Genomic DNA, 113,516 nt, shown 5'->3' on the forward strand with positions numbered 1-113,516 from the left:
GATGACTGAAAAGGACATCGAAGACCTGAAGTTCGGCCTGGAACATGACGTTGACTGGATTGCACTGTCGTTTGCCCGCCGCGCCGAGGATATCCGCTTCATCAAAAGCCTCATCGCCGAAAGTGGCAAGGAAGCCCGCGTGGTAGCCAAGATTGAAACGCCCGAAGGCCTGCGCAACCTCGACGAAATCATTGCCATTACAGATGCCGTGATGGTAGCCCGCGGCGACCTGGGTGTGGAAGTGAAGATGGAGGAGGTGCCGATGTCGCAGAAGATGATTGTGCAGAAGTGCAACAAGCTCGGCAAACCCGTCATCGTGGCTACTCAGATGATGGAGAGCATGATTACGGCCCCCCGCCCCACCCGCGCCGAAACCAGCGACGTAGCCAATGCTGTGATAGACGGAGCCGACGCCCTGATGCTTTCCGCCGAAACGGCCGTAGGCCAGTACCCGGTAGAAGTTATCCGCTCGATGGTAGGCACTATCCGCAGCGTAGAAAGCCAGGCCGACGTGTACCACCGCTTCTACCCGGTCGACCCCAACTCGCCTTCCTTCATGGTGGACAGCGTGCTGTCGGCCTCGGTCCATTTGTCGCGCAACACCAAGTCCAAGGCGCTGACCGGCGTAACGCACAAAGGCTACACGGCCTTCCAGATTTCGAAGTACCGGCCCAAGGCCGACATCTTCATCTTCACCGACAACCGCCCGTTGCTCACGGCCCTGAGTTTGGTGTGGGGCGTGCGCGGCTTCTACTACGACCGGTTCAACAGCACCGACAGCACCATCGCCGACATCAAGTATATCCTCACCACCACCGGTCACCTCAAAGCTGGTGACGCGTTCATCACCACGGGCTCCACTCCGGTCACGGAGCACGGCCAAGCCAACATGATGAAGGTGACGGTTGTGTAATCTCTCCTAGTTCATTATCGAAAAACAAGAAGAGTCCACCTGAGAAGGTGGACTCTTTTTATATCTGCGCCGAACTACTCGTGCAGTAAGCGCAAGCGTTGGATGGGTGCTGTAGGACTACGTATCTCCACCATATATACACCCGCCTGCAGGCCTTGCAAAGACAGCACGTTCTGACCTGATTTAATGGCCTGACGGTGCACGACCCGGCCCATAGCATCAAGTAGACAGATAGCTCCACTTGGGCCGGCTGAGTTCCAGGACAGAATAGCCTGATTTGCCGCAGGGTTTGGATAGATATAAGAAGCTGGCTGCTGACGGGCAATTGCCGTAGGGAGCAGCAAGTAAAACTCCTGCTTTTCGCCCCACTCCTGGCAGCTACCGCCAGCCGTGCAGCGGCGGTAGTACCGTAGTTCTTCCTGCGGCGTGCTCACCGCCCCAAAAGGAGCCGCCAACGTGGTGCGCAGCCCCAACAAGTCTAAGCCGGTTTTGTAGAAGCCAGGCCGGCGGGTATCGGGGAAAAGCAGGGCATAACTGATAAGCCAGCCGTTCGTCAAGCCATATTCCTGCGTGAGCTGGCGCGGCATTGCCACGGGGGCCACCGACGCCAAATTTTCTATACTACCAGCCCGCGGCTCATACTCCCAGGTAAGTAGGCTTAGGGAAGGAAAGTGCGCACCCTGCCATTCCCCAGTACGGAGAGACACTGCCCAGCGGGCCTTCCGCACGGCGGAGTAAACGGCGGATGGCGGAGCAATACTACAGGGGCCGGTCTGCCGGGTAATGCTTTGCTCCAGCAGCTCGTAAGCCAGCGTGTCGGCCGTTTGCGTGCGGGCCGTGATGCGCCGCAGGGTATACGTTGTTTGGCAAGGCAACCCATACAAGTAGAAGGTACGCGAACCGAACTCGTCGCCAACCTGCCAATTCAGTGCCCGGGTAGGATACATGTCGGCCTCCGCCCACGGGTGCGGGGCAATGGCGGCCTGCAGAACCAGGGCCGTTGTTGGTTCTGTCTCCAATCCCAAAGGTCCTTCCAGCAACCCATGCGCCTTGCTTAGTCGCAGCTCGGCCCCGCTACTCAGCCGAACGGTCAGCACGGAGTCGAGCACGCCAAATACCAGCTCCCGGCTCCGGCTTGTGATAGTAGCTTGCAGATCAGGCTCCCGAGAAGCTTGCCAGCTGCCATTTTCGCGGGTTTGCGGGCGAATCAGCAAATCAAGCGCCGCAGTCTGCCGGTCGGCCAGCCGGATCAACCGGAAAGCCGAGGTACCGGGCTGTACCACCAGCCGGGCTGCCAGGAGTCCGTTGGGCGTAGCGTAGTAGGATGTAGCTTCTGAACTACGCACGTCTTCCGGCCGCATCAGTCGCCGAAACTGATACACTGAGTCTGTGGCCTCCTTAAAGGCTGAATCGAGGCGCGTGAGGTAGCGCATCGAATGATCGGCCGATTGGTAAGTGTAGATAAGCCCCGGCCGGAAGGGCCGCCAATTCTGAGCAGTGACACTACCCGATAAAAGTAGTCCAGCGGCCAGCAGCAAACGGCAAAGTATTTTCATAGGAACATCGTATACAGTTGTGAATCAAACCAAGAAATACTCCGGCAATAGTATCGATAAATCACTAAGCCACCAACGCGACAAGGCCCGCAGCTTGCGCCGCGGGCCTTGTCTATACTAGAGCAGAAACGCTGGTTTGTTGCCGCTTAGGCAGCCAGCGACTTCACGAACTTAGCCAGCTTCGATTTGTTGTTGGCGGCTTTGTTCTTGTGAATGATGTTCTTTTTGGCCAAGCGGTCCAGCATCGATGATACTTTCTGCAGCAGCTCCTGAGCAGCCGAGGCATCGGTAGTGGCGCGCAGCTTCTTGATAGCGGTGCGGGTCGATTTAGCTTGGTAACGGTTCAGTACGCGCTTAGCTTCGTTGGAGCGGATGCGCTTGAGGGCCGATTTATGGTTTGCCATGGGTATGGTAAAGTGACGTTCTGCTCGAAATCAATTCAATTGGGTGGGCAAAGGTAGGGCTTTGGTTTGAATCTGCAAATACTCCGCCCGAAATAGTGACGCTGCCTGGTCAGCTGCCACCGCGGAATATAGTATGCATGCCGCCTTTTCCGTATCTTGTCAGGTGGTTACGGGTTCCTGCCGTATGCTTTTCCTTTCTTTATGCCTCTTGTTGCTGCTTCTGCCTACCAGCCGCCGCTGTATATGTTCAGCGCCCACCTGCAAACCATTGTGCCCAGCCTGTGGCGCACGGTGCCCGAGGTGCGCTACCAGCGCGAGCGGATAGAAACGGCTGATGAAGACTTTTTGGACCTCGACTGGTCGCGGCAGCCAGCCAGTGGGCCGGCCGCTGATACGTTGGGCATCGTGTCGCACGGCCTGGAGGGCAACGCCGACCGGCCCTACGTGCGCGGCATGGTGCGGGCCCTGAACGAGGCGGGCTTCGACGCGCTGGCCTGGAACTACCGCAGCTGCAGCGGCGAAATGAACCGCCTGCTTCGCTCCTACCACCTAGGTGACACCGACGACCTGGACTTTGTGGTGCGCCACGCCCTGAGCAAGCTGCGCTACAAGCGCATTTTCCTGACGGGCTTCTCGGCCGGCGGCAACGTGACGCTAAAGTACCTGGGCGAAAAACCGGAGCGCGTGCCTCCACAGGTACAGCGGGCGGCGGTTTTCTCGGTGCCTACGGATCTGAAGGCCAGCTCCCACCAAATTTCCCGCCTTGAAAACCGGCTGTACCTCAACAACTTCATGCGCACCCTGCGGGAGAAAATCCGGCAGAAGGCCCTACTCCTACCCGATCAGGTGGACATTTCGCGGCTGGATGACCTGCGCTTTTTCCCGGAGTTTGATGACCGGTACACAGCCCCCATGCACGGCTTCAAATCAGCGGATGAATACTACGAGCATGCCAGCTCCGGGCGCTACCTCGGCAGCATCCAGGTGCCCACGCTGCTGGTGAATGCCCAGAACGACCCTTTTCTACCGCCGGCCTGCTTTCCGCGGGACGTGGCTGCCCAAAGCCGCTACGTGTTTCTAGAAACACCCGAAGCCGGCGGCCATGTCGGGTTTGGGGAGGGCGCGCCGGATGGCAGTTACTACTCCGAGCGGCGGGCCATTGAGTTTCTGACGGCCGAGGTACCGGCCTGAGGCGGGTTAGGGTACCCCGACAATAACAGGGGCTGCTGGCCGTAGGGCTCCTCCAGGGCAAGCGCCCCGAGCAGCCGAAGCATCTTTGCTTTGCAAAAACAGGTTTACATTCACCGCCACTGCTCACCTACCTTTCTCCGACATGACCAACCACCTACGACGCCTGCTGGCCGGAGCGGCCTTGTTTCTCACGGAGTTTGCTTTGGTGGTGCTGGTGGGCGTATTAGGAGTGGCCGGCTTTCTGTACATCAGCCGGGAAGTGCTGGACCAGCACGCGGCCCCGTTCGACGAAGCGGCCTTCCGCTGGACGCAGCAGTTTTTTGGGCAGAAGCGGCAGCAGTGGGTGGAGGCGGTTACGTTTCTGGCTTCCCGCAACTTCATCGTGGCCGCCTCCCTGGCGCTGATTGGCTGGTTTCTGGTGCTGCGGCGGCACCGCTGGTATACGCTCATGGTGCCGGTGGTAGCCCTGGGCGGCATCTGCCTTAATCTGGTGCTCAAGAACATCTACCAGCGCCCCCGGCCACTACTGCCGCTCACCTCGGCCAGCGGTCTGAGCTTTCCTAGCGGGCACGCCATGATTTCGGCCTGCTTCTACGGGCTGCTCATTTACTTAGTGTCCACACATGTGCGGCAGCACCGTGGGCTGCGGGTAGCGCTGATGGTAGGACTAAGCTTACTGATCCTGCTGATCGGGGCTACGCGGGTGTACCTGCGGGTACATTACGCCACCGATGTGCTGGCCGGCTTCCTGGCGGGCATTACTTGGCTGCTGATTGCCATTCCGTTGATCCGACGCCTGGAAAAAATGATTAGAAGACGCTTTCAGCGCAGCCCGCAATTAGTTGAAAAACAGGCTCAGTAGCGCGCATTCGCAATTTATTTTACGAAAATATTAACCCCTGGCTTGACTTTCCCGGAAATAGGCCCGTATCTTTGCAACGTCAAAAGGCTACTCTTCTAAGAGTTCAGGCCTGAGACAAATAGCTGCGCTTGTGGCGAAATTGGTAGACGCGCTGTCTTCAGGCGGCAGTTCCGCAAGGTGTGAGAGTTCGAGTCTCTCCGAGCGCACCACGAAAGCTGGTCCTTTTCAGGGCCGGCTTTTTTGTTTTGGCGCCTGGGTGGCCGGGGCGCTAACCCCATCTGGCCCGCCTGCGTTGAGCACACAACGTATGCGCAACCACCTTGCCCGTCTGCTGGCCCGCCTAGCCGTACTCACCACCGAAGCGGCGGTGCTGGGGTTGGTGTTTGGGGCTGCGCTGCTGCTGTTTTTTTACCTCACCCGCGTGGTGTTTGTGGAAAGGTCGGCAGCGCTGGATGGCTGGGCGTTTCAGCAGCTGGATTCCCTGCGGGCCGCTTGGCCGGGCCTGACGCCCTGGGTCCGGGCCATTACGTTTTTTGCATCGTTGCCGTGGCTGGTGGCGGCGGGCCTGCTGATACCGGCCGGGCTGGCCCGCGCCGGCCATCGGCGCGAAGCCTGGGAAGTGCTGCTGGCGGTGGCCGGCGCGGCCTTGTTCAACCAGCTGCTCAAGCTGCATTACCACCGCATCCGCCCCGACTCGGCTTTGCTGCCCCAGTCTGGCCTGAGCTTTCCCAGCGGCCACGCCATGATTGGCATGGCCCTTTACGGTTGCCTGGCCTGGCTCCTGTGGCAACACGGGCGCCACCCGATATGGGCGCTGCTGCTGGTCGCGTGGGCAGTACTCATCGGGGCTACGCGGGTGTACCTGCACGTACACTTCGCCACCGATGTGCTGGCCGGCTTTGCCGCCGGGCTGGTGTGGCTGGCCTTGTTGCGGCTGGCAATGAAGGTGAAAGTGTGAGCTGGTGAGTCGTCATTGCGAGGAGGCACAACGAAGCCATCTGTCCTCGGAAATGTGTTTCCCGTACTTTCACTAAAAAGCCCTTACCCGTCACGCACGAGTAAGGGCTTTTTACATTTCAGGGCTTAGCACGCTGCCCAGAACGGACTTGCTTTGCCTCTCCCTCGCAATTACACATTGCCCTCATTGGCACATTATCCACATTCAACCACATTCGCACATTAAAGCCTCACCTTCACCCGCAAAGCCAGCAGGCCTTTCACGCCCTGCAGCTCTTCGAGGCCCAGCTCTTCTACCTCGGGCTCCAGCAGGTTGCGGTCCTGCAGGTAGTCGATGTACTCCATGTACTCGGCAGCTTCACGGGCCTGGCTGTACACCAGCGCCAGGTGGCCGGGCTGGGTGAGCCGCTCCCCGGTACCCTGCACGGTGGCCTTATCAATGCGCTTCTTGATGATTTCGTAGCGGATGTTGTAGGCTCCGTCCACGTCGAACTGCCGCTCATCCTGGCGGAAGCGGATGCTGAGCGGCTGGCCGTGGATGAGCACCAGCTGGGTGGTTTCCAGCGGCAGCGGCAGCTGCTTCTTGAGGGCCGCCGTGCGCCGCGTGATTTCCACCATAGCCAGCAGCTGCCACAGGCGCAGGTTTTTCAGGAAGATGAGGTCAAACGGCTTGTTTTCTACCAGGGAGGCGCCCACATAGATGTTGAACTCCACCCCATCGGTTTTGAAGCGCTGGAAGTAGTGCGGAAACATTTTCTGCGCTTTTTCTTCCTCTTCGTCGAGGTAGTCACTCACCATGTCGTTGAGGATGGTCACACTCTGCTCGAAAGCTTTGCGGCGTTTGTAGAGGATGCCCAGCTCCGGGTCGATGTGGTTCCAGTACTCGGCAATGACGGGGCGCAACTCCGGCGTATTTTGGGCCAGGTACTCAAACAGCGGCTCCACCTGCGTGCGCAAGGAGTCTAGGATGGTTACCTCGTCGCCCGTTACCAGGCTCTGGCGCAGGCGGCGCAGGTTTTTGTTGACGTAGAACTTCAGCTCGTCCAGAATAGGCAGGGCCTGCTGCTCGGAGGCCTTTTTAAGGGCCTTGTTGGCTAAAGAGAGCTGCTCAATCAGGTCGGCCTGGATGGCTTCGTTGCGGGCCGTGCTGCTGCCCCTGATGTCGCTGGAGCCGTGCAGCGGGTACACCTCGTGGAAGATGATGTCCTCCATTTCAGCGTTTTTGTTGCCGTCTTCCAGCTGGCTGAGTAGGTTGAGGGCGGCATCGGTAAAGCGCCACTCCATCGTGGGGTGAATGGCCGTGAACTTCTCCTTCACAATGGCCTGCACCCGCGTCTGGATTTCCTCGGCGTTGCGCTTCACCGCCACCGCAAACAGCGGCACAAACTGGTTTACCTTCTCCAGGCAAAACTCGTCCAGGTCGCCGATCTGGGGGGAGCCCAGCTCCAGCAAACCCACCGTATCGTCGCCGTAGGGCAGCAAGGCGAGGATGGCCGAGCGAATGCCCAGGCCCAGGATCTGCTGGCGCAGGTCCTCAGGCAGGTCGGCGGTTTCCACATTTTCCAGAATCAGCGGCTGGCGGTCTACCATCAGGCGGGCGTAGATCTGCCGGAAGCCGGCGCTGGCCTCCTGCTGCTTGGCCAGCTGCTTGGTGATGAAGCTGTGGTTGATTTTGCGGCCAAAATCAACGAAGGCGCGCTTTTTCTCGTCGTAGGCGGCAATGCCCAGCTGCAGAAACGGCCGGCCAAACAGTACCCGCAGCTTTTCCTGAATCTGCTCCAGCCGGTCGGAAGCCTGCAGCACGTCGCGCTCCAGCAGGTCGTACTTCAGCTCCGACAGGATTTCCTGGTCCGTCACGTCTACCAGGTGCATAATGTTGAAGCCGCTCAGCTCGAAATGCTCGGGCGGCAGCATTTCCTTCCATACGTCCAGCCGGTGCAGGTTGTGGCTTAAGTGCTCTATCTGCTCCGGCGTGAGCTCCGGAGGTGTACCCACTACCTGCACGTCCACAAACGTGGAGTTGAAATCGAGGCCGTAGTGCCGGTACAGGCCAATGCTGTAATCGGGCACCGTGAATACAATGGTGGTATTCCAGGGTAGCTGCACGTCGTATACCTTCTCCAGAATCAGCAGGTACGCCATGCGCGCCATGTAGATTTCCAGGGTGGCCGCGTCTACATTCAGCGGCTGCTTGATGGTGCTGTTGGCATTGAGCAGCACTTCCCTGAAGCGCGGCGTCTGATAAAAGCTATAGCGGGTAAAGGGCGGCGTCACCCCGCTGATATCCTTGTTGAAAGAAGCCGGCGGAAACACGGCCAGCATCAGCGTTTCGGTCAGATCACAGCCGCACTCCAAATCGTGCATATCAGTGATGCAACCCCGGCTCCAGGCAGCCTCCTCTACCTGCGTCATCACGGCGCGGGCCAGGGCGGCCGTGCCCGCGTTGGCATCGTGCTGGCGGCTGCTCCAGTACTTGATAAGGGGCTCGAAGCTGAGCGAAGTCTTGAAAGGAAAGAAGCCGGTAGAGGCCGGGCGTTCCAGCGTGTTCACGTTTGTCATACAGTCGGGGCTGGCCGGGGCACGCCACAATGTGGCGGCCGGGGGCCATGCCGGCGTATACGCGAAAAGGGGGGCGGCGGCTGCCTACTTGCGGGTGAGCCTGATGGGCACGATGCCGTTGTTGCCGGCCGGGTCGGTGAGGTCCAGGGGGCGCCCATCCAGCTGCAGTGTTTTCACGCGGTTGCGGTAGCAGGTGCAGCAGCCATCGGCCTCAAAGCTTCCCTCGATGTTCACGTCTGTCAGTTCGTAGCGCTGGGCGGGTTTGGCATTCGGCAACAGGATGCTGTATGTGTAGTCTTCGGTCACCAGGGTGTCGCGGGCCGGGAAGGGCAACGTACGGTCAAGCCGGATAGAATCCGCTACGGCCGTTCGGCGCAGGACTATGCGGGTCGTATCCCGGCGGGGCGTTACTTTTTCGCTGACGGCCTGACGGATCAGCTGAATGGTATCCAGCTCTGCGGCCCGGAAGCCATTGCCGGTCGCCGAAGAATCGACGCTGAACTGCAGATAAATAGCGTCAGCGTGCGCATCCTGGCAGTCGTCGCAGGTGGAGCTGCCGCAGCAGGCTGCCAGGCTCAGCAGAAGCCCCAGAAATAAGATACCAAGTGAAAAGCGTGTGGCCATAAGGTTACAAAGATACGGCCGCCATCGGCCCCTGTTTGGGAGGGGCACAAAAGAAACGCCGGCTCCTGCAGGAGTCGGCGTTTCTTTTGCTTTATCGGCAAGGTCAATTCTTGACGAAGCGTTGGGTTTCGGTACCAGTGCGGGTAGTTATTTTCAGGTAGTACGTGCCCCGGCTGAGGTCCTGGGTGGGCAGGTCGAAGGTGTGACTGCCTTTTTCCTGCTCCGCCTGCAAGAGCGTCCGCAGGGTGGTGCCGCGGCTGTCGAGCAGCTCTATCAGCACGCTGCCGGACTTTGGCACGTCATATTGTACCTGGCTGCGCGGCTCTATTGGATTAGGGTACACGCTCATACGGCCGGGCGCCGACAGAACGGCCGAGGCGGAAGAGCGCGCCGACGCAGCCGGATCAAACAGCAGGAAACGCGTGCCGGTAAACTGGGCGTCAGGCTTTGATAAACGCTGCTTTTGGGGCTTGCTGTCCAGGGGCTGGCTGGCATCGGGCTGGGTGTATTTCTGCCGGATAGCCTGCAGGTCAGTGGTCCATTTCTCACGTTGCGGCTGCACCTCGGCGGCCAGTGCCTGAATCTGCGGCTCGTACTTTTTGGCCAGCTGCTTTACCTCCCGCTCTACTTTCTGCCGGGCTTCGCGCAGGTCGCGGGCCTGCTGGCGCTGGGCTTCCGTCAGCTCCGGGCGCTGGCCTTTGGGCGCTCCGGCCGGCTGCAGGCTGCGCCGAAACTCCCGCTGCTGTTTCTGCAGGGAACTGAGCTGCGCCCGGCACTCAGCCACCTGCGCCCGGTCAGCGGCACTAAGCTGGGCGTCGAGCTTCAGCCTCTGCTGGCGTACTACCGGCAGCACCTGCTGTTGGATGTACGTCTGAGTTTCCTGGCGAACGGGGTTGGGCGTGTGGGCGGCCACCGAGAAATGAGGGCTGCCCAGCAGCAGCAAAGCCAGCGTACTGAGGCGGGCAACGGTCAATAGTGAGGTCTTCATAAGGGCAGTAACGAACAAATGAGCGATGCTGTATAGAGGCCCCAACTAACTTCGGGTTTAAAGACCAAAAAAATAAAACCGCTCCGGCAGGGTGCCAGAGCGGTTTTAACATCAGCCTGCTGAGGCTAGCAGCTTAGTCCTCATGCGGCTGGGTGGTAGAAGCCGCCGCAGGCGCCAGCTCTATTTCCTGCCCGGTACCATCCGGAGTGCCTTCGCCCAACATGGGGCCGGCCGTGATGAGATGGGTCCGCAGGCGGGTAGCGGCGCTGTCGAGCTGGGGCTTGATCTGAGCCAGGGCCTGGCGCAGAGCTTCGGCATCAGCGAGGCGGGGCGCGGCTGTCTGGGAGTAGCCGTGGTACATAGCCACCCGCACGTTGGAGCTGCCCGTACCTATGTAGGAACCCACAACCTCTCCATTGGCATCAATTACCTGCAGCTCGGCACGCAGCTTGGTGCGGAAGTACTCAATAGGGATGCCCAGCAGGCTGGGCGTGAGCATACCCAGCATCTGAATAACGTGGAATCCTTTGCCACCGCGCGTGATCCAAGCTTCCGTCACCTGCAGCTTCATGTAGCCGAATTTGGCGCTGCTGTCGTTTGGCTCAAGCAGGTTCTGCTTGGCTTCGCGCTGAAAAATCTGAATCGGGTCGGTGGTGGCTTCATCCTCAACGCGGTTGAGAGGCCCGTTTTCCACCGCAACTTCCAGGGCGGGCAGTCGCGTCGTCAACGCCGCCGGATTGGGTTTAAACATGATCCGGTCGGCGGAGCGGCAGCTACCCAGGAGTAAGGCCGGTAAAGCACAAAGTAATACAGCGCGGTGTAGAAGTAGCATGGTGGTTAGACGAGTAGTGTAGCGTTGAAGTTCCGAAAGTAACAGACTGATATATAAATACGTGCATTTTATAATAGGAGTATAATGTTTACTTTTTGACTTATTATCAGATAGCCAAAATTTATTTATTTAATCCAACAATATGTTGTACAAATCATTCGAAAGAGCCTCCTCTAGCGCTTGCGTGTCACATTATCATGTGACTCAGAAAATGGTGTGATAGAACATTGCCAATAATACAACAAGCACTATGAAGCAGTGTAGCATGTCTTGGGTTAGGGCCTAAAAACAGGTTTCCCCGTTCCTAGCCAGCAGAAACGGGGAAACGGATATCTTACCGGATTTACGAAGCCTCTAGTGATGCGCCAGGCTGCTGTCCGCCTCAGCCAGATCCAGCACCGGGTCGGGCGCCACAAAATTGTCGACGAACTCGCCCTCCCAACGGGCTACCACGGCCGTAGCCAGGCAGTTGCCCAGCACGTTCACTGCCGTGCGGGCCATGTCCATCAGCGCATCAATGCCCAGGATGATGAACACCGGCCACGACGGCAGGTTAAACGAAGCCACCGTGGCCAGCAGAATCACGAGGGAAGCGCGCGGTACGCCCGCTACGCCTTTGCTGGTGAGCATAAGCGTAAACACCATCACCAACTGCTGGCCAAACGACAGATCGATGCCGGCAGCCTGCGCCACAAACACCGCCGCCAACGACAGGTAGAGGGTGGTGCCATCGAGGTTGAAGGAATAGCCCGTGGGCATTACAAAGGCTACCACCCGGCGCGGCACCCCAATACTTTCCATGGCCTCCATGGCGCGGGGCAGCGCCGCCTCCGACGACGTAGTGGCAAAGGCAATGCTCACGGGTTCGGCAATGGCCTGAATAAAGCGCCGGAGCGGGATGCGGGCAATCAGCGCAATGGGCAGTAGCACCAGCAGCACGAAGGCCAGCAGCGCCGCGTAGAGCGTCAGCAGCAGCTTGAAAGCATTGAACAGCGGATCGAAGCCCATTTTGCCCACTGTATAAGCCAGTGCGCCGCCCACCCCAATCGGGGCGAAGTACATAACCACGTTGGTGAACTTGAACATCACCTCCGAAAGGCTTTCCGACCACTCCAGCATGGGGCGGCGGTGCTTACCGTGTACCATAGCCAGCCCAATGGCGAAGATGATGGCAAACACCACCACTTGCAGCACCTGCCCTTCGGCTATGGACTTGGCAATGTTTTCGGGAAAGATGTGCAGGATGATGTCGCTCGTGCTTTGCTCCACGGCCTGCAGCTTCTCGGTATCGGCCGCAATGCCGGAACGGTCGATGCCGGCGCCGGCACGGGTGAGGTTGATGGCCGCCAGCCCGATGAACAGCGCAAACGTGGTGACGATTTCAAAGTAAATCAGCGCCTTCAGCCCCATACGGCCCACCTGCTTGAGGTCGGCGTGGCCGGCAATGCCTACCACCAGCGTAGCAAAAACCAGCGGCGCAATAATGGTTTTGACCAGTCGCAGGAATACGTCACTGAGCACTTTCAGCTGCACGGCCACCGTCGGAAAGTCGTGGCCTATTTCGGCCCCGACCAGCATACTCACCACAATCCAGAAGGTGAGGGAGCGGCGCTCGGTGGCGTAGGCAACCACGGCGGCCAGGGCCAGCCAACGGGCTACCCGGGCTGCTACCGGGTCCAGGGCCAGCAGCTGGTAGTTGGAAAGAACGGTGAGGATGGCAGCCAGCACGAGCAGCAGCCCGGCTAGCAGTGCGAAACGCGAAAACTTCATGCGAAAACCAAGCAGAATAGATGGGAAGTCTGGCAAAGATAGGTTTTTAGGGCACGGCTGCCTTCGGCAACCTGCCTGGCGCGTAGTGCGGCGGATTACCGCCGTCCGTACCTTGCTGCCTCGCTTACTTTCGGCCCACCCCACCTATGTTGCACTGGACTCTGCAGGCCCGCCCGCTGCCGCTTCGCTACACCTGGAAAATCTCCCGCAATGCTTCCGAGGCTAAAACCAACCTGTTTGTGGGCGTTGCAGCGGCTGGTAAGAACCCCGCCGGCTGGGCCGAAGCAGCACCCAACATTCGCTACGGCGAAACGCCCGAACTGCTGCAAAGCCAGTTTGAGGCGTTGCGGGCTACCGGACTATCCCTGGTGCAAAGCGAGGAAGACCTGGCAGCCCTGCTGCGTGCCCACCCCGTAGCCTACGCTCTGCGGTTTGCTCTCGAAGCGGCCTATATTCATCTGCAAGCTGCCGGCTGCCGACAGTTCGTGTGGCAATACCTGGGCTTACCGGCCCCGGCGGCCGTGCCCACGGCATTTTCCCTGCCCATTATGGAGCCCGGCGCCGTAGCGGGGTTTCTCGCTGAGCACCGCGCCGGGCGCTTTTCCCTGCTGAAAGTGAAAGTGAACCGGGAAAGTGGACTGGAGTTGTTGCGAGCCGTGACGCAGGCGCTGCCCGGGCAGCCGCTCATCGTGGATGGAAACGAGGCCTGGCCTGATGCCGATTCCCTGCTGCAGTTTCTGGAAGCCTGCCGGCAGCTGCCGGGCCTGCAGGTGCGGGTGCTGGAGCAGCCTCTGCCCGCCGCCGCGGCTGCCGACTATTACTACCTGCGCCCGCGCAGCCCATTCCCGCTTTTTGCCGATGAGTCGGTGACGCACGACGCGGATTTTGCTGATATAGCCCGACAGTTCCACGGCGTGAACATGAAGCTGATGAAAGCCGGCGGCTACCGGCAGGGGCTGGAAATCCTGCGCCAGACGCGGGCCCACAACCTGCAAACCATGCTGGGCTGCATGGTCGAAACCTCGCTGGGCATCTGGTCGGCGGTGCAGGTGAGCGGGCTGGCCCAGGTGCACGACCTCGACGGCTTCCTGATTATACGAGACGAGCCCTTCGGTTTCGTGCGGGAAACCGAAGGGCTCGTGGTGGCGCAGGCAACTGTGCCGCTGTTGATGTAGCCTATTTCAGCTGCTGCAGTTGCTGCTCCAGCTGCTGAATCTGTTGGTCGAGCTGGCTGGTATCGGTGGGGCGCTGGGCATTCACACTGAGCAGGGAAATCTTCTGGTTGAGGAGTTGAATTTTCTGCGCCATCAGATCCAAGCGCGAGCTTAGGGACGTAAGACGGCTGTCGAAATCGGCGGGCGACATAGCCGCGCCGCGCTCTACGTAGGGGTCGAACTTAGCACCGGGCTCAGCTTTTTGCCCTCGGGCCGCGGCGGCGCTGGCCGGGGTGGCAAAGATGATTTCGCCGCCGCTGGTCACGTAGTCGCCTTCCTGTAGCGTGGTAATCTTGCCGCCGGGCAGCTCTACGATGCCGCTTTTATAGTTGACCTTGGTGCCGTTGCCTAGGCGCACATTCTGGGTAAGTGGCGTGGGCCGGCCCCCTTGTACCAGCACAACGCTCCCGTTTTGCATCAGAAAACGGTCGGAAGCTCCGGTGCTGACGGCCCCAGCCGGTTTCGGCGCGGTTTTGGTTTGGGCGGTTGCCTCAAGCGAGGCAACCAAGGCCAGCGCGAGTAAAGCGGAAGAAAAAAAACGGCGCATAAGCGGTTGAGTTCAGGAGTGTGAGCTTCATACGCAACTGCGCTTATCAAGGATAAAGCAGAACTTGCTGCCGAAAAAATCTTTCAATTTCAGGAAACGATGTTTGTACATTAAATGTATGTACATATATTTGCAGCGTAATTCCTGGGTAGCATGTCCCATTCCATGAGAATTGAAGACGAGATTAAGCAGGCCAACTTTCAGAGCGTCTACCAGAAAGTATACATCAATCTGGTGTATACCGCTGGCTGGCTGGAACTCCGTCAGGCGGCGGCTTTCAAGGAATTCAATATCACCTTGCCGCAGTATAACGTGCTGCGGATTCTGCGGGGCCAGCACCCCCGGCCGTCAACCGTTAACATGCTGATAGAGCGTATGCTGGACAAAACCAGCAACGCCTCGCGCATTGTGGATAAGTTGGAGGCTAAGCAGCTCGTTACGCGCCGGGTGTGCCCCAGCAACCGTCGCGCCGTGGATATCTGTATCACGGATGCGGGGCTGGCGCTGTTGGATACCATGCAGCCGATGGTGGAGCAGCAGGCACACGGCCTGCACAAGCTGTCGGAGCAGGACGCCGAGCAGTTGAGCTATCTGCTGGACAAACTTCGAGACTAACTTTTCACGCGTACTTTTTCTCTTTTCTCTTTTTCAGTCATGAAAAAATTGTTCTTCCCGGCGCTGGTTGCTGCCGTTCTGGCCTCGGCCCCCGCTTTCGCTCAAAAGCCAATGGCGCAGAAAACTACCGCCGGCACCGACAACGCGGCCGCTACGGTATACAAATTACAGCCCCAGCTCAGCACGATGGGCTGGCTGGCCAAAAAAGTAACCGGCCAGCACAACGGCACGGTGCAGTTCAAAGACGGTGAGATGCTGGTGCGCGGCAACAAGCTGGTGGGCGGCACTTTCACGGCCGACATGAACTCCCTGAAGGTAGTAGACATCAAGGACGAAGGCACGAACGGTAAACTGGTAGGCCACCTGCGCTCCGACGACTTCTTCAGCATTGAGAAGAACCCGACCTCGACGTTCAAAATCACCAACATCACGCCCATTAAGGCTGATGCCCAGGGCAACAACGCCACCATCACCGGCGACCTAACCATCAAGGGCATCACCAAGCCCGTGACGTTCCCGGCTAAAATCGGGGTGAAAAACGGCAAAGCTTCCGCCAGCGGCGTAGCCACCATCGACCGTACCCAGTTCGACATCCGCTATGGCTCGAAATCATTCTTCGAAAGCATCGGTGACAAAGCCATCGACGACACGTTCACGCTGAGCTTCAACGTTATTGCCAATAAGTAACCTGCCTGCCGCCCGGCTTCTCCTGAATGGATGATGTGCCGGCGAGATAGTCAAAGTTAAAAAGCCCCGCTGGCAGCTGCCGGCGGGGCTTTTTGTGTGTAACACATCTTGTATGGCTAGTTACTGCCGGCCGGAGCAGGAGTTGCCGGGGTAGCGGATGGTACCGTGACGGGAGCAATGGCGGCGCTATTGCGCAGGGTCAGCTTGAGTGGGGCTACGTTGGTTTCGCGTAGCGGCAGAAGGCCATATACGGTTTCGCCGGGGCGAATGACCTTGTTGGTCAGGTCATAGCGGGCCAGCTCGTTGCGCATGTTTTTGTTGGCTGTGCCAGCGCCAATCATGTTGCCAGCAGCAATGAAGGGACCGGTCGGAATAAACACCGAATTATCTTGTACTACCCCGCCGTTGTTGCTTACAGTGCTTACTACCCGAAAATTAAGTGGCAGATATAGCAGATAAATAGCTACCCCTTGCTTGAGGTCTTCAGAAGCCTGTAAAGAGCCTACCGGCTGAACAGGTCGGTCACCAAAAGACAGCTCCAAGTCCCGGGAAAAATTAAGCTCGGCAGTCGTGTTGTTTTTGACCTGGACAGCTACCAGCTGATACCCACGCTTACGTTCCTTTTTTACGTATTTTTTGTTGGGACCATGGGTAAGCAAAGCGCCATAACGGTAGCTAAAATCGATGGGCCCACCCTTGCCGCTGGTTGATTGATAGGAGGTGATGCTCTCAGGCCGGATAGCGCGGTAGCTGCCAGCGCAACCAGCTAAGGCAAAGGCCATAGTAGCTGCTGCCACTAAGTGGGTAAAGGGTTTCTGCATGAGATAAAGAATGAATTTAAGCTGTTACAATACCACACGTTGGTATCTTCCGGGCAAAGCTAGATGGTTGGTTTGTTTCAGCTTCTCAACCAGATAAAAATACTTGAACTAACCAATTGGTTTACCCTGGCAGCTTGCGCTCATGGGCAGCACCCAATTCCTTAACTGGCTGCGGTATAGTTGTTACCGGCCAGCCGAGCTGCTGGGCACGAAAACCACTTTCTTCGTCTCGAAGAACTCTTCCGTGAAATAATCGGGCAGGTCGAACACCTGAGCGGCAAGGCCGGACTCTTCAATTTCTTCGGTCAGGTCGCCACCTTTGAGGTAGTAAAGGCCGCTTGAGGGCAGGCCGTGGGGTTTGTAGCGGTGCTCAATCCAGGGGTGGAAGGTAGCCAGGCGGGCTACGGCGCGGCTCACCACGAAGTCGAACTTGGGCCGCACCTGCTCGGCGCGGATTTGCTCGGCTGTCACGTTGGCGAAGCCCAGCGTGTGGGCCATTTCCTGCACTGCCCGGATTTTCTTACCAATGCTGTCGATAAGATGAAACTTCACGTCCGGAAACAGGATGGCCAGCGGCAGCCCGGGCAGGCCGCCGCCGGTGCCCACGTCCAGCACCGAGGAGCCGGCCGGAAACTCCACCACCTTGGCAATACCCAACGAGTGCAGCACGTGGCGCTCCGCCAAGTTATCCACGTCGGTGCGGGCTACCAGGTTCAGGCGCTCATTCCAGCTGCGGAATTCGGTAATAAGGCTGCTGAACTGCGCGCGCTGCCGGTCGGTGAGGTGCGGAAAGTAGTGGGCAATAATATCCATCGGACAAAGATAGGAAAGCGCGGTAGTGGCGGCCAGCCTCACAAAAAAGCCCCGGCTTTAGCCGAGGCTTTCACTATGTAGCTTTCAACAAAAAGCCCTTTAGATAATGTGCTTCTTGTTTTTTACCATGTCATAGAGCAGCTCGCGGGCGCGGTGCAGCTGGGCCTTTACGGTGCCGAGGGGAGCTTTCAGCTCCTGGGCAATTTCTTCGTAGCTCAGCTCGTCAAAATAGCGCAGCGACACCAGACGCTGGTACTTTTCGGGCAGCCGGGCCACCACGTGCTGCATGATTTCTATTTTCTGGTTTTTGATGGCCGTTTCCTGCGGGTTCAGGTTGTTGTCGCGAAAATCAATGGTGATTTCGTCACCATTGTCGATTTTGATGGCCGAATCAATCGACATCGTTTTGATTTTATTCTTGCGAATAAAGTCGATGCAGTTGTTGGTGGCAATGCGAAACAGCCAGGTGCTGAAGGCAAATTCCGGGTTGAACTTGTGCAGGTTGCGGAAGGCTTTGGCAAAGGCTTCGATAGTGAGGTCCTCGGCGTCGTCGGGGTTGCGCACCATTTTGAGCACCACGTGGTACACCGGCTTCTTGTAAATCTGCATCAGCTCGGCGTAGGCCTTTTCGTCGCCATGCTCCACGGCGGCCCGAATCAGCTTGAAGTCGTGCTTGGCTTTAGCGGAAAACTGCTTCTGTATTTCCTGATTGTTTACTTCCATCGGAGAGAGCGGTAAAGGAACAGTGAAATTCCCAGAGCTAAGTAATAAAAAAAGTAGACAGCATCCAGAAAAGGTAGCACTCCTACCGGCAGCGGGTCGTCGAGCCGACGGCCGAGCTGCCCATAAGCGGTGCAAACGGCCGCTGTGCGCACCAGCCACACGGCTGCCAAAGGTACCCAATCGGGACGGGAAAACAGCAGCGCCACTGATATGCCGTAGAAAAGCACGTTACTGGCCATAAAGTTTCCGATCCGCACCCGGTCGGCCAAACGGTAGCGCCGGCCGGCCGACAAGTGCCGCCGTTTTTGCCGCCACCACGCGCCCCAGCTGGTAGCTGGCTCGCTGAGGGTGTGGGCCGCCGGCTCGGCTACCACCACGGCCCGCGCCCCGCGCTGTACGGCGTCCTGCACCAGCAGGTCGTCGTCGCCGCCGAGGGAGCGGATGTGGGAGGCAAAGCCTTTAGTCGACTGAAAGACTGCCCGCGTGTAGGCCAGGTTGCGCCCCACCCCCATATAAGGGTAGCCGCGCCACGCGAACGACAGATACTGTGCTCCGCTCAGCAGGGTTTCAAACCGAATCAGTTTATTTAAAAAGCCCGTTTCGGCGGCGTAGGCCGAATATCCGATAACCAGATCGGCGGGCCGGGCAAAGCCACGCTGCATCAGTCTGATCCACTGATTGGTAGCCGGAATGCAGTCGGCATCGGTAAAGAGCAGGCGCAGGTGCCGGGCCGATTTGATGCCCAGCGTGAGGGCGTATTTTTTCGGCGACAACCCCTCCGGGGTGCGGCCCACGGACACCAAGCGCACGTGCGGGTAGTACTGGGCCAGCTGCTGAACGTACAGGTACGTGTCGTCTTCGGAACGGTCATCTACCAGAATCAGCTCGAAGCCGGCGGGGTAGTCCTGCTGAAGCAGCAGGGGCAGCAGGCGGCGCAGGTTTTCCAGCTCGTTGTGGGCACACACCAGCACCGACACCGGTTCCTCCAGCGGCTGGTCGGGGGCATCGGCCGCGGCCTCGGGGGCGCGGCGGGCGAAGGGCAGAAAATAGTAGCCCACGTAGTACAGCTGCACCAGCACGCACACGAGCAGCAGCCAAACCAACGGAGAAAACAGGGGTAGCACGATGCAGAACAGGGGTAAGCCCGCAAAAGTAGGCATTCGGCGGCGGTGGGCTACCTTTGTGGTTGTCTTCGGTTGATAGTTGTCGGTTGCCAGTTGTCCGCCATGATATTCCCTGACAACCGGCAACAAGCAACTGGCACCTCTCAACTGACACCCGGCAACTGATTTCCCGCATGACCTTCGATTTAGTAGCGCAAGACCCGCAGACCAAAGCCCGCGCCGGCGTGGTCCACACAGCCCACGGCAGTATTCAAACGCCCATTTTTATGCCGGTGGGCACGGCTGGCTCCGTGAAAGCAGTGCACCAGCGCGAGCTGAAAGAGGACATCAAAGCCCAGATTATTCTGGGCAACACCTACCACCTGTACCTGCGACCCGGCCTCGACGTACTGCGCCAGGCGGGCGGACTGCACAAGTTCAACGGCTGGGACCGACCCATCCTCACCGACTCGGGCGGCTACCAGGTGTACTCGCTCAGCAAGACGCGCAAAATCAAGGAGGAGGGCGTGAAGTTCCGCTCTCATATTGATGGCTCCCAGCACTTGTTTTCGCCGGAGGGGGTGATGGACATTCAGCGCATCATCGGGGCCGATATTATCATGGCCTTTGACGAGTGTACGCCCTGGCCCTGCGAGTACGGCTACGCCAGCCGCTCCCTTGACATGACGCACCGCTGGCTGCAGCGCTGCATCGAGCGGTTCGACAGCACCGAGGGCCTCTACGGCTATCAGCAAACGCTTTTCCCCATCGTGCAGGGCAGCACATTCAAGGATCTGCGGGTAAAGTCGGCGGAGTTTGTGGCCCGGCAGGAGCGCGAGGGCAACGCCATTGGGGGCCTGAGCGTGGGCGAGCCGGCCGAGCTGATGTACGAAATGACGGAAATCGTGTGCGACATCTTGCCCCAGGACAAGCCGCGCTACCTGATGGGCGTGGGCACCCCGGCCAACATCCTCGAAAACATTGCCCTAGGCGTGGATATGTTCGACTGCGTACTACCCACGCGTAATGCCCGCAACGGCATGCTCTTCACCACGCAGGGCATCATTAACATCAAAAACAAGAAGTGGGCCGACGACTTCTCCCCCATTGATGCTGAGCTGGGCGGCTATGCCAGCACGTTCTACTCCCGCGCCTACCTGCGCCACCTGTTCCAGGCCAGCGAGTACCTGGCTGGCATGATTGCCTCAGTCCACAACCTCACGTTCTACCTCTGGCTGGTGGGCGAGGCGCGCCAGCAAATCCTGGCCGGCACCTTCCGCGAGTGGAAGGAGCGCATGGTGCAGCAGGTGATGGTACGGTTATAGTGAGTTGTCATAAGACGCTGTCATTGCGAGCAGCGCGAAGCAATCCGTCCTGGGCGACGTGCTAAACCCCGAGGCGTGACTAGCTTACCACACGTTACCCTCTTTCCAAGGGCCTTATGGGGTAAATAATGATTTTTGCGTTGTGCAGGACGGATTGCTTCGCGCTGCTCGCAATGACACGCTTTAAGCACGAGGCAACAACAACTAAGTTCTAACGTGAAGCTGCTCGATAAATACATTTTAAAGAAGTTTCTGACGTCTTACATCTTCACGGTGGTGATGCTGGTGTCGGTTATCTGCGTGATTGACTTCACGGAGAAAAACGACGACTTCATCAAGCACGACCTGGGCGCCTGGAAGATTATTTCGGAGTACTACGTGAACCTGTTTCCGTACTTCGCCAACCTGCTCTCGCCCATCACCGTGTTCATTGCCACCGTGTTCGTGACGGCGCGGCTGGCGGCGCGCACCGAAATTGTGGCCATGCTCAGCAGCGGCATCAGCTTTCAGCGGCTGCTGGTGCCTTACCTCATGGGCGCTACCATCATTGGGGTTTCGATTTTCGGGCTTATTGGCTGGGTGATTCCGAATGCCAACAAGACGCGCGTCACGTTTGAGCGGGCCTACATCAAGAACCCCTTCCGCTTTCAGGCCCGCAACATCCACATCAAGATCGGGCCGAAAAGCTACGCCTACATGGAGAGCTACGACAACGTGAGCAACATCGGCTACCGTTTCGCGCTCGAAACCATTGAGGGCACCCAACTCAAGCGCCGGCTCACGGCCAACACCATCCAGTGGGACTCCACGCGCAAGGCCTGGCAACTCTCGCCCCAGCTGATTCACACCTTTCAGGGTGACAAGGAAACACTGCGCAGCGTACCCTCCCGCGACACCACCCTCAACCTCTACCCCAAGGACTTTGCCAGCACCTACCGCCTGGCCGAAACCCTCACCCTGCCCGAGCTGAACCGCTTTATCCAGCAGAAAATAGACCGGGGCGCCGACGATACCGAAACCTACCTCATCGAGAAGTACGAGCGGTACTCCTACCCTTTCGCCATTCTGATTCTGACCACCATCGGCGTCATTCTGTCGTCCCGAAAGTCGCGCAGCGGCGTGGGCGGGCAGATTGCCTTGGGCTTCTCGCTGGCTTTCGTGTTCATCATCTTCGTGATTCTGAGCCGCAACCTCGCCCTGGTCGGCGACTTGTCGCCGCTGGTGGCGGCGTGGGTGCCCAGCACCATTTTCACGCTTATCGGGGCGGCACTATACCGGCTGGTACCCAAATAAAGAGGAAGTGGTGGAGCGGTGAAATAGTGAGTTCGATGTTCGGCTGGCGCAGTTTACGCCAGTTGCGCGGACAGAACGTCAAACTCACCAGCTCACCACCTCCCCATTTCACTACTTAACTTATGCTCAAAGATTACCTGCGTCTGCATTTCATTGTGTTGCTCTGGGGCTTCACGGCCATTCTGGGGCGGCTGATTTCGGTGCCGCCGGTGGAGCTGGTGTTCTGGCGCACCTTGCTGGCGGCAGCCGGCTTGGCCCTGTTGCTGGGGCTGCGGCGGCAGCCCTGGCGCGTGCCCGCCACCGAAATGCTGAAGATGCTGGGCATTGGGGTGCTGGTAGCCGCGCACTGGATTACGTTTTTCCTGGCCGCACGCCTCTCGTCGGTGAGCGTGTGCCTGGCCGGACTGGCTACGCTGGCTCTCTGGACCTCCTTGCTGGAACCCCTGGTGCTGTGGCGGCGGGTACGCTTTTACGAGGTGGGCCTGGGCTTGCTCACGATGGTGGGCTTGTACCTGGTGTCGCAGGCCGAGCTGGACCAACTTCTGGGGCTGCTGGTGGCGGTAGTGTCGGCGGGGCTGTCGGCCTTGTTCAGCGTGTTCAATGCCAAGCTGGTGCAGCGCCACACGCCTTTGCAGCTTACGCTCTACGAAATGGCCGGGGCCTGCCTGAGCATCGTGCTGTTTTTGCCTTTCTACAGCCAGTACTTCACCGAGGGCCGGGGCCTGCAGCTGGGGCTGGCGGGGCTCGACTGGCTGTGGCTGCTGCTGCTGGCGGGCGTGTGCACGGTGTACGCCTTCTCCTCGTCGGTGGAGCTGATGAAGCGCATTTCGGCCTTCGTAGTAAGCCTGACCATTAACCTGGAGCCCGTGTACGGTATTCTGCTGGCGGTGCTGATGTATACGCTGCGGGTGCCCGGCTTTGGGCAGGAGCGGCTGTCCACCGGCTTTTACCTGGGCACCGTGGTGATTCTGCTTAGTGTGCTGATCCAGCCCGTGCTCGACCAGTGGCTTAAGCGCCGCCAGCGCCGAACCGAGGCCGCCGAGGTGCTGATGGGGTGATGAAAGCAACGGAGGGCGGGGGCAAGCCCCGCCCCTACTTCATTACAGTTGCCCTTCCCACACTTGATACTCGGCCGGCAGGGACATATTTGGGGGCGTTTCCTGGCCGGGAAACAGACCGTACACCGCCGAACCGGATCCTGAAAGACTGGCGTAGGCAGCCCCAGCCGCGTACAGTGCCGCCTTAATTTCACTCAGCACGGGGTAGTGTGGAGTTAGAGCGTCCTCAAAGTCGTTGCTGACGGTGTGGCGCCAGGTTTCCAGAGGCTGCCCCAGGGCCTCGCGCAAGCCGTGGCGGAGCGGGCGGGGCGTCACGCGGGCGTAAGCCTCGGCCGTACTGATGTGCAGGCCGGGATAAATGACTTTGCAGGCCACCCCGCGTAGATCAAGGTTGATATTCTCGAATACGTCCCCCTTTTCGATGGCGAAAACGGGCTTGTTTTGGATGAAAAACGCGCAGTCGGCTCCCAGCCGGCGGGCGTAGCTTTCCAGGCCTTCGGCGGAGAGCTGCAGCTGGAACAGGTCGTTGAGGGCGCGCAGGGCAAAGGCAGCGTCGCCGGAGCCGCCCCCCAGCCCCGCCCCAATGGGCACCACTTTATGCAGGTGCAGCTGCACCGGGGGCAGCGCAAAATCGGCCCGCAGCAGCTCGTAGGCGCGCAGGCAGAGGTTGGTAGCCGGCTCACCGGGAATGGGAATCCCAGTAAGCGTGAGCGAAATGGCCGCCGCGGGCAGCACCTCCAGGGCGTCGCACCAGGGCAGCGGCACAAATACCGATTCGAGCGTGCGGAAGCCGTCGGGGCGGCGGCCCGTCACGTAGAGGCCCAGGTTGAGTTTGGCATTCGGAAAAACGAGCATAGGAGAAGCTTTAGCTGTCAGCCATTGGCAGTCGAAAACGCTGCAATATTCCGATTCCGGCCGAATTCTGGTCTAAAACCGTTTGCTTTGGCATTTCGGCCCTCCGTGTTTTTCAGCTAAGCCTTAACAGCCAATGGCCAACCGCCAACCACCAACCTGGTATCTGCGCCACGGCAAGCGCCTGCTGGATATGGCTGTGGCCGCGCCCGCGCTGCTGCTGGCTCTGGCGGTGCTGGCCCCGGTAGCGGCAGCGCTGGCCTGGCAGAACGGCGGCACGTGGCTGTTCCGGCAGCGGCGGCCGGGCCTGCACGGGCAGCTGTTCACGCTCTACAAGCTCCAGACCATGACCCAGCGCCACGATGCCGCCGGGCAGCTGTTGCCCGACGCCGACCGCCTCACGCCGCTGGGCCGCTGGGTGCGGGCTACGTCGGTGGATGAGCTGCCCCAGCTCTGGAACGTGCTGCGCGGCGACATCAGCCTGGTAGGGCCCCGGCCGCTGCTGGAGCAGTATCTGCCGCTGTACTCGGCCACGCAGGCCCGGCGCCACTTAGTACGGCCGGGCATCACGGGCTGGGCTCAGGTCAACGGCCGCAACGCCATCAGCTGGGAGCAGAAATTCGCGTACGACGTCTGGTACGTCGACCACGTTTCTTTCTGGGTTGATGTGCGGATTCTCTGGCTGACTCTGCGGCGGGTGCTGGGAGCCCACGGCATTTCGGCACCCGGCCAAGCCACCATGGAAGCTTTTCGCGGCACCTCTTCTTCTGATTCTTCTTCTCTCTGATATGACGCAGCTTTTCTTTGCCGATATCCACAACGCCGACGGCGACGCGCCCCGCCCCCTGGCCATTGTGGGCGCGGGCGGCTTGGGCCGGGAAGTGCTGCTGCTGGTGCGCCAGCTCAACGAAGTGCAGCCTACCTGGGACGTTATCGGCTTTTTCGATGACCATGCTCCTGCCCTGCCCGCCATCCACGGCGTGCCCTACCGCGGCACTGTGGCCGACCTGAACGCCTGGCCCGAGCCCCTGCACGTGGCCGTGGCCGTGGGTAGCAGCCGCAGCCGGGCCGCCGTGGTAGAACGACTTACCAGCGCACAGCTGTCGTTTGCCACGCTCATTCATCCCAACGTAGCTCTCCGCCCCTACCAGCGGATTCAGGTGGGCGAGGGCTGCATCATCAGCCAGAGCTGCATCCTCACCACCGATATTACCCTGGGCCGCCATGTGCTGCTGAACCTGGGCTGCACTATTGGCCACGATGCCGTGCTGGCCGACTTCTGCTCCCTCATGCCCCATGCCAACGTGGGGGGTGGGGCCCAGCTGGAGGCAGAGGTCTACCTGGGCACCAATGCTACCGTCATCCAGCAGGTGCGCGTGGGCGCCCGCACCGTGGTAGGGGCCGGGGCCGTGGTAGTACGCCCCCTCCCCGCCGACTGTACCGCCGTGGGCGTACCGGCCGTGGTAATGAAGCAGCATCCGGCTGCCTGAAGGCAATTGAGCGTCAGCGGCCTATAGCGGAGGTTGATATTTTCGCAAAAGAATCCACCCTTTTCCGTGCAACAGGCCGCGCTGCGTCGTATCTTATTCGGTAGCTGACGCCGGTTTTCGGACTGTTGGCTGCCGCCTCTTCCGCCCTCCACCTATGCGTAGCCAGGATTTCGACCGTCTATACTTATCTCCCCCGCACCTGGGCCGCCACGAGCTCAACTACCTGCACAAGGCCATTGAAGACAACTGGGTGGCGCCCGTCGGCCCCAACCTGGATGGGTTTGAGCGCGACATCTGCGAGTTTACCGGCGCCGGCCACTGCGTAGCGCTTACTTCGGGCACGGCGGCCATTCACCTGGGGCTGCGGCTGCTGGGCGTCGGCCCCGGCGACGAAGTGCTATGCTCGTCCTTCACCTTTGTGGCCACGGCCAGCCCTATTTTGTACCTGGGCGCTACGCCGGTGTTCGTGGATAGCGAAACGACTACGTGGAACATGTGCCCGGAGCGGCTGCGTGAAGCCATTGAGGACCGTATCCGGCAGGGCCACCGCCCCAAAGCCTTGATACTGGTGCATCTCTACGGTATGCCGGCCCGGCTGCGCGAAATCCTGGCCATAGCCGCGGAGTTCGACATTCCGGTGCTGGAAGATGCGGCCGAGGCCCTGGGCTCCCGCTACGAAGGCCAGCCGCTAGGTTCCTTCGGGGCCGTGGGCGTTTTCTCCTTCAACGGCAACAAGATTCTGACGACCAGCGGCGGCGGCGCCTTGGTTACCAACGATGCCGTTTGGGCGCAGAAAGCCCGTTTCTGGGCCACTCAGGCCCGGGACGCTGCACCGTACTATCAGCACTCCGAGTTGGGCTACAACTACCGGCTCAGCAATCTGCTGGCGGGCATCGGGCGCGGGCAGATGGGGCTATTGGAAGACCGGGTGAAAAAGCGCCGGGAAATCCACGCCTGGTATTGTGAGCGGCTGCGCCACGTGCCCGGCCTGGTTTTCGCCCCCCAGGAGCCGGCCGGCAGCCGCACCAACCGCTGGCTGACTACCGTGCTTCTCGACGCGGAACAAACCACCGTCACGCCCGAACAGCTGCGCCTGCACCTGGAAACCCGCAACATCGAAAGCCGCCCGCTCTGGAAGCCTTTGCACCTGCAGCCGCTTTTCGCCGATGTGCCTCACTATGGGGGCGTGGTGTGTGAGGACTTGTTCGCGCGCGGCCTTTGCCTGCCTAGTGGTTCTGCTATGTCGGATATGGACTTACGCCGCGTGTTGGAAGCGGTAAAGGAGCTGCTGTAACGGCCCGTTAATAGCACAAGGGCCGGATTGGCAGTACATAAAGTTCAATTGACGGCACAAGAAGTCCACAGCCTGGTGGCAGTAGTACAAGTCTCTTGATTATAGTACAAACCGGCCTACCTCTACAATCCTTTCAGCGCCTGTTCCAAATCGGCCAGCAGGTCTTCTACTGGTTCAACGCCCACAGACAGGCGCACCAAGCCTACCGTGATGCCGAGCTCCTGCTGCTGCTCCGGCGTGAGGGAGCGGTGCGAGGTACCCAGCGGATAGGACAATGAAGAATCGACACCGGCCAGGGACGGCGCGAATGGAAAGCGCCGGCACGCCCGGATAAAGCGGTTCACGACGTCGACATCATCAGCCAGTAGTATGGACAGCATTCCGCTAAACTGCCCCGCGCCCTGCTCTCGGGCCAACTCATGCTGGGGGTGGTCGGGCAGGCCGGGGTAGTACACGGCCCGCACGGCTGGCTGCCGCTGCAAACACTCAGCAATAGCCAGGGCATTGTGGCTATGCTCGCGCATCCGCAGGCGCAGGGTTTTAAGGCCGCGCACTGCCAGCCAGCTTTCCATAGGGCTCAGGGTAAGGCCAAACAGGACCCCAATCTGCTTGAGGCGCGCCGCCACGGCCGCATCGGCAGCTACCACAGCGCCGGCAGTTACATCGGAGTGGCCACTGAGGTACTTGGTCACGCTGTGCAGCACCAGGTCAGCACCTAGGGCAAGCGGGCGCGTGAGGATGGGGCTGGCAAACGTGTTGTCAACGACTAGCTTCAGCCCCAGACCGTGGCACACGTCGGCCAGCCGGCGCAGGTCGGCTACGCGCAGCAGCGGGTTGCTGAGGGTTTCGCAGAGCAGCAGGCGCGTGGTAGACTGCACGAACGGCGCCAGGTCGTAGAGCAATTCAAACGGCACGTAGCTGACGGTAATACCCAGCCGGCTCAGCTCCTGATTCAGCAACGATGACGAGCCCCCGTAGATGTCGGCGGCACACAGCACATGGTCGCCGGTCTGGCAGCAGGCCAGCAGTGCCGCCAGAATGGCCGCCATGCCCGAGCCCGTAGCAATAGCTCCGGCCCCGCCTTCCAACTCGTTTACCTTGTCGGCCAGCTCATCGGAGTTGGGGTTGCCATTGCGGGAATAGAGGTAGCGGCTGCCGGGCTCCCCGAAATACAGCTCCAGCTCCGTCAGATCTTCGAACTTGAAAACGGAGGTCTGGTAGATCGGGGTGATTTTGGGGTGAATGTGCATAGCCGTTGCGCGCAGAGTTTCGCAGTGAAGGGTGCAGGGTTTCGCAGTGGAAGGCCACTGTGGACTCCTGTGTACAAAAGAAAAAGCCTTTCCCGCAAAGGAAAGGCTTTTTACCTCAAGCTAAAACCAGGTTACGCCGAAGCGCCTTCGGCCAGCACGATGACCTTGTTGCGGAGCACTTCCACCACCCCACCATCGATGCGGAAGGTGGTAGCGCCGCCGTTCAGCACCACGTTGCCTTCTTTCAGGGCCGAAATCAGGGGAGCGTGGTCGTTCAGCACTTCAAACAGGCCGTCGGTACCCGGAAACTGGGCCGACGAAACCTCGCCTTCAAAGACCTTACGGTCGGGCGTGATGATTTCCAGATGCATGCTTTCTAATGTGAGAAATGTGGAAATGTGATGAATGTGCTGGGGGTTGTGTGAAAGTAATTTTCACATTTCCCACATCAGCACATTCCCCACATTAGAAATTTACTTGGCTTCGGCAATCAGCTTCTCGCCTTTGGCAACGGCATCCTCGATGGTGCCTACCAGGTTGAAGGCTGCCTCAGGCAGGTGGTCGTAGGTACCGTCGATGATGGCGTTGAAGCCTTTGATGGTATCCTTGATGTCAACCAGTACGCCGGCCAGACCGGTGAATTGCTCGGCCACGAAGAAGGGCTGCGACAGGAAGCGCTGCACGCGGCGGGCGCGGTTTACTACCTGCTTGTCTTCTTCGCTCAGCTCGTCCATCCCCAGGATGGCGATGATGTCCTGCAGTTCCTTGTAGCGCTGCAGAATCTCTTTCACGCGCTGGGCCGTGTTGTAGTGCTCGTCGCCGAGAACCTCAATCGACAGGATACGTGAGGTGGAGTCCAGTGGGTCTACGGCCGGGTAGATGCCGAGCTCGGCAATCTTGCGCGACAGTACCGTAGTAGCGTCCAGGTGAGCAAAGGTGTTGGCCGGAGCCGGGTCAGTCAAGTCATCGGCCGGCACATATACAGCCTGTACCGATGTGATGGAACCGCGCTTGGTGGAGGTGATACGCTCCTGCATGGCACCCATTTCGGTAGCCAGCGTGGGCTGATATCCTACGGCCGAGGGCATACGGCCCAGCAGAGCCGATACTTCGGAACCAGCCTGCGTGAAGCGGAAGATATTGTCGATAAAGAACAGGATGTCGCGGCCGGCACCGGAACCGTCGCCGTCGCGGAAGTTTTCCGCAATGGTGAGGCCCGACAGGGCTACGCGGGCCCGGGCTCCGGGGGGCTCGTTCATCTGGCCGAACACCAGCGTGGCCTGCGACTTGAGCAGCTCGTTCTGGTCTACCTTGGTCAGGTCCCAGCCGCCTTGCTCCATCGAATGCTTGAACTCCTCACCGTACTTGATGATGTCCGACTCGATGAATTCGCGCAGCAGGTCATTGCCTTCGCGGGTACGCTCACCCACACCAGCAAACACCGACAGACCAGCGTAGGCCTTGGCGATGTTGTTTACCAGCTCCATGATGAGTACGGTTTTGCCTACGCCGGCACCACCAAACAAACCAATCTTACCACCCTTTACATAAGGAGCGAGCAGGTCAATTACTTTGATACCCGTGAAGAGCACCTCCGACGAAGTAGCCAGGTCTTCGAAGGGCGGGGGCTGGCGGTGAATCGGCAGCGGACCGTCGCTCTTGGGCTGGGGAATGCCGTCGATGGCATAGCCTACCACGTTGAACAGGCGGCCTTTCACGCCTTCGCCCGTAGGCATCGACATGGGCGCACCCAGGTCGCGTACTACGGCGCCGCGGGTCATGCCCTCGGTCGAGTCCATGGCGATGGTGCGCACCCGGTCTTCGCCCAGGTGTTGCTGGACCTCCAGGATTACCACCTGGCCATTGTCTTTCGTGACTTCGAGGGCGTCGAGGATGTTGGGAAGCTTGGAGCTTTCACCCGCGAAGCTCACGTCTACGACGGGCCCGATAACCTGGGTGATTTTGCCGGTATTCGCCATTGCGTTTCTTTATAGTGAGTGGGCAACGTTTTCAGGCCGCAAAACTACGGCTTAATTGCCGCTTTGCCAAAGTCGGCCCGCACAGAAAATTTTCCGGTTTGGGCTGGTTTCTTCCGGCCCTGAAAATCAAGCATTCAGACCCCGTAAAACGGCGCTTTCGGGGCCACGGGGCGGAATTCCTCCGAAATATTTTTCACCAAAAATTTGCCTTGAATAAAACCCGTAGTACATTTGCACACCCAAACGGAACACCATAGCGGTACTACGAATGGGAAATTGTCCGATGGTGTAACTGGCAACACGCTTGATTTTGATTCAAGAAAGTCCAGGTTCGAGCCCTGGTCGGACAACCGACTAAGTAATGCGAAAGGCGCTGAGTCTTCCTCTCCGGAAGATTCGGCGCCTTTCGCTTTTTCCCCTTTTTCCATTTTGCCCATGTCACAGCAGGTTAAAATATTCGCCGGCAACGCGTCCCGCGAGTTAGGAGAACAGATTGCCGCCGCGTACGGTCAGCCCCTCGGCGACCTGAGCATCCAGCGCTTTGCCGATACGGAGCTGGGACCGAGCTTCAACGAAAGCGTGCGGGGCTGCGCCGTGTTCCTGATTCAGAGCACCAACCCGCCCGCCGAAAACCTGATGGAGCTGATGCTGATGGTGGACGCGGCCAAGCGCGCCTCCGCCGCCTCCGTGACCGTGGTGATGCCCTACTACGGCTACGCCCGCCAGGACCGCAAAGACAAGCCGCGCGTGAGCATCGGGGCCAAAGTGGTGGCCGAGTTTGTGCAGAGCGTGGGCACCGACCGGCTGATGACCTGCGACCTGCACGCGGGCCAGATTCAGGGCTTCTTCGATATTCCCGTCGACCACCTCGATGGCGCTACCGTTTCGGCGCCCTACATCAAGTCCCTCAACCTCGACAACCTCATCTTCGCCTCCCCCGACGTAGGCGGCGTGGTACGCACCCGCGCCTTCGCCAAGAAGTTCGGGGCCGAAATTGTGGTCTGCGACAAAACTCGCCTGCGGGCCAACGAAATTGCCTCCATGCAGGTCATCGGCGACGTGACGGACATGAACGTGGTCCTGATCGATGACATCGTGGATACGGCCGGCACCATCTGCAAAGCCGCCGAGCTGCTGATGGAGCGCGGGGCCAAGTCGGTGCGGGCCGTGATTACGCACGGCGTGCTGTCCGGCCCCGCCCACGACCGGATCCGCAACTCGGTGCTGGAGGAGCTGGTTATCACCGATACCATCTCGCTCAAGCAGGAAAACCCCAAAATTCGGGTTATTTCGGTGGCTAACCTCTTCGCCCAGGCCATTCACAACGTGGTGTCGCACGAGTCGATCAGCTCGTTGTTTATCTAGCCAAAACCTGTCATTGCGAGCAGCGCGAAGCAATCCGTCCTCTGAAATTTAACAGGCCTCAACAAACCAGAAAGCCCTTGACGCGCCATACGTCAAAGGCTTTCTGGTAGAAAGACGGGGCTGGTATTGTTCAGGACGGATTGCTTCGCGCTGCTCGCAATGACAGCAGCCGCTTTCTATTCCCAAACAAAGCGGCTATCTTTGCGGCCCGTTTGCCTGCTGTGGGTGAGCGGTTTTCATTCTCCAAACACACTCCTTTATGAAAAGCCTCGAGATTGTAGGGTTTAAAAGAGCGAATCTCGGTAAGAAAGATGCCAAGGCCATCCGCCTCGAGTCGTACGTACCGTGCGTACTGTACGGCGGCGCTGAGCAAGTGCATTTTTCCGCTCCCGCTATCCTGTTCCGTGAGCTGCTGTACACCCCTGAGGTGCACATTGTAGACCTGAACGTGGAAGGCACCATGTACCGCGCCATCGTGCAGGACGCCCAGTTCCACCCCGTGAACGAAATGCTGCTGCACGTTGACTTCCTGGAGCTGCAGGACGGCAAAGAAGTGAAGATGGACATTCCCGTGAAGTACATCGGCACCTCGCCCGGCGTACAGCAGGGTGGCAAGCTGGTAAGCAAGCTGCGTAAGCTGAAAGTAAAGGCTGCGCCCGAAAACCTGCCCGACTTCGTGGAGGTAAACATTTCGGATCTGGGCCTGGGCAAATCCATCAAAGTGAGCAAAGTGGAGCCCAACGGCTTTACCATCCTCACCAACCCCCAGGCGCCCATTGCCACCGTTACCATCCCACGTGCCCTCAAAGGCACGCTCAACGCCGACAAGTAAGACCACGGATTAGCACGGATTTTAGCGGATTTCACGGATTTTGTGGCCGGCGCGGCATTCGTTCTTTTCTACCTCGGAAGGCCATCCTGCTCTCAGGGTGGCCTTCCGCTTTTCGGGGGTTTACTGGCGCATCCGCTATTTTTGCCCGCGGACTCTGCTGACCGGCCAACCAGCGCCGATTACAAAATCCGTGAAATCTGTTTACATCTGAGCTAATCCGTGAGCAAGTTTTTAGTGCTGTGCCTGGGCAACATCGGGCCGGAATACGCCAATACGCGGCACAACGTAGGCTTTATGGTGGGCGACTACCTGGCCCAAAAGCACGACGCCGCACCCTGGGCGCTGGGCCGGCACGCCTTCACTACCGAAATCCGCCACAAGGGCCACACCTTCGTGTTGGCCAAGCCCACCACCTACATGAACCTGAGCGGCAAGGCGGCGGCCCACTGGCTGAGCGCACTCAAGCTGACGAAAGAGCAGATGCTGGTCGTGACGGATGACCTGGCTTTGCCCTTCGGTAAGCTGCGCCTGAAAGCCAAAGGCTCGGCCGGCGGCCAGAACGGCCTCAAGCACATCCAGGAGACCCTGGGCTCCGACGAATACGCCCGCCTGCGCTTCGGCATCGACTCCAGTTTCTCCAAAGGCAGGCAGGTGGATTACGTACTTAGCCCCTTCTCGGCCGATGAGAACATCGACCTGGAAGGACGCCTGGAAAAAGCCGCCGAAGCGGTGCTGGCCTTCGGCACCATGGGCGTGGAGCGGGCCATGAACGTGGTGAACGTGAAGTAAGGTCTTCACCCTGCCCCCTCTCCCAAGGATAGGAAAGCCAGTAACTCCGCTGGAACTGATTTGTCAGCCATTAAATGCAATGGCCTCAGCTTTTCAGCTGAGGCCATTGTTCGTTCGGGCCATTAGGCTCCCCTCTCCTTGGGGTGAGGCCCCTACGCTACGCCGGAGCCAGGCCGTACGGGGCTGCTGGGCTGCATCAGGCTAAGCACGCCGTCGGCGTTTTCGGCCATCAGGAGCATGCCCTGGCTCTGGATGCCTTTGATTTCGCGGGGGGCGAGGTTGAGCAGCACCTGCACCTGCTGGCCGACAAGGGCCTCAGGCAGGAAGTGCTCGGCAATACCCGATACAATGGTGCGCGGCTCCTCGAAACCGAGGTCTACGCTGAGCTTGAGGAGCTTTTTGGTTTTGGCAACCTTCTCGGCGGCCACGATGGTGCCGATGCGCAGATCCATCTGCTGGAACTGCTCGAAGCTGATGTCTTCTTTCGCGGGAGCGGCTACGGCGGCGGCCAGCTCGTTGGCTTTCTTGGTGTCGAGCAGCTTCTGCACCTGGGCTTCCACAGTGGCATCTTCTATCTTGGTGAAAAGCAGCGCGGCTTCGGCCAGCTGGTGGCCGGTGGGCAGCAGATCGGGGCGGCCGGCCTGAGGCCAGGTGCCTTTTTCGGTGTTGAGCATCCGGCCCAGACGGGCGGCGGCTTCGGGCAGGAAGGGCTCCAACAGCGTGACCAAGGCGGCAGCCAGCTGCAGGGAAACGTGTAGCACGGTGCCGGTACGGGCCTCGTCGGTTTTGATGAGCTTCCAGGGCTCCTGGTCGGCCAGGTACTTGTTGCCCAGGCGCGAGAGGTTCATCAGCTCATTTAGCGCGTCACGGAAGCGGTAGTTGTCAATCAGCTCCCCGATACGCGCCGGAAACTCGCTCAACTGGCGCAGTACATCCTCGTCCTCGGTGGTGAAGCCCACGGCGGCCGGTACTTGGCCTCCGAAGAACTTGTGGGTGAGCACCACGGCCCGGTTCACGAAGTTGCCGAGGTTGGCTACCAGCTCGTTGTTGTTGCGGGCCTGGAAGTCCTTCCAGGTGAAGTCGTTGTCCTTGGTTTCGGGGGCGTTGGCGCAGAGCACGTAGCGCAGTACGTCGGCCTGGCCGGGGAAATCCTGCAGGTACTCGTGCAGCCACACGGCCCAGTTACGGCTCGTGCTGATTTTGTCGCCTTCCAGGTTCAGGAACTCGTTGGCGGGCACGTTGTCGGGCAGGATATAGTCGCCGTGAGCCTTGAGCATCGCTGGGAAGATGATGCAGTGGAACACGATGTTGTCCTTGCCGATGAAATGCACCAGCTTGGTTTCGGGGTCTTTCCAGTAGGTTTCCCAGGTGTCGGGCAGCAGGTCCTTGGTAGCCGAGATGTAGCCGATGGGCGCATCAAACCACACGTAGAGCACCTTACCCTCAGCGCCGGCTACCGGCACGGGCACGCCCCAGTCCAGGTCGCGGGTTACGGCGCGGGGGTGCAGGCCCTGGTCGATCCAGCTTTTGCACTGGCCGTACACGTTGGCTTTCCAGTCCTGCTTGTGGCCTTCCACAATCCACTCGCGCAGCCAGGGCTCGTACTGATCCAGGGGCAGGTACCAGTGCTTGGTTTCGCGCAGCACGGGGTGGTTGCCCGAGAGCATGGAGCGCGGGTTGATGAGCTCAGTAGGGCTGAGCGAGGTGCCACACTTCTCGCACTGGTCGCCGTAGGCATTTTCGTTGCCGCAGTTGGGGCAGGTGCCTACGATGTAGCGGTCGGCCAGAAACTGGTCGGCCTTCTCGTCATAGTACTGCTCGGAGGTCTGCTCGATGAACTTGCCTTCTTCGTAGAGCTTCCGGAAAAATCCGCTGGCTACCTCGCGGTGGGTGTCGTTGGACGTCCGCGAATAGATATCGAACGACACCCCGAAATCCTTGAATGAGTCGCGGATGATGGCGTGGTACTTATCGACTACCTGCTGGGGCGTAACGCCCTCTTTCTGGGCCCGGATGGTGATGGGCACACCGTGCTCATCGGAGCCGCAGATGAATTTCACGTCGCGCTGCTGGGCGCGCAGGTAGCGCACATAGATATCGGCGGGCAAGTACACGCCAGCCAAGTGGCCGATGTGCACGGGGCCATTGGCATAAGGCAGCGCGGCCGTAACGGTATAGCGTTGGGGAAAAGTAGCAGACATGCGAAAAAGCTGAAAAACGGCACAAGGGCCCGGCAGCGCGGGCATCAGGCCACAAAGGAACGAGGAAAATGCAGGATATCCGGCAGGAGCCGCCACCTGAGCAAAGCCACTGCCCAAACGCTTCTCCTATTTATCAACCACCCGGCGCGCTTCCCGTACCTTAACCTCGACTATTCTCCCAAACCTCCCGTCCCGATGAAGAAAACCGCAAAAGCACCGGCCGAAAAGAAGGCCAAGAAAACCCCTGAGGTGAAAGCCGAGCAAAAGGCCCAGCGCAAAGCCGCCAAAGCGGCCAAGGCAACCGCGTCGTCCACTGACTCACTGACGGACGCCCGCTCACAGAAGAAAGCCAGTCAGAAAAAGAGCCTGAAAGCGGCTGCCAAGCAGCTGCAGCAGGAACTCGACAAACGCATGGACGAGGTAGTGAAGCGCATCCGGCAGGAAACCAAAGCCAAGCTCAAGGAAGTGGTGAAGGAAGCCACCCGCCGCCTCGATGCCGATACGGAGCGCATGTTTGAGCAGGCCCTGCACACGATAGTGCGCCACTACGATACCGGTTCGCCCGCCGGCTCCGACAGCATCAGCACCGATGCCGACGTACTGACCGGCTCTGGCAACGAAGGCCTGGACGCCCCCCTGGCGCCGGTAGCCCCGCGCCGCCCGGTTGCCAAGGCCCGACCCGCTGCCAAGTCTGCCGCCTCAGGCGCTGCCAAAACCACCAGCCGCCCGGCCGGCAACCGTAAGCCCGCCGCCGACAGCACCGCTACGTCCAACGAAGCGTCCTGAATCAGTCAGCAAACATAAAAAGGTCCCCCAGCTTCAAGGAGTTGAGGGACCTTTTTATGTTTGGTTAGACCGAGTGTTACGGCCGGCGCAGCGTATCGGTGGGGGCCCCATTGATGCGACGCAGGCGGGTTTCGGGCGTGGAGTTGTTGGGGTCATTGGTGTTCAGGCTTTCGGGGCGCTTGCGGGAATTGATGCCACTGGCCTGCTCCCGGATAGGCACGCGGCCGGGCGTGGCATCAGGCACCGAGCCGCCGTAGCCCGCGTTGCTATTATAAGCAGCCTGCCGGTCGGCATCCGACTGGATGGAGGCCGGCACAGCGGGCCGCTCCAGCTCGGCGGCGCTTTCCTCGGCGGCCGTGCAGGAAAGCAGGCCAGCCAGCGCAGGAAGCAAAAGCCGGAAAGAAATAACGGGGAGTTTCATGGCAGAAAAACAGAGAAGCCCGCCATTAACCGACGGGCTTCTCTACAACGGCACAGCGGCGCGGAAGTTGACGTTGAGTTGAATGGCCTACTGGGTAAATGACCGTCATTGCGAGCAGAGCGAAGCAATCCGGCCGCTGAAATGTGACAAGCTCCAATAAAACAGAAAGCCCCTGCCGCATCATCCGTCAGGGGTTTTCTGGTAAAAGAATGGAGTTGGTATTGTTCAGGACGGATTGCTTCGCGTGGCTCGCAATGACAGCCGCTCAACAATTCACCCATTCAGCCATCTACTTGGCTTTTTCGAATACCATGCCGTTGCCATCCATGCAATAGCGCAGGCCGGTGGGCTTGGGGCCGTCGTTGAAGACGTGACCGAGGTGGCCGCCGCACTGGGCGCACAGGAGTTCGTCGCGGCTCATACCGTAGCTTTTGTCGGCTGTTACTTTCAGGCTGTTTTCGGAGGCCGGAGCCCAGAAACTGGGCCAGCCGGTGCCCGACTCAAATTTGGTTTCCGAGGAAAACAGCAGATTGTGGTCGGCGGCGCAGTAGTAGTTGCCTTTCGCGTGGTTGTCGTGGTACTTGCCCGTGAAAGGCCGCTCAGTGCCCTGCTGCCGCAGGATAAAATACTGGTCCGGGGTAAGCTGAGCTTTCCACTGCGCATCGGTTTTGCGGATGGGAAACTCGTCGGGCTTGCCCGTGACAAGCCGGGGCTTGGGATAGGCTTTGGCAGCGGCCGTGGGCTGCGTGGGCGCCTGGGGCTTTTCTACGGCCACGGGTTTTTTCTGCGAGCAGGCCGAGTTCAGGGTGAAAACCGACAGCAGCAGAATCAGCAAGGAAGAACGCATTCGGAAAAGGGAAAAGACGAGTGCACGATGTAAGAAGACAGGGCCGCAACCCAGGTTGCAGGTACAACATACGCAGCCGGCCTGCGGTTCGGCTTTGCCGCTCCAATCAGTTCCTTTGGGCCTTTCTGGAACCGCAGGGGGCCAATAAGTTGTCTTGCTTCCCGTTGGCTGTTTCTTCCTCTCTCAGTAACAATTAATTACCTGCAGGTTTTTGCGCCAAACATTCCGTACCTTTGCACCCGGAAAACCCATTGTATGCAGAACATTCGCAATATCGCCATCATCGCGCACGTTGACCACGGCAAGACTACGCTCGTGGACAAGATCATTCACGCCTCCAAGCTGTTCGACGAGCACCAGCAGTTCGACGACCTCATCCTTGACAACAACGACCTGGAGCGTGAGCGGGGCATTACCATCGTCTCCAAAAACGTATCGGTACGGTACAAGGACGTAAAAATCAACATCATCGACACCCCTGGTCACGCCGACTTCGGCGGCGAGGTGGAGCGGGTGCTCAAGATGGCCGACGGCGTACTGCTGCTCGTGGATGCCTTCGAAGGCGCCATGCCCCAGACGCGCTTCGTGCTGGGCAAAGCCATTGACTTGGGCCTGAAGCCCATCGTGGTAGTAAACAAAGTCGATAAAGAAAACTGCCGCCCCGACGAGGTGCACGAGCAGGTTTTCGACCTGATGTTCAACCTCGGCGCCAACGAAGACCAGCTGGACTTCGTGACCTTGTACGGCTCCTCGAAGCAGGGCTGGATGAGCACCGACTGGAAACAGAAAACCGACAGCATCATCCCGTTGCTCGACGCCGTGGTGGCCTCTATTCCGCCCGCTCCGCAGCTGGACGGCACGCCCCAGATGCAGGTTACCTCGCTCGACTACTCCTCGTTCGTGGGCCGTATCGCCATCGGCCGCGTACACCGCGGTACGCTGAAGGAAGGCTCGAACATGAGCCTGGTGAAGCGCGACGGCACTATCAAGAAAGTAAAAATTAAAGAGCTGCAGGTGTTCGAAGGCTTGGGTCGCACCAAGGTTTCGGAGGTTAGCTCCGGCGAAATCTGCGCCGTAACCGGCATCGAAGGCTTCGAAATCGGGGATACGCTGGCGGATGCCGAGAACCCCGAGGGACTGGCCATCATCAGCATCGACGAGCCGACGATGAACATGCTGTTCACCATCAACAACTCGCCCTTCTTCGGCAAGGAAGGCAAATTTGTAACCTCGCGCCACCTGCGTGACCGTCTGTTCAAGGAAACCGAGAAAAATCTGGCGCTGCGCGTAAAGGAAACCGATAAGGAAGACACGTTCCTCGTGTACGGCCGCGGTATTCTTCACTTGTCGGTTCTCATCGAAACGATGCGCCGCGAAGGGTTTGAGCTGCAGGTAGGCCAGCCGCAGGTACTGTTCCGTGAAGACGAGAACGGCAACCGCACCGAACCCATCGAGCACCTGGTGGTAGACGTACCGGAGGAAACCGCCGGCAAGGTTATCGAGCTGGTGACGATGCGCAAAGGCGAGCTGACCATTATGGAGCCCAAGGGCGACCTGCAGCACCTGGAGTTCAACATTCCGGCCCGCGGTCTGATCGGTCTGCGTAACAACGTGCTGACCGCCACCGCCGGTGAGGCCATCATGAACCACCGCTTTCAGAGCTACGAGCCGTACAAGGGCGTAATCCCCGGTCGTATCTCCGGTTCGCTGATTTCGATGGACACCGGTGCCGGCACCGCCTACACCATCGACAAGATGCAGGACCGCGGTGAGTTCTTCGTTGATCCGGGCGAAGAGGTATACGCTGGCCAGGTTATCGGTGAGCACACCCGTCCCAACGACCTGACCATCAACATCCAGAAAGGCAAAAAACTTACGAACATGCGTGCTTCCGGCACGGATGACAACGTGAAGATTGTGCCCAAGCGCCAGTTCTCTTTGGAGGAAGCCATGGAATACATCCAGAAGGATGAGTACCTAGAGGTGACGCCGAAGTCGGTGCGGATGCGCAAAATCCTGCTCGACGAAAACGAGCGTCTGCGCTCGGCCAAGAAAGTAGACTAGTTTTCAGAACTACTAGAGAAAAGGGTTGCAGCCAGTGGCTGCAACCCTTTTTGCGTTTGTGTGGCCTACTTCCGGACCGCCGCAATGGTAGTTCCTTCGGCCACTTCCTCTGCCTCGTGCTGAAAGCTGTAGTAGAGGTAGTACAGCGCCGGCAGAATAAATATGCTGCCTAGCAGCAAGGCCCAGCCCAGCGCCTGCATGGTAGCCGCCGGAGCCTGGTCGCGCAGCAGAGAAAGGTTAGAGCCGTGCCGCAGCACCACAAAATCGGGGAAGTGCCGGTAGCCGATGGCTAGCAGAATCATCGTCACCTGAAAGCCGGCCAGCAGGCGCGGCAACACCGTATGCCCCCGGCTGACGGCGTAGAACAGCCCGCCCAACGACAGCGTAGCCAAGCCTACTGCCGAGGAGCCTACCCAGTTGCCGAAAATCCACGGCCCAAGCGGGATGCCCTCGAACCCGGCCGCCACAAACACCAGTGCGCCGGCCAGAAAGGTAATGATGGTCATCGTGCGCGTCTTGCGAATGAAGTAGCGCTTATCCGCTTCGTTGTGGGTTTCGCCGATGCTGTACACGCTGGCCAGAAACCCGCACAAGGCCACCGTAAAGGCGCCCACGGCCACGGCAAACCAGTGCAGCCAGCTCCATACGTAGGCCGTCAGAAAATCGGTAGCGGCGGGGTTGACATAGCCAGCCAGCACGCTGGCGGCAATAACGCCCAGAAAAAACGGCGTTACGGCGCTGGAAAGCGCAAAAATGCGGTTGTAGAGCATCTGCATCCGGTCCTTCACGGCATCGTAGTGCCGGAACACGAAAGCGGTGCCGCGGGCAATGATACCGAGCAGCATTACCACCAGCGGAATGTGCAGGCTCACCGACATGACGCCGTAGATGCGCGGGAAGCCCACAAACAGAATCACCACCGCAATGATGAGCCACATGTGGTTGGCTTCCCAGATAGGCCCGATTGCGTGCGACATGGTCTGGCGGGCAGCGCTACGATTTTTGCTCCGCGTGAACAGTTCCATGATGCCCGCGCCAAAATCGGCGCCGCCCAGCAGCAGGTACAGCCAGATGGCCAGGCACAGGTAAATAATGACGACGTATTGCATCTTTTCGATTGTTTTTGACCGTCATGCCGAGCGCAGCCGAGGCATCTCGCTAGTGTGGTAATTACCATAACAGCATCAGCACGCGAGATGCCTCGGCTGCGCTCGGCATGACAGCCCTTCCAGAAAAATGTCAAGCCGCTCCAACTAAAGCCGGCCGGTCGTACAGCTCCGGCACCATCTTGATCTGGCGGTAGAGAAGGAATATAACCACCAGGCTCAGCGACAGATAGACGGCCGTGAACAGGTAGAACGAGTAGGCAATACCCGGCATGGGCGTCACGGCGTCGCGGGTGCGCATAATGCCGTATAGAATCCAGGGCTGGCGGCCCACTTCCGTTACGGTCCAGCCCGCTTCCACCGCAATAAAGCCGGCCGGAATAGCGGCCACGAACAGCTTCAGCAGCCAGTCGGCGCGTAGCCAGTGCGGCCGGCGCCACAGGGCCCAGAAGTACAGCAGCGCCAGCCCCATCATAAACATGCCCAGCCCCACCATTAGCTGAAACGCCAGGTGCGGCACCGTTACCGGCGGCCGGTCAGCCACGGGAATCCGGTCGAGGCCGGTGACTTCCTGCTCGAAGTTGCCGTGCGCCAGGAAGCTGAGCGCCCCGGGAATCTTGATGGCGTAATCCACGCGCTGCTCCTTTTCGTTGGGCAGGCCGCCCAGCACCAGCGCGGCCGATTTCTCGGTGTGGAAATGGGCCTCCATAGCCGCCAGCTTAGCGGGCTGGCGCCGGGCCACGTCCTTGGCCGAAAAGTCGCCGCTGAGGGGTTGTAGCACGGCCGCCACTGTGCCGAATACGGCCGCAATTTGAAACGCCCGGAAGTGAAAGTGAATGTTGCGGCGCTTGAGTACCATGAGAGCATGCACGCCGGCCACCGCAAAGCCCGTAGCCGCAAAGGCTGCCAGCGTCATGTGCAGGGCCTGGGAAAGCCAGGCGTCGTTGAACATAGCCCGCACCGGGTCGACATTCAGGTACTGGCCATTCACGTAATCGAAGCCGGAGGGGCTGTTCATCCAGGCGTTGGCCGCTACCACCAGAATGCCCGAGGCTAGCCCGCTCACGCCCACGACCACGCCCGTAAACCAGTGAAACCACGGGTGAAACCGGCCCCAGCCGTAGAGAAAAAAGCCGAGGGCAATAGCCTCAATGAAAAACGCGGTGCCTTCCAACGAAAACGGCATGCCGAAGATAGGGCCGGCGTGCTCCATAAACTTCGGCCACAGCAGCCCCAGCTCAAACGAAAGCACCGTGCCCGACACCGCCCCAACGGCGAAGAAAATGGCCACGCCCTTGCTCCAGGCCTTAGTGAGGTTGCGGTAGGTTTCGTCGCCCCCGCGCAGCCACTTGTAGTGCGCCACGGCCATAAAAAACGGCATCACCATCCCTATGCAGGAAAAGATGATGTGAAAGCCCAAAGACAGGGCCATTTGGGAGCGGGCGGCCAGAAAATCATCCATAGCGCAAACCAAGCGAAGGCGTGAGGCCCCTCCCGCAGGAGCGGCAAAAAGCCAGGTAGGTCGCGTATGTTTCGACTGAGGCCGCAACCTGCCTGCCACAACGCCGGCAAGGTAGGCCCCGCAACTCAGGGTTGGAAGGATTTACTTAAAAATCCTGCGCAGGTGGCTATTTGCAGAGGAAATCAAGCTCACCGTATAATGTAGCATCTGGCAGCAACTCAGGCTTCGGGCGGGCGCAGCTCCAACAGCCTGTCCACGACTACAGCTAGTAGCACCCCAGCTACCGGAGCCACTACGTACACCCAGGCGGCGGTGATGTGCCCGCTTAGAATAGCGGGCGCCAGAGAACGGGCCGGGTTCATGGAGGCGCCGCTCAGCGGGCCGGCCACCAGGGCTTCCAGCGCTACCGTGGCGCTGATGGTGAGGCCCACCAGCAAGCCCTGCTCGTAGAAGCCGGACGTAACCCGCAGGATGACGAGCATAAGCCAGAACGTGAGAAACACCTCGATGCCGAACGCCTGGGCGGCGCCGTGGGCCGGCAGCGTAGCGCCCAGCGCTGAGCCCGGCGCGGCCAGGAGCTTCACCAGCGCACTGCCCGCGAAGGCGCCCACCAGCTGCGCAGCTACGTAAGGCAGCACCCGCCGGCCCGGAAAGCGCCCCGCCGCCCAGAACCCCAGCGTCACCGCTGGGTTCACGTGTGCCCCGCTCACATGACCCAGCCCCTGAATCAGGACGAGCACCACCAGCCCGAAGGCGGCGGCTATGCCCCCGTGGCCCAGTGCGTGGGTTTGTTCATTTACCACCACGGCGCCGGTGCCGAACAGCATGAGCACGGCGGTGCCTAGGGCTTCTGCCAGCAGGCACTGGCGCAGCGTAACCGTCCTCATGCAACGCCGCCGGTAAGCGCAGCGGCAGCAAAGAGAGCCGCCTCTACAAGCATAGACCCAGGAAAGCTACCGCAGCCGGGGTCGAAAGCAGAGGAAAGTAAGCGCATAGGCTAAGCCGTGGTGCCGCCGCAGCTGGAGCCGGCTCCGGCCGTACAGCCGTAGCAGTGTTGGTTTACCACCACGGCGCGCTCGGCCAGCTGGGCCGCGTCGAAGTCCCGGATGTGGCGCACGGGGCTGGCTACCGTCAGGTCGAGCATCTGGTTGAAGTCGCAGTCGTAGAGCTGTCCGTCCCAGCCCACTGAAATGGTGTTTCGGCACATCACGCCGGCCGCAGCAGCAGGGTTGAAGGCCGAAACCAGCTTTTCCATGTACGCCGCGTAGTTGCCCGATTCAATCAGGTAGTCGAGGTAGCGGCTGACGGGAATGTTGGTGATGGCGAACAACTGGTTGAACACGATGCCGTGGTCTTTGAGCAGAGCGCGCTTGAAGTCCCGCTCCAGCCCGGCCTGCGAAGCCGGCAGAAACGCTCCGGCAGGGTTGTACACCAGGTTCAGCGTGAGGCCGCTGCCTTCCTGCCCGTAGCCCACGGCGTTGAGCATCTTCAGGGCCCGCACCGAATCCTCGAACACCCCGTCGCCGCGCTGCCGGTCGGTTTTGCTGGCGTTGTAGAAGGGCAGGGAACTGACGACTTCCACCCCGTGCGCCCGGAAAAACTCCGGCAAGTCGTAGTACTTCTTGTTGGCCACGATGATGGTAAGGTTGCAGCGCACGATGATGTGGCGACCCAGGGCGTGAATCTGCTCCACGAACCAGCGGAAATCCGGGTTCATCTCCGGCGCGCCGCCGGTCAGGTCCACCGTTGGGATGTCGGTCTGGGCCAGAGCATCTAGGCAGAGCTGCATGGTTTCGCGGGTCATGATTTCCTTGCGGTCGGGCCCGGCGTCCACATGGCAGTGCTTGCAGACCTGGTTGCACATCTTGCCCACGTTGATTTGCAGCACCGCCGGAGCCACCGGCCGTAGCGGAAACAGGTTGGCCTCGCGCAGCTTCTGGTGAAACGGCGGCAGAAAAGCCCCCTCGGCCTGGTCGGCCCGGAGCACGGTGAGCTGGTAGGCCGGGTCGGCAAGCTGGCTGCCGGTGGCTTTCAGGGACTTGATCATGGCAGGAAAATGCAGCGGCCCGAATGCCGGCGCGGGCAGAGAAACGAGTGAAGAAGCCGGCCGATTCGATGGAACGGTACCTACGAACAAAGCCAATCCGGCAGATGTTACCACCGGGCTTTATTCGCCAAGGTACGCAGCCGCCGCAAGCTGCTCAGGGCTACGGCAGATTCGCGCTCCTATCCAACCAGTCGTGGCTACATCTTTGCAGGCGGGCGCCTACGTATGTCTGCTGCCATGAAACGATTAACTTCTCTCCTACTGCCAGCATTCCTGTTGCTGTCGGCCGGCGCACTCACCGCCCGTCCTTTGCCTGGGGCTCACCGGCCGGCTGCTACCGCCGCCCCGGCCGTCAACGCGCCCATCGACCACATGGCTTTTGACCGGCTGCTGAAAAAGCACGTCAACGCCCGGGGCCTGGTCGATTACCAAGGTTTCAAGGCCGACGAAAAGGCATTCAACCAGTATTTGGCACAGCTGAGCAAGAACGCGCCCGCCGCCAGCTGGAGCAAGCCCGAGCAGATGGCTTACTGGATCAACGCTTACAACGCCTACACTATCCGGCTCATCCTCGACCATTACCCGCTGCAAAGCATCAAGGACATCGGCTCGAAAATTCAGATACCGCTCGTGTCTACGCCCTGGGCGGCCCGGTTTTTCAGCATCGGGGGCGAGAAAATGAGCCTCGACCACATCGAGCATAGCATCCTGCGCAAGCAGTACGACGACCCGCGCATCCACTTCGCGCTGGTGTGCGCCTCCATTTCCTGCCCGCGTCTGCGCAACGAGGCCTACACCGCCACCCAACTCAGCCAGCAGCTCGACGACCAGGGCCGGAACTTTCTGAACGACCCGGCCAAAAACAACGTTGGCCGCGCCGCCGCCCAGCTTTCCCGCTACTTCGACTGGTACAAGGCCGACTGGGAAAAGAACGGGCAGTCGGTGGCCAAGTGGGTGAACCGCTACAGCAAAACCCGGATGAACGCCGATGCCAAGGTGACCTATCAGGATTACAACTGGAACCTGAACAAGCAGTAGAAGCTGCTAGGCCGTCATTCCGAGCGCAGCCGAGGAATCTTGCTAGTGTGGTAATAAGCTTACCAGTGCAATATCAGCACGCGAGATTCCTCGGCTGCGCTCGGAATGACGTTCTTTTATATTCTACACGACCATCAAACGGTGCTTTAGGTGGCCATCTACTCCAGCTTCGCGCCCTGCTCTATCCAGCACCGGATCAGGTCCCGCTCCTCCTGGGTCATGTGGGTTTTGTTGTTCTGGGGCATCGTTTTGGTGACAACCACACGCTGCATGACTTTGTCCTGGAGGCGGGCAATATCGGCGGGCGTATCGAACACCACGCCGTTGGGCGCAGTGGTGAAGACCTCATCGGTGGGCGTGGCGGAGTGGCAGCGCACGCACCGCAGCTGCACAATGCCCTGTACCTGGGCCACGCCCACGTTGGGGGTGCAGGCAGCGGCCGTACCGGTTTCGGTTTTCGGGGCCGTGACGAAGGCCACCGCCAGCAGCAAACCCGCCGCCAGCGGGAACACCAGCCCAGTGGCCTGGTGCTTTTCGCGCAGATTCAGCCAGTGCTTGATGCCGGCCGTGCCCAGGGCAATGGCGGCCAGCACTGCCCAGGGGTAGCTGTGCCCGAAGGTGCTGGGGAAATGGTTGCTGATCATCACAAACAGCACCGGCAGCGTGAAGTAATTATTGTGCAAGGACCGAAGCCCGGCGTGTTTGCCTAGTTCGGGGTTGAGTGGCTGGCCTTCAGTAGCGGCCTTCACCATGGCTTTCTGGGCCGGGATGATGATAAAAAACACGTTGCCCACCATGAGCGTGCCCAGCATGGCCCCGAAGTGTAGGTAGGCCGCCCGGGCACTGAACACCTGGCAGTAAAACCACGCGAAGGCCGTGCAGATCAGAAAGCCCAGCACCGCTATAACCAGTCCGTTCTTCACCAGCGGGGTGCGGCACAGCACGTGGTAGAGCACCCAGGCCACCACAAAAGAGCCCACCCCAATAGCCACCCCGGTCAGCGGACTGATGGCCAGCACCTGCGGGTCGATGAGCATGGCGCCAGCGTTGAAGTAATACACCACGCACAACAGGCTGAAGCCGGTAAGCCAGGTGAAGTACGCTTCGTACTTAAACCAGTGTAGGGCCTTGGGAATCTGGGGCGGGGCCAGCTTGTATTTCTCCAGGTAATAGAAGCCGCCACCGTGCACGGCCCATAGGTTGCCAGCCAACTCCTCGCGCACGTTGTCGGTGCGGTTGAGGGCATTTTCCAGGAATACGAAGTAGAAGGAGGCCCCAATCCAGGCAATGCCGAAGGTGACGTGCACAAGGCGCACCACAATGTTGAGCCACTCCATGAGGTGGCCTTCCCAGGGCGTGCCCTGTACCAGCAGGTAAAACACGAGCAGCAGAAACAGCACCGCCAGCACCGTGAGAGCGTAACCGAAGCCCTGCATGGTGAGGCCACTCTCGCCCAACTCTCCGCCGCGCCAGTGGGTGCGGGCCACTCTGTGAAGCACCCAACTGGCACCTACAATCAATAAAAACACCGCCGCCACCACCAACAAAACCACTACGTGCATCATACGCTAACTAAAAACGCGCCCCTAATATCAGTTTGGGGAAAGGGGAATACGCAAGAAAACAACTTTACAAAACCCGTCAAAATACTATCTGTCAGCCGGTAGCCTCCAGTCGGAAGCAACTTATTTGACGTTGTTCTGGCGGTTTCGGCCAAACAAAGGCCGCGCGAGCAGCACTTCGTGTTTGAAATATTCTCATTTTGTAGCACAGTTCATTACACTTCATGCAGGATTTCGCTTTAGTCAGTAAAAAAGTGGTGCTGCCCACCGGCGTGCAGCCGGCGCTGGTAGTGGTGCAGGCCGGGCGCATTGCGGCGGTGTTGGAGCCCGGCGTGCCCGTGCGAGTACCGATTATCGACTTGGGCGAGCGAGCTATACTACCCGGCCTCATCGACCCGCACGTGCACATCAACGAGCCGGGCCGCACCGCTTGGGAAGGCTTCGACACGGCCACCCGCGCTGCCCTGGCCGGCGGACTCACCACGCTGGTGGACATGCCCCTGAACTCGGCGCCCGTCACGACTTCGGTAGCGAACCTAGAGCTGAAGCTGGCCGCTGCCCGCCAGCACCTGCACACCAACGTAGGCTTTTGGGGCGGCATCGTGCCTGGCAATGCGGCGGAAGTAGAAGGGCTGATTGCCGCCGGCGTGCTCGGCTTTAAAGCCTTTCTGACGCACTCTGGCATCGACGATTTCCCGAATGCTACTGAGGCCGACCTGCGCGCCGTGATGCCCCTGCTGGCTCGTCACGGCCTGCCCCTGCTGGTGCACTGCGAGCTAAGCCAAGACGACGATGCCTGGAAGCAGGGCGACAAGCAGTCGTACCCGAACTACCTGGCATCCCGCCCCAAAAGCTGGGAAGACGAAGCCGTGGCGCTGATGATTCGACTGTGCCGGGAAACTGGCTGCCGCACCCACATCGTGCATTTGTCATCGGCTGATTCCCTGCCCCAACTGGTAGCAGCCAAGGCCGAAGGGCTGCCCATTACGGTAGAAACCGGCCAGCACTACCTGTTTTTTGCCGCCGAGGATATTCCCAACGGGCAAACCCGCTTTAAGTGCGCCCCGCCCATCCGGGAAAGGGCCAACAACGAGCAACTCTGGCTGGCCCTGCAAAGCGGCCTCATTGACTTTGTGGCTACCGACCACTCCCCCGCCCCGCCCGACCTCAAGCAGCTCGATTCCGGCGACTTCACCACGGCCTGGGGCGGCATTGCGTCTTTGCAGCTGGCCTTGCCGGTGCTCTGGACGGTGGCCCAACCGCGCGGCGCTTCCCTAGTGGATCTGGCGCACTGGCTGAGCGCCAATCCTGCCAGGCTCATTGGCCAGGCTCACCGCAAAGGCCAGATTGCCGCGGGCTTCGACGCCGATTTGCTGGTGCTCGACGAGGAAGCCACGTTCACAGTCACCGAAGAGCTGTTGCACCACCGCCACAAAATCAGCCCGTATGTGGGCCAGCAGCTGCGCGGGGTGGTGGAGCAAACCTATTTGGCCGGACAGTTGGTCTATAATCGGCCCGAGTTCATCAGCCTGCACCAAGGCCAGGTCGTTACCCGCTAGCTGTATGATGACTGACTATTCTGCCCGCGCCGCCCGGGTGCTGGAACGCATTGAGGAGCTGGCCGCCATCAGTGAGGACGCGCAGGGGGTAACGCGCACGTTCGGCACGGAAGCCTTCCAGCAGGGCCGCGCTTTGGTGGAAAGCTGGATGCGCGCAGCCGGCCTGGAAACCCGCCTCGACGCCATCGGCAACGTGCGCGGCCGCCTCGTGTGCCCGAACCCTGCTGCTAAAACCTTCGTCCTCGGCTCCCATATTGATACGGTGGTGAATGCCGGCAAGTACGACGGCCCGCTGGGCGTGCTGCTGGGGCTGGACTTGCTGGAGCAGCTAGCGGCTCAGCAGGCGGAGCTGCCGTTTCATCTGGAGCTCATAGCCTTCAGCGACGAAGAAGGCGTGCGGTTTCATACCACGTACCTGGGCAGCAAAGTTGTGGCCGGCTCCTTCGATACGAGCCTGCTCCAGCGCCCCGACGCCCACGGTCACACGCTGGCCGAGGTACTAACGGCTATGGGCGGAAGGCCTGAGGAGCTAGCGGCCGATGCTTTGCCGCCGGAAAGCTGGCTGGGCTACTTCGAAATGCACATCGAGCAGGGCCCGGTGCTCTGGGAGCGGCCCGCCCCGGTGGCGCTGGTGACGGCCATTGCCGGGCAGCGCCGCGTGGAGCTAACATTCCGGGGCATGGCCGGCCACGCCGGCACTGTGCCCATGCGCATGCGCCAGGATGCCTTGGCGGCTGCCGCCGAGTTTGTGCTAGCGGCCGAGCAATTTGCCCAACGGCACGGCCAGAACCTGGTAGCCACCGTGGGCAAGCTGCACTTGCCGCAGTCGGCCAGCAACGTGATTCCCGGCGAAGTCGTCTGCAGCCTCGACTTGCGCAGCCCCGATGAGAGTCACCTGGCCGCCGCTTACGAGCGGCTCCAGGCCCAGGCCGCCGGCATCGGGCAGCGCCGCCAGGTGGACGTGAGCTGGAACCTCATTCAGCAAACCGCGCCCGTCGCCTGCGACGCCGGCCTGAATGCGCAGCTCGCGCAGGCCATTGCCGAGGCTGGCTATGAGGTTATTCCCTTAGTGAGCGGGGCCGGCCACGATGCGGTGCCCATTTCCCAGGTGGCCCCGGCCACCATGCTTTTCATCCGCTGCTACAAAGGCATCAGCCACAACCCGCTCGAAAACGTGGAGCTGCCTGACGTAGCAGTGGCCTTGGAAGTGGCGGAGCGGTTTCTGGCGAGGCTTACTTCTTCGTATCAAACTCCCTAATTGCCTTTTCACCTGTCATTTCGAACGCAGTGAGGAATCTGGGTAAATAGCGCATGTAGCATCTCCCAGATTCCTCACTACGTTCGGAATGACATTTTTTTCTTTGTCATTTCTTCTTTCTCTGATATGGAAATTTCTGCGCTTACCCGCTCCGTTGTCAAACGCAACCACGCCATTATTGCCCCGGATGGCTACATCAACAGCAATGTGCCGGGCTGGACGAACTGCACCGTCAACGTTATCATCAACGAGCAGATGGGTGCCCGCCTGGCCCAGACGCTGATTACCCTGCGCGAAGGCGGCCAGCTGAAAGGCCGCACGGAGGCCGCACAGATTTTCTTCTACGTAGTGGCCGGCCAGGTACAGGTTACTGTTGATGGACAGGACCGCACCCTCACCGAAGGCCAGTACGTGTACGTGCCTATCGAAAAGGACTACCTGTTTCAGCAGCCCACGGAAGGCACGCAGGTGCTGACATTCCATAAAACCTACGAGCCGCTAGCGGGCTACGCGGTGCCGGGCGTCGTGTTTGGGGAGCGGGACATTGCCAAGGCCCCGGTGTACATGAACGACGAAGCCCTCCGCATTCAGGAGTTGCTGCCGAATGAGCTGGGCTTCGACATGGCCGTGAACATCTTCACCTACAGCACCGGTGGGCATTTGCCGATGGTGGAAACCCACATCATGGAGCATGGACTGCTCTACCTGCAGGGCCAGGCCATCTACATGCTCGACCAGCAGTGGTACCCCGTGAAGAAAGGCGACTCGATCTGGATGGCGCCCTACTGCCAGCAGTGGGCCACCGCTATGGGCCAGGAAGACTCCGTCTATATCTACTACAAAAACGTGAACCGCTTCCCAACGGTAGTGTAACCACCGCGGCAGGCAGAAAAGAACGTCATGCTGAGCGCAGTCGAAGCATCTCTACCGCTGGCTAATTAAATGGCAACAACGAAGCGGTAAAGATGCTTCGACAAGCTCAGCATGACCAACGATTTTCAAGTTCTATGACCTTAACCGAACTCAACCACCTCACCCGCCCCGCCCTGACCGAAGCCCTGAGCAAGTGTTGCGGCGCTACCGCCTGGGTGACGCAGATGGCCGACCTTTTCCCCGTAGCCGATGAGGTCACGTTGCTGGCGGAAGCCTCTCGTATTTGGAACAACCTGACCGTGGCCGACTGGCGCGAAGCTTTCACGCATCATCCCAAAATCGGGGATGTGGCCTCGCTTAAGGAAAAGTTTGCCAGTACCAGCACCTGGGCCGCCGGGGAGCAGGGCGCCGTAGCCCAGGCTTCGGAGGAAACGCTGCACGCGCTGGCCGCCGGTAACGACGCCTACGAGCAAAAGTTCGGCTATATCTTCATCGTGTGCGCCACCGGGAAGTCTGCCGATGAGATGCTGGCCTTGCTGCAGGCCCGGCTGCCGAACGAGCCTGCCGAGGAAATCCACGTGGCCGCCGAGGAGCAACGTAAAATCACTGAAATACGGCTGAAGAAGCTGCTGACTGCATGAGCCACCTTACCACTCATATTCTGGATACCACCCTGGGCTGCCCCGCCGCCGATGTTACCATTGCGCTGTATGGGGAGCAGGCCGACAGCTGGCAGGAGCTAGCCCGCGGTCAAACTAACCAAGATGGCCGCATCCCCAACCTGCTGCCCAACGACGATGCCCTGCCAGCCGGCACCTACAAAATGAAGTTCTTCACCGCCGAGTACTTCGCCCGCCTTGGCACGGCCACGTTCTACCCTTTCGTGGAAATCGTCTTCACCATCAGCGGCCCCGAACACTACCACATTCCCCTCCTGCTGAATCCGTTCGGCTACACCACGTACCGCGGCAGCTGATTCCTATATTGGTTGTCCGTCATGCCGAGCGCAGCCGAGGCATCTCGCGTGCTGATGTTGTTGATTCTACTACACGAGTGAGATGCCTCGGCTGCGCTCGGCATGACGTTCTACTACAACAAACTTCCCCTTCCCACCTCTCCCTACATATGAAACTCAGTCTCCCCGAAGCCGATAAAACCCAGTTGCTCGACCAACTGGGCATAGCCAACCGTCATTTCCAGCAGGTGTACCCCGGCGACCGGCCCGACCGCCAACCCGTGCATACCGTGTACGGAGGGGCAAACCTGTTTAAGTCGGATACTTGCGTGCGCATGGGCGAAATTGCCCTGAATAGCCTGCGCACCTACGCGCCCAACTTCGTGGAGCTGGCCCGCGTGCTGCGGCTAAGTGGGCACGAGCACCTGCCTACCCTGGGCGCCGACGTGGCCGATCTTACCCAGCGCCTCGACGTCATGAGCGAGGAAGACCGCAAAAAGCAGCCCGCCTGGCTGGCGTACTCCGTCTACAACAAAATGCTGCGCAAGCTCCAGACCGAAGCTGTAGAGGACTTCCGAATCGACTTCGAGGATGGATTCGGCAACCGGCCCCACGACGAGGAAGACGCCACCGCCGTGCAGGCCGCCAGGGAAGTGGCCGTAGGTATGCAGAACGGCACGCTTTCGCCCTTTATCGGCATCCGCATCAAGCCCTTCACGGAGGATTTGAAGGCCCGGGGCGTGCGTACCCTCGACATTTTCCTGAGCACCCTGCTGGCCGAAACCGGCGGCAAGCTGCCCGACAACTTCGTGGTGATGCTGCCCAAAGTGACCATTCCCGAGCAGATGAGCACCATGGTGCGCCTGTTTGAGCTGCTGGAAAAAGCCAACAACCTCGCGCCCGGCACCCTGCGCATGGAAACGATGGTGGAGGCCACCCAGATTGTGATGGACGAGGAAGGCCGTAACCCGCTCATGCGCATCATCCGGGCCAGTGAGGGGCGCTGTGTGGCGGCCCACTTCGGCACTTACGACTACACGGCTTCCTGCGGCATCACGGCCCGGTACCAGACCATGGCCCACCCCGTCTGCGACTTTGCCCACCACATGACCAAGGTAGCGCTGGGCGGTACCGGCATTTTCCTCTCCGACGGGGCTACCAACGTGATGCCCATCGGCCCGCACCGGGGCGAAAACCTGAGCTACGAGCAGCTGCGCGAAAACCGCGAGTCCGTGCACAACGCCTGGCGGCAGGGCTTTGCGCACACCACCCACTCACTCATCAACGGCCTCTACCAGGGCTGGGACCTGAACCCCGCCCAGCTGCCCATGCGCTACGCGGCCACCTACGCCTTCTTCCTCAGCTCCTACGAAGATGCCCTGCACCGCCTGCGCACCTTCGTGGAGCGGGCCGCTATCAGCACCCTCACCGGCGACATTTTCGATGATGCGGCTACGGGTCAGGGCCTGCTCAACTTCTTCCTGAAAGCCCAGAACTGCGGTGCCATTACGGAGGAAGAAGTGCTGGCCACGGGCCTCACCCAGGAGGAAATCCAGTCCCGCTCATTCTTCCGCATCCTCGAAGGCCGGAGAAAGAAGTAAAGGGTGAATGGCTGAATGACTGTTCGGCTTTTGGGTTAAGTAAATCATTTCTCTCTGTCATCCTGAGCGAAGCGAAGGACCTTATCACGCTAGAACAAGTCGTTTTTACGATGGTCGTTCTGACGCGGTAAGGTCCTTCGCTTCGCTCAGGATGACAGAGAAGCTGATTCTACCGCCGCACGTCAAACCCATCGAAGCCCTGCACCGGGCCGGAAGTAGCTTCTACTTTCTCGACGTGGGCCAGCGGTGGGCCCTGGCGGCACCAGGCCTCCAGCGCGTCCAGCGCCTCGGCGGGGCCTTCGGCTTCGATGGTGACGGTGCCATCTTCGTTGTTGCGGGCGTAACCGCTGAGGCCCAGGCGGCGGGCTTCGTGCTGGGTACTTTGGCGGAAGAACACGCCCTGCACGCGGCCATGCACGTGGAAGGTGCGGTGGTGGAACTGGCTCATAGAGGCATAAAAACGAGGTAGTACATACGGCAAGTTACTGCGGCCGCTTCATGCTTCGCTCACGTACACGCGCGCACCTTAGCTGGCTTACTTGTTCCCGCCCCACTATGCGCTACCTTCTCCTGCTACTTGGCTGTCTGGTTTCTTCGGCTGCCTTAGCGCAGCATTCGTTCCGGGCGGTGGTGCGCGACAGCGCCAGCCGGGAGCCGCTGGTAGGCGTAACGGCCATTGTGCACGGAACCACCAATGCTGCTGCTACGGATGCCCAAGGCACTGTGCAACTCGGCAACCTGCCACCCGGCCCTGTTCAGATTGATTTCACCTTTATTAGCTACAAAACCCACTACCTGCGCACTACGCTGCCCCAGAATACTCCCGCGGAAATACGCTTGGCTCCCGACGCTGAGCAGTTGGAGGAGGTAGTGGTAACGGCCACCCGCACCAACTCCCGCATCGAAGACTTGCCTACCCGGGTGGAGGTGCTGGGCACGGAAGAGCTACAGGAGGAAAACGGCATCAAGCCCGGCAACATTGCTTCCCTGCTGGGTGACTTGGCCGGCACTCAGATTCAGCCTACCCAGCCCACCACCGGCAACGCCGACTTCCGCATTCAGGGGCTGCCGGGACGCTACTCGCAGATGCTGCGCGACGGAATGCCGCTGTTTGGGGGCTACGCCGGCTCCTTTGGTATTCTGCAGGTGCCCCCGCTGGATCTGCGCCAGATTGAGCTGATCAAAGGCTCATCCAGTACCTTGTATGGCGGTGGGGCCATTGCGGGACTGGTAAACCTGGTATCGAAGCAGCCGCAGCTGGGCAGCCCCGAGCGCAGCCTGACCTTCAACCAAAGCACTCTGCGCGAAAGCAACCTCAACGCCTTTGCCTCGGGCCGGGGGCAGGGTTTGGGCTACACGTTCTTTGCGGGCGGCACCCGCCAGCAGGCCGTAGATGTGGATGGCGACGGATTTACGGATGTGCCCCGCCTGCGCAGCCTCACGGTGCACCCCCGCTTTTTCTTGTACCCTCGTGCCGGCAGCCAGCTGGTGGTGGGCTACACTGGCACCTTAGAAGACCGCCAGGGCGGCGACCAGCAGGTGGTACGCAACCACCCCGATTCCCAGCACCAGTACTTCGTCAACAACCGCATGCAACGGCACACTGCCGACGCCATCTACACCCAGGACAGCCTGGGCGGCGGCTCGCTCACCGTGAAAGCCACAATCAGCACCTTCAACCGGGAGGTGACGACCAACACCGTGGCCTTCAATGCACGTCAGAACTCGTATTACTCCGAGGCCAGCTACCTGCACCGGCTGGGCCCGGCGCATACGGCCGTACTGGGCCTAAACGTCAACGGGGAGCAACTCCGACCCGATGCTGCGGCCAGCCTTACCCCACTCCAGAACCGCTACACCTACGCCACGGTGGGAGCCTTCGCTCAGGATGACTGGCAGGTGCTGCCCACTTTCACTGTGCAGGCCGGCCTGCGCCTCGACCATCATAATCAGTACGGCAACTTCCTGCTGCCCCGGCTGGCCTTGCTTTACCGCTTCACTGAGCACCTCACCTCCCGCCTGAACGGTGGACTGGGCTACCGCGTGCCCGTACCTTACATCAACGACCTGGATGAGCGGGACTACCCACGGGTGGCGGCGCTGGCCGGCGTGCGGGCTGAGCGCTCTACTGGCCTGAACTGGGACGTGAATTACGAGCACCGCTTTTCGCCCACCGTGCGGCTCACCCTCAACCAGTCGTTCTTTTACACCCGCCTTGCCCGCCCGCTGGTGCTGGACGACGACGTTCCCGCAGGCCCCATCCACTGGTACAACGCCACCCGGCCTTTGGTAAGCCAGGGCTTTGAAACCTACGTGCGCCTCCGAGCTGATGAAACTGAGTTGTACCTGGGCTACGTGTTTACGGATGCCCGCCGCCACTATGATGCTGAGCATCCGCACGTGGAGCTGGCCGCCCGGCACAAGCTGGCCACGGTGCTCACCCAGGAATTTTCGGAGCACTGGGCCGCCGGCATCGAAGCCAGCTACACCGGCCAGCAGTACGTCTCGGACGGGCGTCGTACGCCGGGGTATCCGCTGGTAGCCGGGCTGGTGCGCTACCACGGCGGGCCGCTCACGCTGGTGGTCAATGGCGAAAACCTCTTCGACTACCGCCAGACGCGCAAAGAAGCGGTGGTGCTGGGCGACTTGCGCAACCCCGCCTTTCCCGACCTATGGGCCCCGGTGGAAGGCCGCGTCCTTAATCTATCGGCTACGGTTCGGTTCTAGCTAGTAAGTAGCTTAGCCTCATGAAACCTCGTTCCCTTAGCCTTCCCGCTGGCGCACGGCCTCGAAGGTGAGGATGGCGGTGGCGGTACTGACGTTGAGCGAGTCGATGGCGCCACGCATAGGAATGATGATAGTCTGGTCGCAGGCCTGCATCAGTTCGGGGGTGAGGCCATCGGCCTCGGTGCCCATCACCAGGGCCGTGGGGCCGCGAAAGTCGCACGACGTGTAAGCCACCGCCTGCTCCGTGAGGGCGGCAGCGTAGGTGCGGATGCCGTGGCGCCGGCACCAGGCCAGCAGCGTTTCGCGGGTAGTAGCCACGGTAGGCACCGTGAACGAGCATCCGATGGAGCTGCGAATGGCGTTGGGATTAAACAAATCGGTGCGCGGGTCGCAGACGATGACGGCCGTGGCCCGGGCCGCGTCGGCGGTGCGCAGGATGGCGCCCAGGTTGCCAGGCTTTTCCACGGCTTCCAGCACCAGCAGCAGCGGGTCGGCGGGCAGTTGCAGGTCGTCGAGGCTCAGCTGGGGCGGGCGGGCTAAGGCCAGCACCCCGTCGGAGCCTTCGCGGTAGGCTACTTTCTCAAACACGGCTTTCGACACCGGAAACCACTCGGTGTCGCCATCGGCCAACAGCTCCCGCAATTGCGCCTGCCGCTCGGGGCCGGCCAGTTCGGGGCACACAAACACGGCCGGCACGGCCACGCCCGCGCCGCGGGCAATGGTGAGCTCCCGCAGCCCCTCAATGATGGTAAGGCCCTGCGCCCGCCGCTCCGAGGACTTCTGCTGCAGCCGGAGCAGGTTTTTGATGCGCGGGTTCTGGGGAGAAGTGATGGGGTCGGGCAGGAAAGCCATGAGCAACGCGGGAAAGTCAGCCGCGAAGATACGCCCCAACCCGCACGGCTGCTGCCTGAGGCTACCGCCGCTTGCGCCGAAACCCGTAGGTTTGCAGTCTATGCGCCTGAACCTTAACACCAAAATTCTGCTCGGCTTCGGCATTGCGCTGGGCGTGCTGCTGCTCACCACCGGCGTGGCTTATTTCAGCAACCAGCGCCTAGCCTACTACACCCGGCAGGTGCAGCACACCTACCAGGTGCTGCAGGCCACCTCCGACCTGCGCACCAACCTGCGCGACGCCCAGGGCAGCGTACGTAACTACCTGCTGCTGAACGACACTACCTACCTGCCCCAGTTTGACCTGGCCGAGCAGGACATGAACCGGCAGTTTAATATTCTGCGCGACCTTACCCGCGACAATGCTCAGCAGCAGCAGCGCCTCGATACTCTACGCCGCGCTCTGGATACTGATACCCGCGACCTACGGATGTGGACCGACCGCAATGCTTCGGCACCCACGGCCCGCGTGATGATCAGCCGCAATCAGGAGCGGCTGGAGATTATCCGGGGAATGATCAACCGCATCAAACAATCCGAGGACAGCCTGCTGGCAGAGCGGGACCGGAACCAGGATTTCTACGCTCAGACTACGCCCATTGCCCTGCTGATTTCGGCCGTGCTTACTTTGTTTATCGTGGGGTGGCTGGTCAGCCGCATCTGGCAGGAGTTGGCCGCCAATGCCGCCTTGCAACAGGAGCTGCAGGAGGTAAACGAGCAGGTAGCCCACCGTATCGGCATCATTGAGCACTTGGCTGAGCAGGTGGTGCTGGGCGACTACTCGGTGAAGATAAAGGATGAGGAGCGCGACAACCTGGGCCGCCTGGCCGGCTCCCTCAACCGCATGACGCGCCAGCTATCCGAAACCTTCGGGGCCCTGGAAAACCGCAATAAGGAGTTGGACCAGTTTGCCTACGTGGCCTCCCACGACCTGAAAGCGCCCCTACGCGGGGTAACGACGGTGGTAAAGTGGATTGAGGACGAGCTGTCGGGGGAGCTGTCGGACAAGATGCGCCAGTACCTGGATATGATGAAGGGCCGCCTCTCGCGCCTCGAAGACCTCATCAACGGGCTGCTGGCCTATGCCCGCATTGGGCGCACTGAGCAGAAGCTGGAGCCGGTAGACGTGGCCGCCCTCCTCGACGAAGTAACCGATATGGTGGTGCCGCCCGATTTCCACGTGCGCCTGCCCGATTCGCTGCCTTCTGCCCTGGTAGCCGACCGCCTCAGCCTGCAGCAGGTGTTTACCAACCTCATCGGCAACGCCGTAAAGTACCACCACCGGGGCGGCGGCACCATCACTATCGGCTGCCGGGAGCAGAAAAAATTCTACGAGTTTTCGGTGGCCGACGACGGGCCGGGCATTGCCCCGGAGTACCACCAGAAAATCTTCCTGATGTTTCAGACGTTGCGCGACCGGCATACGGCCGAAAGCACCGGCATCGGGCTCAGTATTGTGAAGAAAATAATTGACGAACAGAAAGGCAGTATTTGGGTGAAATCGGCGGCTGGAGAAGGTGCAGCGTTTATCTTTACGTGGCCCAAGCAGGCGCTGCCGGCCCGATCCGACGCGCCCGCCCTGGCTTCCTGATCCCCTTGCCCGCTCCCCCATGTCCGACCGTTCCGTTTTGCTCGTGGAAGATGATTTCTTTGACACGATGACCGTGCAGAAATCCTTCGAGAAATTCAGTATTCCGCACAAGCTTTATACCGCCTTCAATGGCCTGGAGGCCCTGGATATGCTACTGGGCCGCAACGGCGTGGAGGCCATCAACCCGCTGCCCGAGGTGATTCTGCTGGATCTGAACATGCCCAAGATGAACGGGCACGAGTTTCTGGCCGAACGCGAAAACCACCCGGCCCTGGCCCAGATTCCGGTGTTCGTCATCACCACGTCCTCTATGGATGTGGACCGCCTCAGCGCCCAGAACCTGGGCGTGGCCGGCTACATTATCAAGCCCCTGGATTTTGAAACCAGCCACGACCTGGTAGATAGTATGAGTTTGCTGGAAACCCTGCTGAAGTAGCTCTGGCCTACCTCACTCGCTGTGCAAAGCGGGAGAAACTGACGGTTTCTCCCGCTTTTTTGTTTACTAGCACCCAGAAGCAGCCCCTGAATGCAAAGCGGCGCAACCTTGGGACGAATTTTCTTCTCCTCTTTCTGGTTTTAGTCTTGAATCTGCCGGCCGGCTGGCGGGCAGCTGTACTCTCTGCTTTTCTTCCTATGCACGTTCGTTTGATGCTTTCCCTGGCGCTGCTGACTGTGGGCGCCGCCACCCGTGGCCTGGCCCAGGACGGCCCGCGCCAGCTCAACTCCCAACCCACCCTGCCCGACTCGGTGCGACAGGCGCAAACCGCGGCGCCGGCCCGCGCCGCTGAGCCTACTCCGCAAACTCCCGCCGTGGCCGAGCAAGTGCCCGGTGCCCGACCGACCCAGCCCGGCGCCCTGCCGCCCTCCACCCAGCCCACGCGCTTTCGGGTGGGCCTGAAAACGGGGCAGGAACTGAAAGCCTACGAGGTAGAAACCCGCCAGCCCCTGCTGGGCCGCAACTACCTCCTGCTGGACGGGCAGCAGCGCCTGGAGTTCGATGCCATCCGCTACTATGAGGATGAAACCGGCTTTTACGTGCGCACCAACCTGCCCGGCTCCTCCCGCGAAACCACCCTGCGCCGCGACCGGACGGGCCGCATTGCCTTGTACTCCATCACCCGCACGCAGTATAACAACACCGGTGGCAGCCCCTTCGGTTATGGTCGCTACGGCTATGGGGGATACGGCGGCTATCCTTACGGTGGCGGCTACCGAACCGTCAAGACGGAATACTTCAGCAAAGACAATGGACCGGTGCAGGATCTGAACCTGCGTAACCTGAGTATTGCTACCGTCGACAACGCCGGGGCCCGCGGCCTGCTCGACCAGGCCCGCCGCTCCCGCACTGCCATTACGCTCAGCTACATAGGCGCGGGTGGCCTGATGGCGGCCGGGCTGCTGTCGTCGCTGCAAGGAACCAGCCAAAGCATTTCCCCGCTGGTATATGCCGCGCCGGTGCTGCTGGTGGTGCCGTTGGTCCTACAAGGCAAGCAGCAGCAGAAAATCAAGCAAGCCATTGCCCTCTACAATACCCAATAGGCTAGGCAGCGGTTTTTGAACGAAGCGGGCGGAGTGCAGAAGGAAGAGTTGACGGTCAATCAACTTTCCCTTCTGCACTCCGCCTGGTTTTTACGTAGGGAGCAGGGTGAAAACCTCCCCCGACTCTCCTGTTGACGATTTTGCGACCCTTCAGACCAAAGCCCTGCTGGTGCACGAGCGGCTCTGTGCCGAGTACGGGGCACCGTTCCGGTTTTTCAGCGTCAAGGACCCGCTCAGTGAGCTTATCAGCGCCTTGCTTTCCCACCGCACCCGCAACCAGGATTCCCACCGTGCCTACCAGCAACTGCGCGCCCACTTCTCTTCCTGGGACGCCGTGCGCGACGCGCCTACGGCCGAGGTGCAGGAGGCCATCAGCGCCTGCACCTGGCCTGAGCAGAAAGCCCCGCGCATTCAGCACGTGCTGCGCGAGGTGAGCCAGCGCTGTGGTGGCCCCTGCGACCTGGCTTTTCTGGCCGAAATGCCCATTCCTGAAGCCCGTGCGTGGCTGGAGCAGCTGCCCGGCGTAGGCCCCAAGACCAGCGCCGCTACCCTGCTTTTTAGCTCCTTGCGCCTCCCGGCCATGCCCGTCGACAGCCACCACCACCGTGTGGCGCAGCGCCTGGCTCTCATCGGCCCGAAGGTGGACGAAAAGCTGGCTCACAAGCTGCTGGCCGAGCTGCTTCCGCCCGCTTGGGACGCCCAGCAGGTGTACGACCACCACGAAGCACTCATGTTTCATGGCCAGAAATGCTGCTACTTCCATACGCCCGCCTGCGGCCGTTGCGTAGTACTCAACCTGTGCCCATTCGGGCAGGCACAGGTGACAGGTGACAGGTGACAGGTGACAGGTGACAGGGCAAGAAATCGGTCGTTGACTTGGGCGCAAGCTTTTGTTTACGTTTTTCGGCGTACTGCTGCGGGCGCAAGTGCTATCTTTCCCCGCTGCTCATTGGCTACTCTTCCTGAAAGCAATAACATACGTGTCACCCATCACCTGTTACTCTATTACCTTTTGGCCGTCCTGCACCTGAAAGCCAAGCCCAACGCCCGCCAAAATGAGCTGCTGGTAGCTGCCGACGGCGCTGTGACCGTGCGCCTGCACGCTCCGGCGCAGGATGGCAAAGCCAACGCCTGCCTGCTAGCCTTCCTGGCGGAAGTGTTCGGGCAGCCCAAGTCGAGCCTGACGCTGCTGGCCGGACATACCTCCCCCTTCAAAAAAGTAGAGCTGGCTGCCCTGTCGGAAGATGCCTTGCGCACCACACTGGCCGCTTATCAGCAATAGTGCGTAGTGCTTAAGCAAAGCAGATACCCACCAAGCACAAGGCACTAACAAACCAAACTACATGACGTTTCCCACGTGGATGATGGCCGGCTTCTGGGGCCTGGTATCGGGCTCAGCCCTGTTGATTGGGGCAGCCATCGGCTATTTTTTTCGGGTACCGCAGCGTGTGGTAGCGTCTATTATGGCTTTTGGCAGCGGAGTACTTATCTCTACGCTTTCCCTGGAGCTGATGGAGGATGCGTACACCAAGGGCGGCTTTTACTCGGCGGCCATAGGCTTTCTGGGCGGCGCGGGCGGCTACACGCTGGCCAACTGGCTGCTGGCCCGCTACGGCGCCAAGCACCGCAAACGCTCCGGCCCCCAACAGGCGGCCGAGCGCCAGGAAGTGAAAACCGGGGTCACCGAAGGCAATGCCCCCGGCGACGACAACGGCATGGCCTTGGCCGTGGGGGCCCTGCTGGACGGTATTCCTGAGAGTATCGTAATTGGACTGAGCTTACTGGCCGGGGGCGCGGTGAGTACGGTGGCCGTGGTAGCCATTTTTCTCTCCAACCTGCCCGAGGGCCTGAGCAGCGCCGCCGGCATGAAGAAAGCCGGCCGCCCGGCCCGCTACGTGCTGCTGCTCTGGGCCGGCATTGCCCTGGTTTCGGGGGTGGCCTCGTTGGTAGGCTTCACGGTGTTCAGCCACTTTCCGCCCTATGTAGTGGCCGCTACCACCGCCGTGGCCGCCGGGGCCGTGCTGGCCATGATTGCCGATACCATGATTCCCGAGGCCTTCGAGGTTGCCCATAACTTCACCGGCCTGATTACGGTGCTGGGCTTCCTGGTATCGTTCTACCTGAGCAAGATGGGCAAGTAAACCTGCTGCTAGCTTAACCGACAAACCAAACGCCCCGCGGCTATTACCAGCCACGGGGCGTTTACCGTCAGATTCCCCCCTAGTAGCACTGCACTTCTTCCGGGTAAAGCACAGCGTATTTCGGTCAGACGGTTTCTGGTTCCAGCAGGGCGCGCCGGTACGTCTTCTCAAACTCTTCGTCGATGTGGTAGGTGGATTCCTCGTGCTGGCTCAGGTCGAGGCCCAGCTCTTCTTCGTGGTCTTTCACGCGCAGGGCAAAGAAGCGGCCGGTGAGTTTGAGCAGCAGCCAGGAGCCCACGAAGGAATACGTTACCACAATCAGCAAGCCCAGCACATGGTAGCCAAACGTGGTGAAGGTGCCGTGGATGAGGCCCACCTTATCGGCAAAAACGCCCGTCAGCAGCATACCTACAATGCCGCCCAGCCCGTGGCAGGGAAATACGTCGAGCGTGTCGTCGATGGTGGTGCGCTTGTTTTGCCAGTGCACGGCCGCGTGGCTTACCAGCGCCCCGATTACCCCAAACAAAATACTCTGTCCGTAGGTGACGTAGCCGGCGGCCGGCGTAATGGCCACCAGCCCTACTACCGCGCCGGTGCAGGCACCCACGGCCGTGGGTTTGGTACCCCGGGCTATTTCTACCAGCAGCCAGGCAATGAGGGCCGCAGCCGAAGCCAGGTTGGTGTTCACAAAAGATTGAGCCGCCAGCTCATTGGCGCCCAGGGCCGAGCCGGCATTGAAGCCAAACCAGCCAAACCACAGCAAGCCCGTGCCCAGCAGCACGAAGGGCACGTTGGGCGTCGAAAACGAGGTATTGCGCAGGTGCGTTTTGCGCCGGCCCAACACCATAGCACCGGCCAGCGAGGCTATACCCGCTGAAATATGTACCACGGTGCCACCCGCGAAGTCGAGCACGCCCCACTGGCGCAGGAAGCCTTCGGGGTGCCAGGTCCAGTGAGCCAGCGGGCAGTAGATGAATAGGCAGAACAGCACCATAAAGGCCAGGTAGCCCTTGAACCGCACCCGCTCGGCAAACGAGCCGGTAATGAGGGCCGGGGTGATGATGGCAAACTTCAACTGAAACGCGAAGTACAGCACGAACGGAATAGTGGCCGCAAATGCCGGATTGGGTGCCGTGCCCACGTTGCGCAGCATGGCAAACGTGAGCGGGTTGCCGATCAGCCCGTGCCAGGAGTCACCATATGCCAGCGAGAAGCCTACGAAGTAGAACACAATGGTGATGATGCCCAGCGCCACAAAGCTTTGCAGCATGGTGCTGATGACATTTTTGGGCCGTACCATCCCGCCGTAGAAAAACGACAGGCCTGGCGTCATAATCAGCACGAAGGCAGTGGCCGTGAGCATCCAGGCTACGTCGGCGCCGTTGAGGGAGCCGGCCGCCGCCGCGGGGTGCGGCACTTCGATGAAAGCAGCGGCCAAGGCGGCCAGGAAAAGCCCCAGTAGCAGCAACCGGGACAACGACAAGCGGGAAGAAGTAGTCAGGCTCATATGATGTAGCGGTTTACCCCTGTGTTTTTTGATGGCACAATCTAGAAATGCATCCCATATTTCCAAAACACCCCTTTCTTTTCTTTACGATTTTCAAGAAATACTATATCATTTTCCTATTCACCCTATCAATTCAGATAGCCCTCTTCCACCTAAGCAGTTTCGCTGTGTAAGGCGGATTCTACCGGAAAGTGGTCTGTTGCGGGTGGAGTGAGTAGCTTGCCTGTGATTTTACTTACTGCCTAGCTATGGCCACGCCGCTTAACCCCGCTGATCTGCAACCCCTGCTCGACGCCCTGTCGTTTTCGCCCGACAACGTGCCCCTACGCCGCCACGTAGCCGCCCTGCTACGCCAGGCCGGCCGCCTGCCCGAAGCCGAAGAGCACTACCGCACCGGCCTGCGCCAGGCCCCCGACGATGAGGAGCTGCAGCTGGGGTTGGCCGAAACCTACGCCGCCCTGCAAAAAACCTCGGCGGCGCTGGTGGTGCTGGAGGAACTGCTGCGCACCCACCCCGACCACGCCCGCGCCCACCTGCTGCACGCCCGCCTGCTGGCCCGCGCCGGCGGCCCGCCCGACGAGGCCCGCGCCGCGTATCAGCACGCGCTGCAGCTCGATGGCAATCTGCGCGACGCTGACCTCGACGAGCAGCTGGGCTTGCGCCCCGCCGCGCAGACGGCCAGCGGGGGGCCGGCCGAGTATTCGGCCAGCGTGTCGGCGGCGGGGCTGGATGAGCGGGCTCTGTTTGCGGGGCTGGAAAAGCCTCAGATCAACTTTTCCGACGTGGGCGGCATGGACGCCGTGAAGGAGGAAATCCGCCTGAAAATCATTCATCCGCTGCAGTTTCCCGACCTCTACAAAGCCTATGGCAAGGCGGCAGGCGGCGGACTGCTGCTGTATGGCCCGCCCGGCTGCGGCAAAACCCACCTGGCCCGCGCCACGGCCGGCGAGGTACAGGCCTCATTTATCCACGTGGGCATCAGCGACATTCTGGATATGTGGATGGGCCAGAGCGAAAAGAAGCTCCACGAGCTGTTTGAGCTGGCCCGCATGCAGGCGCCCTGCGTGCTGTTTTTTGACGAAGTGGATGCCCTGGCCGCCAACCGCCACGACCTGCGCCAGAGTGCCGGCCGCACCCTCATCAACCAGTTTCTGGAAGAGCTGGACGGGGCCCGCAGTTCCAACGACGGCGTGCTGATTCTGGCCGCCACCAATGCCCCCTGGCACCTCGACCCCGCCTTCCGCCGCCCCGGCCGCTTCGACCGGATTGTGCTGGTGACGCCGCCCGACGAGCCGGCCCGCGTGGCCATCCTGGACGTGCTGCTGCGCGGCAAGCCCGTGGCCGACAACCTCAACCTGGCTTCCGTGGCCGGCCAGACGGCCGGTTTCTCGGGGGCCGACCTGAAAGCCGTGGTAGATACGGCCGTGGAAAGCTGCCTACGCGAGTCGATGAAAGCCGGCAAGGCACTGCCGGTGCAGCAAAGCAGCCTGACGGCCGCCACCAAACAAGTGCGGCCCAGTACCAAAGAGTGGTTTGCCACGGCCAAAAACTACGCCCTTTACTCCAACGAGGGCGGCACCTACGACGACATCCTAACCTACCTGGGCATCAAGAAGTAGCCGTGCTATGATGCCTCATCCTACGGAAGCGCGGTGGCAGGATGCCGTGCAAAATCTGTTGGCGGTGCAACGCCCCCAACAAGCCGAGCAGGTTGTACGGCAGCAACTGGCGCGTAATCCACGAGAAGTGCTGGGGTACGTTTTGCTGGGGTTTGCGCTGTATCAACAAACTAGAATAGAGGAGGCTCGTGCTTCAGTGCGGGAGGCGCTGGCCTTAAATCCGGCGGCCAGCGAAGCATTTTATGTGCTCTGCCTGATTGAAAACGTGGCCGGGCAACCAGCGGCCCGGGCAGCAGCCCTTACCGAGGCACTCCGGTTGCAGCCCTACAATCCCAAGTACCTCGGAGTACAGGCCCGTTTTCTCTTGCACCAGGGCGAACCAGCAGCGTCACTGGTAGCGGCTGAACGAGGCTTGGCTCAGAACCCGACTCATGCAGAGTGTCTCACGGCTCGTGCCAACGCCCTGCACGCACAACAACGGTGGCCGGAGTTGGCTGAGGCTTTGCATCAACTGCGCGCCGCACATCCCACTTTGCCTATTGCCCACCAGTTGCTTGGCCGTGAAGCTCTACGACAAGAGCAGTTTGTAGCCGCTCAGGCACACTTTCAGGAAGTGCTGCGCCTTAGCCCTAACAACTCAGTTGCCTTAGCGGGAGCAAGCCAGGCCATTCGGCGCCAGCTGTGGCCGGGCCGGGCAGAGTTGGCGTTTGATCGGTATATGACCTCTATTACCGAAGGCATGAAATTTCCCCGGCCCCAATTGAAAGCCTGGGGTCATTTTCTTTTAATTATCATCCCGCTGAGCCTATTCTGTATTCCAGTTCTGCTGGCTCTTGCTTTTGAAAAGCTGTATTGGCGACTTCACCCGGATGTACGGCGGCTGCGCAACCGCCCCGACGCAGCCATATCCTATGCTCATCAGACCTTCTACCGCTACGGAACCGTCAGTGCACTGGCTTTACTTCTAGTTGCCTGGCTGCCTGGTTTTGTCTGGCTGTTGCTGAAGCTGGGGTTCCCGGAAAGCAGCCTGGGCCCCGGCCTGACGGGTGGCCTCACGGTCATCGTCATGAGCATTATAAGTGTAATAAAAAGCGCCACTGATATGCCCGTGCCGGAAAAGTCCCCACTGAGCTGGCTGCTACTGGCGGCACTGGTGTTGGCAGCTAGCCTGACTACTGCATGCTGGCCTGCCACCTGGCCTTATGGACCGCCACTAAGCTTGCTTTTAGTCAGTAGCTTGCTCTATTCTCGATTTCGTGCGCTACAGGCAAATAAGACTGATTAGCTTCAGGTAGCGGTGCTTCTACTCCATTCCTTCCCCCTCAATGAACTCCTCCCAAGACCTCAGCCGCGTGCAGCTGCTGCTCCAGCACAAGCGCCCCCAGGATGCCGAGCAGGAAGCGCGCCGGCTGCTGCAGCAGGACCCCGAAAACGGCTACCTGCAGTGCCTGCTGGCCCTGGCTCTGATGGAGCAGGCGCGGCTGCCGGAAGCCCAGGAAGCTGCTCAGCACGCTATTCACCTGGCCCCCGAAAACAGCTTTGCCTTCTACGTGCTCAGTGCCACGCTGCAACGCCAGCACGAGCTGCCGCTGGCCCTGGAGGCCATTGAAGAGGCGCTGGCCCTCGACCCCGAAGATGCCGACTACCACCACGTGCTGGGGCTGATCCGGTTTCAGCAGGGCCAGCTGCACGGCGCGTTGCGCGCCGCCGAAGCCGGCCTGGCCGTCGACCCTACTCACGTCGACTGCCTGGGGCTGCGGGCGCGGTGTCTTTCCCGCCTGGGCCGTACCACCGAAGCCTCCGCCGACCTCGACGAAGCCCTGCGCCAAAGCCCTACCGATGCCGGTACCCACGCCGACCTGGGCTGGGTGGCCCTGGAGCGTGGCCGCGCCAAAGACGCTGCCCGCCACTTTCAGGAAGCTCTGCGTCTCAACCCCACCTCCGACTACGCCCGCGAAGGATTGGTATCGGCCCTGAAAGCCCGGTTCTGGCTTTACAACTGGTTTTACCGCTTTATGGTCTGGACGCAGACGCTGAGCCCGGGCATGCGCCAGGGGCTGTTCATTGGCATGTTCGTGTTGTCGCGCTTTGTACCAGTTTTGCTGCCGCTGTACCTGGTGCTGGTATACATGAGCTGGTTTGCTGAGCCCCTGTTCAACTCCCTGCTGCGCCTGAACCGCTACGGCCGCTTTGCCCTGAGCGAGGAAGACACGCGGTATTCCAACCAGTTTATGGGCTTGCTGCTCGGCGGATTGGCGCTGCTGGCAGTTGGTCACTTCAGCTACCTGGCACCCCTCACTACGGCCGGCATTGTGGGGCTGGGGCTGCTGTTTCCGCTGGTGGGCACCCAGCGCCAGTGGCACCCCAAGCGGCGGCAGCAGTCCAAGTGGTTTGGCTTGGGTCTGGCAGCTGTGGGGGCAATGGCAGTAGGCACCGAAGCCCTGGGCCAGCCGGGTAGCGGCCCGCTGTTCCTGGCCTTTCTGGGTGGTACGCTGGTGTACGTGTGGGTGATGGGGCTGCGCTCCAGCTAAAGCGCCTTCGTAGGGGCGGGGCAAGCCCCGCCCCTACCGCATAGAACCGTTTCCAAAGAACAGATAATTGTCCTCGGAGGACAACCGGATGTCCTGCGAGGACAATTACCTAGCCTCCGAGGACAACTAGTTAACCTCAGGGGACATCTGGTTAACCTCGGAGGACAACAAGGTGTCCTCCGAGGACAACCGACTATGCTCGGAGGACAACCCACTATCCTCCCAGGACAACCAGATGTCCTACGAAGTCTACCAGATATCCTCCGCCGACAACCGGTAGACTTCGTAGCACAACCCCTTATCCGTTGAAGGCAACTGCCGCTTCCGCCCTACCTTACGGCCCCGAACCTGCTGACGACCTATGGCGCTTCCGTACCACCGCATCATCGTAAAAATCGGCTCCAACGTCCTCACGCAGCCCGACGGCTCCCTTGATCTGGCCCGCATCCGCCACTTGGTGGCGCAGGTGGCCGAGCTGAAACAGCAGGGCAAGGAAGTCATTGTGGTGTCGTCGGGGGCGGTGGCGGCGGGGCGCAGCCTGGTGCAGGTGCCCGAGAAGGCCGATGCCGTGACCAGCCGGCAGGTGCTGGCCGCCGTGGGGCAGGTGAAGCTGCTGGCCACCTACGCCGAGCTGCTGGCCAAGCACGCGCTGCTGTGCGCCCAAGTGCTGGTGACCAAGGAAGACTTTCGCGACCGGCAGCACTACCGGAATATGCAGAACTGCTTTCGGGCCTTGCTCCAGCAGAGCATCATTCCCATCGTGAATGAGAATGACGTCATATCCGTGACGGAGCTTATGTTTACTGACAACGACGAGCTGGCCGGCCTCGTGGCTTCCATGCTTGATGCCGACGCTCTACTGATTTTGAGCAACGTGGACGGCATCTTCAACGGCAACCCGCAGGACCCGGCCTCCGAGCTTATTGCGGAAATTGCGCCCACTACCACCAGCTTTTCCTCCTTTGTGTCCACGCAACGCTCCCAATTCGGGCGGGGTGGCATGATTACCAAGTGCCACATGGCCCACAAAGTGGCGCAGCTGGGCATTTCCGTGCACATTGCCAACGGCAAAACCGAAAACGTACTACCCCGCCTGCTGCGCCGGGAGGTCGTAAATACCCGCTTTCAGCCCAACAAAACTGCTTCCGGCAAGAAAAAGTGGATTGCTCATTCCGACCTGGCGGCCAAGGGCGCGGTGCTCATCAACGCCGGGGCGCGGGCCGCTTTGCTTGCGCCCAATAAGGCCACCAGCCTGCTGCCGGTGGGCGTACTGGCCATTATGGGTACGTTTCAGAAGGGCGACATCATCCGCATACTCGATGAGGCAGGCAAGCCCTTGGGCCTGGGCCTGGCTGAGTACGGCGCCGACAAAGCCCTGGAGCGCCTCGGCCAGCAGCAGCAGAAACCCCTGGTCCACTACGACTACCTGTTTCTGTCGGCCGATATGAGTTAATGTGCTAAGGTGGTTGAATGTGCTTCGCTCAATGGGCTAATGTGAGAAATGTATCATGCCAGGAGGCACGATATGCCGCGCATCAAGCGGCGTCAGTCCTGTACAACACCAGACTCGTTCTTTCCCCACTCAGTCCAGATGCGGGCGGCGCACGTCGGGGGCTGGTCACGTCCCGAGGCTGGACACGTTGCCCAGGACGGATGGCTTCGCGCTGCTCGCCATGACACGAAATCATTAGCCCATCAGCACATTCACCCACCTTAGCACATTAGCGAAGCGAAGCACATTCAACCACATCAGCACATTAGAAAGCATGCATCTGCAAGACACCTTCCAGGCCACGCAAGCAGCCAGCCGCCCACTCAGCCAGGTGCCGGCCGAAACCATTACGGCGCTATTGCTCGATTTGGCCGATGCGGCCGTGGCAGAAACTCCCTTCCTGCTGGCCGAAAATGCCCGGGACCTGGCGCTGATGCCGGCTGATGATCCTAAGTACGACCGGCTGCAGCTTACCGCCGCCCGTCTGGAGGCCATTGCCCAGGACATTCGCAACGTGGCGGCCCTGCCCTCGCCCCTGGGCGAAACCCTGCTGACCGAGGAGCGGCCCAATGGCCTGCAGATTACGAAAGTGCGGGTGCCGCTGGGCGTGGTGGGCGTCATCTACGAAGCCCGCCCCAACGTGACCTTCGACGTAGCCACGCTCTGCCTGAAAACCGGCAATGCCTGCCTGCTCAAGGGCGGCTCCGACGCAGCCCACTCCAACGAGGCCATCGGCCGTGTCATCCAGCGCGTGCTGGCCCGCCACGGCCTGCCTGCCGCCGCCGTCACGCTGCTCCCGCCCGACCGCCAGGCCACCGAGGCGCTGCTCCAGGCAGTAGGCTACGTGGATGTCCTGATTCCGCGCGGCAGCCAGTCGCTCATCGACTACGTGCGCCAGCACGCCCGGGTACCGGTTATCGAAACGGGTGCGGGCATCGTGCATACCTACTTCGATGAAACTGCTGACCTGGGCCAGGGCCGCGCCATCATCGCCAACGCCAAAACCCGCCGCGTGAGCGTGTGCAATGCCCTCGACTGCCTGCTGGTGCACGAGGCGCGCCTCGTAGACCTGCCCGCTCTCACCGCGCCGCTGGCCCAGGCCGGCGTATTTGTTTATGCTGATGAGCGGGCTTTCCCGGCCCTGCGTGGGCTGTACCCGGCGGCGCTGCTGGAGCAGGCCCGGCCCGAGCATTTCGGCACCGAGTTTCTTTCGCTGAAGCTGGCCATCAAAACGGTAGCTGATCTGGACGAGGCCCTGGCGCACATTGCCGCGCACAGCTCCCGGCACAGTGAGGCCATTATTTCGGAAGATGCCGCCCATATCGAGCGGTTCCTGAACGCGGTAGATGCCGCCGCCGTGTACGCCAATGCCTCCACCGCTTTCACCGACGGGGCGCAGTTTGGGCTGGGCGCCGAAATCGGCATCAGTACCCAGAAGCTGCACGCCCGCGGCCCTATGGGGCTGGAGGAACTCACCAGCTACAAGTGGCTGGTGCGCGGCACCGGGCAGGTACGGGCCAGCTGACAGGCGGTGTAGCATGGGAAGCCCTACGCGGTAACTTCCGGCCTTATTATCTTTACTCAGTATCGAAGCCCGCCCGCGTATGCCGCCCATCACCAGCCTTTCCCAGCTCGACCTCACCAAAACCTACACTTACGCCGACTACCTCACCTGGCAGCTGGACGAGTTCATCGAGCTGGTAAAAGGCAAAGTACACCGCATGAGCCCGGCCCCGCGCCGGGTACACCAGAAAGTGGCGCGAAACATCGTGCGGCACGTTGACCAACAGCTAACTGGTGGCCCATGCGAAGTATACTTCGCCCCCTTTGATGTGCGCCTCACGACGCCAGGGCCCAACGGCGACGCGCAGATAACGACGGTAGTGCAGCCCGATATCTGCGTGGTTTGTGACCCCAGCAAGCTGGATGAGCGCGGCTGCCTCGGCGCCCCCGACTGGATTATCGAAATTCTTTCGCCCAGCACGGCCGCCTATGACACCCGTGAGAAGTTTGAGCTGTACGAGGAAAGCGGCGTGCTGGAATACTGGATTGTATTTCCCGGCGAGAAAACCGTAGCCACGTACGTGCTGCATGAAGGCCGCTATCAGTCGCGCGGCTCGTATTATGCCCCCGGCCATCTACCGGCCCACACCCTCCCGGCACTGCAGCTGCACTGGGAAGAGGTGTTTGCGGGCGTGTAGCCGCTCCGCAGGCTCACTGATAGCAATACCCTCACCCAACCAGCTCCCGCAGCAGCGCGTGCCCCTGCGGCCACAAACCCAGCTCAGAGGCGGAGTTGATGTGGCCTAAGGCACCAACGTTCACCAGGCGGCTGCCCCAGGCATCGGCAAAGAGCCGGGCCCGTGGCAGGGTCACGTACTCGTCGTTGGTGCTGGCCGCTACGATGCTCGGGAACGGTAGCGGCGCCAGGGGCATGGGCGCAAAGCCGGTAACTTCGGATGGGAAGTCGGGGCGGTCCACGTCGGCGGGAGCTACCAAGAGGGCTGCCCGGATGGACTGATTTGTGGTGGCGGCCCAGTGCGCTACCGTGGCGCAGCCCAGGCTGTGGGCTACCACCACTACGTCCGGCCCGGCTGCTGCCACGGCCCAGTCAAGCATTTGTACCCAGTCGTGGCAGGTGGGCTGGTCCCAGTTGAGCTGGTTTGCGCGCAGGTAGCCGTAGTGCTGCTCCCACTGAGTTTGCCAGTGTTGGGGGCCAGAGTTGCCCAGGCCAGGCAACAGTAGAACAGATGAAGCCATAGCAGTACGTTTAGTGGCACCAAGGTAAGCGGCCGGCTGCAGTTGCCCGCCAGGCTCAGGCTTGCCCTATCACATTTTCGAGGTACTTCTGCCCGGAGCCGGTGTTCAGGAGCAGCATCCGCTCGTGGCGGCCTATCCAGCCGGCATCCAACAGCCTGCGGGCCGCCATCCAGACGGCTGCTCCTTCGGGCGCTACAAACAACCCTTCGTGCCGGGCCAGCTCGCGCATGCCCTCCAGCATTTCCTGGTCGTCAATCGGTACTACCGTGCCCCCGGACTCGCGCAGCACCTGCAGCATAAGGGCTTCGCCGAGGGGGCGCGGCACTGCCAGGCCGTTGGCAATGGTTGGCTGCCCCACGTACTGCTGGCAGTTGGCCTGCCGGCCGGTGTAGGTAGCCCACAGCGGGGCACAGGCGGCGGCCTGCACGGCAACCATGCGCGGCAGTCGCACCTCGGCTGGTAGCCAACCCAGAGCCTGCATTTCGCGGAAGGCTTTCCAGATACCAATCAGGCCGGTGCCCCCACCGGCCGGGTACAAAAGCACGTCAGGTAATGTCCAGCGCAGCTGCTCGGCCAGCTCATACCCCATCGTCTTCTTGCCTTCCAGCCGGTAAGGCTCCTTCAGCGTGGAAACATCCAGCAGCTCGTTGGCGCTATTGAGCTCCCGCACCCGGGCGGCGCAGTCGTTGATAAGGCCATCCACCAGGTGCACTTCGGCCCCATACCAGTAGCACTCCTCCTTGAAGGCCTGGGGCGTATGGCGGGGCATTACCACCACGGCGTGCATGCCGGCCTTGGCGCAATAGGCGGCCATAGCCACCCCGGCGTTGCCGGCCGTGGGAATGATGCAACCTTCTACGCCCAGCTCTTTGGCTTTGGAAATGGCCATGCTTAGGCCGCGGGCTTTAAATGAGCCGGTAGGGTTCTGCCCTTCATCCTTTAGCAAAACTTCCGCAAGGTTGTAGCGCTGGGTAAGGCTGGTAAGAGGCTCCAGCGGCGTGAGTCCTTCGCCCAGGCTCACGCGGTGTGCCTCATCGAGCAAGGGCAGCAAGCGGCGGTAACGCCACATGCTGACCTCGTGCAAGTCGATGCCCGCTTCGCGGCTAAGGGGTTCGTGCAGCTCGTAGGTGGCCAGCAAGGGGGCAGCGCAACAGGCAGAGGTACGCTGCAGAACCGTGGCGGAGTAGGGGGCTCGGCATACCGAGCATTCCAAGGTTTGCAGGCGGCTGATGGTTTCCAGGGCACTTTGCATTTTCATAGAAAAGAGAAACGCAAAGCTTCCTGTTCAGTATGCCGAACGCAAATGGCCTTATGGAATAGCCTATGCCTGCTTGGAATAATACCGTTTGGTGAACTGCACGAAGGTTTTGTAGGGGAGGTTGTTTTCGGTTCCCTTGCGCTGCACAAAATCGAAGTGGCGCACCATGCGCAGGTCCCGGATAGGGACTTCCCGCAGCTCGCCCGAAGCCAGCTCTTTCATCACGGCCTGCCGGGGCAGAAAGGCCAGGCAGGTATCCACGCGCACAAAGTTTTTCAGGGCCTCGGTGCCGCCCAGCCGCACTTTCACCGGCAGGTTCGTCAGCTTGATGTTTCGCTCGGCCAGGGCCTGCTCCAGCACAGCCAGAGTGCCCGAGCCCTGCTCCCGCAAAGCCAGCGGGGTGTGGTACAGGTCCTGAACTGCCAGCTCGTCCGGCAGCCCGGGGTGGCGCGCCGAGCACACGGCCACTACTTCATCCGTGAGCAGGGGCGTGTACGTCACGTTGCTGACCTTGTGAATGCCTTCGATGATGCCCAGGTCGATTTCGTGCTCCAGCAGGGCTTTGAGGATATTCTCGCTGTTGCGGTTTTTGAGGGTGAGCTGGGTGCCCGGGTAGCGCTGCAGGTAGGCCGAAAGCACCGGCGGAATAACGTACAGGGAAATGGTGGTGCTGGCTCCGATAACCATGCGCACCTGCGGGCTAAAGCCCGGACTTACCTCGGCAAACTGCTGGTGCAGCTCGTGCTGAAGCTGCTTGGCAAGCAGTAGTTTCCGGTAAAGCAGTTCTCCGGCGGGTGTCAGGGCCACACTGTTGCCAAGGCGCTCAAACAAGCCCGTTTTATAGTGCTCTTCCAGGGCTTTCACCTGCTTGCTCACGGCCGACTGACTCAGAAACAACGTCTGCCCGGCTTTGGTAAAGCTAAGCTGCCGGGCTACTTCCAGAAATACTTCGTGGGGATGGGAAAGCATGACTGCAAGGTACAACTTGCCCAGAGCAGCGGCCGACGATGCAACACCGGACTCACATCTTGGGCAGCAAACCTACTTCTGTGGGCAGCATGCTTGCGTCAGCTAAGCAACTCAGAGCCCTAAGTCACCCAATATGGGTGATAAGGGGAGCTCAGACAAACCCCTATAAACCCGTAATTCATACTAGAAACGCGGTTTTATCTGGCTATTGTATAACGGGCAAAGGACCTGCCACATCATCATGTGATTGTACTTAGCCAACAATGCACTGTAATATTGTGACGTAATCAGCGCACTACTACGGCGCACTTCTTCGCTTCACACTTCTTCTCCATACGCTATGAAAACTTTCGCCTCCCTCCTCGTTGTTGCCCTGCTGGCTTCCGCTCCCCTCCACGCTACTCAGGCTGCTGCGCCTGAAAAAGCTCCTTCCGCTACCACTTCTCTCACGGCGAAGCTGCCGCTGTTTGGGAAGAAGTCAATCGAGAAGAGCCGCGTGAGCAAGCGCAAGCAAACCCTGCGCCGCCGCAAGCGCATGTTCAGCTTCTAGGCAACAGTCCTTTTACTGGTTGGTGAGCCAGGTGATGTGCCCGCCGTTCTTTTTTCTCCGCCTGCAAGCGACATGAGAAGAAGAACGGCGGGCTTGCTCGTTAACAACCGCAGGCTTTGGTTGACAGCGGATGGCACAACGTCGTCTGTGCGTTGCGAACCGTATCTTTACCTTAAGCATCAACCGCCGCCCCACTATGCCGCCTATCACCGATATTTCCCAGCTCGACCTCACTAAAACCTACACCTACGCCGACTACCTCACCTGGCAGCTGGACGAGTTTATTGAGCTCATCAAAGGCAAAGTACGGCGGATGAGCCCTGCGCCCAGGGTAGCGCATCAACGGATTTCCAGTCGGTTTACCGGCATGATTTACTCGCTTCTGGCGCACCGCGGGTGCGAGGTCTTTCATGCGCCTTTTGATGTGCGCCTGATCAAAGCCACGCCCAACGGCGACGCGCAGGTAACCACCGTGGTACAGCCCGACATCTGCGTGGTCTGCGACTCGCAGAAGCTGGATGAGCGCGGCTGCCTCGGCGTCCCCGACTGGATTATCGAAATCGTGAGCCCCGGCAACGTCAGCCACGATACCAAGAGCAAGTTCGACCTCTACGAGGAAAACGGTGTGCTGGAATACTGGATTGTGTTTCCCGGCGAGAAGACGGTTTCCGTGTTCGTGCTGCACGAAGGCCGCTACCAGCCCCGCGGCGACTTCTACACCCCCGGCCTCATCCCCGTGCATACGCTCCCGGAGTTCAGCATTGAGTGGTCAGAGGTGTTTGAGGGGGTGTGAGTGAAGCTAAACTTCGATTCACTCAGAATACGTGTATTTCCTGCAACTCAAGCGACACACATTCCGGCATATATAGCACATTGAAGGAGGCAGTGAGGTCACTCCACTCCCCGTTCAGTGGCAAGCTAAACCAGATTTCCGCTACTATCAGTGTATTTTCTATGCTATGCTTTCGTGGCATATGGAAATCTACATCTGCATATGGGCTCCCGTTCCGTTCTTTGGCTTCGTCGATAGAAGTTACTTTGAATTTTTCAACCTCAGGATCCATTTCCACGATTCCATATCCGTAAATGACATCACGCATTAGCTCAGGCGTCCACGCATAGTAGGGGTGTTGGTATGTAAAGTGAAAGGCGTCCTCGTAGCGTTCCTCTTCCAGCAGCCTCACCCATGTGCGCACTGACTCTAATAATCCCTCATCCGAAATATCTAAGGGTAATATAACTGGCATTCTTGCAGATCAATGAGTGAGAGGAAAACAAAATATACGGCAAGTACTGCAAAAAGCCCTTCAAAGGCACCAATCCCCACGATGGCGCCCCCGAAGGGCTGATGCGTGCTATATCAAATGCTACAGCGCGGCTTTGCGCGCCTCCACCTCGGATTTAAGGGCGGCGTTTTCGGCCAGCTCCCGGGTGATGCAGTTCAGCTCGTAGAGGCGCTTGAACTGCGCTACCACGCCCGTGGCCCCGGTGGCTTGCTGCTGGTTGAGCACGTAGATGCGATACTCCAGGCGTTTGTGCTCCCGCTCGTTCTTCTTTTTGGTAGGGCCCTCGGTCATGCTGGCTAGCAGCGTGGTCAGGGTATTGTATTCGGCCGTAGCGCCGGTCAGCTCGGCGCTTTTCTCGGTGGCCCGGTCGCTGCCCATGGTGTGCAGGCGCTGCAGCTGGGTTTGCCGGTACTCCAGGTCGGCGCGCTCTTCGGCGGCTTCTTCCAGCACCAAGTCACAGTCGGCCTTGGAAGTCAATGAATTCACAGGGTATGCCATGGAGGGTAAGTAAATAAATGTGGAGAAAGTGAAGAGCAGTGTGGGGTGCTGCCCGCCCCACTAAAACGCCACAGGATCAGCCACATTGCTTACACAAAGCGAAATATTTTCTATATACCATACATGTGTTAATCAGTGGCTATGCCAGCCGCTTAACGTAGCGCTACCTGTCGTGCGTAGGGTGCGAGGCTTGTCCCCGCCCGTTGTTGCCCGATTACTCGCTAACGGCACGCCCGACGGGCGGGGACAAGCCCCGCACCCTACCACCTTTTCGCAATTCACTTCCCCACGAATTTAAGTGGGGATAGAGCCCCCGCAACTGGCGCGAGTTTAGCGCAGCGTAACTCGTGATATGCCATGGCGAGCTTTCAGCTCGTCCATCTACGTTAACCCACCCAAACGGCACGGAACCAGCTTGCCGCGCTGCGGCAGTGGAGCTACAAGCTCCACCTAATGGCTGAGCACGAGTTACGCTCCGCTAAACTCGCGCCAGTCGTACGCTGCCAGGGACACCAGTCTTCACACCCCCGCCGCCTCCGCCAGGTAAGCCGCCAGGGCAGCGGCCTCGGCGCGCAGGCCGGCCAGGCGGGCCGCCATCAGCCGGTGCTGGGCGGGGCTGCCTTCGCCTTCCAGGGCGCCTTCGGCCTCGGCCGTGACGGCGGCCACCCACAGCCGCTGCCGCTCGGCTTCGGGGGGCAGCGTGGCCAGCAGCTTGGGCGCGGCCCGTAGCCAGTCGAAAGCCCTAGCGGCGCGGGCTTGGCCCCGCGCCAGCCGGCGGGCGAGCTGCTCGGCCTCATAGGCCACGGCCGTGGCCCGGGTTTGCAGAGGTGCTAGGCCGGCGGGCAGCAAGGGCGCGGCCGGCACGGGCGGACCGGGTACCGGCAGTGCCTGCGCCAGCCACGCAACAATTAAACCGGCCGCCGGTGGCAATACTCGTTGGTTGGCTTCTATCTTCGTGACCAGATGGCGCGACACGCCCAGGGCCCCAGCCAGCTGCTCCTGTGTCAGGCCCAGCCCCGTGCGAATCAGCGAAAGGTAGTGCGGCACGGCCGTCACACGCAGAGAACGGGGCATAGTATTGAATTGTCTCCTTATTCCTTGTCGTCAAATATAAGGAGACATTGTATTTGTCTCGCTAGTCGTTGGTTTCTCTTTTAAGGAGACATTTGCTTCTTTTGGTCTTTACGGAATCCGAACGAAGATCAAAAGGCCGTCATGCTGAGCGAAGTCGAAGCATGACGGATTGATTGAGGATGTTGCAGAATTTGTAGCTAGTGTAAGCTTTCAGCCCGCCTGCCTGAACCGACTATCCAAACAGCGCGGTAGTAGTTTGCCGCTTTGCGGCAGTAGAGCGACAAGCTCTACCTCATGGGGCTAAATAAGAGTTACGCTGCGCTAAACTCGCACCAGCCAAGCAGGCTCCAGCTACTGCAATTCTTTCCCACTAATGCGGATTATGCCTTTGACTACCTGATAGTCAATTTCTTCTTCTTTCAATCCCTGAATGATATCATCTATAACAACAGTTACCTTAGGTGGAACCAGCCTTCCAATATGGGTTATCACGATAGGATCAAATTCTATCCATTCAACATCAGCAATTCTTTCTGGCCCCGATACTTCAATATAACCTGGAACGGGCAAGCCAGATCCACCTCGCCATTCAGTTGGCAGGTCTTCGTCACATGACTTTAGCCTGATCTTACAGCACGTTCTTTCTATTAAGCTTTGTATAACTATCAGCTTATCCATACCCTGCTACGTCAGTTAATGCATGTAAATATTCTACCTCAAACCTATACAAAACCTAGCACAAACGCCCTTTTTCTATACCTTCCGGCCTTCATTCAAGCTCCTCCCTATCCATGCTATCGAAAACTGTTTCTCGCCTGCCGCTGCTGGTGCTGCTGGCGTTGCTGTGTGCCTGCTCCAAGCTGGGCTCCGACGCTAGCCAAGACCCTAATGGCGAGGAAATTGACCCGTACCAGAACTTGGTATTTCAGTTCGCGGATGCCGTAGTAACGCCCGAGCTGCAGGACCGCTGGGACACGGTGCAGGTGGTGAAGTTCGAGCCCGCCGTGCGCGGCAAGTTCAAGTGGAACTCCGATAGGGAGCTGATTTTCTCGCCCAGCACGCCGTTCCGGCCCAGCACTTCCTTCAAGGCCACCCTACAAACCGATGCCCTGCCGGAGGGCAAGCGCAACGTGGAGTTGCCCGAGAACCGCCAGAAATTCCACACGCCCTACCTGGAGCTACAGGAGCCGCAGGCGTTCTGGGGCCGCTCGGAGCGGGCCGCCGGCACCGCCGAGATGCGCGTGGAGCTGCCCTTCAACTACCCCGTGAAGCCCGCCGACGTGAAGCCCCTGCTGCGCGTAACTCAGGACGGGCAGCCCGTGGCCTTCGAGGTGGCAGGCAACGAGCCGGGCCAGACGGTGCGCGTGAGCCTCAACCAGCAGGTGCGCCCCGGCTCCCCGCTCACGGTGGCCCTGGCCCAGGGCCTGCACGCCGTAGGCAGCGACCAGCCCTCCAAAGCCGACTACGAAAAGCAGGTAGAAGTACCCGACCCGCAGGCCCTGGAAGTGCGCTCCATCACGGGCACGCTCCAGTCGGCCGACCCAATTATAACCATCCTCACCAACCAGCCCGTCACGACAGTGGATTTGCAGAGCGCCCTGTCGGTGTCGCCGCAGGTGGCCTACGAGGTGGAGGAGTTGGAAAACGGCTTCCGGCTCAAGGGCGGCTTCGAGGTGGGCAAGAGCTACCAGGTGAGCTTGCGCCAGGGCCTGCGCGGCGGCTTGGGCGGCATCCTCAACGAGAACTTCACCCAGACGGTGAGCTTCTCCGATGAGCGGCCCACCATTTCCTTTGCCAGCGCCGAGAAGGCCATGTACCTCGATGCCCTGGGCTCCCGCAACCTGGGCGTGCGCATCAACGAGGTGGGCCAGGTGAAAGTGACCATTGCCAAGGTGTACGCCAACAACATCCAGCAACTTTTGCGCGGGGGCACCCAGTACGGCTACCCCGGCTACGATGGCGAAGACTCCGAAGGCTACGAGGAAGAAAGTGAGGACGGCGAGTACGTGGACCGCTCCTACCAGTACTACGACGTGGAGAACCTGGGCAACGTCCTCACCGAGCGCACCTACACCGTGTCGGGCCTGCCGAAGGCCCAGGGGCTGCGGCTACTGAATCTGAACCTGAAAGACCTGGAGTTTGCAGGCGGGCTGAAGGGCCTATACATTATCAAAGTGCAGGACACCGAGCGGCAGTGGCTGCAGGTAAGCAAGCTGGTGGCCGTGTCGGACATCGGGCTGATTGTAAAGCAAGGCAAGGCCGGCAGCACGCTGGTGTTTGCCAACTCCATCCGCAACGCCAAGGCGCTGAGTGGGGTGGAAATGCGCTTTATCAGCACCAACAACCAAGTGATGGGCACCGGCATCACCAACCGCGACGGCGTGGCCAAGTTCGACAGCACCGCCGCCAACGGCCGCTTCAAGCTGGGCATGGTGATGGCGCAGCAGGGCTCCGACTTCACCTTCCTCGATTTGAGCCGCAGCCGGGTGGAAACCTCCCGCTTCGAGGTGGGCGGGCTGCAAAGCAATGCCGCCCGCTACCAAGCCTTCCTCTACGGCGACCGGGACCTGTACCGCCCCGGCGACACCATCCAAACCAATACCGTCATCCGCACTGAGGACTGGCAGGCCCCGCGCAAGGGCCTGCCGGTGAAAATCCGGCTGTTGCTGCCCACGGGCAAGGAGTACGCCAGCCTGCAGAAAAAGCTGAACGCGGCCGGCTCGTTTGAGGCGCGCTTCCTGCTGCCCCCGGCCGTGATGACGGGCCTCTACACCCTGGAAGTGCTGACCGGCAACGACGTGCTGCTGGCTTCGCGCAAGCTCTCGGTGGAGGAGTTTATTCCGGACCGCATGAAGGTGACGGTGAAAGCCGACCGCACCGTAGCCAAGCCCGGGCAGACGGTATCGGCAAATATTACGGCCCAGAACCTGTTTGGCCCGCCCGCCGCCGACCGCAAGTTTGAGGTGGAATTCTCCCTCAAGGAGAAGAGCTTTAGCCCGAAAGGCTACGAGCAGTACACCTTCGCCATCAACAGCGGCGACAAGCAGCGCGGGGCCTACGGCGACCTGGAATCGACGCCCATTTCCAACCGCTTCGAGAAAACCACCCGCGAAGGCACCACCGACGCCAACGGCCGTGGCACCGCCACCTACGAAGTCCCCGACTACACCGACCTGGGCATTCTGGAAGGGGCGGCCTTCACTACCGTGTTCGATGAAACCGGCCGCCCCGTAAACCGCCTCGCTACCTTCGAGGTGCAAACCCAGCCGGTGCTGTTCGGTATCCGGAGCGCCGATGACCTGGTGAGCACCGGCAAGCCCCTGGCCGTGCAGCTGGCGGCCCTTACCCAGGCTGGCAAGCCTACGTCAGCCCAGGCCCGGGTATCCATCGTGCGCCTGCTCTGGGAAACGGTGATTGAGCGCCAGGGCGGCCGCTACATCTACAACTCGCAGAAGCGCGAGCAGCTGGTGCTCAACCGCACCGTGACGGTAGCCAGCGGCGGCTCCGATGCCGGCCTGGGGTTCTCGCCCACCTACTCCGGCGAGTACGAAATCCGGGTTTCCCGGCCGGGTGCGGTTACCTACGTGGCCCGGCGCGTGTACGCCTACGGCTACGGCGACACCCAGAGCAACTCCTTCGAGGTAAATAACGAGGGCGAGGTGACCATTGAGGCTGATAAGCCCAAGTACGAGCCCGGCGAAACCGCCCACTTACTGCTGAAAACGCCCTTCCCCGGCCGTGTGCTCGTGACCGTGGAGCGCGACCGGGTGCTCGAACACTTCTACGTGAACACCGACGAGAAATCGGCGAAGGTGGACGTGGCAATTCGCGGCAACCACGTGCCCAACATCTACGTGACGGCCACCGCCATCCGCGAAATCAAGGACAACCGCCTGCCGCTGACGGTAGCCCGGGGCTTCGTGCCGCTCACGGTAGAAAAGCCCGGCGCCCGCCTGCAGGTAGCCATTAAAGCGCCTGCGCAGAGCCGCTCCCGCACTTCCCAGCTGATTGAGGTAACCACCGCGCCCGGCGCGCAGGTGACGCTGGCGATAGTAGACGAGGGCATTCTACAGATGAAGGACTACCGCACGCCCGACCCCTACGGCTACTTCTACCAGAAGCGGGCCCTGGAAGTGCAGGCCTACGACGTGTACCCCTTCCTGCTGCCCGAGCTGGGCTCCAGCTCCACCGGTGGCGACGGCTACGACCTCTCGCGCCGCACCACGCCCGTCCCCAACCGCCGCGTGCGCCTGCTCGCCAAGTGGAGCGGCGTGCTCACCGCCGATGCCAGCGGCAAGGTGCGCTACAAGCTGCAGGTGCCCCAGTTCAGCGGGGCCATCCGTATCATGGCCGTGGCCTACAAAGACGATGCCTTCGGCTCGGCCGAGCACACCATGAAAGTGGCTGACCCGGTGGTTATTTCAACCGCCCTCCCCCGCTTCCTCAGCCCCGGCGACACAATTGATGTGCCCGTCACGCTGACGAATACGACAAAAGCCGCAATGGATTTTTCACGCGCTATTCAAGTAACAGGCCCTGCGGAACTGGTAGATGCACCGGCTGCCCAGATGAATAGTCGAGGCGAAGCAACTTGGCAGAACCACGCTGAACTGGGAAGCCTGCCACCTAATACTGAGAAACGATTTTTGTATAGAATAGCTGCAAAGCGGGCTATTGGTAACGTAACGATTAAAGTTACGGTTGGTAAAACCACATCCAATGGTAAAATTGACCCTCTTTCTACCGAAACCATTGAGCTACCCGTTCGTCCTGCTTCGCCGCTGCAGAAGCGTACCGGCAGTGGCGTGGTGGCGGGCGGCACCAATCAGCAGTTGAATCTGAAAACCGACTTCCTGCCTTCCTCCCTGCGGAGTCAGCTGGTGGTGAGCCGCTCGCCGATGACGGAGTTTTCCAAGGACCTGCGCTACCTGCTGCAGTATCCCTACGGCTGCCTGGAGCAAACCGTGTCGGCCGCTTTCCCACAGCTGTACTATGGGGATTTGGCCGCTACCCTGGGCCAGAAAACCGGTAAAACGGGCAAGGCTGGCCTGTTCAACCCCAACTACCACGTGCAGGAAGCCATCCGCAAGGTGGAAGCCCAGCAGATGTACAACGGCTCCCTCAGCTACTGGCCCGGCGGCGAGTACGACAACTGGTGGGCCACCACCTACGCCGCGCACTTCCTGCTGGAAGCCCAGCAAGCCGGCTTCGACGTGAACAAGAACCTGCTCGATAGAGTGTTGCGCTACCTGCAGGCCCGGGTGCGCAAGCGCGAAACCGACACCTACAACATCATCCAGACCGGCGGGGTGATTCAGCCCGTGACGCTGGCGAAAAAGGAAATTGCCTACTCCCTCTACGTGCTGGCCCTGGCCGGCCGCCCCGACGCCGTGGGGTTGAACTACTACAAAGCCAACCGCCCCCAACTGGCCGAGGATTCGCGCTACCTGCTGGCGGCGGCCTTCGCCCTGAGCGGCAACCAGCGCGGCTACCAAAGCACCGTGCCCACCCGCCTCGGCGCTTCGCCCAGCATTGCCGGCCGCCAGCTCGATGGGGCCTTCTCCTCCCCCATCCGCGACGAGGCCCTGGTGCTCAACGCCCTGCTCGCCGCCGACCCGGCCAACCCGCAGGTAACCACGCTGGCCCGCCAGCTCAGCCGCCAGGTAAAGCAGGCCGGCTGGCTCAACACCCAGGAGCGGGCCTTCTCCCTGCTGGCCCTGGGCAAGCTGGCGAAGAAAAACGCGGGCAGCACCGTTGTGGCTAGCCTGTTGGCCGATGGCAAGGCCATTGGCAATTTCTCGGGCAAGGACCTCACGGTAAGCAACGTGGCCAACCGCCAGCTGGCTCTGCGCACCAGCGGCAAGGGCAGCCTGTACTACTTCTGGGAAACGGAAGGCATTTCGCCCACCGGCCAGGTGCGCGAGGAAGATGCCTACCTGCAGGTACGCCGCCAGTTCCTGGACCGCAGCGGGTCACCCGTCGGTAGCACCAGCTTCCGGCAGAACGATTTGGTGGTGGTCAAAATCACCATCCAGTCGGCGGAAACGGCCGGGGAAGTGAAGAACGTGGCCATTACCGACCTGCTGCCCGCCGGTCTGGAAATCGAGAACCCGCGCATCGGGGCGGTGCGCGACCTGGCCTGGGCTACCGACGCCGCCCAACCCGACTACCTCGACGTGCGCGACGACCGGATCAACTTGTTCACTACCGTCACTACCGCGCCCAAGTCGTTCTACTACCTCTGCCGGGCGGTTTCCAAAGGCACCTTCAAGCTCGGCCCCGTCAGCGCCGATGCCATGTACAACGCCGAGTACCACAGCTACAACGGCGCCGGCGTAGTGCGCGTGCGGTAGTTATTGTCTGGTGCCTTGGCCCGTCATGCTGAGCGGAGCCGAAGCATCTCTACCGCTTCGTTACATCGTTCGGTAGAGATGCTTCGACTCCGCTCAGCATGACGGTCTAATTTCAGGACGTTCTGATCTTCAACTGATACAACAGACTCCTTTCTCTCAATGGTAAACCTACGTGTCGTACTGATTTCTATCCTCGTTATGTTTTTGGGCCTGATTCTGTGGATGGGCTACTACTACTTCTTCCATACTGATGGGCAGGGCCGGGTAACGCGGGAAGCCGACAGCCCCGAAGCCGCAGCCCAGGGTCAGCAAACCCTGCAGCGCGCCGATGCCCTCATCAACGAGCGGCAATACGGCCCGGCCAAAGCCCTGCTCGACTCGCTTCGGGATGCGGATCTGAACCCGGCCTTCTTTATCAGCACCGAGGACCTGGAGCAGCGCTTCGATACGCTGCGGCGGCGCAGCTACCGGGAGAAGCAGCCCAATAGAATCTGAACCGTGGCCTTTGCTTAGGCTCCATCTAATGCCTTTTTCCGAAAGCTCGGCCGCAGCTTTTCCCGGATGCCTGCGTAGAGAAGTTGCGTTCGGCCGCTGTTTCAGCGGATTAGCCGGATGATACTCCCCTACGTCCGTTTCAGATGAAGCTGTTACTCACTTACGTCCGGCGTTTTCTTTGCGTGCGTATGCTGCTCGTGGCCGGGCTGGCAACGCCTACCGCCGCCCTAGCCGACATCGTCACGCTTAATGCCAACGACAACGGCAAGCAGGTGCAGCTCAACGTGGGCGACCAGCTTATTCTCCGGTTGCCTACCATCTCCCCGCGCTTCGGCTGGCGCCTGACACAAACCTATCCGGGGCAGTTGACGGTCACGAGTACGCATACGCTGCCAGGCTTGAGCAGCGGTGTGCCGGGTGCGCCGGCTACCTTCGAAATTCACTTCCAGGCCGTAGGCACCGGCGGCCTCGACTTGGCTCTGGTATCGGCCCAGCCGGGGAGCGGCTACGCAGCTTTGGGGGGCTTTTTCCACGTCTTCATCACTATTGATAAGCCCGGCGTAGCCAAAAACGTGAACATCACGGAGTATGGCAACCACAGCCGGGTGAAAGTAAACCAGGGCGACCAGCTGCTCATCCGCCTCGACAATACCGTGGGCTCACAGTACACCTGGGAAGTGCTGCCCCTCGACGACAGCGTGCTGCAGGTTCTGCCCACCCCAGTCGAGAAGCCAACGAAGAAGCCCAAAAAGCGCAAAGCCGGCAGCGAGGACGATGTTACGTTCCAGTTTCAGGCCTTGAAGCCGGGCCGCACCACACTGCGCTTTCTCTACCGCAACGCCACCAGCAATGAGGCGCCGCCCAAGCGCGACTTCGAAGTAGATGTGGAAGTACCAGAGCCGCCTAAATAAACGCGTGTACTAGCGTAGCGGCTGGATTTTGCGAGTACAGATTCATTCAGCTTGGTACGGGCGAAAAAGCACGTCCTGCGTAGTGCCAGCCGCAGCCTAAGCCTATCTTTGCTTATGGCTCGGCAACTGGCAGTACGAATTTCGGTGATAGTGCTGGTCGCCTTGGGAGGGCTTCTGGCGCTGGATTTCCTGTTTCCGCTGCCCCCCGCGCCGCAGTACTCGCCCATTGTGCTGGCCGCCGATGGCTCAGTGCTGCATGCCTACCTCAACCCCACCCAGAAGTGGCGGATGAAAACCGAGCTACGCGAGATTACGCCGGTGCTGCGCAAGGCCATTATCGAGAAGGAAGACCGGTGGTTTCGGTGGCACTTCGGGGTGAACCCCGTGGCCCTGGTGCAGGCCGCCGGGCGCAACCTGTTCGGCACGGGGCGCACTACGGGAGCCAGCACCATCACCATGCAGGTGGCCCGCCTGCTGGAGCCCAAGGAGCGCACCTTTGGCAACAAGCTGCTGGAAATGCTACGCGCTACCCAGCTGGAAGCGCACTACAGCAAGGATGAGATTCTGCAGCTTTACCTGAACCTGGTGCCCTACGGCGGCAACGTGGAAGGCGTGAAATCAGCCGCGCTACTCTACTTCCAGCAAACGCCCGACTACCTTTCCCTGGCGCAAACCGTCACGCTGGCCATCATCCCCAACCGCCCACGGGGGCTGGTGCTGGGCAAAGACAACGCGGCCGTGCTGCAGGAGCGCAACCGGTGGCTACGGCGCTTCGGAGCGGCCGGGCTGTTTCCAAAAGACGATGTGGCAGATGCCCTGCTGGAGCCCTTGGACGTAGAGCGCCACGCCGCGCCTGTGCTGGCCCCTCACCTTTCGCGGCGGCTGGTGCGGCAGTTTCCGCGGCAGGCCATTATCCGCAGCAGCTTGCAGCGCGCCAAGCAAAGCAAGGCCGAGGATCTGACGCGCAACTACGTGCGACGCCTCCACGAACTGGGCATCACCCAGGCCTCGGTGCTGGTGGTGAACAACCGCACCCGGCAGGTGGAAGCCTACGTGGGCTCGGCCGATTTTCGGGACTTCGCCGGTCAGGGACAGAACGACGGGGTGGTGGCCGTCCGCTCCCCGGGTAGTACGCTTAAGCCGTTTTTGTATGCCCTGGCCATGGACCGGGGCCTCGTCACGCCTAAGCTCCTGCTGCCCGATGTGCCCACCAACTTCCAGGGCTATCGGCCAGAGAACTTCGACAAGCACTGCAACGGGGAGGTGACGCTGGAGCGGGCCCTGGCTTTTTCGCTCAACATCCCAGCCGTACGCGTACTCAATCAACTGGGCGTGCCTACCTTCACCGATAAACTGCGGCAGGCTGGTTTCCAGAGTGTGACGCGCAACCGCGCTAGGCTGGGCCTGAGCAGCATCCTGGGCGGCTGCGGGGCTAGCCTGGAGGAGCTGACCAACCTCTACGTGACGCTGGCCGATGCCGGAAAGTACGCGAAGCTGCGTTTCACCACTACCTCGGCGGAAGACCAGAAAGCCGTACTCCTTTCCGAATCTTCTGCTTTTCTCACCACCGACATCCTGGCTCAGTTAACCCGCCCCGACCTGCCGCTGGGCGCGGCCAGCTCCATGCGCCTGCCCAAAGTGGCCTGGAAAACCGGCACCAGCTACGGCCGCCGCGACGCCTGGAGCATCGGCTATAACCGTCAGTACACCATTGGCGTGTGGGTAGGCAACTTCAGCGGGCAGGGCAGCCCGGCCCTCACGGGCGCCGATGTAGCCACGCCGCTGCTGTTCGACCTATTTAACACGCTGGCCTACAACTCCCCTAACGACTGGTTTGTGCCGCCCGCCGCGCTGGACTTCCGGCTGGTATGCGCCGAAAGCGGGCTGGTGCCGGGGGAGCACTGCCCCAACCAGGTTATCGACTACTTCCTGCCCAGCATTTCAAACGGGCTCCGGTGCCAACACCTGCGGGAAGTCCTAGTGTCGGCGGATGGGAACTTTACGTACTGCCGCACCTGCGCCCCGGCGGCGGGCTACCGGCGGGAGCTATACCCAAATTTGCTACCGGAAGTGGCCGCGTACAAGGAAGCCCAGGGCATTCCGTACCGCCGGCTGCCGCCCCACAACCCGCAGTGCCAGCTGGTGCGCGGCACCGAGCGGGCGCCCACCATTACTTCCCCGGCCGCCAATACCGAGTACGTGCTTAACCGCCACGAGCAGCAGCAACTGCTGCTTTCCTGCACCACCGACAACGAAGTGCGCCAGGTGCACTGGTACGTGAACGACAAGTTTCTGCGCACCGCCGCCGCCACCGAGCGGGTGTTCTTCCGGCCCCAGCCCGGGCCGCTCAAAATCTCCTGCGCCGACGACCACGGCCGCAACACCGACGTGCTGGTGACTGTAACCGAAATGTGAGCTTACCAGCCCGCTTCCTCGCCCGCCCACCACACCTCGGTGCCGGCGGGCACGGGCGCGGCTTCAGCGTGGGTTAGCAGCAGCGCCCGGACGGTTGAGCTTTCAATTGTTGCGGTGGCCTCTCTCGACACTTCCTCAACTGTGGCGGTGGCAGCTTCCGCGCGCCCATCGGGGTAGCGCAGTTGTACGGCCAGGGCGCTATATAAAGCCAGTTCGCTCAGTACCGATGACGGGTTTTCGGGGAGTAATAACACCCCCAAACCGGGCAGGCTAAAACTTTTTTCCACGTGAAGCAGGCAATGTTCCGTCATACAAGTCTGTACGTAATTATTGGCGGTTTTAGCGCTTTAAGTGGCTATTTCCGTTATATAAAACCAATTATATATAACTAGCAGAAACCCGAACCCAACGGTTGTTCGGGCCGTACTGGCATGGTGCTTGTAAAATACCTCCCAGAATCAACAAGTACACCTCCGACCTTTAACAGTCTTTCGTCATGAAAAAGATCAGCTGGATTTTCGCCCTCGTAATATTGTTCACCTCAGTTTTTGGTGAGTCTGCCCATGCGCAGGATAAAAAGAAAGTAAGCCCGCAGGCCAAAGGCGCCATCATTGGTGGCCTGGGTGGGGCCGCAGCCGGCGCCATCATTCATAAGCGCAACCGGGTTGTAGGGGGCGCAGTAGGTGGTGCCGCCGGTGCCGGCGTAGGCTACGTGATTGGAAAGCGCGTCGACAACAAGCGCAAGGCCGAAGCCGCCCGCGTAGCTGCTGCCAACCAGGCTGCCGCCGACCGCGCCGCTTACCGGGCCAGCGTAACCCGCGCCAACCAAACTAAAACCACTACGGTAGCTACCAAAACTTCTGCCGCTGCTCCCATGGCCCTGGCTGCCGGTGCCGGCGTAGGTGCTACCATGCTGTATGATGCCAATGGCAACCCTGTACCGTACGGTGCCAGCGCCAATGGCCTTGCCTACCTGCCCAACGACTCCTACGGTGACCGTGACTCGGCGTATCCCGATTCGCAGGTTCGTCGCAAGAGCTGGTAATTGCTCCCGAGCCTTCCTATTTCCAAACCCAGGCCTGCGGGCCTGGGTTTTCTGGTTCTTTTCTCTCCCTTTCTCCCTCACCAACACCCTGTTCTCATGCGTTACTCCCTCCTGGCAGGCATCGGTTTTGCTTTGCTGAGCGCCTGCACCCAAACCAAGAAAGAAGACACCGCCGCGGCCGTCGACATCCACGCCCTCAACCAGCAATTCATTGGCGCCTGGAACAGCCGCAACACCACCCAGCTGGACACGCTGCTGGCTGATGATGTGCAGTACCTGCAAGGCGAGTCGCACTTCAGTGGCAAGTCGGAAGTATCGGACAAGTGGATCCGCGAAACCGTGGGCACCATCAACGACCTCAAGCTGAGTCCCGTGAGCTCCGGCAACGACGCCGCCACCGCCTATGAGGCTGGCACTTTTGAAGTGGAAGTAGTGCCCGAAGACCGCACCCAGCCCCGTGGCATTGGCGAAGGCAACTTCATTCTGCTGTGGAAGAAGAACGCCAAAAACGCTTGGAAGCTGAGCTACGCCCAACTCGAAGGCCTGCCGGTACGGGTGAAGTAACCGTTGCTGCCCTTATCATAAACAAAGAATGCCTCGCCGGCCAAGCCAGCGGGGCATTCTTTGTTTATTTTGCCTGACTTAAGGGTAATCAAAGCCCGTTGTCCTGCTGAGCGGAGCCGAAGCATCTCTACCGCTTCGCCTACCGGAACTCAACGAAGCGGTAGAGATGCTTCGACTCCGCTCAGCAGGACGTTCAGGAGGTGTACTGTGTGCTATGCGGTTGTTGTTCACACTGCTTAGTCTACAACGTGCTCTAAGTATTCTTCCCCATCGTACACTGGGGCCATGTTTTTCTCTTCTTCCTCGGTAAATAGGCGGGAGCGAATCAGGAAACGTACGCCCAGCGGAATTTCCAGGGAGAAGCTGGCCCCACGGCCCTTCACCACGTCTACCGTGAGCTGGGTGTGCTGCCAGTAGGCAAACTGAGCGGCACTCATGAAAAAGTCGCAGCCGTGAATCTGGCCCAGCCACACGTCGTTGGTGCCCACCCGAAACTCGCCCTTGGCAAAACACATGGGCGAAGACCCGTCGCAGCAGCCGCCACTTTGATGAAACATGAGTGGGCCGTGCTCCTCGCGCAGCACATCAATGGTAGCTTCGGCAGCTGGTGTTATGAGGACTCGGGAAGCAGGTCGTTGGGACATCGTTTTAATTATTGGGAGGCTATTTAAGCGGCCACGGTTTGACTAATTCAGCGCGGGTGTAGGTGTATACAATACCAGTTTGCAGATTCTGTACCCGTACGATGCCGCGTGTTTTTGCGCGCAAATTGTACCGAACGTTGTGGGCTGGGTCGTAGAGAATTTCCCAGTCGCCAGCACTGCTCTTTGTCCCTCCGCCTAGTTGAGGAGAAGGTATAGGCTGCGGCTGTGTTTTCAATAACTCGGCTGACTGCGTGTGTTCTGTCTTCTGAAGCACCCAGTCGGGATTTTTCTGGCCCGGCAAAGGCAACTCCTGTCCTTGTGCCTTCAGACTAAAACCTAGTATTACGGCGGCTGCAACAGCATATTTTTCGATAGTCCTCATATACTCCAACTTGTTAGTGAGCATCGTTTCAATTGACGTACAAGGCTTTTGCTATGTTGCGTTGCACACTCCACTATCAACCTGACCAAGGGCATAAAACTAACGAGCTGCTGTTTCACTGGCATAAAGTATACCCCATGAAACAGCAGCTCGTTAGCTCCCTACTTACATCTGCCTAAAAGAAACCTAGCTTCTGCTGGCTGTAGCTGATGAGCATGTTTTTGTTCTGGCGGTAGTGGGCCAGCATCATCTTATGGTTTTCGCGCCCGAAGCCCGACGATTTGTAGCCGCCGAAGGGCGCGCCGGCGGGGTAGTCGTGGTAGCAGTTCACCCACACGCGGCCGGCCTGAATGGCGCGGGGCACCTGGTACAGCTCGTGGGCGTCGCGCGTCCAGACGCCGGCCCCGAGGCCGTAGAGCGTGTCGTTGGCAATTTCAATGGCCTCTTCGGTGGTTTTAAAAGTCGTCACAGAGACTACCGGGCCGAAGATTTCCTCCTGGAAGATGCGCATTTTGTTGTGGCCCCGGAAGATGGTGGGCTGGATGTAGTAGCCCTCGGCCAGGGCGCCGTCTTCCTGCGAGTAGACCTCGCCGCCGGTCAGCACCTCGGCCCCTTCGGCCTTGCCGATTTCCAGGTAGCTCAGAATTTTCTCAAACTGGTCGTTGCTGGCCTGGGCGCCCATCATGGTTTCCATATCCAGGGGGTTGCCCAGCTTGATGGCCTTCACGCGGGCCACCACGCGCTCCATGAACTCATCGTAGATGTCTTCGTGCACCAGCATGCGCGAGGGACAAGTGCAGATTTCGCCTTGGTTGAGAGCAAACATCACGGCACCCTCAATGGCTTTATCGAGGAAGTCATCGTCGGCATCTAGCACGCTTTTGAAGAAGATGTTCGGCGACTTGCCGCCCAGCTCCATCGTCACGGGAATCAGGTTTTCGGCGGCGTACTGCATGATGAGGCGGCCGGTGGTAGTTTCGCCGGTGAAGGAAGCCTTCTGGATGCGCGGGGACGAGGCCAGTGGCTTGCCGGCCTCCAGCCCGAAGCCATTCACCACGTTCACCACGCCGGCGGGCAGCACGTCCTGAAGCAGCTCCATCAGCACCATAATGCTGGAGGGCGTTTGCTCGGCGGGCTTCATCACCACGGTACAGCCGGCGGCCAGGGCCGGAGCCAGCTTCCAGGTCGCCATCAGGAGCGGGAAGTTCCAGGGAATAATCTGCCCAATCACGCCCAGCGGCTCGTTGATGTTCATCGATACCGTTGTCGAGTTCAGCTCCGTCACGTTGCCTTCCTCGGCCCGGATTACGCTGGCGAAGTAGCGGAAGTGGTCCACCACCAGGGGCAAATCGGCCAGGGTGGTTTCGCGGATGGGCTTGCCGTTTTCCACGCACTCCACGGCGGCCAGGTGGGGCAGGTTTTCCTCGATGATATTGGCAATCTTGTTGAGCAGGTTGCTGCGCTCCGTGGCCGAGGTTTTGCCGTAGGTTTCGAAGGCCGCGTGGGCCGCATCGAGGGCCAGTTCAATGTCTTCCTTGGTGCTGCGGGCTACTTTGGTGAAGACCTTGCCGTCGATGGGCGAAATATTGTCGAAGTACTGGCCCTTTACCGGGGCCACCCATTTGCCGCCGATGAAGTTATCATAGTGCGACTTGAACTTGGGACGGGCAACGAGCGTGGTGGGTTTTTCGAGGGTTTCCATGCTGGTGGAAGTTGAGGGGTTTTCGGATAGTCCAAGCTAGGGCCTTTGCGGGCCGAAATAGGTGTAGTATTCTCTCACAAAAGCCGCCTATCGTCGCAACTTCTACCTTCAGCTATGGTTCAGCTATAGACGGCTTAGTGAGGACTCACTATCTTGTCATTCGCCTGATCGTTGTTTCATCGGTTTGTTTAGCTGAACTTCGTATGTCAACCGCTCATCTACCCGCCCCCATTGCGCTGCGCCCGCCCCAGCAGCTTACGTCGTTGGTTGAAAACCGCACGGTGTACTCGCTGGAGGCCTTTGAGCTGAACGTGTTCGAAACCCACCGCCAAGCCCACCAAGTGCCACTGAGCATGGGCCATGTGGTGCTGACCACCATGCTACGCGGCAAAAAGGTGATGCACCTGGCCGGCCGCCCGTCCTTCGAGTACTTGCCCGGGGAGTCGGTGGTAGTAGGCGAAAACGAGACGATGGTTATCGACTTTCCTGAGGCCGATGAGGCGCGGCCCACCCAGTGCCTGGCCGTGGCTATTCCCACGGATACTATTCGGCAGACAGTGGACTTACTGAATGAGGAGCAGCCCCGCGCCGAGGCCCACCTGCCCTGGCACCTCGACACCACCGACCACGCCCACTTTCAGAACACGCCCGAACTAACCGGCACCCTGGAGCGGCTGGTGCAGCTTTCCCACGATACCGGCCGCGTGAAGGACGTGCTGGCAGGCTTCACCATTCAGGAAATGCTCGTGCGCCTGATGCAGACCCAGGCCCGGCAGCTGCTGTTTCATAACTACCAGCGGCACGCCACCTCCCACCGTTTCGCGGCCGTGGTGCAGTACATCAAGCAGCACCTCACCGAGCAGATTACCGTGGAGAAGCTCTCGGAGCTGGCCTGCATGAGCAAGGCTACGTTCTTCCGGGTATTCAAGCGGGAGCTGGGCCTCACGCCGGTGGAGTACATCATTCAGGAGCGGCTTGCCGAAGCCAAGCGCCTGCTGCGCAACCCCGTAGCTACCGTCGCCGACGTGTGCTTCCGGGCGGGCTTCAACAACACAGCCTACTTTCAGAAGCTTTTCAAGCAGTACGAAGGCATCACGCCGGGCCTGTATAAGAAACAATGTGTAGCCAGCTAGGTCACTTCGGCTACCACTGCTGCATTGCAACCTTCCGCGTCGAAATCGGTTAGTAGGGGCTGTTTGGCCAGCCGCCACCCTGCGGCTTCCGACGGTATCTGCTTATGCCTTCTCCGATTCCTGCGGCGGCTTCTGCACCCGCCGAAAAGCTAACGTCCCCAACCACTCCCCCACTCGCGCCCGGCCTGGTTTGGCTGATGGCCGTGACCTGTGGGCTGGTAGTGGCCAACATCTACTACAACCAGCCCCTGCTGGCCGAAATAGCCCGCGACTTCCGCCTTTCCGAAAGCCAGGCTAGCCTAGTAGCCACCACCACGCAGGTGGGCTACACGCTGGGCTTGCTGTTTGTGGTACCCCTCGGGGATAAGCGCGAGCGAAAAAGCCTGATTCTGGGGCTGCTGCTGTGTGCGGCGGTGTGCATGGCGGGGGCAGCTTTTGCACCCTCGTTTCTCATGCTGGTAGGCGCCAGCTTGCTAATCGGGCTGTTTTCGGCGGTGCCGCAGCTACTGATACCCATGGCAGCTTCGTTGGCCAGTGAAGAAGAGCGGGGCCGGGTGGTGGGCCGCATCATGAGTGGCCTGCTGATTGGCGTACTCCTCTCCCGCACCATCAGCGGCTACGTGGGCGCGCACTTCGGCTGGCGCACCATGTTCTGGGTGGGCGCCGCCGTGATGGTGTTCATCACCGCGGTGCTGGCCCGGATGCTTCCGCGCAATCAGCCGCACTTTCCCGGCAGCTATGGCAGTTTGCTTCGCTCCCTAAGCTCCCTCATTCGTGATTTGCCGGTGTTGCGCCGCTCGGCCCTGGTGGGCTTGTGCTTGTTTGCCGGCTTCAGCGCGTTCTGGACTACGCTCGTGTTTTTCCTGGAAAGCCCCGCCTACCACTACGGCAGCGAAGTTGCGGGCTTGTTTGGCCTCATCGGGGCCAGCGGTGCCTTTGCCGCTTCCTTCGCCGGCAAGTCCGCCGACCGCAAAGGCCCCGACTATGCCCTGAACCTGGGCGTGCTCTTGTTTATGGGCGCCTACGTTGTGCTGGCTTTTGGCGGGCAGTATTTATTAGTATTGGTACTGGGCGTGCTGGTACTGGATGTGGGCCAGCAGATGGCGCACATTTCCAACCAGGCCCGTATTTTCTCTTTGCTGCCCGAGGCCCGCAGCCGCCTCAATACTGTGTACATGACGGCTTGCTTTATTGGGGCTTCGCTGGGCTCTTTGCTAGGCGGGCAGGCCTGGGCGCTTTTCCACTGGTGGGGCGTATGCGGGCTGGGGCTGGCTTTTGTCGCGGCCGCCTACTTCGTCAACCGTTGGTACGGCCGGTAGCCGCTGACTTGCGATGATTTTCACCCACAAAAAAGCCCTGACCAGCAATGGCCAGGGCTTTTTTACAATGGATGAGCAGAAAGTTTACCGGCTTATCACCAGGCGCTTGGCTACGGCTTCCTTGTCCGTTATTACCCGAATGAGGTAAACGCCATTAGCCAGCTCCATTGCGTTCAGTTCCAGCGCTACTGGCTGGTTACCGGCCGCGCGGCCCGCGCCGATGGTGCGGAGGCGGGTGCCTTTCAGATCGTACAGCTCTGCCGTGTAGCCCGTAGCCTTCGTGGTAGTAAAGGAAATACCCGTGCGGCCTGCGCTGGGGTTGGGGAATACGGCTACGCTAGTGAGGCTGCTGGGCTGCTTGCTGGCCGTGGTGGTAGCGCAGCTCGTGCCTACCGTGTAGCTATGTGGGGTAGCGGCCGTGTTCTTTTCCGGTCCGCCAGCCCCTACCTGGTAGGTGAAGTACACACTCGTAACGGTACCGCTGGCAATGGCTTTGGTGAAGGTGAAGTCACCGGCGTCGTTCTTGGTCATGGGGTAACCCGGGTAAGCTCCTTCTGCTCCTTCCCGGATGTAAATCAGGGCCAGGGTGCCACCGGCCGTAGCGCCCAGTGGGTGGAAGGTAAAGGTCACATTCTCGCCCATCGTTTCGGCCTTGAAGCTGTAGTCCTCGGTGGTGAAGCAGTACCCTTCGGTGCCAGTGCTGCTGCCGGCTACCGTCACACTTACAGCTGCCGAGGTAGTGGTAGCTCCCGCGTTATCGGTGGCTTTGGTCGTGAGGCTGTAGGTGCCGGCGGCTACGCTCGTCCACTCATAGGAGTACGGGGCCGAGGTATCTTCCCCAAGCTTGGTGGTGCCCTGGAAGAACTCTACTTTGCTCACGGTGCCATCGGTATCGGCCGCATCCGCGGTGATGGTGATGGTAGCCGGGGCCGTGTAACTCACCGACGCCGCTGGCGCCGTGATGCTCACGCTTGGGGCCGCATTGGTAGCCGTGCCGCAGTTCTGGCCTACGGTGTAGGTATGCGGGGTGGCAGCGGTGTTTTTCTCCGGTCCGCCGGCCCCTACCTGATAGGTAAAGTAGAAGCTGGTAGCTACCCCGTCGGCAATGGGGCGGGTGAAGGTGAAGTCGTCCGCGTCGTTTTTGGTCATAGGGTAGCCCGGGTAGCCGCCCACGCCGCCTTCCTGAATGTAGATCAGGGCGAGGTTGCCGCCGGCGGTAGCGCCTAGCGGATGGAAGGTGTAGGTGACGCTGCCGCCTTGGCTGAACACCTCGTAGCTGTAGTCGCCGCTGGCGGCGGTGCCGGTGCAGGCCACGGCTTTCACCGCTACGGCCACGGCCGCGGAGGTAGTCGTGTACCCGTCGTTATCGGTAGCCCGGGCGGTAATGCTATAGCTTCCGGCGGCTACGTTCTTCCACTCGAACGAGTACGGAGCCGAGGTGTCTTCGCCCAGCTTGGTGTCGCCATTATAGAACTCCACTTTACTTACGGTGCCGTTGGCATCCGCCGCTGTAGCGGTGAGCGTGATGGTCGTAGGAGCCGTGAACTTGTCGGTAGCTACGGGGCTGGTCAGAGTAACCGTTGGTTTCACCGGGTCCGCCACCGTGATGCTCACGGCGGTGGACGTTTTCACCGCGCCGCCGTTGTCGGTGGCTTTGGCCGTGAGGCTGTAGGTGCCGGTCGCCGCGCCCGACCACGTGTAGGTGTAAGGGCTGGTCATGTCGGTAGCCAGCAGCGTGGTGCCCTGGTAGAAGTCTACCTTATAGATGGAGCCATCCGTATCGGCGGCCGTGGCCGTAAGCGTGATGCTGGCGGGCGTGAGGTAGCTGGTTTTGTCGGTAGTCAGAGTCACCGTGGGCGCGGCGTTGTTGGGTGCCGCCACAAAAACCGTTACCGGCTTGGAGGTAGTCACGGCGCCTTCGTTGTCGGTGGCTTTGGCCGTAAGCGTGTACACGCCGGCGGTGGCGCCCGTCCAGGTAAAGCTGTAAGGAGCTGAAGTGTCCTCGCCCAGCTTGGTGGTGCCTTGGTAGAACTCTACTTTCGCTACCGAGCCATTTTCGTCGGCGGCCGCGGCTGTGATAGTTACGCTGGCGGGCGTGGTGACTATGGCATCGGCCGTGGGCGCGGTAATGGATACGGTAGGCGAAGGATTCGCCGCTACGCCCCCGCTCAGGCGCATATCGTCAAAGTAGAAGTCGGCGTTGCTGGTGGCCGGGTCGCCGGCAAACATAAACAGACTGGTCATGGAACCCAGGTCGATGTGCATGCCCACGTTGGGCTGGTCGAAGGCGCTGAGCGGTATGGTTACCTCGTGCCAGGCACCATCGCGCACCAGCCCGTATTGAGCCGCACCATTCGCCGGGAAGTTGATCCAGCTTTCCCCATGCCCGCTTTTCACGCCAATCTTGAACTGGCCTTTGTAGCTGCTCTTAAACTGAAACTTGAGGGCGCCGTTCTCGGCGAAGTTGAGCATGTTCAGCGGCGCGTGGTCGACGCCCATGCCAAACCAGCTGCCGCTCGCGGCCCGCACGGCCAGCACCTCACTGCCTTCGTAGGCAGTTGGGGCCGGGTCGAGGTTGACCAAGTTGTTCCAGTAGTACAGCTCCGCACCCTCGCCAAACTTCAGCTTGTCGGTGATGGACGCCTTTTCGGTGTAGATGCCAAATTCGCCGGCGTAGGCGTGCTCCTTGGCCAGGTACAGCTCGTCGCTAGGATTCTGGTAGAGCTTCAGGTAGTCCACCATCATCTTAGCCGGCAGCGGAGCCGTAATGCCGCCCACACTGGGAATGCCCGTGTAGTTGCCGCCCACGGCCAAGTTCAGCAGGATGTACTGCTGCTTGTGGAACTCCTCCATGTCGTTTTCCGTGGCTTTGGAAATGTCCACCACGAAGTACTGGGTGCCATCAATGTACATTTTGATGGCCTGGGCATCCCACACCATTTTGTACACGTGGTAGTCGTCGGTGAGGTCGGCGGTGCCTTTGTAGGTCTGACCATAGTCGGCCTGAGTACCCTTGTAGCTCCAATGCACGGCCCCGCTCATCCAGTTGTTCACGTTATTGGGGTACGAAGCCTGCGCGCCCATTTCCATGATGTCAATTTCGCCGCTGGCGGGCCAGGTGCCGGTGGTGCCCAGCAGCCAGAACGCGGGCCAGAGGCCGTTTTTCAGGTTGGGGACTTTGATGCGGGCTTCGAGCGTTCCGTACTTGAACTGCACGCGCCCAAAGGTTTTCAGGCGGGCGGAAGTGAATTCCTTGGTCTGGAATTTCTCCTTGCGGGCCTCAATCACGAGGCTGCCGTTTTCCACGCGGGCATTTTCGGAGCGGCTGGTGTAGTACTGCAACTCCTGGTTGCCCCAGCCGCAAACGCCCCGTTCACACCCGTCGCCGAAGTCGAAGGTCCAGGTTTCGGGGTTGATGGCGTTGCCGTCGAAGTTTTCCTCCCAGACCAGCGTCTGGGCATTGATGGTAAGGGCGCTGCCGAGCAGGGCCGCCCCCGCCAGCAGCGGGCGCGCCAGGCGGCGCCAAAGGTGGGCAGTAGTAGTCGTTTGGTTCATGCGTGGTGGGGATTAGTAGATGAGTTTGTTGCTGCTTATTAGCCTATGAAATCAGGCTTATTTTCCTGTCCGACCCAGCACATAGCGAAAGCCTATTCAGCTATAGGCCGAGGCTGGTGCCGGTTTCCTCTGAATTGGTGAGGCCTTCTGCTTGCGCTTAAAGCGCAAACCCAGCTCGGGTGGTTTTTTCCATTTACTTTCCTTTAGCCGCCGTACCCAAGCCAATACAAGGTTTGTACGTGTGCGGCAAGCGTATAAACAGGACTCTCGATTGGATTTATGGCTGGGTTCATACCTCGTAAAATGGGTTCAAATGGCCAGAAAACCAATTTTTCTTGCTCGACTACCTTCCTATCCTCCAGCCATACGCACACAAGAAAGCCCCGCTTGGCAGCTACTAAACTGCCAGGTGGGGCCTTGGGCTCCTACGCTGCAATAGGTCTTAAGCCAGCCGGCTTAGGCAAACTTTCAGGCTTTCCCGCCAGTGCGGAATAGTCAGCCCCAAGGTTTTTTTCACTTTGGTTTTGTCCATCACGGAAAAAGCCGGGCGCGTGGCTTTGGTAGGGTACTCGGCCGTGCGGATGGGCACCACCCGGGTAGAGAGGCCGCCCAGCTCGAAAATGGCCGCCGCGAAATCGTACCAGGACGTGACGCCCTCGTTGCTGTAGTGGTAGAGCCCATAGGCCGTGCTGCCGCTCTGGATGACGTGCAGCAGGCAGCCGGCCAGGTCAATGGCGTAGGTTGGCGTGCCAAGCTGGTCCCAGATAACGCGCATTTCTTCCCGCTCGCGGCCAAAGCGCAGCATCGTTTTCACGAAGTTGCCAGCGTACTCAGAGTACAGCCAGCTGGTGCGAAGAATAAAATACTGGCTGGTGTGCCGCGGAATAACTTCCTCGCCTTCGAGTTTGGTGAGGCCGTACACACTAATGGGCGCGGCTTCGTCGGTTTCCGTGAGGGGCTGGTTGCCGGTGCCGGCGAACACAAAGTCGGTGGAAATGTGCAGCAGCGTGGCCCCAAACTCCCCACACAGGCGGGCCAGGTTTTCAGCGCCGTCGCGGTTCACGCGGCGGGCCAGGTCTACCTCATCCTCGGCCTTATCCACAGCCGTATAGGCGGCGCAGTTGATGATGTAGCTAGGCTGGTAGCGGGTAAAGGTTTCGCGCAGAGCTGCAGGTTCCAGGATGTTGGCCTGCTCCTCGGGCAGAAACACGATATCCGTCAGGTTGCGCTGCTGCGCTACATGTTGCAGGCATTGGCCCAGTTGACCGCCGCCACCGAAAACAAGAGTAGAACCCATAAAATCAGGAAAGAAAGGAATAGGCGCAAATTAGCCTTTTTCCTCCTCCGCCCGCTCGCCCTGCCCTATTGCCGGACTTCCAGGCTGCACCGGCCGCTTGTTGCGAATAGCTTCAAAGCGCTGCTCGCGGGGCTGCTTTTCGCTGAGGTAGCGCCAGTAGCGCAGCGGCATGTGGCGGCGGTGCAGCTTCAGGTTTTTGCGCTCCGGAATATTCACGTGGTCGAAATACGCCTGCCAGAGCAGCTGAAACAACGGCTCCCGCTCGTCCAGCACCGTAGCTGACACCGACGCGCTGTGCCGGGGCGAAGCGGAGTCAAACTCCACTACGTCGGTATGGTGCAGGTCGTAGTAGAGGCCATAGCGACGGCGCCGGTCGTAGATCAGCCAGCGCTGGTCGGCGTAGCGGGTGGTGAAGTGGGCGGCAATAAGCGGCAGCACGTCAAAATCGGGCTCGATGGTGGCGTGGAACAGGCCATCCTGGGTTTTCTCGAAGCGTACGAAGGCCTCCATACGGTGCTTTTCGCGGTACATCTGCTGGGCCAGGCGCTGCACGCGGCGCACGTTGTCGTCGGCGTAGTTTTCCGAGATGTCGCGGCCGGTGCGCATAGCCAAATCAGCGTAGCGAAAAATCAGCAGCTCCCGGTCAGACGCTTCGCTCAGAAACACGTGAAACAGGCGCATGCGGGCATCTTTATCCACATAGCGCAGCAGGTTTTTCCACACCCGCGCGGCCAGCGCCTCGTCGGTAACTACCGATACGGGCTGCGCAAACAAGCCGCCCTGCACCGCGCCGTGGGGCTGAATGCTGTTGGGCGCGGCCTGGCGGTCATACACCGTGAACAAGACCGTCAGCAGGCCCTCAAACGTGCCGTCGTAGGAGTAGTCGAGCGGAGCGTTGTGCAGACTTGGAGCCTTCCTGCGCGGGTTGGCGGCGCTTGGCACCGGAGCTGACGATTGAGACGCAGGCAGAAATCGCGGCATATGCAGCAGTTAGACAGATGGAAAATCCGGCAGTTCCGGCCCCAGAAACTTTAGCAGCAGCCGGTTCACTTCGGCGGACTCTTCCTGGTGCAGCCAGTGAGTTGCCTGATCGAAATACGTTAGCGTGGCCTGGTCGCAGTGGCGCAGGCTGAGTTGGGCCAGCTCCGGCTCCAGAAACGCATCCTGTCGGCCCCACAGCACCTGAACCGGAATGGTTACACGACCCGTACGCGAGGGATGGCGCAACGCGGCGCGATACCAATTAATCATGCTCGTCAGCGCCCCCGGCTGCGCCCACGCGGCTACGTAGTGGCTCAGCTCCTCAGTCGGAAAAGTCCCTGGCCGGCTCGTGCCCCGGAGGCTGCCACGCCCAAACCGGAACCGCCGGCGCCGAAACAGCCACTCGGGCAGCCCGGGCAGCTGGAAAAAGAACACGTACCAGCTTTTCAGCAGCTGGCGCGGGGCCTGCCTCAGCACCTGCCCCAGCGCCCTGGGGTGCGGTACGTTCAGGATAACGGCCCGCGAAATCCGGTTGGAATGCTCTGCCGCCAGCCACCACGCCACAATGCCGCCCCAGTCGTGCCCAACTAGAATGGCCTGCGCGTGTCCGGCCGCGTCGAGCAAGCCCAGCACGTCTTTGCCCAGCTCCGACAGACGGTAGGCCGCTACCCCCGTGGGTTTGTCGCTGAGATTGTAGCCGCGCTGGTCGGGCGCCCACACCCGGAAACCTGCCGCGGCCAGGACAGGCAACTGGTGCCGCCAACTGTACCAGAATTCGGGAAAGCCGTGCAGCAACACGACCAGCGGCCCGCCGGCGGGCCCGCACTGCACCACGTGCAGGGTGCGGCCGTTGGTGCGAACGTAGTGGTGCTCGAGTGGAAAAGTCATGCTCTGCCTACCCGGCCGCGACCGGAAAGGTTATGCCAGGCGGTCCGCTAAGCGGCCTGCTGCTCCTGGCGGGAGGCATTGGCCTGGGCGGCCCGCTGGTGCATCTGCCGCACCAGCGGCAGCAGTTCTGAGAGCTTGCAGCAACACGCCAGACGCGCTACTTTTTCCGACTTAGCCATGTGAGTTGGAGCGGCCGACGCGTCGGCACCGCGGTGAGAAACAGTCATGATGATTGTTTTAAGTTGATTGTTGTTGGTTGTTAGATTCGTGGCTGGCCCCAGGACCAAGCAAAGTCAAACACCAGCTAGGAAGCCTGGGCAAACAGATCGAGCTGCTGGGTGACAAGGGCCGAGCGGACAGAGCCGGCCCCGAACAGAATCTGGCGGCGGATGGCTTGCTCGTCCAGCTCCCGGCGCTCCAGGGCCTGGCCGCGGCAGGTGAGGAAGAACTTGGCCCGCTTGAGTACCACCCCGAACTTGTGCAGGTGGTCGAGGGTGAGCGGGGCAAAGCGCCGGGCCGCCACAATACGCTTGGCCGAGCGGGCCCCTACGCCGGGAATGCGTAGAATCATTTCGTAGTCGGCGGTATTCACGTCCACCGGAAACACGTGGCGGTTGCGCAGGGCCCAGGCCAGCTTGGGGTCTATTTCCAGATCGAGGAAGGGATGTGCGGGGTCCAGGATTTCATCGGCCTGAAAGCCATAGAAGCGCATCAGCCAGTCGGTCTGGTAGAGGCGGTGCTCCCGGATCAGGGGCGGCTGCGTGACCTGCGGCAGGCGGGCGTCGTCTGTGACGGGAATGTAGCCCGAGTAGTACACGCGCTTGAGGCCGTAGCCTTTATAGAGCGAGTCGGACAGGTTGATGATCTGCAGGTCGTTTTCCGAGGAAGCGCCCACGATGAGCTGGGTGCTCTGGCCGGCCGTGGCAAACTGCGGCACCTTCTTGAACAGGGACTTTTCTTCCTTGTTCTGGATGATGCCGTCCCGGATCTGCGCCATTGGCGTCAGGATTTCCTGGTAGTTTTTCTCAGGGGCCAGCGTGGTTAAGGCCATTTCTGAGGGCAGCTCGATGTTCACGCTCAACCGGTCGGCGTACAGGCCGGCTTCCTGAATCAGCTCCTCCGAAGCGCCTGGAATGGCCTTCACGTGGATGTAGCCGTTGAACTTGTGCTCCGTACGCAGCTTTTTGATGATGCGCACCAGTCGCTCCATCGTGTAGTCGGGCGAGGAAAAGATGCCCGAGCTAAGAAACAGGCCTTCGATGTAGTTGCGGCGGTAGAAATTCATGGTCAGGTCCACTACCTCATCCACCGTAAAGGCGGCGCGCTTCACATCGTTGGAGCGGCGCGACACGCAGTAGGCGCAGTCGAAGATGCAGTGGTTGGTGAGCAGGATTTTCAGCAAGCTCACGCAGCGCCCGTCCTCGGTGTAGGAGTGGCAGATGCCCATTCCCTCGGCATTGCCCAGGCCTTTATCTACGTTTTTGCGCTTGCCGCCGCTGCTGGAGCACGATACGTCGTACTTCGCGGCGTCTGCCAAAATACTTAGCTTTTCCTGGATTCGCTCGTTCATTGGGGGCGGTTTCTGGGCTTAAAAATACTCCTTTGCTCTTTGCTACGCAATAGAATACAAGGCTAATTTTTTTAGAATCGTTCCGCTGGTGGCATCAACTTTCCCAAGAGCCGACCGGCCTTTTCGTTCGGGCTCTGCCAACCTGATTGGGCAACCTGCTGCTCTTCTGCTTGCCTGCGCGCGGCAAGCATGTGCATCAAAGCCGGCGAGGCTGTATCTTGCCCGATCTGCCGTGGGAATGCTATGAACTATGTGGCCTGGATTGGGGGAGTTTTGCTGGCGCTGGGCATGGTGCTGCCCGCCGCGGCTCAGCAGCCCGTGCCCACGGCCGCGCCCGACACCATCAGCGAAACCCGAGCCGACTCCCTGCGCCGCCGCTTCGACGAGGAAAAGCTGCTCAACCAGCTTAAGGCCTATACCAAGCGCAAAACCATTGCCGGCAAAGCTGCGGCGGCCCTGTTCAACTTCACGGAGCGGCGCGAGGAAAAGGCCGGCCTCGATGCCGAGCTGCTGAACCGGCAGTACGACCGGCACAACTACAAAATCGTGCGGCGCATTAACATCCGCACCCTCGACGCGTTCGGCTACCGCATCAACGACCCCAGCCGGATGCCGCGCAACCTGCTGGAAAAAGGCGGCAACGCGCTGCACATCAAAACTTCCCGGGCGCGGGTGCGGCAGGTGCTGCTGTTTCGGCGCGGCGACGAGCTGGAGCCCCAGGCGCTGTCGGAATCGGAGCGTCTGCTGCGCCAGACGGCCGAGCTGCTGGACGCCCGTGTGTTCGTGAATGAGCAAACCAGCTCCCGCGACAGTGTGGACATCGAAGTGGTGACCAAAGACGTATTCAGCCTGAGCGGCTCGGTGCAGCTGCGCGACGTCGCGGCCGGCGTTATCGGGCTACGCGACGTGAACTTCCTGGGCCAGGGCCACCAATTCCGCAACCGCTACGAGTACGGCCGCAGCACCGATGGGCAGGTAGGCTCGCAGCCCTGGCGCTACGAGGGCAGCTACCTCGTGCCGTTCCGCTACTTCCTGAATGCCCAGGCCAACTACCTCAACGAAACCCGGCGCCGCCAGGGCGGCCTGCGCGTCACCCGCGACTTTTACTCCATCACCACCAAGTACGCGGGGGGCCTCAGCTACGATTTTTACGACCTGATGCCTTCTGTCAGCGGGATGGGCACCCCGGAAGACCCGTACGTGTTTAAGCCCGTCACCTACAACGTGCAGGATATGTGGCTGGGCCGCTCCCTGCGCCTGAAAAGCTACGACCTGGGCTACGAAAACCCCGGCCGGCTGATTGTCTCGGGCCGCTCGATTCGCACCGCCTACTCCCGCAGCTACGACCCGCTCCAGCGCGACAACGTGCTGCTGCTGGGCACAGTGGGCTACAGCGTGCGGCGCTATTATAAGGACACCTACCTGTTTGGCTTCGGGCGCACCGAGGATATTCCGACGGGCACCCTGGCCAGCCTCACGGCCGGCTACGAATTTAACGGCACAGCCAACCGCCGCTACTACGGCCTGCAGCTGGCGGGCGCCGGCTACCACCCACGCCGGGGCTACCTGTATATGCGCGGCGAGGTAAGCTCTTTTATCCAGGGCCGGCAGAACGACTGGCAGCAGGGCCTCGTCAGCAGCGAAATCCTCTACTTCACCCGCCTCTACCACACCGGCAACTTCCAGTGGCGGCACTTTTTCTGGAACCGTTCCCTCATCGGTATCAACCGGCGGCCCGATGAGCGGCCCCTCTCGATTGAAGGAGAGCGGGGCTTGCGCGGCTTCACCTCCGATGGCAACCTGCGCGGCACCAGCCGCTTCGTAGTGAACTACGAAACCACTGTGTACACGCCATTTTCGTTTCTGGGCTTCCGGGTGGCGGCAGTGGGCTTTCTGGACGCGGCCTGGCTGAACACCAAGCCGGGCCGGGCGCTACCCTTCAGCGAGGCGCCGTATACCGGTATCGGCATCGGGCTGCGCTTCCGCAACGAGTACACCGTGCTGCGCACCTTCCAGCTGCTGCTGGGCTTCTACCCGCGCGGGCAGTACACCAACAACGGCCTGCGCATCTTCGAAAACGCCCGTCCCTACTACGACTTCAGCGGCTTCACCTTCGGCCAGCCGGGCATTACGCGGTATGAGTAAGACCTGCCGTCCGCGCGAGGCCTTTTGACGCCTGCATATCGTCTGCTGAGTCGCCTGCTGGCAGGTCGGCGGCTTGTTTGACATTCCTCTACCTTTGCGTTGGGGCCGGAATCAGACTACGGCTCTGTTTTCCGCGCAATTCCTACCCTTATGCAACTCGGCGATTTTAACGACCTGGAAGTAGCCCGCGAAGTTGATTTCGGGATGTACCTGACCTCCGACGACGGCGACCTGCTGCTCCCGCGCAAGTACATTCCCGAAGGGACCCGCGTGGGCGACGTGGTGCGCGTGTTTGTGTACCGCGACTCGGAAGACCGGCTGATTGCCACCAACCTGGAGCCTTACGCCCGCGTGGGTCAGTTTGCGGCCCTGAGCGTGCGCGACGTGACGCCCACCGGCGCCTACCTCGACTGGGGCCTGGAAAAAGATTTGCTCCTGCCTTACCGCAACCAGCGCCGCAACCTGCGCCCCGGCGAGCGGACCACGGTGTTTGTGTACCTCGACGAAACCACGGACCGCATTGTGGCCTCGGCCAAGTGGGAGTGGTTTCTCAGCGACCAGCCCTACCCCGGTAAGGAGGGCGACGCGGCCGACCTGTTCGTGGCCGAGGAAACCGACCTCGGCTACAAAGTCATTGTGGATGGCACCCACCAGGGCCTGCTCTACCACAACGAAGTGTTCAAGCCCCTGCGCCTGGGCGACGTGCACACCGGCTACGTGCGCCGCGTGCGGCCCGATGGCAAGCTGGATCTGAGCCTGCAGAAACCCGGGTTCGATGAGGCCCTGGACGTGGCCGAGCAGCTGCTGACGGCGCTTCGCCAGGCCGGGGGCTCCCTCCCACTGTCCGATAAAAGTGAGCCGGACGACATTTACCGCCGCCTGGGTATCAGCAAAAAGGTGTTCAAAAAAGCTTTGGGCACGCTGTATAAGCGCGGGCTGGTGCAGCTTTTCCCCGAGCACACCCAGTTGGTAGCCGAGAGCTAAATTAGCGGGCAGCTATGTAGCCCCACACGCCTTTTTTGCGTAAGGACGGCCGGTAGCCTGGTAGGTTTCCGGTTGTTGCTCTTGCCATGAAAATTCAGAAAACCGCCCTTATTGCCGGCGCCAGCGGCCTGGTAGGCCAGCACCTGCTGCCCTTGCTGCTGGCCAGCGACCGGTATGCCAAAGTAATTGCGGTAGGCCGGCGGGCGCTGCCATTGGTGCACCCCAAGCTGGAGCAACGCGTGGTAGACTTCGACCACCTGGAGGAGCACCGCCTGCGCCTGATTGCCGACGATGTGTACTGCTGCCTGGGCACCACCATCCGGCAGGCCGGCTCCAAAGAGGCCTTTTACAAGGTCGATTACCTGTACGTAGTGAAGCTGGCCGCCCTCACGGCGGCCAATTTCGCGGCCCAGCTGATGGTAGTGTCGGCTATGGGTGCCGACGCGGACTCGCGCTTTTACTACAACCGCGTGAAGGGCGAAATGGAAGCGGCCGTACGCCAGACGCCGTTTCGGGCCATTCACCTCTTCCGGCCCTCCCTGCTGCTGGGCGAGCGGGCCGACAAGCGTCTCGGCGAGCAGGTAGGCGCCGTGGTGCTGGGCCTGGTAAAGCCCCTGCTGGTAGGGCCACTGCGCAAGTACCGGGCCGTATCGGCCGAGGCGGTAGCGCAGGCTATGCTGGGCGCTGCCGGGCAGGATGGAGGCGGTAGCCGGGTATACCTGTCGGATGAAATTGCCCGCGGTATTCGGGCCGACGGCTAAGGCGGCCGGCTCATTGGCGGGTCGGGTGTTACCTTTGTGGTTCACCAGTTCGTTTATTTCCTCTTAGTGCGCATGAAAAAGAATGTAATGGTTGCCCTGCTGATGGTGCTTTTGGCTGGCACCAGCGCCTGGGCCCAGAAAAAAGGCAGTGACGGTGGCGCCGGCTATGGTACCGGCGTAGGCCTGCGGGCCGGCGGCTATTCCTCGGGCCTCACCCTGAAACACTTTCTGAGCGGCAAGAACGGCGTAGCTCTCGAAGCCCTCGTCACGACGGAATATAAAGCTAAAGGTGCCCGTCTCACGCTCCTGCTCGAAAAGCAGAACGCCATCAAGGACATAAAAGGCCTGGCTTACTACTATGGAGCTGGTGCCCACGTGGGCGCTTACCGGGGGCGTTACTATTATGATGAAGTGCGCTACTACAAGCACAAGGGCCGTACCTACTACACGCGGTATTACAACGATGATTCGCGCTACGTAGCCGCCGGCGCTGACCTGATTCTGGGCCTGGAGTACAAGATGCCCGACCTGCCCTTCGTGCTCGGCGTCGACTACAAGCCCTTCTTCGAGGTGTTTGATGGCAACGCGGGCGTGTACCATGATGCAGCCCTGAGTTTGCGCATTATCCTGTAGCCTCCCGGCGACAAACGCAGCCAGCCGAAACCGGCGGTGGGCCTTCAGGTCTGCTGCCGGTTTTTTTATGGACTCCTGGTTGGCTTGCAGCGGGGCTTCACTTCAATATGTGAGGCGCGGGGGCGCCTCCCCCGGGCTTGAGCCGCCACTCCACATACTTATGTGATTGTGCCGCGCACGTGCCAGCCAGACCTTTGTGTTGCTGGTCCCGCTGCTTCCTGCACGGCCCGGCTTCCGCTCTGTCACCCTTCTTTTTCTGCTATGAAAACTCTTCGACTCTTTTTGCTGGCCGCTGTGTGCGGCTTAGCAGCCACTACCGCGCAGGCGCAGCACAAGGCGCAGGCCTACCTGCGCCGCGCACTGCCCGCCGCCCTCCACAGTGCTGTGCAACTGCCTACCCGCACGCCTTGGCACGAAAAGCAGGCCGTGCAGGCCAAAACCACCGTGTACCGGCCGGGCCAGTCGGTGACCTATGCCTGGAATGAGGAAGAAGAAAAATGGGAAGATGCTCAAATGGCCGCCTTCACATATGATGCCCAGGCCCGACCTTCGCAGATCGTGTATTCGGACTCCGTCAGCAAGACTCCGCTGATGCGCCAGGGCTACACCTTCGATGGGCAGGGCCGGCCCTCGATTCTGAAGATCGAGGTCTGGCTGGGCACGAAGTGGAGCAACGCCTCCCAGCTTCTTTTTGGGTATGATGCGCACGGCGACCTGATTTCGTTTGCGACGGAGGACTGGGTAGGTACGGCCTGGGTACCCGCGCAAAGCTCCCGCTTTATTATTACCCGCAACGCTCAGGGTCTTAAGCAGGAAGTGGTGGAGGAAGAATCCAAGAACAACGGCCCGTATACCAAGGCTACCCGCGAGGTGTATACCGTCAGCAATGGCCGCTATACCGACGTTACGTACCAGTTCTGGAACAAGACGGCCTGGGTAAATGAAAGTCGGGAGCGGAACTTCACCTGGGCCAACTGGGCCACGCTCACGCCGGCCTCCTACGAAGAGCAGGAGTGGGAAAACAACGCCTGGAAAGACGTTTTCCGCCACACCTTCACCTACGCCGGCAATGGGGGCAGCACCGAAACCCTGCAGATCCGCGAAAACAACGCCTGGGTGAATGACTCGCAGGAGTCCTTCCTGTTCGACAGCTTTGGCAACGAAGCCGGCCAACGCGAAGAATTCTGGAATGGCACCGCGTGGGAAACTTCTTCGGAAACCCGCCAGGTGCTCACGTATGGCCCTAACAACCGCGTGCTGCGCTCCGTGGAGCAGGACCTTGATCTGAGCGACGACTCGTTCGATAACACCTCCCGCACCAACCACAGCGCCTTCCAGTCGTTTGTCATTACCGCCAGCCGGCCGGCCACCCGTACGCACAGTGGCAGCGTATACCCCAACCCCGCCACCGAGAGCGTAACGCTGGCGGTGAGCGGCCTGCGGCAAACGGCACCCATGCAAACAGAACTGCTCAATAGCCTGGGCCAGGTAGTGCGCACCCTGACCCTGCAGCCTCACCAGGGCAGCATCCGCCAGCAGGTGGATGTGCAGGGCCTGCAGGCCGGGCTATACACCCTTCGGCTGCACACCACAGAAGGCCCCTTAGCTTATCCGCTTATCAAGCGCTAAGCGCCCTCAGTAGTGCGTTGGCAGGCTCCATCCGGGTTCGGGATGGAGCCTGTTCGTTTTTTATTCCGCCGGCAAGCAACTTGCGCATGCGGTGTTGAGTCGATACATTAGCTTTTCAATCATTGCCGTACGGGCTTCACTTTTCCATTTTTATATGCGTTTACCCCTACTTTTTGTAGCCGCTGGACTGTCTATTCAATCCGTTGTAGCTCAATCGGCTCACCACGCGGCCCCGCATTTCCCTAAGGCCCAGCTTGGCACCAAGGCCCTGCGCGAGCAGCTGCGTGAGCTGCCCCGCACCGCAGTACCCGTACTGCCCACCACTAAGCGCCCCACAGCCAAGCGCCAGCCCCAGGCGCCCGTAGTGCCCTACCAGGGCCACGCCTACAACTGGGAAGCAGGCGAAGATGGAGCCGCTGGCAAATGGGTGGATGCCGCCCACGTGCAGTACACCTACAACGCCAATGCACAGGTAACGCAAGAGGTGTATACCGACTCCATCACCCACGAAAACCTGTCGCAGACGCTCAATACCTACAATGCGCAGGGTGTGCAGACGGAGTCCATCCAGCAGGATTGGGACGGCAAGGCCTGGGAAAACTACGAACGCACCGCTACTACCTTCGACGCTCAGCAGATGGTCACGGAAGAGGTGACGCAGGAATGGTCTGGCACTGCCTGGGAAACCTATGAGGGTAGCAAGTACGAAAACACCTATAACGCGGCCAAGCAGCTCACCAGCCGGGTTACGAAGGAGTATGATGGGGAAGCAGGAGCCTTCATCAATGCGCTGCGGGAAACCTACGTGCTGGGCACTGACGGCAAGCCCACCCAGATTACCTTCGAAGAATGGGCAGATGATGCCTGGGAAGTATCATACCGCCACACCGACATCGTATGGCACGATTACACCCTGGGCCAGGCACGTTCCTACAACTTTCAGGAGCTGGACAAGAAAGACTGGGTAACCACTGAGCGTTTCAGCGCTACCTATACCGCTACGGGCAGCGTGGCCACCACCGAATACCTGGAAGGCGAAAACTGGATTGCGTACATGCGCGACACCGAAACCCGCGATGAGCACGGCAACCTGGCCGAGCTGAAGCTGGAAGACTGGAACGGTGACTCCTGGGAGTACTTCTACGGCATCAAAAACGCCTCGCGCTACAATGCAGCCGGCAACCTCATTCAGCAGGCCACCCAAGTGGTATATCCGTTCTTCGGCCTTGAGGAGTACACTCCGCTGCAGATGAACACCTTCACCGACTTTAAGGAGGTAGCCCTCAGCAGCAAGGCCCGGGAACTGGCGGGGCGCACCAGCCTCTACCCCAACCCTGCCACCGACGCTGCCACGCTGGAGCTGCCGGCTCTGCGGCAGGCTGGTATGGTACGGGTAGAAATCCTCAACGGGGTTGGTCAGGTGCTGCGCACCTCCACCGTACGCACGCAGCCAGGCGCTACCCGCGCCACGCTGGAGCTGAGCGGCCTGCCGGCCGGCGTGTACCTGGTACGCGCCCACACCCCGGAAGGCACCGTGACCAAGCGCCTCATGCACCGCTAAGATTCTGTTGCAGACTCAAAAAGCCCCGCCAGCTAAGCTGGCGGGGCTTTTTTCTTGATGTTACTACTTCGTTCTACCGTACCATTATCACCCGGCCCGGGCGCCGGTAGTTGGTACGGTGGTAGTAACGGCGCGGGGGCGGTAGCGGGCGGGCCCGCACCACCGCCGGGGCCGCCTGCACTACCACTACACGATGGGGAGGCGGGGGCCCTGCCACTACGGGAGCAGTGGCCACGCAGGAAGAAACTGAGAAGCTCAGCCCAAACAGCAGAGCCAGTGCCAGAAACAACGGATGATTACGCATAAGCCAGAACAGTGAGGAGGAAACAACCCTGGCTTGGATGTACCTAGCAGCGCCGGGTTTAATCGGGTTACTGGATAGGTATCCGGTAGGTCACGTCCGTAGCGCCGCCAAACAGACCGTAGCCGTGGCGCACGTTGGAGGCCAGCGGCGCGGGCTCGGCAAACGGGTTGCCGTCACTATCCCGGTAGCGCTTCACCGACTGGTAAAAGTCGTAGGCTTCGCGGGTGAGGGTGCTGATGGTGACTTCCACGAAGGCCGGCGGCCGGTACTGCGGCTGGCCCGGCACGTAGCCGCCCGAAGACCAGGCCCGCACGTTCTGGGTCAGCGAAATGGTGCGGCCGTTCACGTTCAGGTCGGCGTACACTTCGGGCTGGGTGTTGTAGCTTTCCGAGAGCTGGAACCGCTCAATGGAAATGCCGCTGTCGTCCTCCGGGTCGTTTTCATAGTCGTTGCTCAGTACGCCCCAAAGCCGGCCATCGGTGTCCAGCACGCGGGCCGTAGCCACGTAGTAGTCGGCAGAAGCCGCCGGGTCGGGCACGCTCACGCTCAGGCGGCCCATTACGGAATGTTCGCCCTGGCCCGGGCCGGGCGCCCGGCGCACAAAGCTGCCAGCACTTACCGTGGCCGGCGCCGGTAGCGTGAGGCTGCTCTCGGCCGTTTCCATCCCCGGCATGGAGGCCCGCAGCGTATAGCGGTGCCCGGGATACCCCGCAAAGCCGTACTGGGGCACGTAATACGCGTCGATGCTGTCCTGGCTGACGGGGTTGTAGTAGCGGTAGCGCCCCCGGAACCGCTCCACCACCTGCCCATTGGCATCCAGCAGCTCCACGGTAGCATCTGCCGGCTGACGCACCGGCTTGGTAGTGAATATGTTCTGGCTCACACTCACCGTCAGCAGGCGGTGCGGGTAGGTTTGCCAGTACAGCGAATCGGGCACCTGGTTGCTGAGCACGTAGCTGAGGGCCAGCCGGGGCGTGTGCTCGGGCATGGGCACATCCACGGCCATTTCGCAGGCGGTCAGCATGGTTGGCAGCACTACGGCCACCGTCCGGAATAGAGTAAGTTTCATAGCGGACAAGGCGTTAGAAGCGGAAGCTTTTGCTGAAGGATGGGATAATGGGAAACAGCGAAATCTGCCGGTAGGAGGGCTTTATTTCGTTGCCATTGACATCGGTGCCGCCCTCGTTTAGGTACAGGTAGTAGGGATTTTTGCGGCTGTAGGCGTTGTAGAGCGAGATGCTGTTGACGACTTCACCCCAGCGCTTTTTCTTGGTGTGGCTTAGGTCCAGGTCCATGCGGTGGTAGGCGCGCATGCGGTAGGAGTTGCGCGGGCCGTAGTCGTCGTACTCCTCGTACACGCCCAGGCGGTAGCGGCCCTGTGCCAGCGTCACACCGTTGCCGGTGCCGTACACCCAGGTGCCCGAGAGCAGCAGGTTTTCCTTGAGCTTATGAATGACCACGAGCGAGGCGTCGTGGCGCCGGTCGTACTTGAAGGGAAACAGGCGGCCCTGGTTTAGCTCCGGAAACTTCCGTTCACTCCAGGCCAGGGTATAGCCAATCCAGCCGGTGGTGCGGCCGCTTTTCTTCTGCAGGAATATTTCGCCCCCGTAGGCCCAGCCCCGGCCGCTCGTTACTTTGCTTTCCCAGTTGTTGTCGGTAGTGCCCAGGAAGCTGGCGCCCTCGCGGTACTCGATGAGGTTGTGCATGGGCTTGTAGTAGGCTTCCATGCTCAGCTCGTAGTCCTGCTCGTGGTGGCGCAGGGTGCGGGCCGCCCCCACGCTCAGCTGCTGGGCGCGCTGGGGTCGGATGGTTTTGGTGGCCGGCACCCACAGGTCGGTGGGCAGCCCAATGCCACTATTGGTGAGCAGGTGAATAAACTGGGTGGTGCGGGCATATGAGGCCTTGAAGGCCCACTCCGGCGTGAGCAGAAAGCGGGCCGCCAGCCGGGGCTCCAGCGAGGAGTACAGCTTGCCTTGCACCCCAAACGTGTTCAGGCGCAGGCCCCCGTTTACTTTCAGCCGTTCACTTATCCGGTAGTCGTCCTCCGCGTACAGCGAAGCCTCATGCGCCCCCAGCTGGGCCACGGAGTTGAAGCTGCTCAGCTCCTCGGAGCCCTTGGCCTGTAGGGCGCCCGGCTTAAAAGAGTGCCGGATGTACTGCCCGCCGGCCCGGATGTAGTGGTCGGGTGAGGGCAGATAGTCCAGGTCTGATTTCAGGCTGATGTCGCGGATGTTGGAAAAGTAGCGCAGGCTGGTTTTGTCGGTTTGCCCGCCCCGGCGGCTTTCGTCTTCCACCCCAATGTTGAACTGGTACTTGCTGTACGTGAGGTGGGTGTTGAGAAACAACTGGTTGTTGAGCACCCGGTTCCAGCGCAAAGCTGCCGTGAGGTTGCCCCAGCCCAGGCCGGCCTTCAGGCTGCTGTAATCGTCGTTCTGCTGCCGGTCGCGGATGCGGGAGTAGAACTTGTCGTAGCCCGTGTAGGCGCTCAGGTACACCCGGTCGCGGGAGCTGATTTTCCAGTTGAGCTTGCCGTTCAGGTCGTGGAAGAAGTAGCCCAGAGAGCCGCTGCTGTTGTCACTGGCCAGGGCCGCCTTGATAAGAGGCTGGGCCAGCAGATCGATGTAGGTACGGCGGGCCGAGAAGATAAAGGAGGCCGTGTCTTTCTTGATGGGGCCTTCCAGCGTGATTTTGGAGGCAATGATGCCCACGGCGCCCTCGCCCTGGAACTTCTGCATGTTGCCCTCCTTCATCGAAATATCGAGCACCGACGACAGCCGCCCGCCGTAGCGCGCCGGAAAGCCGCCCTTGATCAGCTCCACATTGTTGAGCGCATCGGCGTTGAATACCGAGAAAAAGCCGAACAGGTGCGAGGCATTGTACACCGGCGTGCCATCCAGCAGAATCAGGTTCTGGTCGGGGGAGCCGCCGCGCACGTACAGGCCGCTGGTACCCTCGCCTCCACTCTGCACACCCGGCAGCAGCTGCAGCACCTTCAGCACGTCTACCTCGCCCAGCAGTGCCGGCAGGGTTTTGATCTGGGTGATGGGCACGTTGATGGTACCCATGCGGGTGCTCTGCGCAATCTTCTCTTCCCGGCTCCCCACTACCTCCACCCCGGCCAGCTCCGCCGACAGCGGCTGCAGCCGAAAGTCGTGCGTCTGGTTGGTGCCGGCGGGCACGGCCCAGCGGGCTTTCTGGTAGCCCAGGTAGCTTACCAGCAGCCGCACCGAGTCGGGAGCGGCGGGCAAGGTGAGCGAGTAGAAGCCGTAGGTGTTGGTGGCCGTACCCTGGCCCGAGGCCGGATGCACTACGGCCACGCCAATCAG

Annotated in this window: 101 protein-coding genes and 2 tRNA genes (2 of these 103 cut by a window edge); 56 read left to right on the forward strand and 47 right to left on the reverse strand. The window is 60.4% G+C overall.

Annotation, left to right across the window (positions count from 1 at the left end; genetic code table 11):
* Positions 1-913 carry the 3' portion of a pyruvate kinase gene (pyk, locus tag I5L79_RS02540; RefSeq protein ID WP_196953442.1) on the forward strand. Its footprint begins 524 nt before the window's first position, so the window shows 913 of its 1,437 coding nt (coding positions 525-1,437); its start codon lies off the left edge, out of view; it ends in the stop codon at positions 911-913.
* A 74-nt stretch (positions 914-987) separates the two neighbouring features.
* Here pyk and I5L79_RS02545 read toward each other — a convergent pair whose 3' ends face one another.
* Together I5L79_RS02545 and rpsT are read right to left on the reverse strand one after the other, a co-directional pair.
* Positions 988-2,469: a T9SS type A sorting domain-containing protein gene (locus I5L79_RS02545; RefSeq protein ID WP_196953443.1), complete on the reverse strand. Its 1,482-nt coding sequence runs from the start codon at positions 2,467-2,469 to the stop codon at positions 988-990.
* A 146-nt stretch (positions 2,470-2,615) separates the two neighbouring features.
* Positions 2,616-2,873, reverse strand: coding sequence for a 30S ribosomal protein S20 (gene rpsT, locus I5L79_RS02550; RefSeq protein ID WP_088843362.1), 258 nt, complete (start codon positions 2,871-2,873; stop codon positions 2,616-2,618).
* A gap of 201 nt (positions 2,874-3,074) precedes the next feature.
* Here rpsT and I5L79_RS02555 point away from each other — a divergent pair, with 201 nt between their 5' ends.
* From I5L79_RS02555 to I5L79_RS02570, 4 genes are all read left to right on the forward strand, one after another.
* Complete coding sequence (locus I5L79_RS02555) at positions 3,075-4,064, forward strand: YheT family hydrolase (RefSeq protein WP_196953444.1); 990 nt, start codon at positions 3,075-3,077, stop codon at positions 4,062-4,064.
* A gap of 142 nt (positions 4,065-4,206) precedes the next feature.
* Entirely contained in the window at positions 4,207-4,926 is a 720-nt protein-coding gene (locus I5L79_RS02560) for a phosphatase PAP2 family protein (RefSeq protein ID WP_196953445.1), read from the forward strand.
* 124 nt (positions 4,927-5,050) lie between these two features.
* Positions 5,051-5,135: transfer RNA gene (locus I5L79_RS02565), tRNA-Leu, on the forward strand.
* A 98-nt stretch (positions 5,136-5,233) separates the two neighbouring features.
* Positions 5,234-5,884, forward strand: coding sequence for a phosphatase PAP2 family protein (locus I5L79_RS02570; RefSeq protein WP_196953446.1), 651 nt, complete (start codon positions 5,234-5,236; stop codon positions 5,882-5,884).
* Between the two features lie 221 nt (positions 5,885-6,105).
* On the opposite strand, the gene I5L79_RS02575 is transcribed toward I5L79_RS02570, so the two are convergent.
* From I5L79_RS02575 to I5L79_RS02595, 5 genes are all read right to left on the reverse strand, one after another.
* Positions 6,106-8,442 carry a GAF domain-containing protein gene (locus tag I5L79_RS02575; protein WP_196953447.1) on the reverse strand — a complete coding sequence of 779 codons (2,337 nt, stop codon included), beginning with the start codon at positions 8,440-8,442 and terminating at the stop codon, positions 6,106-6,108.
* Positions 8,443-8,526: 84 nt separating this feature from the next.
* Positions 8,527-9,066 carry a hypothetical protein gene (locus tag I5L79_RS02580; protein WP_196953448.1) on the reverse strand — a complete coding sequence of 180 codons (540 nt, stop codon included), beginning with the start codon at positions 9,064-9,066 and terminating at the stop codon, positions 8,527-8,529.
* A 103-nt stretch (positions 9,067-9,169) separates the two neighbouring features.
* Positions 9,170-10,054, reverse strand: coding sequence for a T9SS type A sorting domain-containing protein (locus I5L79_RS02585; RefSeq protein ID WP_196953449.1), 885 nt, complete (start codon positions 10,052-10,054; stop codon positions 9,170-9,172).
* Positions 10,055-10,187: 133 nt separating this feature from the next.
* Positions 10,188-10,805 (reverse strand): hypothetical protein, encoded by a 618-nt coding sequence (locus I5L79_RS02590; protein WP_196953450.1) that lies wholly within the window; start codon positions 10,803-10,805, stop codon positions 10,188-10,190.
* A 435-nt stretch (positions 10,806-11,240) separates the two neighbouring features.
* Entirely contained in the window at positions 11,241-12,656 is a 1,416-nt protein-coding gene (locus I5L79_RS02595) for a dicarboxylate/amino acid:cation symporter (protein ID WP_196953451.1), read from the reverse strand.
* Between the two features lie 146 nt (positions 12,657-12,802).
* Between I5L79_RS02595 and I5L79_RS02600 the strand changes: the two genes are divergently transcribed.
* Entirely contained in the window at positions 12,803-13,831 is a 1,029-nt protein-coding gene (locus tag I5L79_RS02600; RefSeq protein ID WP_196953452.1) for a dipeptide epimerase, read from the forward strand.
* A gap of 1 nt (position 13,832) precedes the next feature.
* Here I5L79_RS02600 and I5L79_RS02605 read toward each other — a convergent pair whose 3' ends face one another.
* The gene (locus I5L79_RS02605) at positions 13,833-14,417 is read right to left on the reverse strand and encodes a DUF6799 domain-containing protein (protein WP_196953453.1); all 585 of its coding nucleotides are present in this window, start codon (positions 14,415-14,417) and stop codon (positions 13,833-13,835) included.
* 165 nt (positions 14,418-14,582) lie between these two features.
* On the opposite strand from I5L79_RS02605, the gene I5L79_RS02610 reads away from it, so the two are divergent.
* Both I5L79_RS02610 and I5L79_RS02615 read left to right on the forward strand, forming a co-directional pair.
* Complete coding sequence (locus I5L79_RS02610; RefSeq protein WP_196953454.1) at positions 14,583-15,032, forward strand: MarR family winged helix-turn-helix transcriptional regulator; 450 nt, start codon at positions 14,583-14,585, stop codon at positions 15,030-15,032.
* A gap of 39 nt (positions 15,033-15,071) precedes the next feature.
* A complete protein-coding gene (locus I5L79_RS02615; RefSeq protein WP_196953455.1) occupies positions 15,072-15,719 on the forward strand; it encodes a YceI family protein in 648 nt (215 codons plus the stop codon).
* Between the two features lie 116 nt (positions 15,720-15,835).
* On the opposite strand, the gene I5L79_RS02620 is transcribed toward I5L79_RS02615, so the two are convergent.
* From I5L79_RS02620 to I5L79_RS02635, 4 genes are all read right to left on the reverse strand, one after another.
* Positions 15,836-16,540: a hypothetical protein gene (locus I5L79_RS02620; protein WP_196953456.1), complete on the reverse strand. Its 705-nt coding sequence runs from the start codon at positions 16,538-16,540 to the stop codon at positions 15,836-15,838.
* Between the two features lie 183 nt (positions 16,541-16,723).
* The gene (gene rsmG / locus I5L79_RS02625) at positions 16,724-17,353 is read right to left on the reverse strand and encodes a 16S rRNA (guanine(527)-N(7))-methyltransferase RsmG (protein ID WP_196953457.1); all 630 of its coding nucleotides are present in this window, start codon (positions 17,351-17,353) and stop codon (positions 16,724-16,726) included.
* Between the two features lie 99 nt (positions 17,354-17,452).
* Positions 17,453-18,076, reverse strand: coding sequence for an RNA polymerase sigma factor (locus I5L79_RS02630; protein ID WP_196953458.1), 624 nt, complete (start codon positions 18,074-18,076; stop codon positions 17,453-17,455).
* Positions 18,067-19,236 (reverse strand): glycosyltransferase, encoded by a 1,170-nt coding sequence (locus tag I5L79_RS02635; RefSeq protein ID WP_196953459.1) that lies wholly within the window; start codon positions 19,234-19,236, stop codon positions 18,067-18,069. Before I5L79_RS02635 ends, I5L79_RS02630 begins: the two co-directional genes overlap by 10 nt.
* 137 nt (positions 19,237-19,373) lie before the next feature.
* Between I5L79_RS02635 and tgt the strand changes: the two genes are divergently transcribed.
* The 3 genes from tgt to I5L79_RS02650 all read left to right on the forward strand — a co-directional run bounded on the left by tgt (position 19,374) and on the right by I5L79_RS02650 (position 22,855).
* Positions 19,374-20,504: a tRNA guanosine(34) transglycosylase Tgt gene (gene tgt, locus I5L79_RS02640; RefSeq protein ID WP_196953460.1), complete on the forward strand. Its 1,131-nt coding sequence runs from the start codon at positions 19,374-19,376 to the stop codon at positions 20,502-20,504.
* Positions 20,505-20,720: 216 nt separating this feature from the next.
* The gene (locus I5L79_RS02645; protein ID WP_196953461.1) at positions 20,721-21,797 is read left to right on the forward strand and encodes an LptF/LptG family permease; all 1,077 of its coding nucleotides are present in this window, start codon (positions 20,721-20,723) and stop codon (positions 21,795-21,797) included.
* Between the two features lie 122 nt (positions 21,798-21,919).
* Entirely contained in the window at positions 21,920-22,855 is a 936-nt protein-coding gene (locus I5L79_RS02650; protein WP_196953462.1) for a DMT family transporter, read from the forward strand.
* 42 nt (positions 22,856-22,897) lie between these two features.
* Here the strand turns inward: I5L79_RS02650 and ispE are convergent, their stop codons facing one another.
* On the reverse strand, positions 22,898-23,710 hold the full coding sequence (gene ispE / locus I5L79_RS02655; protein WP_196953463.1) for a 4-(cytidine 5'-diphospho)-2-C-methyl-D-erythritol kinase: 813 nt from the start codon (positions 23,708-23,710) through the stop codon (positions 22,898-22,900).
* Between the two features lie 133 nt (positions 23,711-23,843).
* On the opposite strand from ispE, the gene I5L79_RS02660 reads away from it, so the two are divergent.
* The 3 genes from I5L79_RS02660 to I5L79_RS02670 all read left to right on the forward strand — a co-directional run bounded on the left by I5L79_RS02660 (position 23,844) and on the right by I5L79_RS02670 (position 26,491).
* The gene (locus I5L79_RS02660) at positions 23,844-24,494 is read left to right on the forward strand and encodes a sugar transferase (RefSeq protein ID WP_262894840.1); all 651 of its coding nucleotides are present in this window, start codon (positions 23,844-23,846) and stop codon (positions 24,492-24,494) included.
* Between the two features lies 1 nt (position 24,495).
* On the forward strand, positions 24,496-25,197 hold the full coding sequence (locus I5L79_RS02665; RefSeq protein ID WP_196953464.1) for a NeuD/PglB/VioB family sugar acetyltransferase: 702 nt from the start codon (positions 24,496-24,498) through the stop codon (positions 25,195-25,197).
* 154 nt (positions 25,198-25,351) lie between these two features.
* On the forward strand, positions 25,352-26,491 hold the full coding sequence (locus I5L79_RS02670; RefSeq protein WP_196953465.1) for a DegT/DnrJ/EryC1/StrS family aminotransferase: 1,140 nt from the start codon (positions 25,352-25,354) through the stop codon (positions 26,489-26,491).
* A 122-nt stretch (positions 26,492-26,613) separates the two neighbouring features.
* Here I5L79_RS02670 and I5L79_RS02675 read toward each other — a convergent pair whose 3' ends face one another.
* The 3 genes from I5L79_RS02675 to atpD all read right to left on the reverse strand — a co-directional run bounded on the left by I5L79_RS02675 (position 26,614) and on the right by atpD (position 29,720).
* Complete coding sequence (locus I5L79_RS02675) at positions 26,614-27,741, reverse strand: trans-sulfuration enzyme family protein (protein WP_196953466.1); 1,128 nt, start codon at positions 27,739-27,741, stop codon at positions 26,614-26,616.
* 131 nt (positions 27,742-27,872) lie between these two features.
* Positions 27,873-28,112, reverse strand: coding sequence for an ATP synthase F1 subunit epsilon (gene atpC, locus I5L79_RS02680; protein ID WP_196953467.1), 240 nt, complete (start codon positions 28,110-28,112; stop codon positions 27,873-27,875).
* A 102-nt stretch (positions 28,113-28,214) separates the two neighbouring features.
* Positions 28,215-29,720 carry a F0F1 ATP synthase subunit beta gene (atpD, locus tag I5L79_RS02685; RefSeq protein ID WP_196953468.1) on the reverse strand — a complete coding sequence of 502 codons (1,506 nt, stop codon included), beginning with the start codon at positions 29,718-29,720 and terminating at the stop codon, positions 28,215-28,217.
* A 277-nt stretch (positions 29,721-29,997) separates the two neighbouring features.
* On the opposite strand from atpD, the gene I5L79_RS02690 reads away from it, so the two are divergent.
* The 4 genes from I5L79_RS02690 to pth all read left to right on the forward strand — a co-directional run bounded on the left by I5L79_RS02690 (position 29,998) and on the right by pth (position 32,706).
* Positions 29,998-30,070: transfer RNA gene (locus tag I5L79_RS02690), tRNA-Gln, on the forward strand.
* Between the two features lie 85 nt (positions 30,071-30,155).
* Positions 30,156-31,085, forward strand: coding sequence for a ribose-phosphate pyrophosphokinase (locus I5L79_RS02695; RefSeq protein ID WP_196953469.1), 930 nt, complete (start codon positions 30,156-30,158; stop codon positions 31,083-31,085).
* 259 nt (positions 31,086-31,344) lie between these two features.
* Complete coding sequence (locus tag I5L79_RS02700; RefSeq protein WP_196953470.1) at positions 31,345-31,917, forward strand: 50S ribosomal protein L25/general stress protein Ctc; 573 nt, start codon at positions 31,345-31,347, stop codon at positions 31,915-31,917.
* Between the two features lie 219 nt (positions 31,918-32,136).
* Positions 32,137-32,706, forward strand: a complete 570-nt coding sequence (gene pth, locus I5L79_RS02705; protein ID WP_196953471.1) for an aminoacyl-tRNA hydrolase — start codon at positions 32,137-32,139, stop codon at positions 32,704-32,706.
* 152 nt (positions 32,707-32,858) lie between these two features.
* On the opposite strand, the gene metG is transcribed toward pth, so the two are convergent.
* Positions 32,859-34,907 carry a methionine--tRNA ligase gene (gene metG, locus I5L79_RS02710; protein WP_196953472.1) on the reverse strand — a complete coding sequence of 683 codons (2,049 nt, stop codon included), beginning with the start codon at positions 34,905-34,907 and terminating at the stop codon, positions 32,859-32,861.
* Between the two features lie 195 nt (positions 34,908-35,102).
* On the opposite strand from metG, the gene I5L79_RS02715 reads away from it, so the two are divergent.
* Positions 35,103-35,693 (forward strand): hypothetical protein, encoded by a 591-nt coding sequence (locus I5L79_RS02715; protein WP_196953473.1) that lies wholly within the window; start codon positions 35,103-35,105, stop codon positions 35,691-35,693.
* A gap of 76 nt (positions 35,694-35,769) precedes the next feature.
* Here the strand turns inward: I5L79_RS02715 and I5L79_RS02720 are convergent, their stop codons facing one another.
* Together I5L79_RS02720 and msrB are read right to left on the reverse strand one after the other, a co-directional pair.
* Complete coding sequence (locus tag I5L79_RS02720) at positions 35,770-36,114, reverse strand: hypothetical protein (RefSeq protein ID WP_196953474.1); 345 nt, start codon at positions 36,112-36,114, stop codon at positions 35,770-35,772.
* A 289-nt stretch (positions 36,115-36,403) separates the two neighbouring features.
* The gene (msrB, locus tag I5L79_RS02725) at positions 36,404-36,961 is read right to left on the reverse strand and encodes a peptide-methionine (R)-S-oxide reductase MsrB (RefSeq protein WP_196953475.1); all 558 of its coding nucleotides are present in this window, start codon (positions 36,959-36,961) and stop codon (positions 36,404-36,406) included.
* A gap of 255 nt (positions 36,962-37,216) precedes the next feature.
* On the opposite strand from msrB, the gene typA reads away from it, so the two are divergent.
* Positions 37,217-39,025, forward strand: a complete 1,809-nt coding sequence (typA, locus tag I5L79_RS02730) for a translational GTPase TypA (protein ID WP_196953476.1) — start codon at positions 37,217-37,219, stop codon at positions 39,023-39,025.
* Between the two features lie 65 nt (positions 39,026-39,090).
* On the opposite strand, the gene I5L79_RS02735 is transcribed toward typA, so the two are convergent.
* The 4 genes from I5L79_RS02735 to arsS form a co-directional block, all read right to left on the reverse strand.
* Positions 39,091-40,134 carry a cytochrome d ubiquinol oxidase subunit II gene (locus I5L79_RS02735; RefSeq protein WP_196953477.1) on the reverse strand — a complete coding sequence of 348 codons (1,044 nt, stop codon included), beginning with the start codon at positions 40,132-40,134 and terminating at the stop codon, positions 39,091-39,093.
* A 130-nt stretch (positions 40,135-40,264) separates the two neighbouring features.
* Entirely contained in the window at positions 40,265-41,593 is a 1,329-nt protein-coding gene (locus tag I5L79_RS02740) for a cytochrome ubiquinol oxidase subunit I (RefSeq protein ID WP_196953478.1), read from the reverse strand.
* Between the two features lie 218 nt (positions 41,594-41,811).
* Positions 41,812-42,480: an MIP/aquaporin family protein gene (locus I5L79_RS02745; RefSeq protein ID WP_196953479.1), complete on the reverse strand. Its 669-nt coding sequence runs from the start codon at positions 42,478-42,480 to the stop codon at positions 41,812-41,814.
* A gap of 110 nt (positions 42,481-42,590) precedes the next feature.
* The gene (arsS, locus tag I5L79_RS02750) at positions 42,591-43,637 is read right to left on the reverse strand and encodes an arsenosugar biosynthesis radical SAM (seleno)protein ArsS (RefSeq protein WP_196953629.1); all 1,047 of its coding nucleotides are present in this window, start codon (positions 43,635-43,637) and stop codon (positions 42,591-42,593) included.
* Between the two features lie 240 nt (positions 43,638-43,877).
* Here arsS and I5L79_RS02755 point away from each other — a divergent pair, with 240 nt between their 5' ends.
* Positions 43,878-44,678: a DUF547 domain-containing protein gene (locus I5L79_RS02755; RefSeq protein ID WP_196953480.1), complete on the forward strand. Its 801-nt coding sequence runs from the start codon at positions 43,878-43,880 to the stop codon at positions 44,676-44,678.
* A 158-nt stretch (positions 44,679-44,836) separates the two neighbouring features.
* Here the strand turns inward: I5L79_RS02755 and I5L79_RS02760 are convergent, their stop codons facing one another.
* The gene (locus tag I5L79_RS02760) at positions 44,837-46,243 is read right to left on the reverse strand and encodes a urate hydroxylase PuuD (protein ID WP_196953481.1); all 1,407 of its coding nucleotides are present in this window, start codon (positions 46,241-46,243) and stop codon (positions 44,837-44,839) included.
* A 221-nt stretch (positions 46,244-46,464) separates the two neighbouring features.
* On the opposite strand from I5L79_RS02760, the gene allB reads away from it, so the two are divergent.
* From allB to I5L79_RS02790, 6 genes are all read left to right on the forward strand, one after another.
* The gene (allB, locus tag I5L79_RS02765; RefSeq protein ID WP_196953482.1) at positions 46,465-47,799 is read left to right on the forward strand and encodes an allantoinase AllB; all 1,335 of its coding nucleotides are present in this window, start codon (positions 46,465-46,467) and stop codon (positions 47,797-47,799) included.
* Between the two features lie 4 nt (positions 47,800-47,803).
* On the forward strand, positions 47,804-49,057 hold the full coding sequence (locus tag I5L79_RS02770) for an allantoate amidohydrolase (RefSeq protein WP_231402689.1): 1,254 nt from the start codon (positions 47,804-47,806) through the stop codon (positions 49,055-49,057).
* 126 nt (positions 49,058-49,183) lie between these two features.
* Positions 49,184-49,930, forward strand: a complete 747-nt coding sequence (allE, locus tag I5L79_RS02775) for a (S)-ureidoglycine aminohydrolase (protein ID WP_196953483.1) — start codon at positions 49,184-49,186, stop codon at positions 49,928-49,930.
* A 134-nt stretch (positions 49,931-50,064) separates the two neighbouring features.
* Positions 50,065-50,571, forward strand: a complete 507-nt coding sequence (gene uraD, locus I5L79_RS02780; protein ID WP_196953484.1) for a 2-oxo-4-hydroxy-4-carboxy-5-ureidoimidazoline decarboxylase — start codon at positions 50,065-50,067, stop codon at positions 50,569-50,571.
* The gene (uraH, locus tag I5L79_RS02785) at positions 50,568-50,906 is read left to right on the forward strand and encodes a hydroxyisourate hydrolase (protein WP_196953485.1); all 339 of its coding nucleotides are present in this window, start codon (positions 50,568-50,570) and stop codon (positions 50,904-50,906) included. The genes uraD and uraH overlap by 4 nt, the downstream gene beginning before the upstream one ends.
* Positions 50,907-51,055: 149 nt before the next feature.
* Positions 51,056-52,486 (forward strand): DUF6986 family protein, encoded by a 1,431-nt coding sequence (locus I5L79_RS02790; RefSeq protein ID WP_196953486.1) that lies wholly within the window; start codon positions 51,056-51,058, stop codon positions 52,484-52,486.
* 169 nt (positions 52,487-52,655) lie between these two features.
* On the opposite strand, the gene I5L79_RS02795 is transcribed toward I5L79_RS02790, so the two are convergent.
* Positions 52,656-52,934, reverse strand: coding sequence for an acylphosphatase (locus tag I5L79_RS02795; RefSeq protein ID WP_196953487.1), 279 nt, complete (start codon positions 52,932-52,934; stop codon positions 52,656-52,658).
* A 107-nt stretch (positions 52,935-53,041) separates the two neighbouring features.
* Between I5L79_RS02795 and I5L79_RS02800 the strand changes: the two genes are divergently transcribed.
* Positions 53,042-55,213, forward strand: a complete 2,172-nt coding sequence (locus I5L79_RS02800; protein ID WP_196953488.1) for a TonB-dependent receptor — start codon at positions 53,042-53,044, stop codon at positions 55,211-55,213.
* Positions 55,214-55,249: 36 nt separating this feature from the next.
* Here I5L79_RS02800 and I5L79_RS02805 read toward each other — a convergent pair whose 3' ends face one another.
* Positions 55,250-56,065 carry a TrmH family RNA methyltransferase gene (locus I5L79_RS02805; protein WP_196953489.1) on the reverse strand — a complete coding sequence of 272 codons (816 nt, stop codon included), beginning with the start codon at positions 56,063-56,065 and terminating at the stop codon, positions 55,250-55,252.
* A gap of 100 nt (positions 56,066-56,165) precedes the next feature.
* On the opposite strand from I5L79_RS02805, the gene I5L79_RS02810 reads away from it, so the two are divergent.
* The 6 genes from I5L79_RS02810 (at position 56,166) to I5L79_RS02835 (ending at position 61,375) form a co-directional block, all read left to right on the forward strand.
* Entirely contained in the window at positions 56,166-57,695 is a 1,530-nt protein-coding gene (locus I5L79_RS02810) for a sensor histidine kinase (RefSeq protein WP_196953490.1), read from the forward strand.
* 19 nt (positions 57,696-57,714) lie between these two features.
* Positions 57,715-58,131: a response regulator gene (locus tag I5L79_RS02815; protein ID WP_196953491.1), complete on the forward strand. Its 417-nt coding sequence runs from the start codon at positions 57,715-57,717 to the stop codon at positions 58,129-58,131.
* A gap of 197 nt (positions 58,132-58,328) precedes the next feature.
* The gene (locus I5L79_RS02820) at positions 58,329-59,234 is read left to right on the forward strand and encodes a hypothetical protein (protein WP_196953492.1); all 906 of its coding nucleotides are present in this window, start codon (positions 58,329-58,331) and stop codon (positions 59,232-59,234) included.
* Between the two features lie 106 nt (positions 59,235-59,340).
* A complete protein-coding gene (locus I5L79_RS02825) occupies positions 59,341-60,072 on the forward strand; it encodes an endonuclease III domain-containing protein (RefSeq protein WP_317191349.1) in 732 nt (243 codons plus the stop codon).
* A 174-nt stretch (positions 60,073-60,246) separates the two neighbouring features.
* A complete protein-coding gene (locus I5L79_RS02830; RefSeq protein ID WP_196953493.1) occupies positions 60,247-60,516 on the forward strand; it encodes a DUF167 domain-containing protein in 270 nt (89 codons plus the stop codon).
* A 61-nt stretch (positions 60,517-60,577) separates the two neighbouring features.
* The gene (locus I5L79_RS02835; RefSeq protein WP_196953494.1) at positions 60,578-61,375 is read left to right on the forward strand and encodes a ZIP family metal transporter; all 798 of its coding nucleotides are present in this window, start codon (positions 60,578-60,580) and stop codon (positions 61,373-61,375) included.
* A gap of 124 nt (positions 61,376-61,499) precedes the next feature.
* Here the strand turns inward: I5L79_RS02835 and I5L79_RS02840 are convergent, their stop codons facing one another.
* Complete coding sequence (locus tag I5L79_RS02840; RefSeq protein ID WP_196953495.1) at positions 61,500-62,882, reverse strand: ammonium transporter; 1,383 nt, start codon at positions 62,880-62,882, stop codon at positions 61,500-61,502.
* A gap of 248 nt (positions 62,883-63,130) precedes the next feature.
* Here I5L79_RS02840 and I5L79_RS02845 point away from each other — a divergent pair, with 248 nt between their 5' ends.
* The 6 genes from I5L79_RS02845 (at position 63,131) to I5L79_RS02870 (ending at position 70,725) form a co-directional block, all read left to right on the forward strand.
* The gene (locus tag I5L79_RS02845) at positions 63,131-64,501 is read left to right on the forward strand and encodes an ATP-binding protein (RefSeq protein ID WP_196953496.1); all 1,371 of its coding nucleotides are present in this window, start codon (positions 63,131-63,133) and stop codon (positions 64,499-64,501) included.
* Positions 64,502-64,508: 7 nt separating this feature from the next.
* On the forward strand, positions 64,509-65,786 hold the full coding sequence (locus I5L79_RS02850; RefSeq protein WP_196953497.1) for a tetratricopeptide repeat protein: 1,278 nt from the start codon (positions 64,509-64,511) through the stop codon (positions 65,784-65,786).
* 40 nt (positions 65,787-65,826) lie between these two features.
* A complete protein-coding gene (locus I5L79_RS02855) occupies positions 65,827-67,032 on the forward strand; it encodes a tetratricopeptide repeat protein (protein WP_196953498.1) in 1,206 nt (401 codons plus the stop codon).
* Between the two features lie 361 nt (positions 67,033-67,393).
* Entirely contained in the window at positions 67,394-68,485 is a 1,092-nt protein-coding gene (proB, locus tag I5L79_RS02860) for a glutamate 5-kinase (RefSeq protein WP_196953499.1), read from the forward strand.
* A 241-nt stretch (positions 68,486-68,726) separates the two neighbouring features.
* Complete coding sequence (locus tag I5L79_RS02865) at positions 68,727-70,049, forward strand: glutamate-5-semialdehyde dehydrogenase (protein WP_317191350.1); 1,323 nt, start codon at positions 68,727-68,729, stop codon at positions 70,047-70,049.
* A 79-nt stretch (positions 70,050-70,128) separates the two neighbouring features.
* Complete coding sequence (locus I5L79_RS02870) at positions 70,129-70,725, forward strand: Uma2 family endonuclease (protein WP_196953501.1); 597 nt, start codon at positions 70,129-70,131, stop codon at positions 70,723-70,725.
* Between the two features lie 31 nt (positions 70,726-70,756).
* On the opposite strand, the gene I5L79_RS02875 is transcribed toward I5L79_RS02870, so the two are convergent.
* From I5L79_RS02875 to I5L79_RS02885, 3 genes are all read right to left on the reverse strand, one after another.
* Entirely contained in the window at positions 70,757-71,284 is a 528-nt protein-coding gene (locus I5L79_RS02875) for an RBBP9/YdeN family alpha/beta hydrolase (protein WP_196953502.1), read from the reverse strand.
* Between the two features lie 55 nt (positions 71,285-71,339).
* Positions 71,340-72,542: a threonine synthase gene (locus tag I5L79_RS02880; RefSeq protein WP_231402691.1), complete on the reverse strand. Its 1,203-nt coding sequence runs from the start codon at positions 72,540-72,542 to the stop codon at positions 71,340-71,342.
* A gap of 63 nt (positions 72,543-72,605) precedes the next feature.
* Complete coding sequence (locus I5L79_RS02885; protein WP_196953503.1) at positions 72,606-73,511, reverse strand: LysR family transcriptional regulator; 906 nt, start codon at positions 73,509-73,511, stop codon at positions 72,606-72,608.
* A gap of 340 nt (positions 73,512-73,851) precedes the next feature.
* On the opposite strand from I5L79_RS02885, the gene I5L79_RS02890 reads away from it, so the two are divergent.
* Both I5L79_RS02890 and I5L79_RS02895 read left to right on the forward strand, forming a co-directional pair.
* The gene (locus tag I5L79_RS02890) at positions 73,852-74,061 is read left to right on the forward strand and encodes a hypothetical protein (RefSeq protein WP_196953504.1); all 210 of its coding nucleotides are present in this window, start codon (positions 73,852-73,854) and stop codon (positions 74,059-74,061) included.
* Positions 74,062-74,257: 196 nt separating this feature from the next.
* On the forward strand, positions 74,258-74,854 hold the full coding sequence (locus tag I5L79_RS02895; RefSeq protein ID WP_196953505.1) for a Uma2 family endonuclease: 597 nt from the start codon (positions 74,258-74,260) through the stop codon (positions 74,852-74,854).
* A gap of 22 nt (positions 74,855-74,876) precedes the next feature.
* On the opposite strand, the gene I5L79_RS02900 is transcribed toward I5L79_RS02895, so the two are convergent.
* The 4 genes from I5L79_RS02900 to I5L79_RS02915 all read right to left on the reverse strand — a co-directional run bounded on the left by I5L79_RS02900 (position 74,877) and on the right by I5L79_RS02915 (position 77,597).
* Positions 74,877-75,308 (reverse strand): hypothetical protein, encoded by a 432-nt coding sequence (locus tag I5L79_RS02900; protein WP_196953506.1) that lies wholly within the window; start codon positions 75,306-75,308, stop codon positions 74,877-74,879.
* Between the two features lie 120 nt (positions 75,309-75,428).
* The gene (locus I5L79_RS02905; RefSeq protein ID WP_196953507.1) at positions 75,429-75,845 is read right to left on the reverse strand and encodes a hypothetical protein; all 417 of its coding nucleotides are present in this window, start codon (positions 75,843-75,845) and stop codon (positions 75,429-75,431) included.
* 519 nt (positions 75,846-76,364) lie between these two features.
* Positions 76,365-76,919 (reverse strand): helix-turn-helix transcriptional regulator, encoded by a 555-nt coding sequence (locus tag I5L79_RS02910; RefSeq protein WP_196953508.1) that lies wholly within the window; start codon positions 76,917-76,919, stop codon positions 76,365-76,367.
* A gap of 351 nt (positions 76,920-77,270) precedes the next feature.
* Complete coding sequence (locus I5L79_RS02915; protein WP_196953509.1) at positions 77,271-77,597, reverse strand: DUF6678 family protein; 327 nt, start codon at positions 77,595-77,597, stop codon at positions 77,271-77,273.
* A gap of 113 nt (positions 77,598-77,710) precedes the next feature.
* On the opposite strand from I5L79_RS02915, the gene I5L79_RS02920 reads away from it, so the two are divergent.
* The 4 genes from I5L79_RS02920 to pbpC all read left to right on the forward strand — a co-directional run bounded on the left by I5L79_RS02920 (position 77,711) and on the right by pbpC (position 87,093).
* On the forward strand, positions 77,711-83,272 hold the full coding sequence (locus I5L79_RS02920; protein ID WP_196953510.1) for an alpha-2-macroglobulin family protein: 5,562 nt from the start codon (positions 77,711-77,713) through the stop codon (positions 83,270-83,272).
* 198 nt (positions 83,273-83,470) lie between these two features.
* Positions 83,471-83,767 (forward strand): hypothetical protein, encoded by a 297-nt coding sequence (locus I5L79_RS02925; protein ID WP_196953511.1) that lies wholly within the window; start codon positions 83,471-83,473, stop codon positions 83,765-83,767.
* Between the two features lie 143 nt (positions 83,768-83,910).
* Positions 83,911-84,678: a protease inhibitor I42 family protein gene (locus I5L79_RS02930; protein WP_196953512.1), complete on the forward strand. Its 768-nt coding sequence runs from the start codon at positions 83,911-83,913 to the stop codon at positions 84,676-84,678.
* A 114-nt stretch (positions 84,679-84,792) separates the two neighbouring features.
* Entirely contained in the window at positions 84,793-87,093 is a 2,301-nt protein-coding gene (pbpC, locus tag I5L79_RS02935; protein ID WP_196953513.1) for a penicillin-binding protein 1C, read from the forward strand.
* 2 nt (positions 87,094-87,095) lie between these two features.
* Here pbpC and I5L79_RS02940 read toward each other — a convergent pair whose 3' ends face one another.
* Positions 87,096-87,380: a hypothetical protein gene (locus I5L79_RS02940; RefSeq protein WP_196953514.1), complete on the reverse strand. Its 285-nt coding sequence runs from the start codon at positions 87,378-87,380 to the stop codon at positions 87,096-87,098.
* Positions 87,381-87,589: 209 nt separating this feature from the next.
* Here I5L79_RS02940 and I5L79_RS02945 point away from each other — a divergent pair, with 209 nt between their 5' ends.
* The gene (locus I5L79_RS02945) at positions 87,590-88,138 is read left to right on the forward strand and encodes a glycine zipper domain-containing protein (protein ID WP_196953515.1); all 549 of its coding nucleotides are present in this window, start codon (positions 87,590-87,592) and stop codon (positions 88,136-88,138) included.
* Positions 88,139-88,234: 96 nt separating this feature from the next.
* Positions 88,235-88,702 carry a YybH family protein gene (locus tag I5L79_RS02950; RefSeq protein ID WP_196953516.1) on the forward strand — a complete coding sequence of 156 codons (468 nt, stop codon included), beginning with the start codon at positions 88,235-88,237 and terminating at the stop codon, positions 88,700-88,702.
* Positions 88,703-88,938: 236 nt separating this feature from the next.
* Here the strand turns inward: I5L79_RS02950 and I5L79_RS02955 are convergent, their stop codons facing one another.
* From I5L79_RS02955 to I5L79_RS02965, 3 genes are all read right to left on the reverse strand, one after another.
* Complete coding sequence (locus I5L79_RS02955; protein WP_196953517.1) at positions 88,939-89,346, reverse strand: DUF779 domain-containing protein; 408 nt, start codon at positions 89,344-89,346, stop codon at positions 88,939-88,941.
* A gap of 19 nt (positions 89,347-89,365) precedes the next feature.
* The gene (locus I5L79_RS02960; RefSeq protein WP_196953518.1) at positions 89,366-89,728 is read right to left on the reverse strand and encodes a hypothetical protein; all 363 of its coding nucleotides are present in this window, start codon (positions 89,726-89,728) and stop codon (positions 89,366-89,368) included.
* 175 nt (positions 89,729-89,903) lie between these two features.
* A complete protein-coding gene (locus I5L79_RS02965; RefSeq protein WP_196953519.1) occupies positions 89,904-91,430 on the reverse strand; it encodes an aldehyde dehydrogenase family protein in 1,527 nt (508 codons plus the stop codon).
* Positions 91,431-91,633: 203 nt separating this feature from the next.
* Here I5L79_RS02965 and I5L79_RS02970 point away from each other — a divergent pair, with 203 nt between their 5' ends.
* Entirely contained in the window at positions 91,634-92,563 is a 930-nt protein-coding gene (locus tag I5L79_RS02970) for an AraC family transcriptional regulator (RefSeq protein ID WP_196953520.1), read from the forward strand.
* Positions 92,564-92,667: 104 nt separating this feature from the next.
* Positions 92,668-93,882, forward strand: coding sequence for an MFS transporter (locus I5L79_RS02975; RefSeq protein ID WP_196953521.1), 1,215 nt, complete (start codon positions 92,668-92,670; stop codon positions 93,880-93,882).
* A gap of 84 nt (positions 93,883-93,966) precedes the next feature.
* Here I5L79_RS02975 and I5L79_RS02980 read toward each other — a convergent pair whose 3' ends face one another.
* The 6 genes from I5L79_RS02980 to I5L79_RS03005 all read right to left on the reverse strand — a co-directional run bounded on the left by I5L79_RS02980 (position 93,967) and on the right by I5L79_RS03005 (position 102,173).
* Complete coding sequence (locus I5L79_RS02980) at positions 93,967-97,437, reverse strand: Ig-like domain-containing protein (protein WP_196953522.1); 3,471 nt, start codon at positions 97,435-97,437, stop codon at positions 93,967-93,969.
* Between the two features lie 442 nt (positions 97,438-97,879).
* Complete coding sequence (gene rfbD / locus I5L79_RS02985) at positions 97,880-98,734, reverse strand: dTDP-4-dehydrorhamnose reductase (RefSeq protein WP_196953523.1); 855 nt, start codon at positions 98,732-98,734, stop codon at positions 97,880-97,882.
* A 30-nt stretch (positions 98,735-98,764) separates the two neighbouring features.
* The gene (locus tag I5L79_RS02990; protein WP_196953524.1) at positions 98,765-99,715 is read right to left on the reverse strand and encodes a TIGR03915 family putative DNA repair protein; all 951 of its coding nucleotides are present in this window, start codon (positions 99,713-99,715) and stop codon (positions 98,765-98,767) included.
* 9 nt (positions 99,716-99,724) lie between these two features.
* Positions 99,725-100,603: an alpha/beta fold hydrolase gene (locus I5L79_RS02995; protein ID WP_196953525.1), complete on the reverse strand. Its 879-nt coding sequence runs from the start codon at positions 100,601-100,603 to the stop codon at positions 99,725-99,727.
* A gap of 47 nt (positions 100,604-100,650) precedes the next feature.
* Positions 100,651-100,830, reverse strand: a complete 180-nt coding sequence (locus I5L79_RS03000) for a hypothetical protein (RefSeq protein WP_196953526.1) — start codon at positions 100,828-100,830, stop codon at positions 100,651-100,653.
* 77 nt (positions 100,831-100,907) lie between these two features.
* Positions 100,908-102,173, reverse strand: coding sequence for a putative DNA modification/repair radical SAM protein (locus tag I5L79_RS03005; RefSeq protein WP_196953527.1), 1,266 nt, complete (start codon positions 102,171-102,173; stop codon positions 100,908-100,910).
* Between the two features lie 243 nt (positions 102,174-102,416).
* On the opposite strand from I5L79_RS03005, the gene I5L79_RS03010 reads away from it, so the two are divergent.
* The 6 genes from I5L79_RS03010 (at position 102,417) to I5L79_RS03035 (ending at position 109,886) form a co-directional block, all read left to right on the forward strand.
* Positions 102,417-104,318, forward strand: a complete 1,902-nt coding sequence (locus tag I5L79_RS03010) for a BamA/TamA family outer membrane protein (RefSeq protein ID WP_231402693.1) — start codon at positions 102,417-102,419, stop codon at positions 104,316-104,318.
* Between the two features lie 150 nt (positions 104,319-104,468).
* Positions 104,469-105,302 carry a CvfB family protein gene (locus tag I5L79_RS03015; protein ID WP_196953528.1) on the forward strand — a complete coding sequence of 278 codons (834 nt, stop codon included), beginning with the start codon at positions 104,469-104,471 and terminating at the stop codon, positions 105,300-105,302.
* An 86-nt stretch (positions 105,303-105,388) separates the two neighbouring features.
* Positions 105,389-106,063, forward strand: a complete 675-nt coding sequence (locus tag I5L79_RS03020) for an NAD-dependent epimerase/dehydratase family protein (protein WP_196953529.1) — start codon at positions 105,389-105,391, stop codon at positions 106,061-106,063.
* A gap of 72 nt (positions 106,064-106,135) precedes the next feature.
* Complete coding sequence (locus I5L79_RS03025) at positions 106,136-106,696, forward strand: hypothetical protein (RefSeq protein WP_196953530.1); 561 nt, start codon at positions 106,136-106,138, stop codon at positions 106,694-106,696.
* A 261-nt stretch (positions 106,697-106,957) separates the two neighbouring features.
* Complete coding sequence (locus I5L79_RS03030) at positions 106,958-108,325, forward strand: T9SS type A sorting domain-containing protein (RefSeq protein WP_196953531.1); 1,368 nt, start codon at positions 106,958-106,960, stop codon at positions 108,323-108,325.
* Positions 108,326-108,479: 154 nt separating this feature from the next.
* Entirely contained in the window at positions 108,480-109,886 is a 1,407-nt protein-coding gene (locus tag I5L79_RS03035) for a T9SS type A sorting domain-containing protein (protein ID WP_196953532.1), read from the forward strand.
* A 73-nt stretch (positions 109,887-109,959) separates the two neighbouring features.
* On the opposite strand, the gene I5L79_RS03040 is transcribed toward I5L79_RS03035, so the two are convergent.
* The 3 genes from I5L79_RS03040 to I5L79_RS03050 all read right to left on the reverse strand — a co-directional run.
* Positions 109,960-110,190 (reverse strand): hypothetical protein, encoded by a 231-nt coding sequence (locus I5L79_RS03040; RefSeq protein ID WP_196953533.1) that lies wholly within the window; start codon positions 110,188-110,190, stop codon positions 109,960-109,962.
* A gap of 67 nt (positions 110,191-110,257) precedes the next feature.
* Positions 110,258-111,259, reverse strand: coding sequence for a DUF4249 domain-containing protein (locus tag I5L79_RS03045; RefSeq protein WP_196953534.1), 1,002 nt, complete (start codon positions 111,257-111,259; stop codon positions 110,258-110,260).
* Positions 111,260-111,272: 13 nt separating this feature from the next.
* Positions 111,273-113,516 carry the 3' portion of a TonB-dependent receptor gene (locus I5L79_RS03050; protein ID WP_196953535.1) on the reverse strand. The gene runs 120 nt beyond the window's last position, so the window shows 2,244 of its 2,364 coding nt (coding positions 121-2,364); its start codon lies off the right edge, out of view; its stop codon occupies positions 111,273-111,275.

Source organism: Hymenobacter guriensis, from assembly GCF_015773195.1.
Classification (GTDB): Bacteria; Bacteroidota; Bacteroidia; order Cytophagales; family Hymenobacteraceae; genus Hymenobacter; species Hymenobacter guriensis.

What these genes read in the sequence shown, in the direction of transcription:
- I5L79_RS02545 (WP_196953443.1), bottom strand. Translation starts at nt 2,469, where the DNA reads ATGAAAATACTTTGCCGTTTGCTGCTGGCCGCTGGACTACTTTTATCG.
- rpsT (WP_088843362.1), bottom strand. Translation starts at nt 2,873, where the DNA reads ATGGCAAACCATAAATCGGCCCTCAAGCGCATCCGCTCCAACGAAGCT.
- I5L79_RS02555 (WP_196953444.1), top strand. Translation starts at nt 3,075, where the DNA reads ATGCCTCTTGTTGCTGCTTCTGCCTACCAGCCGCCGCTGTATATGTTC.
- I5L79_RS02560 (WP_196953445.1), top strand. Translation starts at nt 4,207, where the DNA reads ATGACCAACCACCTACGACGCCTGCTGGCCGGAGCGGCCTTGTTTCTC.
- I5L79_RS02570 (WP_196953446.1), top strand. Translation starts at nt 5,234, where the DNA reads ATGCGCAACCACCTTGCCCGTCTGCTGGCCCGCCTAGCCGTACTCACC.
- I5L79_RS02575 (WP_196953447.1), bottom strand. Translation starts at nt 8,442, where the DNA reads ATGACAAACGTGAACACGCTGGAACGCCCGGCCTCTACCGGCTTCTTT.
- I5L79_RS02580 (WP_196953448.1), bottom strand. Translation starts at nt 9,066, where the DNA reads ATGGCCACACGCTTTTCACTTGGTATCTTATTTCTGGGGCTTCTGCTG.
- I5L79_RS02585 (WP_196953449.1), bottom strand. Translation starts at nt 10,054, where the DNA reads ATGAAGACCTCACTATTGACCGTTGCCCGCCTCAGTACGCTGGCTTTG.
- I5L79_RS02590 (WP_196953450.1), bottom strand. Translation starts at nt 10,805, where the DNA reads ATGTTTAAACCCAATCCGGCGGCGTTGACGACGCGACTGCCCGCCCTG.
- I5L79_RS02595 (WP_196953451.1), bottom strand. Translation starts at nt 12,656, where the DNA reads ATGAAGTTTTCGCGTTTCGCACTGCTAGCCGGGCTGCTGCTCGTGCTG.
- I5L79_RS02600 (WP_196953452.1), top strand. Translation starts at nt 12,803, where the DNA reads ATGTTGCACTGGACTCTGCAGGCCCGCCCGCTGCCGCTTCGCTACACC.
- I5L79_RS02605 (WP_196953453.1), bottom strand. Translation starts at nt 14,417, where the DNA reads ATGCGCCGTTTTTTTTCTTCCGCTTTACTCGCGCTGGCCTTGGTTGCC.
- I5L79_RS02610 (WP_196953454.1), top strand. Translation starts at nt 14,583, where the DNA reads ATGAGAATTGAAGACGAGATTAAGCAGGCCAACTTTCAGAGCGTCTAC.
- I5L79_RS02615 (WP_196953455.1), top strand. Translation starts at nt 15,072, where the DNA reads ATGAAAAAATTGTTCTTCCCGGCGCTGGTTGCTGCCGTTCTGGCCTCG.
- I5L79_RS02620 (WP_196953456.1), bottom strand. Translation starts at nt 16,540, where the DNA reads ATGCAGAAACCCTTTACCCACTTAGTGGCAGCAGCTACTATGGCCTTT.
- rsmG (WP_196953457.1), bottom strand. Translation starts at nt 17,353, where the DNA reads ATGGATATTATTGCCCACTACTTTCCGCACCTCACCGACCGGCAGCGC.
- I5L79_RS02630 (WP_196953458.1), bottom strand. Translation starts at nt 18,076, where the DNA reads ATGGAAGTAAACAATCAGGAAATACAGAAGCAGTTTTCCGCTAAAGCC.
- I5L79_RS02635 (WP_196953459.1), bottom strand. Translation starts at nt 19,236, where the DNA reads ATGCCTACTTTTGCGGGCTTACCCCTGTTCTGCATCGTGCTACCCCTG.
- tgt (WP_196953460.1), top strand. Translation starts at nt 19,374, where the DNA reads ATGACCTTCGATTTAGTAGCGCAAGACCCGCAGACCAAAGCCCGCGCC.
- I5L79_RS02650 (WP_196953462.1), top strand. Translation starts at nt 21,920, where the DNA reads ATGCTCAAAGATTACCTGCGTCTGCATTTCATTGTGTTGCTCTGGGGC.
- ispE (WP_196953463.1), bottom strand. Translation starts at nt 23,710, where the DNA reads ATGCTCGTTTTTCCGAATGCCAAACTCAACCTGGGCCTCTACGTGACG.
- I5L79_RS02660 (WP_262894840.1), top strand. Translation starts at nt 23,844, where the DNA reads ATGGCCAACCGCCAACCACCAACCTGGTATCTGCGCCACGGCAAGCGC.
- I5L79_RS02665 (WP_196953464.1), top strand. Translation starts at nt 24,496, where the DNA reads ATGACGCAGCTTTTCTTTGCCGATATCCACAACGCCGACGGCGACGCG.
- I5L79_RS02670 (WP_196953465.1), top strand. Translation starts at nt 25,352, where the DNA reads ATGCGTAGCCAGGATTTCGACCGTCTATACTTATCTCCCCCGCACCTG.
- I5L79_RS02675 (WP_196953466.1), bottom strand. Translation starts at nt 27,741, where the DNA reads ATGCACATTCACCCCAAAATCACCCCGATCTACCAGACCTCCGTTTTC.
- atpC (WP_196953467.1), bottom strand. Translation starts at nt 28,112, where the DNA reads ATGCATCTGGAAATCATCACGCCCGACCGTAAGGTCTTTGAAGGCGAG.
- atpD (WP_196953468.1), bottom strand. Translation starts at nt 29,720, where the DNA reads ATGGCGAATACCGGCAAAATCACCCAGGTTATCGGGCCCGTCGTAGAC.
- I5L79_RS02695 (WP_196953469.1), top strand. Translation starts at nt 30,156, where the DNA reads ATGTCACAGCAGGTTAAAATATTCGCCGGCAACGCGTCCCGCGAGTTA.
- I5L79_RS02700 (WP_196953470.1), top strand. Translation starts at nt 31,345, where the DNA reads ATGAAAAGCCTCGAGATTGTAGGGTTTAAAAGAGCGAATCTCGGTAAG.
- metG (WP_196953472.1), bottom strand. Translation starts at nt 34,907, where the DNA reads ATGTCTGCTACTTTTCCCCAACGCTATACCGTTACGGCCGCGCTGCCT.
- I5L79_RS02715 (WP_196953473.1), top strand. Translation starts at nt 35,103, where the DNA reads ATGAAGAAAACCGCAAAAGCACCGGCCGAAAAGAAGGCCAAGAAAACC.
- I5L79_RS02720 (WP_196953474.1), bottom strand. Translation starts at nt 36,114, where the DNA reads ATGAAACTCCCCGTTATTTCTTTCCGGCTTTTGCTTCCTGCGCTGGCT.
- msrB (WP_196953475.1), bottom strand. Translation starts at nt 36,961, where the DNA reads ATGCGTTCTTCCTTGCTGATTCTGCTGCTGTCGGTTTTCACCCTGAAC.
- typA (WP_196953476.1), top strand. Translation starts at nt 37,217, where the DNA reads ATGCAGAACATTCGCAATATCGCCATCATCGCGCACGTTGACCACGGC.
- I5L79_RS02735 (WP_196953477.1), bottom strand. Translation starts at nt 40,134, where the DNA reads ATGCAATACGTCGTCATTATTTACCTGTGCCTGGCCATCTGGCTGTAC.
- I5L79_RS02740 (WP_196953478.1), bottom strand. Translation starts at nt 41,593, where the DNA reads ATGGATGATTTTCTGGCCGCCCGCTCCCAAATGGCCCTGTCTTTGGGC.
- I5L79_RS02745 (WP_196953479.1), bottom strand. Translation starts at nt 42,480, where the DNA reads ATGAGGACGGTTACGCTGCGCCAGTGCCTGCTGGCAGAAGCCCTAGGC.
- I5L79_RS02755 (WP_196953480.1), top strand. Translation starts at nt 43,878, where the DNA reads ATGAAACGATTAACTTCTCTCCTACTGCCAGCATTCCTGTTGCTGTCG.
- I5L79_RS02760 (WP_196953481.1), bottom strand. Translation starts at nt 46,243, where the DNA reads ATGATGCACGTAGTGGTTTTGTTGGTGGTGGCGGCGGTGTTTTTATTG.
- allB (WP_196953482.1), top strand. Translation starts at nt 46,465, where the DNA reads ATGCAGGATTTCGCTTTAGTCAGTAAAAAAGTGGTGCTGCCCACCGGC.
- I5L79_RS02770 (WP_231402689.1), top strand. Translation starts at nt 47,804, where the DNA reads ATGATGACTGACTATTCTGCCCGCGCCGCCCGGGTGCTGGAACGCATT.
- allE (WP_196953483.1), top strand. Translation starts at nt 49,184, where the DNA reads ATGGAAATTTCTGCGCTTACCCGCTCCGTTGTCAAACGCAACCACGCC.
- uraD (WP_196953484.1), top strand. Translation starts at nt 50,065, where the DNA reads ATGACCTTAACCGAACTCAACCACCTCACCCGCCCCGCCCTGACCGAA.
- uraH (WP_196953485.1), top strand. Translation starts at nt 50,568, where the DNA reads ATGAGCCACCTTACCACTCATATTCTGGATACCACCCTGGGCTGCCCC.
- I5L79_RS02790 (WP_196953486.1), top strand. Translation starts at nt 51,056, where the DNA reads ATGAAACTCAGTCTCCCCGAAGCCGATAAAACCCAGTTGCTCGACCAA.
- I5L79_RS02795 (WP_196953487.1), bottom strand. Translation starts at nt 52,934, where the DNA reads ATGAGCCAGTTCCACCACCGCACCTTCCACGTGCATGGCCGCGTGCAG.
- I5L79_RS02800 (WP_196953488.1), top strand. Translation starts at nt 53,042, where the DNA reads ATGCGCTACCTTCTCCTGCTACTTGGCTGTCTGGTTTCTTCGGCTGCC.
- I5L79_RS02805 (WP_196953489.1), bottom strand. Translation starts at nt 56,065, where the DNA reads ATGGCTTTCCTGCCCGACCCCATCACTTCTCCCCAGAACCCGCGCATC.
- I5L79_RS02810 (WP_196953490.1), top strand. Translation starts at nt 56,166, where the DNA reads ATGCGCCTGAACCTTAACACCAAAATTCTGCTCGGCTTCGGCATTGCG.
- I5L79_RS02815 (WP_196953491.1), top strand. Translation starts at nt 57,715, where the DNA reads ATGTCCGACCGTTCCGTTTTGCTCGTGGAAGATGATTTCTTTGACACG.
- I5L79_RS02820 (WP_196953492.1), top strand. Translation starts at nt 58,329, where the DNA reads ATGCACGTTCGTTTGATGCTTTCCCTGGCGCTGCTGACTGTGGGCGCC.
- I5L79_RS02835 (WP_196953494.1), top strand. Translation starts at nt 60,578, where the DNA reads ATGACGTTTCCCACGTGGATGATGGCCGGCTTCTGGGGCCTGGTATCG.
- I5L79_RS02840 (WP_196953495.1), bottom strand. Translation starts at nt 62,882, where the DNA reads ATGAGCCTGACTACTTCTTCCCGCTTGTCGTTGTCCCGGTTGCTGCTA.
- I5L79_RS02845 (WP_196953496.1), top strand. Translation starts at nt 63,131, where the DNA reads ATGGCCACGCCGCTTAACCCCGCTGATCTGCAACCCCTGCTCGACGCC.
- I5L79_RS02850 (WP_196953497.1), top strand. Translation starts at nt 64,509, where the DNA reads ATGATGCCTCATCCTACGGAAGCGCGGTGGCAGGATGCCGTGCAAAAT.
- I5L79_RS02855 (WP_196953498.1), top strand. Translation starts at nt 65,827, where the DNA reads ATGAACTCCTCCCAAGACCTCAGCCGCGTGCAGCTGCTGCTCCAGCAC.
- proB (WP_196953499.1), top strand. Translation starts at nt 67,394, where the DNA reads ATGGCGCTTCCGTACCACCGCATCATCGTAAAAATCGGCTCCAACGTC.
- I5L79_RS02870 (WP_196953501.1), top strand. Translation starts at nt 70,129, where the DNA reads ATGCCGCCCATCACCAGCCTTTCCCAGCTCGACCTCACCAAAACCTAC.
- I5L79_RS02875 (WP_196953502.1), bottom strand. Translation starts at nt 71,284, where the DNA reads ATGGCTTCATCTGTTCTACTGTTGCCTGGCCTGGGCAACTCTGGCCCC.
- I5L79_RS02880 (WP_231402691.1), bottom strand. Translation starts at nt 72,542, where the DNA reads ATGAAAATGCAAAGTGCCCTGGAAACCATCAGCCGCCTGCAAACCTTG.
- I5L79_RS02885 (WP_196953503.1), bottom strand. Translation starts at nt 73,511, where the DNA reads ATGCTTTCCCATCCCCACGAAGTATTTCTGGAAGTAGCCCGGCAGCTT.
- I5L79_RS02890 (WP_196953504.1), top strand. Translation starts at nt 73,852, where the DNA reads ATGAAAACTTTCGCCTCCCTCCTCGTTGTTGCCCTGCTGGCTTCCGCT.
- I5L79_RS02895 (WP_196953505.1), top strand. Translation starts at nt 74,258, where the DNA reads ATGCCGCCTATCACCGATATTTCCCAGCTCGACCTCACTAAAACCTAC.
- I5L79_RS02900 (WP_196953506.1), bottom strand. Translation starts at nt 75,308, where the DNA reads ATGCCAGTTATATTACCCTTAGATATTTCGGATGAGGGATTATTAGAG.
- I5L79_RS02905 (WP_196953507.1), bottom strand. Translation starts at nt 75,845, where the DNA reads ATGGCATACCCTGTGAATTCATTGACTTCCAAGGCCGACTGTGACTTG.
- I5L79_RS02910 (WP_196953508.1), bottom strand. Translation starts at nt 76,919, where the DNA reads ATGCCCCGTTCTCTGCGTGTGACGGCCGTGCCGCACTACCTTTCGCTG.
- I5L79_RS02915 (WP_196953509.1), bottom strand. Translation starts at nt 77,597, where the DNA reads ATGGATAAGCTGATAGTTATACAAAGCTTAATAGAAAGAACGTGCTGT.
- I5L79_RS02920 (WP_196953510.1), top strand. Translation starts at nt 77,711, where the DNA reads ATGCTATCGAAAACTGTTTCTCGCCTGCCGCTGCTGGTGCTGCTGGCG.
- I5L79_RS02925 (WP_196953511.1), top strand. Translation starts at nt 83,471, where the DNA reads ATGTTTTTGGGCCTGATTCTGTGGATGGGCTACTACTACTTCTTCCAT.
- I5L79_RS02930 (WP_196953512.1), top strand. Translation starts at nt 83,911, where the DNA reads ATGAAGCTGTTACTCACTTACGTCCGGCGTTTTCTTTGCGTGCGTATG.
- pbpC (WP_196953513.1), top strand. Translation starts at nt 84,793, where the DNA reads ATGGCTCGGCAACTGGCAGTACGAATTTCGGTGATAGTGCTGGTCGCC.
- I5L79_RS02945 (WP_196953515.1), top strand. Translation starts at nt 87,590, where the DNA reads ATGAAAAAGATCAGCTGGATTTTCGCCCTCGTAATATTGTTCACCTCA.
- I5L79_RS02950 (WP_196953516.1), top strand. Translation starts at nt 88,235, where the DNA reads ATGCGTTACTCCCTCCTGGCAGGCATCGGTTTTGCTTTGCTGAGCGCC.
- I5L79_RS02955 (WP_196953517.1), bottom strand. Translation starts at nt 89,346, where the DNA reads ATGTCCCAACGACCTGCTTCCCGAGTCCTCATAACACCAGCTGCCGAA.
- I5L79_RS02960 (WP_196953518.1), bottom strand. Translation starts at nt 89,728, where the DNA reads ATGAGGACTATCGAAAAATATGCTGTTGCAGCCGCCGTAATACTAGGT.
- I5L79_RS02965 (WP_196953519.1), bottom strand. Translation starts at nt 91,430, where the DNA reads ATGGAAACCCTCGAAAAACCCACCACGCTCGTTGCCCGTCCCAAGTTC.
- I5L79_RS02970 (WP_196953520.1), top strand. Translation starts at nt 91,634, where the DNA reads ATGTCAACCGCTCATCTACCCGCCCCCATTGCGCTGCGCCCGCCCCAG.
- I5L79_RS02975 (WP_196953521.1), top strand. Translation starts at nt 92,668, where the DNA reads ATGCCTTCTCCGATTCCTGCGGCGGCTTCTGCACCCGCCGAAAAGCTA.
- I5L79_RS02980 (WP_196953522.1), bottom strand. Translation starts at nt 97,437, where the DNA reads ATGAACCAAACGACTACTACTGCCCACCTTTGGCGCCGCCTGGCGCGC.
- rfbD (WP_196953523.1), bottom strand. Translation starts at nt 98,734, where the DNA reads ATGGGTTCTACTCTTGTTTTCGGTGGCGGCGGTCAACTGGGCCAATGC.
- I5L79_RS02990 (WP_196953524.1), bottom strand. Translation starts at nt 99,715, where the DNA reads ATGCCGCGATTTCTGCCTGCGTCTCAATCGTCAGCTCCGGTGCCAAGC.
- I5L79_RS02995 (WP_196953525.1), bottom strand. Translation starts at nt 100,603, where the DNA reads ATGACTTTTCCACTCGAGCACCACTACGTTCGCACCAACGGCCGCACC.
- I5L79_RS03000 (WP_196953526.1), bottom strand. Translation starts at nt 100,830, where the DNA reads ATGACTGTTTCTCACCGCGGTGCCGACGCGTCGGCCGCTCCAACTCAC.
- I5L79_RS03005 (WP_196953527.1), bottom strand. Translation starts at nt 102,173, where the DNA reads ATGAACGAGCGAATCCAGGAAAAGCTAAGTATTTTGGCAGACGCCGCG.
- I5L79_RS03010 (WP_231402693.1), top strand. Translation starts at nt 102,417, where the DNA reads ATGAACTATGTGGCCTGGATTGGGGGAGTTTTGCTGGCGCTGGGCATG.
- I5L79_RS03015 (WP_196953528.1), top strand. Translation starts at nt 104,469, where the DNA reads ATGCAACTCGGCGATTTTAACGACCTGGAAGTAGCCCGCGAAGTTGAT.
- I5L79_RS03020 (WP_196953529.1), top strand. Translation starts at nt 105,389, where the DNA reads ATGAAAATTCAGAAAACCGCCCTTATTGCCGGCGCCAGCGGCCTGGTA.
- I5L79_RS03025 (WP_196953530.1), top strand. Translation starts at nt 106,136, where the DNA reads ATGAAAAAGAATGTAATGGTTGCCCTGCTGATGGTGCTTTTGGCTGGC.
- I5L79_RS03030 (WP_196953531.1), top strand. Translation starts at nt 106,958, where the DNA reads ATGAAAACTCTTCGACTCTTTTTGCTGGCCGCTGTGTGCGGCTTAGCA.
- I5L79_RS03035 (WP_196953532.1), top strand. Translation starts at nt 108,480, where the DNA reads ATGCGTTTACCCCTACTTTTTGTAGCCGCTGGACTGTCTATTCAATCC.
- I5L79_RS03040 (WP_196953533.1), bottom strand. Translation starts at nt 110,190, where the DNA reads ATGCGTAATCATCCGTTGTTTCTGGCACTGGCTCTGCTGTTTGGGCTG.
- I5L79_RS03045 (WP_196953534.1), bottom strand. Translation starts at nt 111,259, where the DNA reads ATGAAACTTACTCTATTCCGGACGGTGGCCGTAGTGCTGCCAACCATG.